Here is a 115343-nt window from a genome sequence, read left to right on the forward strand (position 1 = left end):
CAGTGGTGTTTGCCGAAACTGCAGTATTCAAAGTCGCAATATCTCCTGCATTTGCAGAAATCGCTGTTTTGTTTTGCCCAACTTCCGTATTCAAATCACTGATGTCTTCGCTATTTGCTGTGATCTTATCTATGTTGGTTTGAATATCAGTGGTGTTTGCCGAAACTGCAGTATTCAAAGTCGCAATATCTCCTGCATTTGCAGAAATCGCTGTTTTGTTTTGCCCAACTTCCGTATTCAAATCACTGATGTCTTCGCTATTTGCTGTGATCTTATTTGCGTTTGTGGTTATTGCCTGATTCGATTTTTCTATTTCTTTTTCAAATGTTAAAAAGTCTATTTTGGAATCAAGAAATGGTTGAACCCTAGACAAAGTCAAATAAGGCATCAACATTTTTGCGGTATCTGATGCGAATACTATCTCAGGAATATTCTCCAAATCACTGAATTCGCCTGAAAGTCCAACTTTGGCAATTTTTGGTTTATTCAAAATCTCTGACTCCCCATCAGTCGCACTCCAGTCAGCGTTTTTTTGCATCAAATTTTTCAACAATTCCCAAGAGTTTCCATCCCAATAATAAAATCCTTTAGTTTCATCTACTTGAAAAACAAGCAAAGCAATTGCTGGATTTTGGATCGATTCCTTTTGAATGGAAGTCATTCGTGGAATCAGTATGCCCTTATTGGTTGATTCTATTTCTAAAGCTGCCGATACATGTGGATCTTCAGTTCCTATCCCAACTTGTGCATAAGTCAAGTAATGAGCGAAAAAAAAGAAGATAAGCAAGAGTAGATTTTTATTCATATAAATTTGAGAAATTTGATGGTGAGTTGGCAAGGGTTGAATCTTTTTAAACGTAACTATCCTTCCATTCCCAATGAGAAATCAGATTACATTTAAACGTAAAAGACACCAATTCCTATCTTTTATTCAACTTTTCCATGTTTCAAATACCGATATTGAAACATACTGTCAGAGAAGTTCATTTCTCCTAAAGTGAAATGCATAAATTATTAGTCGAAAATTCAACCATCGAAAAATAAAAGTTTTGAGAAAAAATTCAACCAATGCTATTTTGAGAAAAAATAGAAAAACAGCCTTATTTACTTCATGCTATTTGGCATTTGAACCTGTATTTTCAACCTACAAATTGACTTTTTTCCATCTCCCTTTTCTAAAAATCATAACAGATATCACGGCATGCAAAGAGTGGCAGACTGCGATAGCGATAAACAATCCTGTCAATTTCATATCCAAATAGAATGCAAGAAAATATGCTAAAGGAATCTCCAAAACAAAAAGTACTACAATATTAATAAGGGCGGGAGTTTTGGTATCACCAGCTCCATTGAAGGCATTGACCATGACCATACCCACTCCAAAAAAAACATAGCCAAGCACAATTATTTTTAGACCTTCTGCTGCAATGGTTATAACTTCATCAGAATTCGAAAAAATCCCAGCCAGCCATTTTCCAAAAAACAAATAGCAAACTGTAACTATCGCCATAAAAATCATGTTGTACTTTGCTGTCAAAGCTACAGAAATCTCCGCACGCATAAACTTCTTGGCTCCAATATTCTGACCTACCAAAGTAGCCGCCGCTCCTGCGAGACCCCAAGCAGGCATCATCGAAAACATCAAAATCCTAAATGCTATCGTGAAACCAGCCAAAGCTGTGCTGCCAAATTCAGCTGTCATCCTTGTCAAAGCAATCCAGCCAACTGAATCTATTAAAAATTGACCCATTCCACCAACAGAAACTTTCACAATCCTTTTGATCACGTCTATGTCAATTCCCAAATTTTCCTTAGTGATCTTCAACGGATGCTTGCCATTGAACAAATGATACAATTGGTATATTACCCCTATACTTCTGCCCAATGTCGTAGCGATCGCTGCACCTGTCAATCCAAACCCTTCAAAACTTCCCAAGCCAAAAATAAAAATTGGGTCCAAAATTATATTGAGTCCATTTGAAATCCAAAGTGCTTTCATGGCAAGATGAGGCTGACCTGCTCCCCTAAATGCACCATTCAATAAAAACAGCAACATAATTGATGTATTTCCGACCAAGATGATTTTGGCATACATCAATCCTTGCTCCAAAACCTCAGCCTCTGCACCCATCAAAATCAAAAGATTTTCGGCAAAAAACCAGCCCAATACTCCAAGGACAATAGAGATGAATCCACCAAATGCCAATAGTTGAAATGCAGCACTTCCTGCTTCTTTAAGATCCTTTTCACCAACTCTTCTCGAAACCATCGCTGTGGCTGCCATCCCAATCCCCATCCCTATTGCATAAACCAATACAATTACTGCTTCAGTAAGTCCAATTGTAGCCACGGCATAATCGCCCAATTTCCCAACAAAGAAAATATCTACAACAGCAAAAAGTGATTCCATCAACATTTCCAAAATCATTGGAATTGATAGAAGTACGATACTGGATTTGATGCCTAATCTTGTAAAATCATGCTCTTTTCCCAAAAGAGCTTCCTTAATTAGTCGAAAATTCATAAAAGTTTCCTAAATAAAGGGAAAGATAAATTAAAGTTCAGAATTAATGAAACTCATAAATAAAATTCTACCGCACAATCATAAATTCCCATTCTGAAAATTCTTCCAGTATTCATTAGGACTGCTTCCTGTTTCTTTTTTGAAAGCGTTGAAAAAAGTAACACGTGAATTAAACCCAACATTCTCACTCAAACTATCAATCGTGTAATCATCCAAATATCCATCTTCAATTTTTTCTTTGGCAAATTGGACTCTGTATGAATTGATGAGTTCATTGAATCTTTTCCCAAAATATCTATTGATAACGGCGGAAATAGTCTTGGAAGGGATCCCAATTCTTTTGGAAAACTCAGGGAGGTTAATTCCTTTAATTAAAAACACTTGTTCATTGTGCAGCAAGTGTTCGATTCTGTTTTTGATAGACAAATAATCAGACTCCAATTCATCTAAAAGGTTCACGTTCTCACTTTCGTAAATTGGATTTTTCTTCTCCAATAAATGTATTTGAATCTTACTTTCATTTTTCCTTACTTCCGAAATCTGTAAATCAGTTGAGATAAAATCAGTTTTGAACATAATGTAAAAATTCAATAGTAAAATCACGAAAAGTGCCAGTCTTGAAAAAAAGAACACCCCCATAGAGGTATAATTTAGAATCTCATATCTAATCAACATTTCAATAGTGGAATAGCCAAAATGTGAAAAAACAATTATTCCCATTAAAATCAGCAAAACCATCAACCAATTCCTCGTAAGCCTTGGGTATTTCTTAGCGTTGAATATCCCATTTTTATATACAATGAAAACCGTGAAAACAAAATATCCAAGCTGCAGTATGGTTCTAAAAGGATAATGAAAACTCATGGGAATAAGCCCATTTGCCAATTGATTTATTAAATTAGGCTGTTCTACAATTTTTTCCACAAGTGCATATTTGAAAGCTGAAGACTCCAAATAAAAGGGTATCAAATCGATCAAATGGATAAATGCTGGCAAAAAATGTAGCCAATCAAATTTTCTCAAACCTTGGGTGCCATCTATAGTATTCCTGACATAGAAGAAAAAAAGCGGAGCTGATAAATACATCAATGGACTCACACTTCTGATCAAATGGGGTACTTCAAGAATGTAACCTGCTTCAAACCAAGAGAAATAAACCAAGAGAATCAAATTGTAGAAAAATAGAGAAAAGCCAAGCAGTTTGTTGTTCAATCCATATTTTCCATTTTTGAAAATTATGTACACACTATTTAAATTCGCAAGCGTAAGTAGCACTATAATCAATAGTAAACTAAATTTCATAAGGCATGATGGGTGAACTCGTAAAGATACTTTCATATCCATAAAAAAGTAACACAAATACATAATAAATAAGAAAATTTTGGGAAAAATAAGATTGGGGTTTAAATCGCTAATCACTTACTCTTTTATAAGAAATCCTTATCTTTGCACCTTCAAAAAATAGCAATCCATGATTTCAGTAGATAACTTATCCCTCAAGTTTGGTAAAAGAACTCTCTTTGAAGACGTTAACCTCAAGTTTACACCTGGCAACTGTTATGGTGTGATCGGAGCAAATGGCGCGGGAAAATCCACATTCCTAAAAATTCTTTCTGGTGAGATAGATAGTACCTCAGGTATTGTCAATGTCACTCCAGGACAAAGAATGGCTGTCTTGAAGCAAAACCACTTTGAATTTGATGAAGTAGAAGTTCTGAAAGCCGTAATCATGGGGCATAAGAAACTTTATGAAATCCTTTCCGAGAAGGACGCTATCTATTTGAAAGAAGATTTCTCCGAAGCTGATGGAATTAGAGCATCTGAACTTGAAGCTGAGTTTGCAGAAATGGACGGATGGAATGCCGAATCTGATGCAGCTTCTATGCTGTCAGGTCTTGGGATTTCTGAAGATATGCATTATATGCAGATGAAGGAATTGGCAGGTAACCAAAAAGTAAGGGTGTTACTCGCGCAAGCCCTTTTCGGTAACCCAGATATCCTGATCCTCGATGAACCTACCAATGATTTGGATGCAGATACGATCAACTGGCTTGAAGACTTCTTGGTGAATTTCAAAAACCTGGTAATTGTGGTTTCCCATGATAGACATTTTTTGGATGCAGTTTCAACTCATATTGTTGATATTGACTTCAGCAAGATCAAAATATACTCAGGTAACTATACATTCTGGTACGAATCTTCACAACTTGCTGCCAAGCAGAAGTCTGATCAGAACAAGAAAACTGAAGAGAAAAGAAAAGAATTGCAGGAATTCATCATGCGATTCTCTGCCAACGTTGCAAAATCCAAGCAAGCAACTGCAAGAAAGAAAATGTTGGAGAAACTCAATGTGGATGATATACAACCATCTACAAGAAAATACCCTGGAATCATTTTCAAACCAGAAAGAGAAGCTGGTGATCAGGTTTTCATGACTGAAAGCTTGGAATTGAAGGATGAAAATGCAGTGTATTTCACCGATGTAAACCTTATGGTTGACAAAGGGGACAAAATAGCTTTTATCTCCAAAACAAAACAAGCTGTAACTAAATTTTTCCAAACCATCATGGAAGAAATCCCAACCCAAAAAGGAACTTTCAAGTGGGGTGTTACGATCAACAAAGCCTATTTGCCAAATGACAACTCCAAATTCTTCCAATCAGAATTGAGTTTGATCGATTGGTTGAGACAATATTCAGCAAATCAAGAAGAAGCGCATGTGAGAACATTCTTAGGAAGAATGCTATTCACAGGCGAAGAGTCCTTGAAAAAATGTTCAGTACTTTCCGGAGGAGAAAAAGTGCGTTGTATGGTTTCCAAAATGATGCTCCAAAACCCAAATCTTTTGGTAATGGACGAACCTACCAATCACTTGGATTTGGAATCCATCACAGCATTCAATAATGCCATTATTGATTTCAATGGTACAGTTTTGATGACTTCTTATGATCATGCCTTTGTACAATCTTCGGCCAACAGGATTATCGAATTCACCCCAAAAGGAACAATCGACAGAAGAATGCCTTTTGACGATTACCTGGAAAGCGAAGAAATTAAGGCGTTGAGAGCGGAGATGTATTCTTGAGAATTGCAGATTGAAAATTGAAAGATTGGAAGATTGATTGGGGAGGTATTGTAAGGTTTGAAAGTTTGAAGGTTTGAAGGTTCTTGGGAATGTCATATCTACTGCGAGGAGCCTGTCCCGCAGAATTGCGGGAAGATATCTCACTTTGTCTCCCTATGGTGAGGTAAATTCGATATGACTCAGCAATATTAAATTTACTTCTAACTCGTACTAAAGATGATTACACGTTTTCGATAATACTTAACAGACCTTCGAGGTTTTTAAAACCTCAAAGGTCCATTTTCTTGTATCTTGCTTCTTGTATCTAATGTCTTACGTCTAAAAATTGCTACTCTCAGCGATCATCATATATCTAATCATCACTGTAGCGGTGGGTGCTTGGTCCTCGAAACTGGTCAAAAATTCTAATGACTTTGTTTTGGCGGGCAGGCAGCTGCCGCTTTTTTTGTCTGCCTCTGCCCTATTTGCTACATGGTTTGGTTCAGAGACGATCTTTGGAGCTTCTTCAGAGTACTTGGATTCAGGCCTTCAAGGGGTCATCGAAGATCCTTTTGGAGGAGCACTTTGTCTGGTGCTGTTCGGTGTATTTTATCTCAGGCCAATGTACAGAATGAATGTGCTCACCATCGGAGATGTTTACAAACGCATCTTCGGTAAGAAGGTAGAATTCTTCTCATCTGTATTTATGATTCCAGCCTATTTTGGCTATGTCGCCGCTCAATTGGTTGCTTTAGCATTGATTTTCAATAGCATCGCAGATATCTCCATCTCCAATGCCATCATCCTCAGTGCTGGGATTGTTGTTTTTTATACATTTTTGGGAGGAATGTGGGCCATATCAATTACAGATTTTATTCAGACGACTTTGATTGTGGTAGGTCTGGTGTGGGTGGCAGTGATGGTTTCCAAGCAAGCCGGTGGAGTAATGCCAATATTAGAGTCTGCTCCAGAAGTTAGCTTTCAGTTTTTTCCCGATGCCAACCCTATTTCTTGGATCAATTACCTTGGTGCTTGGATGATTTTGGGATTGGGAAGTATCCCTAGTCAGGATATTTACCAACGGGTGATGTCTGCCAAATCGGAAAAAGTCGCCATCCGATCTACTTACTTGGCGGGAGGATTTTATGTCACTATTGGTTTACTTCCACTATTTATCGCTTTGGGAGCAAAATTCCTCTATCCAGAGATCTATCTGGAAAACAAACAATTACTACTTCCCGAAATGGTACTTCGGCATGGAGGAATGCATGTTCAGATTCTATTTTTTGGTGCTTTGATTTCTGCAATTATGAGCACGACTAGCTCTGGATTATTGGCACCTGCAGCTATCATTTCAGAAAATCTAATCCGTCCCTACTTTGGACACAGACTTCGTGATAAAAATTTTCTATGGATTTTGAGATTCAATATCATTTTTGTAGCTGTAATAGCGACCATAATGGCACAATGGAAAACAAATATTTATGAACTTGTAGCAGAAGCTTCCATACTCATGTTGGTGAGTTTATTTGTACCTTTGACTGCCGGATTGTATTGGAAAAAAGCCTCAGAAATGGGTGCTTTGATGTCTATTATCTTTGGGATGATTGCTTATTTGATTTTCGTAAACATCGAAATGCCAATTTATCCTCACATTCCTGCACTATTAGTAAGTGCTTTATCAATGATACTGGGAACCTATATTTTCCCTAAAAAACAAAAAATCAATGCTTGATTATCCGAAAATCATATTAGCGAAAAATAAAGAAATCTCCATCCTCAGAAAGCATCATTGGATCTTTTCTGGAGCTATTGCCACAAGAGATACTGACTTGAAAAACGGTCAATTGGTACAAATTTTCAGTGCCAAAGAAGTCTTTTTGGGAATAGGACACTTCCAAAATGGCTCCATTATGGTGCGTACGATTTCTTTTGAAGAACAACCGATTGATGGTGTTTTTTGGAAAAAGAAAATCCAATCTGCTTTTGAAGTCAGACGTAGCATCGGGCTTACCGACAGCGAAGAAACCAATGTGTACAGATTGATCCATGGCGAAGGAGATGGATTACCGGGATTGATCATAGATTTCTACAATGGTACGGCAGTCATTCAGGCACATTCTATTGGCATGCATCAGCATGTGGAAGAGATTTCCCAAGCGCTACAGGAAGTATATGGCGAAAGCCTTAATGCAGTATATGACAAATCAGCTGAGACTTTACCAAAAAACATTTCGGATGTCGAAAATAAATTGATCTATGGAGAACCGAAGACAAATTTGGTAAAAGAATATGGCTGTGTCTATGAAATTGACTGGGAAAAAGGTCAAAAAACTGGCTTTTTCGTAGATCAAAGAGAAAATAGGCATCTTTTTGGGAAATACAGTGCAGGGAAGAAAGTCTTGAATACATTTTGCTACAGTGGTGGATTTTCGGTTTCTGCATTGAAAGCTGGTGCAAAAGAAGTGCATTCAATAGATATTTCGGCCAAAGCGATTGAGTTGACAGATAAAAATGTAGCACTCAATGCGGCTGAATTTCAGGGAAAACATCAATCTATCGTAGCTGATGTAGTGAAATACATCAAAGAGATTGAGCAAGATTATGATGTGATCGTATTGGATCCACCTGCGTTTGCCAAAAACATAAAATCGAGGCACAATGCAGTGCAAGGCTACAAGAGATTGAATGCAGAAGCATTTAAACATATCAAAAGTGGTGGAATTTTGTTTACATTTTCTTGTTCGCAGGTAGTTGATAAACAACTTTTTGCAAACACAATCACCGCTGCCGCCCTAGAAAGTGGTAGAAATATCAGAATCCTTCACTATCTTTCCCAACCATCCGACCACCCAATCAATATCTTCCATCAAGAAACGGAGTACTTGAAAGGATTGGTGGTGTACGTTGAATGAGATATGAGACATAAGACGTGAGATATGAGACAGACCTTTGGGGTTCTCAAAACCCCGAAGGTTTAAAAATCGAATTATTCCAATATCATGCATTAACCAAACTTAAAACATTCCAACTTTAAAACCTTATAATCCGCCACGGCGGACAAGCATTTCCAACAATCTTACAATCTTCAAATCTTATAATACTAAAATCTACAATCATAAATCTAAAATTATAATGTACACAGGACTACAACACGCGCATTCGGGACTTGCCTATTTGGTATTGGCAGCATTGGCTATTATCATGATCATTGCTCTTATTGGAGCATTGAGTGGAAAAGTATTCACAGAAAAACACAGAAAAATTGCTTTGATTGGTTTTATCCTTTCACACGTTCAACTTTTGGTGGGCTTGATTCTTTATTTCGTCAGCCCAATTGGTTTCTCCTTATTGACAGGTGGTGGAGCTATGGGAGATAGAGTTGCAAGGTTAACAGCATTGGAACACCCAGTGATCAACATCATCGCTATCGTGGTCATCACAATAGGTTATTCGAAAGCGAAGAAAATGACAGACAGCAAGGCTAGATTCAGGGCTATCTATATGGCTTATGGTATTGGTTTGGTATTGATCCTAAGCAGAATCCCTTGGTCAAGTTGGTTAGGTTAATTCTCTGAACAAAAATTAATTTAGAACACCCAAGCAGATCTGTTTGGGTGTTTTTTTATTTCTGTCGTTGTCAAAACATTATCCGAAAAAATCGTTAATTTGACTAGAATAAATTAAAACTATAATGAAAGCTATAGAAATAAAGTCAAAAACAAATAAGAAAGGTCACCTCAAATTAGATTTGGGTTTGAAAGAGGCTGATAAAAATGTGAAAGTTTTGATTCTAATGGAAGAAGAGTTGAATGATGAAAATGATTGGTTAAAAGTTGTCTCTAATAATCCTGCATTTGATTTTTTAAAAGAAGAAGAGGAAGATATTTATACAATAGAAGATGGAAATGAGTTATGAATTTAAGTTCAAAATAGATTATTTCATTAATAATTCTTCAATTGTTTCAAAACTTAAAATTGGGAAAAAAAATTGTCCCTTAAAAAAATCTATTTTTCTTTAAATGGTCCGAAATTCAACTTACTAATTTGAGCATTTATTGTTTGACTATTCCAATTTTCTTGAAACTCTTTGAAGTTCTCTTTATGAATTGTTTCTTCAAATATGCCATTATTCAAATAATGAATTTCCTGACAAACTTCTGATAAATAGGTCACAATATGAGAGGAAATAAAAACTGTTTTACCTAATTCATTAAGTTTTTTCAAAATTTCTTGAATTAATAATCTTCCTTCCATATCTACTCCATTGAATGGTTCATCTAAAAAATAAATTTGAAATTCATCCATTAATAAAGAAGTGAATGCTAGTTTTTTCTTCATTCCTGTTGAATAGCTATCTATGTAGATATCTAGTGGTAATTCAAAAAGGTTTACTTCATCAAAATCTTGTCTTATTGATTTTCTTGAATTCGAAATAAATTTCAAGTATTCACGACCAGTGATTCTTTTAAAAAAGAATGGCTCAGTAGGTAAATAAGCTATTCTTCTCTTATCAAAATTTTTAGGAATTGAGATTAGCCCTTCATATTTCTCTATACCAACCAAACATTTGATAAATGTTGACTTCCCAGCACCATTTCTACCAATGATTCCGTGGATCATTCTTTCTTTGAAAGACCAAGAAATATTGTTGAGAACAACTTTTCCCCCAAATTTTTTACACACATTTTTAAGAATGATCATAATGAAAAAGGTGCTTAATATTTAAAATAGCCTTATAATAAAAGATTGGAAATGTAATTAATGAAATTGGGAAGAATATAACAGAAATTGCCACTATAGTACCTTGCACGATACCAATCTCTTGAGGATAAGAAGCATATTTTGCCAAGACAACCAAACCTATAAATAACATCCCCAATATCAAAAAAACTATAAATTCAATGTTCAATCCAAGTTTCAAAGTAATAATCAAAAACATTGGAAGCACCAATGACAATGTCAAAAATAAAGATTCCAAAACTTTCTTAAATAGAAAATCCTGAACTGATCTAACTTCAATTCTCAAATAACTTGAATCCTCTATATTTGATGAATAGAATGTCGATATCAAAGCAAACATTCCCAAAAAAGAAATAATGCTAAACTCATATAGCCAAGAATAATCAATAACTAAAACAGATAGATAAAGAGAAATCAATACCAGAATATATTTTCTAAATCCTATCTGAAACTCAAAAGGATATTTAAAATAAGGTGTTGAGCTTTTTTTTATCCTAAAAAGTTCAAATCTAAAAAATGCATATATAAATGGAATAATTAAAACAAAAAATGACTCAAGATAATATCCTTGGTAAACTAACCCAATAAAAAATGGTAGACATATCAAGCCATTTTCTATCAATCTAATCTTAAAATTTTTACTTGTACCATAAATCATCTCAAGAAAAGATGATTTTTCAAAATTCACTCTTGATTGTAAAGTAAAAATCAGAGATGCTAAATAAATATATTGAGGAAAATAAAAATGCGTAAAATTAGAATATGATGCAAATATGAAAACTAAGGTTGAAAAGAGAAATCCAAAAATTGGGTTAATTCTCATTTCTCTAAATTTTCTAGAAATTGAAAATAATTCAATTTTGAAATATTCAATCATTGCAATAATTAATCTAACTTCAAAAAACAAAGAACTAATATACAAAAATATTTAACCTATAGCACTTACGACCTTTATGAATTTAGTTGGATTTATTCGTTTTGCTCAAAATAAATAAAACTGATAATAAAGACTATACAAAACTAGTTCATGCCTTAATACATACTTAAATAAAGCTCTTCGTCCAACTCTAATTCCTCGTAGCTTTCTCCCGCAATTCTGCGGGACAGGTTCTGCACCTCAGCAAACCTTTGCGAGCCTACATTTTATTTCCCCCAATTCCTCTCCCCTGCCTCTATCGCAAGCTCCAAAATATTCTGACGCGGTGGCAATGGACAGGTAGCAAAAGGAGTGAAAACACAAGGTGGGTTATAAGCTTTATTGAAGTCCAAAATCACAATGCCATTTTCATCGGCCTTCTGGGTATAGAGATAGCGTCCACCCCCGTATGTCTCAGCACCACTTGTGCCGTCAGCAAAGATCAAAAACAATTGATCTCCTTCTTCCAAAGCATCAATATTATATACCCTACCTTCAAACCCAAAGCTTAAATACCCTACTGATTTGGCAGCATAAGTTTGTCCCAACACATTGGAAATTGGAATCTCTTTGGCAGGTTCATAAGGGATGAATTTTGCCTCAAATCTCCATTCTTTATCAACTGGAAATCTATCAATTCCATGAAAATCACGAATCGTTTCTGACTCAAGGTCTCTCAACCTCAACCCGATCAAGTCCGATCTTTGCAATACATTTACTCGAAATTGATTGTATGAAATAGTAGGTGAGAAATTCATCTCAGGATCAAAAACCAAGGATTTTTCTGAAATTGATTCATCTCCAATCTGAATTCCTTCTATCTCAGGATCAAAATACACTTGCTCAGCTACTCTCTCAAATGTCCCAAAAAACAAAGGAAAACCCTCTCCATCTACCAATAATTCAAAGCCTTCTTCAGTTCCTAGCCTGTTGGTATCTTGCTCAAACCAATACAAGCCAATCAAGTTCAACCAACCATTTTCTGATTTCAGAGATTCTATCCGATTATTATACCAGTTTTCTATTTCCTCCAAATGCGCTTCTTCAGAAATTGGATAGTGCAATTCCTTTTCTTTTTGACAAGAAGAAATAATGAAAGTCAATATAAATAAACCTGATAAGTACTGCTTCATAGATGAATTGAATTGCTAAAATTGATGATAAATTTATTGATGACTTCCCCCCTCTTGAAATTCCCGACCAGAAATTTCATTCTTTATAAAATCCTCAAACTTCCGAACTTCCAATGTATCTAACATTGTCCTTCTGATTTTCAACTTTGAGTCTGATGATTTTAAATACAGTATGTTATCAATTTTCTCCATGGAAATAATTTCATTCAGCTTCAACTTCTTTTTTATTAGTCCATACATAATAACTTCTCCATTTTCAATTTCTACATACGGGAATTTTTTCTTGTAGAGTGTAAATCCAATTCCCAATAAACTAAGTAAAATAAGAAAATAAGAAAAAAAATCAGGGTGATTTTTAATCAAACCAGAAACTCCCAAAAATATTTGAGATCCAAAAACGATCATCATTAGCTTGTGAGAATGCTTGTCATAAATTTTCATAGGCTTTACATTGATCAAAGGAAGGTGTTTTTCTGAACTATCTATGCAATATAAGAAAATACTTATCCAAAATCTTAAGAAAATATAGAACAGAGATTGAACGGATTTGCTAGAGAATCACAGGTTACAAAAAAAGAACATGGATATACGGAAATTTGCCACTTACTAAATAAATGCCTGATTTAGTTTAGATCCGAAAATAATTGATAAAAGATACTTTTTAAATCAATTAATGCACTGATAACTAATCAACAAATAACTCATGTGCGCTACACCAAGGCTCTCAAAAGTGAGGTAAATAACGATTATCCATTGTAAACTGAAAAAAAGGCTGACCACCGGCCAGCCTCTTATTTCATTTATTAACCATTAATTCAACAATTACAATCTTATAATCCAAATAACCTTGGAAGCCATAAAGTCAAACCAGGCCATAAAGTAATCACGATCAATCCCAATATCATCGCTATAAAGAAAGGAATCAAAGGTTTGACGACTTTCTCGATACTGGTCTGGGCGACACCCACTCCTATAAAGAGCACCGAGCCTACAGGTGGGGTACACAAACCAATACAAAGATTCAAAATCATGATGATTCCAAAATGCACTGGATCTATTCCCAAAGCTGTAACTATTGGCAAGAATATCGGTGTAAAAATCAATACCGCCGGAGTCATGTCCATGAATATCCCAACAAATAAAAGTAAGATGTTGATCAGTAGAAGAATCACGAAGATATTATCACTGATAGACAACAAGGATTCTGAAATCGACTGGGGAATGTCTTCACTTGACATTACCCAAGACATACTCATCGATGTAGCTATCAAAAGCATCACAACTGCTGTAGTCTCAGAAGATTTAAGCAAGATTGAAGGAAGTTCTTTCCATTTCAATTCTCTATAGAAAAATGAAAGCGCCAAAGTGTAAATCACTGCAATAGCAGAGGCTTCAGTGGCAGTAAAAATACCGCCTACAATTCCTCCCATCACTACGACCAATAGCATCAAGCTAGGAAGCGCTCTAAGAAACTTGCTCGTCAATTCTTTTAATGTAGTCGCTTGACCTCCTGGAAGATTTTTTCTTTTTACAAAGATTGCAGCTGTCAACATCAACAATAAACCAATGAAAATGCCTGGGACATATCCCGCCACAAAAAGTGCAGCAATCGAAACACCACCGGATGCCAAAGAGTAAACTATCAAAATGTTGGAAGGAGGAATGATCAATCCTGTCGTCGAAGCTGTAATATTTACAGCTGCACCCAATTCTTTTGGATAACCTTCATTCTCCATTCTTTTTCCCAAAATCCCACCAATGGCAGAAGCTGCTGCCGCTGCAGAACCAGCTATTGCACCAAATAACATGGCCGCAATTACGTTTACATAAAGCAAGCCTCCTGGAAGCCTTCCTGTAATGGCTTTGGCCAACTCAATCAATCGGTTGGCAATTCCTCCCCGATTCATGATTTCACCTGCCAAGACAAAAAATGGGATAGCCAATAAGGAGAAACTATCCAACCCTGTGCCCATTCTCTGGGCTATGGTAGTAGCTGATGGACCAGCAGCCACCGAAACCATCAATGTCACAAGACTTGACAAACCCAAACTCCATGCGACAGGCATTCCGATGGCCATCAATGTGACAAATGTCAATACAAGAATTATTATACTTATATACTCCATCTTAAACGTCGTTTTGGGTTTTGATCAAATGAAAAATTGCAGCTATTTGATAGTAAACCACCAAAATACCGCTTGCCGGAATGACCCCGTAGATGTAAGCCAAAGGAATCTGTAAAGTTGCAGACTTTTGACCCAACATATAGGTGATATAAACCAAGTTGCTACCTCCTAGGATCATCGCTGCTATCGCAAAAACCATGATGAGCACATTGATTAGGATCTGAAGTTTCATCTTCGCTTTTCCTTCCAATTTTCTCAAAACAATGTCTATTGCCAAATGTTGATTTTGGCCAGCTACGTACGCTGCACCCAACATACCGAGCCAGATCAGCATGTAGCGTGAAAGCTCATCTGTGAAAGAGGAAGGGTTTTGAAAAATATACCTTGATAAAACCTGCCAAGTAACATTCAAAACCATCGACCCCATCAAAACGATCAGGAGCCAAGAGATGATTTTATCTAAATTCTGTTTGTATTCTATGCTAAACATTTTTCTAATAGGTCTTGGGTTTTGAGGTTTGATTTAAGGTTGTTTCCTGATTTGATCTACAACTGAGTACAACTCCGGTTGAGACACTTTCAAATCATCATACATACTTTCTACAGATGCCCTGAATTCATCCTGCTCTGGATAGACTATCGTAACACCAGCTTTTTCCATTTCTGCCAAAGACTCCTCTACAGCTTCTGCCCAAATCTTGTATTGGAATTCAGCTGATTCATCTGATGCTTCTTGAAGCCATTGCTTTTCTTGGTCAGAAAGTAAATTCCAAACTTTGGTACTGATAATCATGATATCCGGTACGGCAGTATGTTCATTGATAGAATAGAACTTACAAACTTCATAATGTCTGGAAGTGTACAAACTTGGGGGATTGTTCTCAGCTCCATCCACGATTCCTTGCTGAAGTGCTGTGTATAACTCTCCATAAGAAACTGGCGTAGGAGAACCTCCAAAATTCTTGACCATATTGATAGCCGTATTACTTTCCATCACCCGGATTTTCAAGCTTTTCAAATCATCTGGCGATTCCACAGGTTTGGATTTGGTGTAAAAACTCCTTTTTCCTGCATCATAATAACACAAACCTCTCAACCAAAAATCTTCTCCATCAAGCAAAAGCTGTTTTCCTATTGGACCTTTCAAGACATGATCCCTATGTTCATCATCTTTGAAGAGATAGGGCATGCTAAATACCTGAAGTTTTGGTGCAAAACTTTCCATTACAGCTGAGGAGACTTTTGTCATTCCCAAGCTTCCAATTTGTAACAGTTCCACCAATTCCCTTTCAGATCCAAGTTGTTGGTTGGGGTAGATTTTGATGATCATTTCGCCATTGGACTTTTCTTTGACCCTGTCGGCCAAAAACACCATTGCTTCATGGACAGGATGGGTGACTCCCAACCCATGTCCAAGTTTGATCACCCTCACTCCTCCCGGACCCTTACAGGCAGAGAGAAAAAAGAATGAAATAGCGATTATATAAAATATTCTAAATTTCATTTGAAAGCAATTTTGGGTTGTATCAGTTATGATCTAATGGTTTTTATCAATGCAATTGTAGCATTTATTTTTTCCTGAAGTATCTCGTACTGTCCCGATTCTATTATTTTTTTATCAAAAAGTTGGGATCCCATTCCTACGCAATGAACTCCAGAAGCAAACCATTCTGATAAATTCTCTTCTGTTGGTTCCACACCACCCGTAGGCATCATTTTCACATCTGGCATGATTGATTTTATAGCTTTTATAAATCCCGCTCCTAGAAGGTTCCCCGGAAAAGCTTTGACTAGTTTGGCACCATAACTTTTAGCCTGAAACACTTCTGATACCGTTGCACATCCAGGTACCCAAAGCATTCCTTTCATATTACAGAAATGCGCCACCTCTGGGATCAATGCTGGAGAAACAATAAAATCTGCTCCTGCAAAATTGAATCTTTGCGCATCGGATACTGTAAATATCGTCCCAATACCTAAGTACAAACCTTCAAATTGCTCACTGTATATTTTTAAGGCTTTGAATACTTCAAAAGCATTTTCTTCTCTATTGGTAAACTCAAAAACTCTTACTCCTGCCTCATAGGCAGATTTCAAAACTGATTTGGAAACTTCAATATCCTTATGATTGAATACAGGGATCATTCCTGTGTCTGTCATGGCTTGAAGGATGGTGTTGTGTTGGTTCATTTGTATTGTAGATTTATGATTGTAGATTTTAGTCCAGATAGCTATCGGGAAGATTTTGGTATTGTAAGATTTGAAGATTGAAAGATTGAAAATTACAAGATTGGTAAATTGTTGTAAATGCTTGTCTGCCGTGGAGGATTGTAATGTTAGAAGGTTGTAAGGTTATTGGATAGAGAAATTGAAAGATTTGAAAATTACAAGATTGTTGTGAAGTTATAAGGTTTGAAAGTTGGAATGTTTTAAGGTTGGCACTGCTCTTTCATCCTTCCTAATTCCTCCTTCTTAATTCATCCTTCCTAACTCCTCCTTCATCCTTCCTTCCTAACTCCTCCTTCATCCTTCCTCCTTCCTAATTCCTCCTTCCTAATTCCTCCTTCCCCTTACCTCAGCAGTTTCCCAACATTTTCTCCTTTCACAAGAGAATTGACTTCGGCTAGGCTTACAAGATTGGCATCTCCAGGGATGCTGTGTTTCAATACGGATGCTGCTACTCCAAACTCCAAGGCTTCTTGATCAGAAAGATGGAGCAATCCATAGATCAACCCTGCCATATACGCATCACCGCCACCTACTCTATCTACAATGTGGGACATTTCGTAAGTTTGTGACGTCAACAAATTCTCCCCATCCCAAAGCACTGCATACAATTCATTCACTGATGCTGAAATCGAATTTCTCTCTGTTGTAGTTATATATTTGATTTGAGGAAAATCAGCCTTTGCTTTTTCACAAGCTGCCAAATAATCCTCTGCTTTGATTCCCATGCAATTTTCAAAATCAGCCAATCCAGCAACGATGACTTGTGTATGTTTGATCAACTCAGGCATGACATCAAGAGGACCTTTGCCATACTGCCAAAGGTTTCTTCTATAATTGATATCTCCGCTTACCATCATCCCCCTTTTGCTGGCAGCTTCCAAAGCCTTCAAGGTAAGATCTGCAGCTTTCTGAGAAAGTGCGGGTGTGATTCCTGTCCAATGAAACCAATCAGCTCCATCAAATACCTGATCCCAATCAATCTCTGCCCCATCAAAATTCGCAAAAGCAGAATCAAAACGGTCATAAATTATTTTAGAAGCTCTTTGCATGGCGCCATTTTCTAGAAAATAAAGCCCCATCCTTCCTTCGGCTGTATAAATGTAATCAATTCTTACCCCTACCTGTCTCAGATAGTTGGTTGCAGCTTTTCCCAAATCATGGTCTGGAAAAGCAGTCACATGATAAGCATCTACACCCCACTGGGCTAGGGATACAGATACATTGGCTTCTGCTCCTCCGTAGACGATTTGAAATTGGTCAGTTTGCAAAAAACGCTCATTTCCCGGCGTGCTGAGGCGCATCATCACTTCCCCCAGTGTAATTACCTTTTTAGTCATTTTGTAAATTTATTTCCAATGGTAAATTAATGGCTTATATTTTCTTTTTTGAAATTCTTTTGCCTAAATTGTGCAATCGATTGCGCAATATAAACAAAATAATCAATGAACCATAAGTTTTTACAAATTCATCCACAAGACAATGTACTTGTCGCACTTACCGACTTGACACTTGGTGATATAATAGAATTTGAAGCTAAATCTATCACTTTAAAAGACAGTATCCCAGCCAAACATAAGTTTGCTTTGAGCAAATTAGAGGAAGGGGATTATGTCTATATGTATGGATCCGTAGTAGGCAAAGCTGTATCAAGTATTCCTGAAGGTGGAGTCCTTACGACTGCCAATGTGAAGCATGAAGCCAATTCCTTCAGCGAAAAGACTGAAACGACAGGATGGACCAAACCAGACTTTAGCAGGTTTGAAGGACGTACTTTCAAAGGCTTCCATCGCAAAGATGGTCAAGTAGGGACTGCCAATTATTGGATAGTGGTTCCACTTGTATTTTGTGAAAACAGAAATGTGGAAGTCATCAAGCAAGCATTTATAGATGAGCTTGGTTTTGGCAAACCTAATCCATTCAAAAGCCTTGTGCAACAAATGGCGGAATTGTACAAATCAGGGAAAAAAGAACAAATTGAAGCTTTGGTGGTGGATGAAATCATCGAAGAGAGAGAACCGAAATTGTTCAAAAACATCGATGGTATAAAATTCTTGACACATCAAGGTGGGTGTGGTGGAATCAGGCAGGATTCTGATATGCTCTGTGCGCTTTTGGCAGGATATATCAATAATCCAAATGTTGCAGGAGCAACTATCTTGAGCCTAGGATGCCAAAATGCACAGCCAGCAATACTCCAAGAAAGGCTTGCTAGAATAAACCCAAATTTGGATAAGCCAGTGATCCTTCTGGAACAACAGAGAGAAGGCACTGAAAACAACTTACTTTCTCAAGCAATCAAGCAAACATTCATCGCAATGGCAGAGGCAGATCAGCAAGAGAGACAGGAAGCTCCATTAAGCAAACTGACAATTGGTTTGGAATGTGGTGGTTCTGATGGTTTTTCGGGTATTTCGGCAAACCCAGCAGTTGGCCATGTCTCTGATTTGATAGTAGCTTTGGGAGGGAAATCAATCCTTTCAGAATTCCCTGAACTCTGTGGTGTCGAGCAAGAATTGATCAACAGATGTGTAAACAATGAAATTGCATCAAAATTCAGCAAACTGATGGTAGATTATGCCGCTTCTGCTGAGGCAGTAGGTTCAGGATTTGATATGAACCCTTCCCCTGGAAATATCAAAGATGGTCTGATCACAGATGCCATGAAATCTTCGGGAGCAGCCAAAAAAGGCGGGACTTCTCCGGTTGTAGATGTACTTGATTATGCAGAATATGTTACCAAACCAGGTCTAAATCTTTTGTGTACTCCAGGAAATGACGTAGAAAGCACAACAGCAATGGCTGGTTCGGGTGCCAATATCATCCTATTCACAACAGGGCTAGGCACTCCTACAGGAAATCCTGTCACTCCAGTGATCAAAGTTTCCTCCAACACAAAATTGGCCAATAGAATGCCAGACATTATAGATGTAGATACTGGTGGAATTATCTCTGGAGATAAAACTATCCCTGAAATGGGAGAAGAAATGCTCGAGCACATCATCAAAGTAGCCAGTGGAGAGATCAAATCCAAAGCCCAACTCCTAGATCAGGATGATTTTATTCCTTGGAAAAGAGGGGTTTCATTGTAGATTGTAGATTTGAGATTGTAGATTGTAGATTGTAGATTGGCTTTGGAATAGCAATGGGCTGAGGCTTTAAGGAGTCTCAGCTTTTGTATTTTGAAGTTGGAGGGATGAAAGCTTGCCAAATAGATTTCTTAGGGATGAACCATGTTACCTTTGAGTGCGCCATGGCTTAGTTGCTGGTCTTCATGTTTAGTTTGGAGTAATTTTCCTATCTAGGTGTTTCATCTATTTAAATCTAGAGGTACCACAGAAAAGTGTCAAGTGAAAGTGGGTTGATACTGGATGGATGTTATTTGGAATCTTAGCTTTTTTTTTAGAATTTTCTTGAAGAATCTAAAATACGCCCTTATCAAAATGATCGATAAACTGAAAGCATATTGTAGCCGATTTGTGCCTTTGAATGATAAAGAGCTTGATCTAATTGATGAATATTTTGAAATCAGGGTAATCAAGAAAAAAGACTTTTTGCTTCAAGATGGAAAGGTTTGTGATTTCATTGGTTTTTTGGCAGAAGGTACTATCAGGCATTTTCATGTTAAAGATGGCAATGAAAAAACCTGTGATATATCCTTTGAAAATTCTTGGATAACAGATTTTCAAAGTTTTACAAACAATACTCCTTGTATTATGAATTTTCAGGCAATGGAGGAAGCAACTGTTTTCGTTATCCAAAAAGATAAACTTCATAACATCTATCGCGAATGCAGTAAATATGAAACCTTTGGCAGGCTGATGGCTGAACAAGTTGCACAAAGAGCAACAGAAATTGCCATGTCCCTTTCTTCAGAAAAACCGGAAGAAAGATTTCAAAAGCTTTTGAAAAATCAACCTGATTTATTCCAAAAAGTACCTCAAAAATATATAGCCAATTTTCTAGGAATAAGTCCAGAAAGTTTGAGCAGAATCCAAAGGAGAATTCACAATAAACAAAAATCTTAACTTAAGTCATCGTCTTTACAAGTTTTGTAATTGCAAATTTGTATTTCTAAAAAGTTCCTAGAAAATGAAATACAGATTATTCACCTTTATGATTTTAGCAATGACAACAATAAGCAGTTTGACAGCCCAAGAACTAGATATTAAAAAAGTTAAATTTTATGAACATCAATTAGACGATGTAATGGAGTTGATTGATGTTGAGGAATTGAAATCAAAACTCAAAGAAGTTGAGCTGCAATTTGAAAAAGATCCTTCAGAGATAAACAAAGCAAGGCTAGGTATCATATACCATGAAACTGCACTAAATCTTGGATTTCTCTCAAAAACGAGCTTCAAAGGTTATTCAAAAAAAAGTTATGATGTATTGAGCGAAATTTACCTTGACCCCAAAACCACCAAAGAACTATTGCCCTTTATCACATCTTATCGTGCTTCTGCACTTTCATTGCTCGGAGGAGAAACAATGAAACTAGGTTTGGTGGGTGATTCTTTCAAGTTATTTGAAGAGAGTATAGCCATGTATGGTGAAGTCAGCTATTCACCCGAATTCTTAAGGGGAAGTGTTGCTGAAAACTTGCCTTGGTTTTTCTTTTCGAAAAGAAAATTTGCGAAAGTAGATATGCAATCCATTATTGATAAGCAAAATAAAAACAGTGATTATGCCAATTGGAAAATCATGAGTTTTGTCTATTGGGCTTGGGCGAATCAAAGACAGGAAAATAGATACAGATCCCAAGTGCTGAATTATTTAGAAAAAGCCATTGAATTGGATCCAAATTATAAGGCTGGAAGGCAAAGAGCCGAAGAGTTAAAAGACAAGTTAAATAAATGAAAAATTCAATTTGCGAAAATGTGAGAATTACTGATATTTTCTGAATGCTTGCAAGGCGCACATTGTTCCTTGATCCCAAAGCAACTCTTGCTTATCAAGCATTTCTTGAAATCCCGCCAAGTTGACCCATTTGACTGCTGTGATAAAATCTGTATCTGGATTCTCTGGTGGATTATCCATAATCATAGGATTCTCAGCAATAAAATAATGCATTGGTCTATTGCCAAAAACCCGCTCTGACGAGTAAAGATGATAAAATACTGATGATTCCATTGATACTTCTTCTGCTAATTCCTCAATAGCATGGGTAATGATGTCTTTGTCAACTTTATCAACGCCTCCACTTACAAACTTCCAGAATTTCCTATCGTAGGTGTGGATATATTCTTGAATCAAAAAAATCTCCTTGGTTTCGGTGTTAAAAGGAAAAACAATTACAACCTCACGATCTTTTTTATTTGGCTTTTCAACCAACTTTTTCTCAATAGACTTTAGCATTTTCTAAAAGTGGTATTCAATTGACTATCAACTATTTTTTTCAGCATGCAAAAGTAGGCAAATTAAATGGTAATTATAAAAACAAACTCAAAGTAAATAGACTAAAAAAGGCATCATTCCGGATAAACATAAAGTCTAAATAGTCACGTTGAATTAAAATTACTATTTTGATCTTATTGTCGAAAAAAAAAAAAAAAAATGCAACCAATGCCTCGTGACTCCCCTTTCCTTATTAAATACTTTCCACCACCAACATTTTTCCTTTGGAAGCTTGGAAACGGATTTTTTTGGCAGTATTATATTGTTCGGAGTTGTACCATTCTTTTGCTCTTTCCACAGACGGAAACTCTAATATTACTAACCTTTGTGGATTCCATTCCCCTTCGAGGGATTCAGTTTGGGCTCCTCTGACGATGAATTTCCCATCGAATGCCTCCACAGCTGGCAAACTCAACTTCTTATATTCTTCATACATTTCAGGGTTATGGATTGTTACTTCTACAAGGACAAGTGCTGGCATGATTGAGATTTTAGTATGTTTAAATTTGTGAATTAAGTAATCGCTCTATCCAAGTGTACATATCCACCATCAGCAAACAAGAATTGTCCTGTTGTATGGGCAGATTTATCTGATAAGACAAAAACGGCTAGGGCAGCTATCTCATCAATTTTCGTCATTCGGCTGCCTAAAGGAACTTTGGCAGATATTTCTCTTTCTTTTGCCTCGGGATCTTCAAATGTTGCTTTTAGCCATTTCTTATAATACGGTGTCATTACTTCAGAAGGAAGGATTGCATTTACACGGATACCAAACGGCAGCAACTCCAAAGCCCACTCCCTTGTCAAGCCAAGATGTGCACCTTTTGAAGCAGCATAGCCTGAAGTTCCTCCTTGACCGGTGAGGGCAACTTTTGAGCTGATGTTGAGGATAGAACCTTTGCTTTTCTTTAGATATGGCAGGGCAAAATGAACCAAATCAAAATAATGATACAAATTCAACATCATTGATTTCCGAAATGCTTCAGGTCCTTTTTCCAGTCCAGCGCCATCATTACTCCCTGCATTGTTTACGATTCCATCTATTCTGCCAAATTTTTCAATGGCATAAGTTATCACAGATTTGCAATAATCTGTGGACTGTAAATCGCCAATAAGATAATCAGCTCTAAAACCGTTTTCACGCAGGTCTTCAATAAATTTTACTGTAGTCTCTTCAGACCAAGAAGCGACTACTGGAATCCCTCCTTCTTGGGCAATTGTGGCACTTATCCCACCGCCGATTCCTTCCGAACCTCCTGTAACTATAAAGACCTTATCTTTTAAATTTAAATCCATCTCAATGTTTATAATTTGTAAAAATCTACGGCATTTTCTCCAAGAATCCCAGCTTGCTCTGAATTTGTGAGATTTTTGATGTATTGATCGACTATTTGGAGCACTTGCTCATAATCTCCAGATAGCGTACAAACAGGCCAATCCGAACCAAAAAGCAATCGTTTTGACCCAAAAGATTCCAAAATAAAATCCATATAAGGTACAAAATCATCGTACTTCCAGTTATTCCACTTGGCTTCTGTGACCATTCCTGAAAGTTTACAATAGACATTTTCACTTTTTGAAAGTTCTGAAACTCCTCTTTTCCATTCTTCTAACTCACCATTGACTATGGATGGTTTTGCTATGTGATCCAACACAAATTTTTGATTGGGAAGAAGTCTTACTGCTTTCGTAGCAGATGCCAATTGCTTTGGGAAAATCAAAATATCATAGGTAAAATCAAACTTGGCTAGCTTGCTCAACCCATTTATAAATTCCGGTTTGAGAATAAATTCATCGTTAATCTCGTCCTGAAGCACATGCCTAAAACCCTTTATTTTTCGATTTTCAAAATAAGAACTCAATTGCTCTTCCAAGTCTTTTGCTTGCAAATCAACCCAACCTACGATTCCTTTGATAAAAACATGTTTTCCAGCTAGTTCAAGCAAAAAATCGGTTTCTTCTTTACTTTGGTCAGCTTGCACAGCCACACAGCCATCTATTTGATGCTTTTCCAAAATCGGTTCTAAATCTTGTGGTAAGAAATCTCTTTTCAAAACAGCCATTGAATCGTCAATCCAAGCATGTATGAGTGAATCATATTTCCAAAAATGCTGGTGAGAATCTATTTTTAGTGAATTATTCAATCTATGTAAATTTTTAGAAGTTATCAGAATATGGGTTAATGTTCTTTTATAGATTGATTACCGCCTTGATTACCTGAGATTCTGGCTTCACCCAATTATCAAAAACATCAATCATCTTGTCAAAAGCTGATTCATGGGTGATAAAAGAATCAGTCGGGAATTTTTTAGCGGCAAGCATGGAAATGACAAATTCAAAATCCTCCATAGTTGCGTTTCTACTGCACATGATAGTGGTTTCTTTTGAGTGAATTGCAGGATGATTGAATACCAAGTCCCCCTTTGACAAACCTACCAATACATATCTACCTCCATGACTCATATAAGCTGGACCTGATTCCAAAGCTCTTTTATTTCCAGTTGCATCAAATACAGCTTGGCAGTTATCTCCATTCGTCAGCAAGGTGATTTGTTCTAAAGAAGACTCTCCTGCCAAAACACCATGGGAAACACCAATTTCATCAATTGCATACTGAATTCTTTGTTCATTGATATCCAGTGCGATGACAGAAGCCCCTTTGCTTTTGGCAATTGCCATTATAGCCAATCCAATAGGGCCGCAACCCATTACCAAGACATTTTCACCTGCAACCACATCCGCTCTCCTTATGGCATGTGCCGCAATAGCTAATGGCTCTACCAATGCCATTTCATTGAAATTGAGTTGGTGAGTTTTGAGCAATGCCCATTCTGGAACACAAAGAAATTCCTGCATCCCTCCATCTACATGTACACCCATCACACGCATATTTACACAGCAATTCGTCTTTCCGGTTCGGCAAGAAATACACTTTCCACAGTGCAGGTAAGGTATCAAAATTACTTTGTCACCATTTGAGAATTTGTCAGAACCATTGGAATTTGCAACTTCTGCTGCCAATTCATGTCCCAAAATCCTGGGATATGAAAAGTAGGCCTGATTGCCAGAGAATGCATGGATATCTGTGCCACATACTCCAATTTTCTTGATTGCTATCAAAACCTCTCCTGACTTTGGTTCAGGTTTTTCCTTTTCCTTCAGTGAAAAATGTCCAGGATTCTCACAAACTATATACTTCATAAGTTAAGATTTATAAAATTTCAAAATGAACCAATACATTTTAATAAATGAATTATCTGTATCCGCAGTGTTGCACGTAGGGAAAGATGAAATTTTGTAAGTTGTGGATACTCGTAATCAATCAACAGTTCACAGTCAACAAAATCGCAAATCGTTCACAAACTATCTATTGTTTGGCTATGTACAAGAAAGCGGACAATCATAAAATGAAATTATGATTATACACTTCTTTGCCAGTAGCTTTAATTCCAAGGTTGATTGCTTGCTTATGTTCAATATCTATGAGTATCTAATATCAATTAATATCGGATCTATGCTAAATCAGGCTTTTTTTTAGTTAGTGGCTAAGTTCCGTATATCCGTAAATGAAACACTCTCTTATTCAAAGTCAATTGCCTGGTAGTATTTTTTCATTTTGGTTTGAAATTTTATTGTCAAAGGTAATGTTAGGATAAATTTATTTTTTATTCCAGTCAAACGTTTGCATAATTAAAAAAACAGCCAAAATTGTCAGGCCAAAAACTGAAAACCTACTAAAAAAAATAATAAACCATTGAATCCGTACCTGACGCATTCAATGGCCTAGATAATTATTTGTATGCAACTACAGCTTGCTTGGCAACTCCAAGACCATCAATCCCAAGCTCTACAACATCACCTTCTTTGAGATATTGTGGTGGGTTTAAGCCTAGGCCAACACCCGACGGTGTACCTGTAGAAATCACATCACCTGGCAGCAATGTCATATACTGACTGATGTAACTGATCAAATGTGGGATTTTGAATACCAAATCTGAAGTATTGCTATCCTGCATCATTTTATCATTTACTTTTAACCAAAGCCTAAGATTATCTGGATTTGGTAACTCTTCAGGCGTAACCAAATATGGTCCTATCGGTGCAAAAGTATCCGAACTCTTACCCTTCACCCACTGTCCGCCATGATTCAGTTGAAAATCCCTCTCACTCACATCGTTGTGCAAAGTATATCCAGCAATATGATCAGCAGCATTTGACTCATCTACATAGCTAGCCTTTTTGCCAATTACTACTGCCAATTCAACTTCCCAATCGGTCTTAACAGAGTTTCTTGGAATTATTATCTCATCAAAAGGACCACATAGTGAAGAGGAAGCTTTCATAAACAAAACCGGAGACTCAGGCAAATCCATTCCACTTTCTTTCGCATGCAAGGAATAATTCAATCCTACACAGATAATTTTCGATGGGCGGGCGATAGGGCTTCCCAACCTAATGTTTTCATCAACTTTTGGCAAGCCAGCTTCATTACTTTCTAGCCAGGTTTTTAGACGATTGACTCCGTCTTTCCCAAAAAATGCTTCATTCCAATCTTCTCCAAAAGCCGAACAATCCAGCCTTTCGCCATTTTTATTTTCTATTCCTGGACGCTCCTGTCCTTCTTTTCCAAATCTTATTAATTTCATATTTCAAATTGATGGTGTTTATCCGCTTTCGCAGTAATGATAACATTTAATAATGTATTTGCATTAAATTATTCAGCAACTGGCAATAAGTGACGCTTGGCAGTCGAAGCTTTTCTGCAAGATAAAATTCTTCAAAAGGATTATCCACTTTCGGGCACAAAATCAATCAAAAGATTGTAAGATGACCTATTTCAAGTGTTCTTGAATATGGGTTGTTGTCTGATGAAGTTCCACCACAAACAATGCCTTTTTTTACCTAAAGTGCAACATCGTGGAGAACTAAACCCTTCAATTTCCATCAAATATCATTGCAGATAATTATTTTAATTTTTTATACTTACGAAACCTCCATCTACAGGAAAGTTTGTACCGGTAATAAATGCGGCTTGATCCGAACAGATAAAGTATGCGGCTTCAGCAACTTCATCTGGTGTCCCCATCCGGCCAATCGGTTGGGTTTTGGCCAATTTGTCATAAACTTCTTTTTCTTTACCAGGGTAATTTTTTGCCAAAAAATCATCTACAAAAGGAGTATGGATACGGGCAGGAGATAAACAATTGCACCGAATGCCTTCATTCACATAATCACAAGCAATCGAATAGGTCATAGAAAGAACAGCCCCTTTGGTCATCGAATACGCAAACCTGTCAGGAATTCCCACCGAAGACACAATGGAGGCCATGTTCAAAACAACTCCACCACGCCCCTTCATCCCAGGAATTACAGTTTTGGTACAATTGAATATACCTTTAACATTGATATTGAACAGTCTATCAAAATCTGCAGTAGATGTCTTCTCTATATTTCCGACATGGGAGACCCCCGCATTATTGATCAAAACATCAATTGGCTCTATTATTTTTGCAAAAACTTCATTTACCTTATCTTGATCACTTACATCGCAGGTCAAAAAATCAACATGCCCATATGTCTTTTTTAAGTCTTCCAATACACTTTGACCCAAATCTATGTTTACATCTATCATATAAACATTTGCTCCCTTAGACAAGAATTTTTTTGTAATAGCAAGACCAATCCCGCTTGCTCCACCAGTCACAACTACTGTTTTACCTTTCATAGTTTATTGTTTAGATTTTGAATTCCAACAGGAACTTTTATTACAGCCATTATTTTCTATAAATGAAATATTTTGTTTTACAATGAACCAATCATGGCATAAAGAACAATTACTTCGTGATTCGAATCTTCTTGCAAGCATGCCAAGTTAATCCAATGATCCTCATCTTGCTTTTCTATAGTGCTTTAGGATACAAATGATTCACTAGCTTGTTTAAGTACATTTCTAAATTTGTGTAATGTGAATGAAGATCATTTTCATTGGCGTCAGAAGGATCCCTTGGGTCAAGACCATTTTCCACTTCCCAAAGGTCTGGCATACCGTCTTGATCTGTGTCTATCATTACTTCTCCTTTTTTTAAGATTGGCCATGAACCAACATCATTTTGCGAATCTATGATTCCATCAGAATTTTTTCCTATACCTTCCTTCAACCAAATACGAACGATACAATCAAAAGAGGTAAGTAGGGTCTATTATTCATGATTTGTCAATTTATTTTTTTTGGGACAAAGGATTTGACCAAATTTGTTGCACAATAGTTGCACATATGCAATGCAACATTCTAGTATTTGAGCAATCGATTGCATATTTATAAAGGTTTCTTCAAAATAAAAAAAATAATACAAGTTATTTTTTCAAATACATCATTAACGATGTTTTTTAGAGTATTGGTAAAATATTATTTGGAAATAGCAGAAACTTAGGTCACTTAAACTTTTATGCAAAAAATTTGATTTTTTGAAATATTATGTGGTAGTTTGCGCAAACGATTACACTAACCATACTATGCACACTTTTATAGAAACAAGATACTCAAATCACCCTGGAGATGTCAAGCAATATGACACTTCAAGACTAAGAGAACATTTCCTAATGGAAAATCTTTTCGTCAAAGATCAAATCAATGGGGTTTACACCTTGAATGATAGACTGATTGTAGGTGGTATTCATCCTTCATCAAAATCCATTAATTTGGAGACGGTTGATCAGTTGAAAGCACAATTTTTCTTGGAAAGAAGAGAAATAGGAATCATCAACGTAGGCCCTACTACTTCTATAGATGTGGACGGAACTACCTATGAACTCGCAAACAAAGAAGCATTATACATAGGTCAAGGAGCTAAAGACGTTGTCTTTCATCCTTTAAATTCTGGAGACACATTCCTTTATTTCAATTCTGCACCTGCACATCATGCTTACCCAACCAAAAAAGTTGGCAAGGACGATGCTGAAGTTGTCACACTTGGATCTTTAGAAAACTCAAATCACAGAACGATCTACAAATTATTGGTAAACTCTGTAGTCCCTACTTGTCAGCTACAAATGGGAATGACAGAATTGAAACCAGGATCTGTATGGAATACCATGCCAGCACATACACATGACAGGAGAATGGAAGCCTATTTCTATTTTGACTTAGAAGCTGACCAAGCTGTATGTCACTACATGGGACAGCCTGAAGAGACGAGACATATCTGGATGAAAAACCATCAGGCGATCATCTCTCCACCATGGTCTATTCACAGTGGAGCAGGAACCTCAAATTACACATTTATTTGGGGTATGGCCGGTGAGAACTTGGATTATGGTGATATGGATATTGTAGCACCAACGAACTTAAAATGAAAAACCTATTCAACCTAGAGGGAAAAGTTGCTTTAATCACCGGAGCAACCCATGGACTGGGAATGGCTATGGCCAAGGCTTTGGCACAACACGGTGCCACCTTGGTCATAAATGGCCATACGCCATCAAAAATGGAACTGGCAATCGAAGAGTATAAAAAAGAGGGAATTACTGCCCATGGATATCTTTTTGATGTCACTGATGCTGCAAAAGTTGCGGAGAACATTGAAAAAATCGAAGCTGAAGTTGGTCCAATAGATATATTGATCAATAATGCCGGAATGATCATGCGTGTACCTGCCTTAGACATGGATCCTTCTGATTTCAGAAAAGTCATTGATGTGGATTTGGTATCACCATTTATCCTTTCCCAAGCGGTAGGAAGATCCATGGTCAAAAGAGGTGGTGGAAAAATCATCAACATCTGCTCCATGATGAGTGAATTGGGAAGAGATACGGTAAGTGCTTATGCTGCCGCAAAAGGTGGACTGAAAATGCTAACCAAGAATCTCGCAACAGAATGGGCAAAATACAATATCCAAGTGAATGGTATAGGGCCAGGTTACTTTGCTACAGAACAAACAGCACCTATTCGTGTAGATGGTCACCCATTCAACGACTGGATAGTAAGTAGGACACCTGCCGGAAAATGGGGTGATCCTGATGATTTGGCTGGAGCAGTAGTTTTCCTATCAAGCAAAGCAAGTGACTTTGTAAATGGCCAAATCCTCTATGTAGATGGAGGAATTCTTGCGACTATAGGCAAGCCAAGAGAGTAATATATGAAAAAAGGCAAGGCAACAATTCATGATATCGCTGAAAAGCTGAATATCACAGCTTCCACGGTATCTAGAGCGCTAAATGACAATCCCAGAATTTCTGAAAACACGAAAAAGCTGGTTTTGAAGATGGCAAAACAGCTGAATTATCAGCCAAATCACATCGCTTCTGCCTTGAGGAGTGGAAAAAGTAAGTTGATAGGCGTATTGGTGCCTACTGCAAACAGAAACTTTTTCTCCTCTGTAGTAAGGGGAATAGAGGATATAGCGAATGAGCTTGATTACAAGGTGATCATCTCGCAATCTTATGAAGACTCTGAAAAAGAAATCCAAAACATCGAAGCGCTCCTGAATGCACGAGTAGATGGAATTATCGCCTCCATTGGAAAAAACACCGAGAATTTTGATCATTTCCAAAAAGTATTGGACAAAGGAATACCACTGGTACTTTTCGATAGGATCACCAATCAACTTGACGTAAGCCAAGTAGTAATCGATGATTACCAAGGCGCCTATGACACTACCAAACATTTGATTGAAGTGGGCTGTAAAAGAATTGCACATTTTACTTCACCGAAGAAAATAAATATTTACAAAGAACGACTTCGTGGTTATGAGGACGCTTTGAAGGATTTTGGCATTCCATTCGATCCCGAGCTGATCGAAGAAAGCAACATGCAGCTAGAAGATGGCAGAACCTCTATGGAAAACCTCATCAACAAAGGGATTGTATTCGATGCTGTTTTTTCTTCCTCAGATTACGCTGTTATGGGTGCAATGCAGGTACTTAGGGAACATAAAATCACCGTACCTGATCAAGTAAAGCTTGCAGGCTTTGGGAATGAACCATTTACGTCATTTACTGCCCCTCCTATCACAACTGTTGACCAAAAAAGTATTCCGATGGGAAGAGTGACAGCCGAGACTTTCTTTGAGTTGCTGAAGTTGGATGGCAAGAAAGGAAACAATCAAAAAACAGTGCTCAAACCTGAATTGATCATTAGAGAATCTACCCAAAAAAGTAATTAAAACCTATACATAACCATCAATCAAAATGATTTCAGCAACTGCAAACCAAAGCAAGTTTCTTTCAGAAGACTTTCTTCTAAAAAGTGATTTTGCCAAAATGCTTTACCATGATTTTGCTGCTAAGCTTCCTATAATCGATTACCATTGTCACTTGTCCCCACAGGATATTGCGACTAATCGAAAATTCAATACCATCTCAGAAGTTTGGCTCGCAGGGGATCATTATAAATGGAGAGCAATGAGAACCCTTGGAATTAATGAAAAATTCATAACAGGGAAAGCTTCTGATGAAGAAAAATTCCAAAAATGGGCAGAAACTGTTCCATACACTCTGAGAAACCCGCTTTATCATTGGACTCATTTGGAACTTCAGCGATACTTTGGAATCAATGACTTGCTATCAGCAGATTCTGGAAAAGTTATCTATCAGGAAACCTCCTCTCTCCTTCAAAGTCCAGACTTTCACACCCAAGGTTTGCTCAAAAAGATGAATGTAGAATTGGTATGCTCTACAGACGATCCGATTGATTCTTTGGAGTTTCACAAGATCGCAGCAACTAGCAGTCCTGATACAAAACTTTTGCCTACATTCAGACCTGACAAAGTCTATGCAGTAGAAAGTAGCACACAATACAAAGCTTACATCGAAAAGCTTGCTACGGCATCAAGTATAGAAATCAAAAACTATGACGACTTGGTTTCTGCTCTCAAAAACAGAATCAATTACTTTGCAGAAAACGGCGGAAGTCTTTCAGATCATGGTCTTGAGCAATTGTATTTCTTTGAGCTTGGAGCTTTGGATATTCATGCCATCTATTTGAAAGTGAATGATGGAAATGAGCTTTCTCAAGAAGAAATCCAGTATTTCAAATTCCATACTTTATATGAACTGTGCAAAATGTACCATGCCAAAGGCTGGACACAGCAGTTCCATTTGGGAGCATTGAGAAATACAAATAAAAGAATGCTTGCGACGCTTGGTCCAGACACGGGATTTGACTCGATTGGGGATTTTTCTCAAGCAAGGGCTATGGCGAGCTTCCTTAACCTACTCGACAGTACAGACCAATTGTCCAAAACCATTCTTTATAACCTGAACCCATCTGACAACGAAGTATTGGCGACAATGGTCGGTAACTTCAATGATGGATCTGTAAAAGGAAAAGTACAATTTGGATCAGCTTGGTGGTTTTTGGATCAAAAAGATGGAATGGAAAAACAAATCAATGCATTGTCCAATATGGGATTGTTGAGCTGTTTTGTGGGAATGCTGACAGATTCGAGAAGTTTCCTTTCGTTTCCTAGACATGAATATTTCAGAAGGATTCTTTGTAACCTGATCGGTCAAGATGTCGAGAATGGCGAGCTACCTGCAGATGAGGCTTGGTTAGGGAAAATAGTGTCTGACATATCTTACCACAATGCAAAGGAATATTTCAAATTTTAATCATACACATCCAAATGAAATCACTGAATAGGACTAATGTAAGTGTAGAAAAAAAGCCAATCAAAGTTCTTCAATTTGGCGAAGGCAATTTCCTGAGGGGATTTGTGGATTGGATGATTGAAGAAATGAATGAAAAAGCAGGTTTCAATGGAGATGTGCAAATCATTCAGCCTCTTGCACAAGGTTTGGGCCAAATGCTTAATGATCAGGATGGCCTTTTTCATGTAAAACTGCAGGGGTTACAAAATGGAGCCACAGTAGATCAAACAAAATTGATCACATGTGTTCAAGGTGTCACAAACCCTTTTGAGGATTATCCTGCTTACTTGGAATTGGGCAAAAATCCTGATTTGAAATTTGTGATTTCAAATACCACTGAGGCGGGTATTGCATTTGACGAAAATGACAATGAAATAGACCAATTATCCAACACTTTTCCCGGTAAATTGGCAGCACTTCTATACACGAGATTCAAGCATTTCGAAGGCAACGCTGACAAAGGGCTCGTTGTGATCCCTTGTGAACTGATAGATAAAAACGGCGAGCAACTGAAAGCTGCATTGTTGAAATATGCAAAGCTTTGGAAATTGTCATCTGAGTTTGTGGGTTGGATGGAGAAAAACTGCACATTTTGCAACACATTGGTCGATAGGATTGTACCAGGATTCCCGAAAGACACCATCAAAGAAATTCAACAAGAATTGGATTTTGAGGACAATTTGGTCGTAATGGCAGAGCCATTTCACCTTTGGGTAATCGAAGGCTCTGAAGATTTGGAAGAGATTTTTCCTGGACCAAAAGCAGGACTTCAAGTGAAATTCGTCAAAGATCAGTCACCATACAGAACCAGAAAAGTCAGAATCCTCAACGGTGCACATACTGCTTTGGTACCTGTTGCATATTTGGCTGGCTTGAGAACTGTCAGAGAGTCTGTTGAAGACGAAGTAATCGGAGAATACATCCGAGAGACCATATACAATGAAATCATGCCAACTTTGGACCTTTCTGAAGATGAATTGAGCCAATTTGCTGCTGATGTTTTAGATAGATTTAGAAATCCATTTATCAAACATGAATTAAGCTCTATTGCTTTGAATTCAATTTCCAAGTTCAAAGTAAGGGTTTTGCCAAGTCTTCTAGAATACAAATCGAGGAAAGGCACTTGGCCCAAAAACCTTATCAGATCCTTTGGAGCATTGATTCAATTCTACAAAGGAGAGTCCAGTGGAGAGAAAATCCCAGTTCAGGATGATCCTGCCATCATGGCTTTCTTTACAGATCAGTGGAGCAATTCAGACCTTGATATGATTGTCACAAACACGCTTGCCAAAGTGGAATTCTGGGGAGAAAATTTGAACAATCATGAAGGATTAGCGGAGGCCATAGTAGCTTCAATAGAGACCATGGCAAGCAATAACTAACATATTTGTAATTTATTTGGGTTATTTACAGAAAACAGAAGGTTCTATGAATCTTCTGTTTTTTTTTTGTCAAAACCCCTTCTTTTTGATCTTTAATTTTTGGTATCGACTCATTTGATTTCAATAACAAAAGGATCAATTTACAATCCAAAAACAGGGTTAAAGAGTATTTTCTAAACATTGGTAAAGGAACAAGAAATTTAATTACTTTTGCGGCATGATAAATTCAACTGATCAAATAAAACCAGCTCTTCTGGCACGCTCTCAAGAAATCTTGAGGGATCAGATTAAAGATATTCAAGAGCAATTAAAGAATTTGCAGCAGTCATCTGAGATAGAAGAAAAAAGCTCAGCTGGAGACAAATATGAAACCCATCAAGAAGTACTAAACCAAAACAGAGACTTACTCCAAAAAAGACTTTCTTCGACAAAAATGATGTTGAATCAAATCAATGCTGTACCTGTGAAGCCAATAGCTACAGTAGAAGAAGGTTCACTTCTTGAAGTACCGATGGGAAAAGTTTGGGTATCAGTACCAATGGGGAAAGTTAACCTAGACGGAGTTGATTATCTTTTAGTTTCAAAAGAATCTCCCTTGATATCAGCACTTTGGGGCTTGAAAGAAGGTGAAGAAGGAGAATTTAGAGGAAGTAAAGTGAAGATTGAAAAAATATCATGATCTGTTATTAGAGACCAAACATAAACATTCGAAAACAAGCGTTTTAAGTACGTAAAATTGATAAAAATACCCAAACCCAGTCGGTTTGGGTATTTTTATTTTAAAAAAGGAAGGATTACAAAATGAGATTTTATCTAATTGAAATACATTAATTTAGATATGATATTTTTTCTCTAAAAACCACCAAATTGATTTTGTTGAATATTTTTTGATTCTGAGTAATAAATACATTTATTAATAGAATAAGTCTATAAATAGCAAAGAGACTTACTTGTTTACAAAATACATTAAACAAAACATAAAATTATGAAATGCTTTTTTCTATGGTTTTCCAGCGAAAAAAGCATCAAATAAACATGCGATTTGGTCTAGGCTAAATCATTGGAAAAAGACGTACATGCATCAAAATTTCGTCTATGGAAAAAATCTACCGAATCATTATATTCATCTTATTTCTTTATCCTACTATCTTACAGGCGCAAGATGATAATGTACCGACTCAATTATCACCTAATATTAATAGTACCAACGATTGTCGAAGGGTAGCAGAATATGCTGTTCGGGGTGGTACACCTCCATATACTTATATTTGGACTTTAGAAGGCAACGTTGTCCAAATAGATGAAAATCTTAGCGCACTTGATGTCAGTATTTTATCTCAAGCACAAAGTGGAACCTATACAGTAAATGTATTCGATTCACAGGGTTTAACAAGACCACCAGCATTTTTCACATTTAGTGAGTCTTCTAATTTTATATTAAATATTGAAATAAATGAAGACCAAGAATGTAATGGTTTAACCTCTGGATCTATAACTGGTGAAATTAGAAATGGAATTGCTCCATTTAATATCACGATTTTTAATGATTTAAATCAAATTATTACTCAACAACAATTAATTGGACGAAATATAAATCTAAATGGTTACGCTTCTGGAACTTACATAATTGAAGTTGAAGATGCTTTAGGTTGCGTAGAAGTAACCGAAATAGAAATTGAAGAATTGGACCAACTCGAATTCGAAGAAGGTCCTGGACTTGGTGCTTTCCCCGTGACTTGTGATGACAATGGTAGCATTGCATTTAATGTTCGAAACAATGAAGGGCAAATCAGTTTTAGAATCAGAAGGACTTCAGGTCAATTGATAAACAACTGGACTGTAGCTCCAAATGGTGAAATCAGATATGATGGTCTTCCTGTGGGTGATTACATATTGGAAATCATCGATGATTTTCGTCTGGAAAATTGTCCAGAAACATTACCTTTTTCAATTGTAGATGAATCTTTGTTAACTTATAGCTTTGATCCAACAAGGATTACTTGTTTTGGAGAAAGCGATGGAAGCCTGAGGTTAGATATTGAAAGGCAATTCTTGGGTTTCAGCTTCCCTCCTAATGAAGTAATTGTGTCAATCACAAACAGTTCAGGAATCACTGTAATTTCCAATCAACCCGTTCCAGTTGGAGCTGATTCTGGAGTAGGGATTTTCGATAATCTTCCGGCAGGCAATTATACAATATCCATTACCCATGGAGGTGCTAATTACCCAGAGTGTATCCAAGAATTTCCATTTGAAATTGAAGGACCTGAGGAAGCTCTTACAGCGAGCATTACCCCAGGTAAAGTGACATGTTTTGGTGAAAACAATGGAACTGCAACAATGGAAATCACAGGAGGTTATGGTTTCTATACTTACTTATGGAACGATGGAGCCACTTCCAGAAATAGAACAAACCTTAGCCCTGGAAATTATCAGGTTACTGTCACAGATGCTGGTGGCTGCGAAGTCAACTTGAATGTAGAGATTGAAGGTCCTCCTGCACCTATCACAGCTGATATAGTCGAACTCAATGGCTTGACTTGTGTAGGATCAAATGATGGCAGGGCACAAATTTCAAATATAGCTGGCGGATATGGTGACTACACCATCACTTGGAACATCAACAATCAAAACACCGAAATAGCAACCGACCTACCTGCCGGCATGGTCAGTGTCACAGTAACCGATTCCGGTGGTTGTTCAGAGACATTCTATGTCAATATATCTGTTCCACCTGCTCCAGTGGTAACTGTAAGTGAAGAAATGGTTTCCTGTTTTGGAGGTGATGATGGAAATGCAAGAATCCAAATTTCGGGAACGGACACTTATACAGTCACATTAGCAGGACAAACACTTATAGGGGATGAAGTTTATTTTACAAATTTAGAAGCAGGATCATATACAGCTACCATTCAATATGGAACCAATTGCAATATTACGGTTCCTGTAGTAATTGAAACTCCTCCAAGAATAATAATCAATACTTCCAACAGTGTTATTAATAACATCTCTTGCTTTGGAGAAAATGATGGGAGTATCTCAGGAATCACAGCCTCTGGAGGTACTGGAATATTAGAAGTCCAATGGCAAAAATTCGATTCTAATGATTTTGTAGATATCTCAGGAGAAACTTCTTTTGACATCTCTGATTTAGAGCCTGGAGCCTACAAAATTATTGTTACAGATGAAAATGGTTGTTTTGAAGAATCAACTTTTAATATTATTGAGCCTGCAGTTTTAGAAGTCACCTCTCCGATAGTTACTGATGTTACCTGTTTTGGAATCTCAAATGGCTCGGTATCATTTGTGATTTCCGGAGGTAGTGCCCCCTATTCCTACTCGTTGAATGGCGGTGCATTTACTACAACTTCCAACGGAAATATTATCATCAACAATCTACCAGCAAATACTGGTAATGAGATTGAAATTAGGGATGCAAGTGGATGCGAAGTTCAGTCTTTAACTTTTGATATCAATTCCCTACCGCCTATTCTTATTGAAGAAATTGCCATAAATCAAGAAACTTGCTTCAACATATCCGACGGATCTATTGAAATTTCAGTTAGTGGTGGTTCAGAAAACTTAAGAGTAGAATGGTATCGAGCTGGTGATTTCTCTACAATCCTATCTACAAATGAAACACTCCCCGGAGTTGGATCAGGACAATATACTGTCAGGGTACTTGATAATCTTCACAACTTTTGTTTTGCTCAACAAACTTTTACGGTAAATCCTGTTCAAGAAATAAATCTTGCATTGAGTGGCTCTCCCGTGAATATTCTTTGCTTTGGTGAGGAAACAGGAGCGATCAATATCACTGCATCAGGAGGAACTGGTTCATTGACTTATCTATGGCAAGGACCAAATGGGTTCACTTCAGACCAACAAAATATCAGTGGCATACCTGCAGGAAGCTATAGAGTAAGGGTAACAGATGAAAATGGTTGTTCCAAAGAAATTGTAGATGTTTTGATTTCGCAACCGCTCTCAGGAATAGAAGTAAATGTAATCTCCAAAACTTCACCTACCTGTTTTGATGCAGAAAATGGTGAAATCCAAGTGCAGGTATTTGGTGGAAATCCCGCATACAACATTTCATGGGAGAAGGAGAATCTATCTGGAGTATTTGAGAATTTCCCTGGAACAGGACTTTCATTGACAGGTATTTCTGCTGGAAGGTATAGAATTTCAGTTCAAGACAACAATGGTTGTAATGTTCAGGAAATTATTGAATTGACAGCTCCAGATGAAATTTCGATTTCACTTCTGGCATTATCCAATGTGACATGTTTTGGCAGAAATGATGGTTTTATAAATATTGAAGTAACTGGAGGTACTGCTCCATATTTTTATCAATGGGATCATGGTTTCATCAATAAAAACCCAACAAATCTAAGTGCTGGTACATATGGAGTAACTGTGACAGATGCTAGAGGTTGTGTGGCTAGATTGGATGATTTAATCATCAGTCAGCCTGATCCGATTGCAATCAACTTGATTGAAAATCTAGCTCCAACCTGTGATTTTGAAGATGGAAGAATAGAAGTCGAATTTGAAGGTGGTGATGCTTCATTTGGCAATCAATGGTACAGACTACCTGAGAATACGCTAATTGCGGAAAATACAGAAGTGGTAGACAATCTAAGGCCTGGAGCTTACAGAATTGACTATGGAAATAGTGCTACCTGTCAGATTTCCAGGATAATTGTTGTGGCTGGTCCATTGGCAAAACTTGACCTAATCGTAAGTGCCCAAAACCCAACATGTGACAATAGCAATGGAATAATTGCCATTTCTGCTATCGGAGGAACACCTGGGTATTCATATTTTGTAGAACTAAATGGACAATTTGAAGAATTGACCACTAACATCATTTCGAATCTAGATCAAGGGGAATATCAGATAAAAGTAATAGACAGCAGCGGATGTGAGGTTACAAAAACTGTCACAATCAGCAATCCAAATCCACCAATTTTCGATGTCGGCAAAATTCAAGATGTTTCTTGTTTTGAAGGAAATGATGGTGCCATTGATTTTGATTTTGCGGGAAACATTTCTGAAATCAATTATCAGTGGTATAAGAGAGAGTTGTCTGGTACTAATTCCCCGATAGATGTTTCAGATCTCGACAACCTCTTTGCAGGGACTTATTTTGTGAGGTTTATTTATGACAATGGATGTACGCTGGATTCTGATGACATTGTCATCGAAGAACCTGAAGAGATTATTATCACATCTTCTGTTGTTCAACTGATTTGTCCTGATGATTTGGGTTCATTTGCGTTGACTATTTCGGGTGGTTCAGCTGGAAAAACCATCAGCATAACTTCGTCAAATGGTTATTCAAATAGCTTGACGGACTACATCACTGGTACTTTAAATTTCGACAATCTTGCTCCGGGAATATATAATTGGAAAGTGGAAGATGTAGGTTGCGGAGAGTCAGATGGTTCTTTTGAAATTCGCGAAATCACAAGACCTGACTTTGAATTTACCAAAACTGATGTTACATGTTTCGGTGAAAACAATGGTAGTTTTTCGATTATCAATCAAACAGTTGAATCAGGAAGAACTTATTCAGTATTTGTAAATGGAGCCAATAGAGGTATCCAAACAAATTTCAACAATCTTCCAAATGGTATTTATGCTGTACAACTAGTGGACAATTTTGGGTGCGAATCTATTCCACAAATTATCGAAATCAATCAGCCTGCTAGGCCTCTTGAGATAGTCAATCTAATGATGGCAGATGCAAGTTGCTTCGAAGGTGAAGATGGAAGTGTTTCTTTTGAAATAACTGGTGGAACCGCTCCATATTCATATACTTTGACAAGTCCAAACGGATTCAATGTCAACGCTTCAAACATCTCAGCAAATGAAATTAATACTTATAACAATTTACCAGCTGGAAATTTTGTCTTGGAAGTTCTTGATGCAAATGGAAATTGTCAAACTATCTCCAATTTTAACATTCAAGAACCGGCTGAACTAATTTTAAATGTTCAAACAGGAACTATAGCTTGTCCTGATGAGACGACATTTATAGCACTTTCATTGACAGGTGGAACTAACCCCTATACTTATACCTGGGAATATTTGGATGCAGGTTCGAATAATTGGATACTCCTTCCTGAAACCTCAAATAGAATTGAAGATATACCAGCCGGAACGTACAGATATACAGCTACCGATGCGAACCAATGTGAAGTATATTCAGAGGAAATTGAGATTGAAAATGCTGCACCTATTATTCTTGACTTTGATGTTGACGATATACTTTGTTTTGGTGGAAGCACGACTGTTTCATTAAGTGCAGCAAGACCAAACAGCACAAACTTCACCTTCTTTGTCAATGGAAATCAAATATTCGGAAATAGCTTCGTTGCGATTGCAGGGGATTATCAAGTTTATGCCATTGACAATGTATTCGGATGTATTTCAGATGAAATCGTGATTTCGGTAAATCAACCCGCCTCTCCTCTTGAGATTGACATTTATGAAAGTAAAAACTTAAGCTGTTTCGAATCAAGTGATGGGGCTATTTCTTTGGCAATTAAAGGAGGAACAGCGCCATACACTATCAGCTTTGAAGGAGCTACTTTTACAGCCAACGAGGGTGAAGTTGTATCATTCAATAATCTTCTCGCTAACATCAATTACTCCTTCCTTGTGGAAGATGATAATGGTTGTATTCTTAATATACCTCCTACTATCTTATCCCAACCATTCCCACTTGTTGTAAATTCAACATTCACTCCTATCCAATGTTTTGATGGAGAAGGTGCTATTTCTGTTCAGGCTACAGGCGGTCGAGCTCCTTATACAATCACTTGGACTTATTCTGAAGATGGAATCAACGAAGTTGAATTGACGCAATTCAATGATCAATTCAATGTTTCAGGGTTAAAAGCAGGATCCTACACTTACAATGTCACTGATGCCGGTGGGTGTCCAGCTATTTCTGAAACAATCGTTTTGGATCAGCCTTCAATGGTAATGTTGGAAGCCGAAGCTCTTCCAGTTAGCTGTTACCAAGGAAATGACGGAAGTGTCACATTTACACCATCAGGTGGACCAAACAGCAATTATCAAATCTATTTCAATGGCTTATTGGTCAACGGAAATACAGTTTCGGGATTGTCAGCAGGCACATATACTGCTTTTGCAATGAATGGATCTTGTATTTCTGAAACCATCACCGTGGTAGTCGATCAGCCTACTGAAGCTTTGCAAGTTTCATTAACCTATCCAAATCAAGTCCTTTGTTTTGATGATGTTTCAGACCTTGTGCTCAATGTGCGTGGAGGAAATGGAGATTATCAACTCAACATCAATGGTGAAACAATCGCAATTGATACAAATGGAAATTTGACTGTTGAAAATCTTGCTCCTGGGATTTATGAATTGGAAGTAACTGATGCAAAAGGCTGTATTTGGAATGAGGTAATCACAATCCAGAATGTTGCCGAACTTGAAATAGTTGAAAACTCTTTGGAAAATGTAAGCTGTCACGACGGATCTGATGGATCGATCTCAGTGAATGCGCTCGGAGGAACTCCTGATTATACTTTTACATGGCTCAATGCCAACAATCAAATTATCGGAAATAGCAATTCTATCAATGGCCTTTCTCCAGGGTTCTATACCATGATTGTAAGAGACGAAAATAACTGTGAGGTTTCTCGGGAATTCGAAATATTGAATACAACACCAGTTGATATCAATCTGGAAAATGTAGTACATGTAAGTTGCAATGGTTCTCAAAATGGAAGTTTCACAGTATCTGCCCAAGGTGGGTCAGCTGATTATACTCTTTTTGTAAACAATGTCAGCTACCCTTCCCTTACTGCTACCGGATTGGCTGCTGGGAATTACACTGCCTTCGTGGAAGATTCCAATGGCTGTAGATCTCCAGAAATAGAAGTCGAAATCACACAGCCTGACTTGTTGGTTTTGGATTTGACAACTACCGATATCTCTTGTTTTGGGATAAATGACGGAACAGCTTCCTTGAATATCACAGGTGGCACAGCTCCTTATACCGTGAGATGGTCTGATGGAAATACCACCCTTGATCGCACAAACTTGATAGCTGGAAATTACGAAGTGGTAGTAATCGATGCCAATGGATGTCTGCAAAGGGAAAACATCATCATCAACCAAGCCACTCCTATCAATGCTACTGGAAGTATTCTGCCTGTCAGCTGTTTTGGTGGAAATGATGGAGAGATCACTTTAAACATCAGCGGCGGCAGTGGCAACTATGATATTGTATGGAAAAATGTCCAAAGCAATCAGATTATTGGAAATGGCATTTCAATCTCGGGACTTTCAGCTGGAGAATATATAGCTGAAATCACCGATGACAAGGGATGTGAAATCTCAAGACAATTTATCATCAACCAACCATTTGAAGGATTGTCTTCCACTTCATTTATATCCAATATAAGATGTGCTGGCGAGACAAATGGTAGAATAGACCTTATAGTATCAGGAGGTACTGCACCCTATTCATACCAATGGTCATCAGGGGAAAACACTAGATCAATATCCAATAAAACAGGTGGTACCTATGAAGTCGAAATCACAGATGCAAAAGGCTGTGTTCTCATTGAATCATTTGAAATCGAAGAACCCTTGCCAATTACTATCACCCTAGAAGATCTAGGCAATGTGACTTGTAAGTTTGGAAGTGATGGTTTTATTCAACTTAACATTTCTGGAGGTACCGGAAACTATAGAGTACAGTGGAGTAATGGACAGGTTGGCGAAAGGATTGAGAACCTTACAGCTGGAATTTACAGTGTATTTGTATTTGATGACAATACATGTTTTGCAAGCGAAACATTCTTCGTCTCAGAACCGACCGATGAATTGAGTGCAGTAGCTGAAAGCAGCACAGAATTATGTAGCCCTGATGATGTCATAGAAGTATTCTTAAATGTAAATGGAGGTACTGCACCATATACCTACTTGTGGTCCAATGGGGCAACTACCCAGAACTTGAGTGATATTCAATCTGGTTTTTATTCTGTATTGGTAACAGATGTCAATGGATGTACAGTGGAGACAGACATTCAAGTAGATGATGCAGCGCCATCACTACAACTTTCTCTCGAAGGTACAACTGCAATTTGCGCTTCTGGTGGCTTGGCAGAAGTCACAGCCAACGTGACTGGTGGCACAGCCCCATATACTTACAGCTGGTCAACAGGCTCCACTAACCCTACATTGTCAAGTGTAGTAGAAGGAATCTATACGCTGACTGTGACTGATGCTGCAGGATGCTCTATTGTTGAAGAAATAGAAATTTTCCCTCCTCTGAACTTAGCCGTGAACTTAGAAAATATTCAAGGTGTGAGCTGTTTTGGAAATAATGATGGGATGATAGAAATAGCTGTTTCAGGTGGTCTTGCACCTTTTGAGATCACTTGGAGCAATGGATTGAGAAATCAACTGAGAGCCACAAATTTGGCTGCAGGAAATTACACTGTCACAATCAGCGATGCCTCAGGATGTAATACAACCGCTACTTACAACATTCGGGAGCCTGAAATTTTGACCTTCCAAGAGAATGTAGAAAATGTAAGTTGTGCAGGTGCTGAAGATGGATCAATAACGCTGAATGTACAAGGTGGTACAGCTCCATACAATTATACCTGGTCAAATGGATTCAATGGCAGAAGCCCTAGAAATCTATCCCCAGGAATGTATTCAGTAATAATAACGGATAGAAATGGATGTACAACAAGAGGAAGCTTTGGAATATCCGAGCCATTGCCACTAGCTATTCAAAGTGATCACTCTGAGGAGTTGTTGTGCCATGGAGATGCTACTGGATTCATCAACCTTAATATTTCTGGTGGAATTCAACCTTATAGAATTGTTTGGAATGATGCACCAGAAATAGAAAGTCTAAACAGATCTAACCTTCCAGCAGGCAGCTATAAAGTAATGGTAATCGATGACAATGGATGTACGATTGAAAGAGATTTTGAAATTAATGAACCTGATCAACTTGTAGTCAGACTTCTTACAGGATTTGATGTCAATTGCGAAGATAAAATCCTAACCGGTAAAGCTTGGCTGGAAATCGAGGGTGGAAGCGGCCAATATGAAATCACATGGAACAATGGATCCAGGAACACTATGGAAACGGATTTCTTTGATGATGGAGAGATTTCGGTAATTGTTTCAGATATCAATTCATGTGCAGTAGAAGTTGCTGAATTGGTAGAAATGCCATTGGTATTCAGCGAATCTGATTTTAACTATACGATTATTTCTGTTGGAGTGGAAGGGGAAATTTTGGTCAATGATCCTGTACGATTCAATGACAGAACACTGGGGAATGTAATTGCTTGGGAATGGAATTTTGGAGATGGCAATTCAAGCACAGAACAAAACCCAATCCATACATACACGTCCACTGGAAATTACAAAGTGACCTTGAGAACCTTTGATATCTACGGTTGTATTTCAGAAAAGTCCATTGACATTACAGTGGCTGCTTCCTATAAAATAATGATCCCAAATGCATTTTCTCCAAATGGTGATGGCATCAATGACACTTTCTTCCCAAAGATGAGAGGAATAGAAGAGTTTGAATTCTATGTTTTCAACAAATGGGGAGAATTGATTTACTCTAATGAAGAGAACCAAAACGAAGGTTGGGACGGAACATTAAGAGGAAGAAAAAGTCCAAATGGAAACTATGTGTACAAGATTGTCTTTGTGGCAGAAGACGGTGAAAAGGGTTCGCAAACCGGAGTATTTACATTAATAAATTAACTTGAGTCTAACCATAGAAATAGATATGAAAAAATATGTACTTCTGATATTTGCATTTGCTTTCTGTCAATTGCTTGAAGGCCAAGATATGCAATATACCCAATTTTATTCTGCCCCAGTATATTTGAATCCAGCATTTACTGGAGCATCTGAACTGACAAGAGTTGGGGTGAACTATAGAAATCAATGGCCTGGTTTGGATCATTCCTTCAATTCATATTCCGCTTATATTGACCATTATATGTTTGATATCAATTCTGGTGTAGGATTAATCGTCAATTCCACCAGAGAAAGTAAATCCAATCTCAGCACCAATGAACTCGGAGTGACTTATTCTTATCGATTAAAACTTGGGTTCAATTCATTTCTTCGAGTTGGTGGACAAGTGAGTTATGTTTTGAGAGATGCATTTTTTGGAAATCTAGTCTTCGGAAATCAGCTAGACATCAATACAGGAATCATTGGAAATGACAGCGGAGAAATGCTCTCCAATGACTACAAACATTCTTTTTTGGATTATAATTTTGGGCTTCTTTTCAATTCTGAAAATATCTGGTTTGGGGTTTCTGGACATCATTTATCACAACCAAACACTTCATTTATAGACGGAAATATCAGCAAACTTCCTTTGCGGCTGTCTTCTCACGGTGGTATAAAATTTGACCTTGGAGAAGGATTTATCAATAACTATTTCAACAATTCCCGTCAGGAAAGAGCTGCAATGTTTGCCTTTAATTACAAACACCAAGATCCTTTCAATCAACTGGATATAGGAACCCAGGTATTTATTCAGCCCTTGGTTTTGGGAGTTTGGTATAGAGGATTTCCTGTAAAATATTCCTTACCAAACAATGAATCTATCGCTGGATTGATTGGTATCACTTTGGAAAGTGGACTTGATATAGGTTATAGTTATGATTTTACTTTGTCAAAAATGGCAAACATGCAATCTGGTGGAGCTCATGAGATTTCTATTCGCTATTCATTTCTCTATGGGGATCCAAACCAAAGGAACAGACGAAGCACAATCATGCCGTGTTTTAGGTTCTAATCACAGATTAAAATATGTACTTATGGTCAATCCACTATTATGTTGGTAATGGTCTAGTCCATTAATCTTTCTTCCAAATTTTGCCATTTGGTAAAAATATCCTCCTTCACAACGGAAAAACTCGTTTACTTTGTACCCAACGAGGAGTCCAAACCTATTTTGGTCAAACAAATCGTTCTCAACATTTTTCCCAAATCCCAGAAGAATTTCATTGTAGGTAGCCAAATATATAGACTTGTTTTCATGATAGGTCTTTATCGGGTGCTGAATACGAATCATATACCTTATTCGGTTAGTAAATTCAAATCCGTCGATTTTTTTAGATGTAACATGGTCGTATTGTCCAATCCACCTTTGATCCAACATCAGTCTATGTGTAAGTTCCAGTTCAGAAAAAGAATGCTCCAGTTCTAGCATTTGATAAACCCTATACTCTGGGAATTCTTTACCAAATTCTTGCACTGGAATCTGACCATAATCATACGTGTCCGAATAAACGAAACCTAATCTAAAAGTAAGGTTTTCTAGAAATTTATAATTCACACCAATGTTTCCAACTTGCTGTTTTGAATCCGTGATTATATGATCTCTTCTCCATTGATATTCGCCATAAAGACTCCACTCATTAGAAAGTTTTACTTCTAGGTATGTAGCATACCACCCAACATGGTTGTGTTCATGGCTATTCCTCTCTTGTGCTTTTGAAATTTTGGTATCAAAAAACACTATCAACAATGTCATTAAGCATAATCTCCTCAAACCATTAATTCCTTCATTTCTAAATCTTTATTGTCATTCAATATTAGTAGAATGTACAATATTCGCTCCAGCGTTCTTCATTTCGATCATTGCTTTAGCAAAATCATTCTCATATATATTCACAGCTCTTGTAGCATCCAATATCAAATGTGTCTTGAAACCTTCAGACAACCCATCCAATACGGTAAATTTCACACAATAATCTTCTGCTAATCCACATACAAACACCTCCTCTATGCCATTGTTTTTCAGAAACTTACTCAAACCTGTATCTCCCTTATTGTTGTTGTCAAAAAATCCGGAGTACGAATCAACCAATGGGTTCGTTCCTTTTTGAAAAACAGCTTTCCATTTTTCTGTCATTAAATCTTTATGAAACTCGGCTCCTAATGATCCTTGTACACAATGTGTTGGCCAGAGAATTTGGTTCACCCCATTTAGTATAATAAATTCCCCGACTTCTTTTCCTGAATGGTTTGCAGCAAAGCTTCCATGATCCTCAGGATGCCAATCTTGGGTAGCAACGACAAAGTCAAACTTCTCTTGTATTTGATTGATAATAGGAATGATTTGGTCCCCTTCCTTTACTGCCAAAGCTCCACCTGGCAAAAAATCATTCTGAACGTCTACAATAATTAATGCTTTCATATTTTTAGATTTATTTTCCTATTGTCGTTATTTGAGTGTCTCCTGAAATTAATTGTAGTGGCATTTCCTGAATTTGGGGTTTTATTTCCCTGCTTTGTTCTTTCGAAGCCAATTATAATCTAGGTATGTTGATCATTGGGATGAAGTAATATACTTTTCGAAAGTGTTAAATTAAATCATTATTCCATAAAAAGAGACTTTAACATATCAATATGAGCTTTTTTTTATAAGCAACTTAAAAAAAATTGAAATACTCCATCTTTTTTTCTTTAACAAATTTCAAATAAGGGTACTCGGAATGAAAATTGAACTGTTTGAATAAAAAATAATACAAACCAAATATAATCACCATGCTATACATCAATAACAAACCCACTGGAATTTTACCACTTTTGGATTTCGCAAAAAAGAATGATGGCGACGTAGATAAAAGATCAAATAGGGACACACCTGGAGAATCCGAAGGTGCAAGACCGCCAAAAAAAGACGAGTACAAAAATAGTGAAGGCAAGAAAAAAAAGAATTCTCCAGAAGGTAGAGATCAAGAGGTAGATAATGAGGAGAAGGATAAAAACAAAAAGAAGTAAAACTATAAATGATAGAAATTAGAATCATATTTTTTATTTTAGGGACATTTTTTGGGATAGATAATAGTAATATACTCTCAGAGTCTGTTCAAGTAGAGATCGATCCCGAAAGTAAAACCGTAATTGTCTATCATAAAGGTTTATACACATTCATCAAGGACGAGGAGGAAATAATAATCGTATTGCAGGAATTGGAAATATTGAGGAATCTAAATCAAGTAATTCATACAGAAGAAATCCAAAGTAATGGTCAGGATACATATGATTGGATTGAGTTGGAGTTGATGTCAAACAAAGACGATGAAAAGCTAGATGCAAAACTTCAACTCAAATATAAAGATGATGAATTTTTAGAAAGTATGGGAATAAGCTATTCTGTGAAAGATAAAGCATATACAATGATAAACTTCGAATCAGACAACATTCAGTCAAGTGTAGGTGAATTGAATGGAAATCGGTGGTATTTTAAGGAAAAACTAATATTTACAATCGAGCCTTTTGAAATAGAACCAAACATTGAAGTAGTCAAAAAAGAGAATCTATTTCAATATTGGGAAAAAGTAAAACCTTGATTAAGAAAGGCGAGATGCGAGACATGAGATGTGAGATATGAGACGTGAGACACAAGATTTGAGACTTTAGATTTGAGACTTGAGATTTGAGATTTGACACAAAGAGTCATGCCCAGAAAGGGCACTTGATTTAAGCATCGGGTCTATGACCCGATGTTAAAAAGGGAGGCAGGTGATTGTTTGCCCTGACAGGGCAATTGAATAGCTATAGAGAATAAAGAGAAATCAATAAAAAAAGTTCTAAGTAAAATCAGGTCGCGACATAAACTAGTGACCTTTGAATCAAAAGAAACTTCCTAGGCCTTAAAACTTACCAAAAGATTTATTTTCAAACAAACAACCATTTGGTAGGTATTGAATATTTTTATATTGTACAAAATTTAATTTTAAACAATATTAAAATGAACACTTCACCTTTTCAAAAATTCATGAGAATATTGCTTGGCTTGTTGATGGTACTGGCTGGAATTGGTCATTTGACATTCCAAAGAGAGGAGTTCCATGAAAAAAATCTAACCAGTCTGCTGAAAAATGATGAGTATCCGCAAATTAGAATGCCTCAAGTAAACTAAAGTGCAGCATTGCGGATACTCTTTTTATTAAAATTCAACTTTCACATCATATAACTTTTTGTGCAAACTTTTTAGCGCAGCTATATCGAATTTGATTACTTTTCGGTCGTAAGTCATCAAGCCATTTACTTCTATTTCCACATCGGTAGTTTGTGTATAAACAGCTGCAGACAAGCCTCTTTGAATCAAAGGAATCATTGATTCCATCAATTCTTTGTATTTTTCTTGAAGTTCTGCCTTGGTTTTAAAACTTTGGTAACCCCAATTATCCTTTTCCTGCCAAGTGTATCCTTCTACCGGTAACCCCAAGCCCCCAAATTCACCGAGAACAATTACTTGCTCTTTTCCATAAATCTCAGGTTCTGGCATTACTGCATTTGGATAATTGTGCAGGTCAATTATATCTCCCGTGATTTTTGTACCTTCCATTTCGAAGTTTCCTCCACTTGCACTGTTTACCAATCTGGATGGATCGTATTCCATTGTCCATTCTGTAATTTCTTTGGTTTTGAACTGACCCCAAGCTTCGTTGAAAGGAACCCAAACTACGATAGATTGAAAATGACTCAATCCATCAATAATTGCTTTCCATTCTTTTTTGAAAATATCCTCAGATTCTTTTGTCCTGACTTTGTCTGTACCGTGCCCAAAAATCCCAGGTCTTGATTCCCAATTATTACCATGGTCACCATTGGGCATATCTTGCCATACAAGCAAACCTAGCCGATCTGTGTGATAGTACCACCTTGCAGGTTCTACTTTCACGTGCTTTCTGATCATATTGAATCCCATTTCCTTAGTCTTCTCTATATCAAAAAGCATAGCAGCTTCTGATGGTGCAGTGTAAAGTCCATCTGGCCACCAGCCTTGGTCTAGGGGTCCATATTGAAACAAAAACTCATTGTTGAGCATCATTCTTTCTATTCCATTCTGGTCTTTTTGGACACTTATTTTTCTAAGTGCTGAATAACTTTTTACTTGATCCAACACTTTTTTTCCTGATCTGAGGCTGATAGTAACATCATACAAGAAAGGATCGCTGGGAGACCATACTTTTGGATTATCAATGGTGATTAAGCCATTTTCATTTGCCTTGAACGCTGACTTAGCCACTTCTTTCCCATTTGATGAGAAAATCACCTCTAGGGTATGATCCTTATCTGATTTATTGACTTTGGCAGATACTCTGAATGCTCCTTGGTCAAAATCAGGCTGTAATTGCACTTCAGTTAGGTAGCTTGTTGGTACTGATTCGAGCCAGACACTTTGCCAAATTCCAGTGACAGGGGTGTACCAAATACTGTGAGGCTTCTTCACTTGCTTTCCTCTTGGCTGAGGACCATCATCTGATGGATCCCAAACCCGAACTGTAAGTTCCTGACTGCTTCCGGATTTCAGAAAATCAGTAATATCATAGGAAAATGAATCGAAACCTCCCTGGTGGATGCCGACTTTTTGACCATTGACAAAAACTTCTGATTCCCAATCTACGGCTCCAAAATGAAGCAAAACCCTTCCTTTTCTCATATTTTTATCCAAATCAATCGTTTTCCTGTACCACAGCTCCTGATCTTTCCCTACATTTTTCCCAACACCTGACAAGCTTGATTCTACAGCAAATGGCACTTTGATCTTACCTTGATACTGACTAGGCACAGTCGTTCCTTTTGCCAAAATTGCATAATCCCATTCTCCGTTGAGATTGACCCAGTCTGGCCTTTCCATCTGTGGACGGGGATAATAATCATGGTTCAAACCATCTGATTCTTCAGCCCATGCGCTTTGAATAACTGGCTTTGGCAGTTCTTGCGCATTGATTTGCATGCTAAAGCCAAGTCCTAAAACCAAAGCAAAAGTCTTTGTTAGAATTGTTCTCTTTTTCCTTTTAAACATAATTATCTGGGTTTATTTTTTGAAAAATCCTGAAGTCCTCCCAATGATCAACAATTCCCAAATGGAAGCAACTGTCCATCCTGGTGCAAAAATGTCATTGTAGAAACCCTTTCCATTTTTTCCGTAATCCCAAGCAGTATGTTGGACTACTTCAGGATAGTAACCTACTTTACCTATCCCCATCATATTCCCTGGATGTGGAAGAATCTGCTCACGCATGGAAGATCTGATCACCTTGGCAAATGCACTAAACTCTTGCTGATTTGTTTCTTCAGCCAACCAATCCAATACTTCATCAAATTCAAAAATGAATACATCAATATGGTTGTTTTCAACAGATACATTCCCCCATCCCCTACTTTTCAGACCAATATCTCCCAACATTTGTCCTTGGGCAAAAGGAACATCCCAAGTGTAGTACCAAGAAAGGGTAAAATATGCTGCCTTCTTTGCTAGATTTATGTAGTGTAGTTTTTCTTTTCCCTTGGTAACTTGAGCCAAATAATACATCGCCGTGGCTGCATAAAGTGAGGCTTCTTTATCCTCACAATCGGCATCAAGGGTGGATGAAAAGTAATCAGATGGATTGATAATCGCCTCTTCCTGATAGATAGCCACTTTTCTAGCTGTTTCCAAATATTGTTTATCATTGAAATAATGATAAGCCATGGTCAATGGCAAAACAATAGATGGTGAACTTCCTCCAGTTTCATCTATCACTTTCAAATCTTTGTCAAACTTTCTTGGAAAACTTCCATCAGCAAACTGTAAAGTCATAAGTCTTGCAAATAAATTTTTGACTTTGCCTTCTAGCTCTTTATGTTGTCTTCCCTGCTTTTTTTCGTATTTCAAATAAAGCAAAAAAGCATAAATCCCTTCTGACTGCCTTCTGATCGAGAATACATCTGTTTCTGTTTTTTTATCAAAATCAATCACTTCTCGGATCAAGCCACTCGCATTGAATCCATTTGAATTGTAACTATCGAAAACTGCATTAGCCATTTCCACCAATTCTGCGTCCTGATTTGCTTCGCCAAACTCAAGGGCATTGAAAGCATTCAGCAAAACTCTACCTATAAAACCAACTTCCAAAATCCCCGTTGAGGTGCATGTCGCTGTTTCTAAATGCACTCCAGAGAACCCTTTCAATTCTTCAAAATCAACATAGGATGATTTGAAAAAGGATGTCAATGTGCTTTTTATTTCATGATCAGAAAATTTCTGATCCTCCAAAACTGAAGGCTTCATTTCTTTATAAGAATGCTCCCACACATCAGCTACAAAATCCGAAAAATCATTTTTATGATGCTTCTGAACCCTGTACTTCAATTGTCTGATTTCTCCTGCCTCAAGTTTGGCGAAAGTGGTGATAGCATCTGCAAGTGTCAGTTTTCTGATATAAGTGTATGGACGCTCAGCATAAGGAAATGCAAATTCCAAATAGGTTTCATTTCCAGATTTTCCAAAACCCAAAGCTCCCAGGTCATTTTCCCCTGACAGTACAACTTCCCCGGCATCATGGGTGGTCAATGAAAGCGTTTCGATCCCATCCAATCTCAACAAGCTATATCCCTTTTTACTTTTAGGATCAAAAACACTTGTCAATGGCGTGCTCAATCTATCTTCTCTTACCAACCAGTCTGTAGATTCTCTGATAGAAGGTGCATTGTCAGGTGATCGCAGATTTTTCCTATACCAATACCCTGGCATCAAGACTTGCGAAGGTTCGAATTCAATATCAGAAAAGTGGATTTTAGATGAAAAATTAAAATAAACCTGTTCTTGGGCTTTAATGTTCACCAAAATATCAGTGTATTCATCACTTTCTTCAAACTGAACTTCTATCTGAACTGGAATTTCTTTGGTAGCCAAAAACTTCCCCGATTCATTTATAGCAATTGGGAATTCCTTCGATTGATTTCCAGGTTTTTTCAAGATAAGTGAAAACGTACTACTCTCCTTGACACCTTCAATTTTACGGTCATTTGCCTTGATACTGAAAGTCAATAAAAATAGACTGCAAATAAGTATTAAATTTCTCATCTCTTTTTTAATTAAATTCTGGAGCAGCCTTACTACTGATACTAGGAACTCCTGCTTCGATTCTTGGCCATCCATTTTCCCAAATAATTTTATCAAGCATCAATGGTCTTCTGCTAGCGCCATTTTGAAGTAGTGGATTGTTTTTGGGAATGGCATGATAAAGAATCCAGTCTGTTCCTGCTTCATCTGTCATGATGTGTCCATTGTGTCCAGGGCCTGCAAAACCATAAGACTCTGAATTGGCACTAAGAATTACTTCTCCAAAATTTCCATCTTTGATATCATTTCCGGATTTGTCTAAATATGGTCCTAAAAGATTATCTGAAACGGCTACACGAACGCGATAGGTACTGTTCGCACCAGCACAACATGAGCCTTCAGATCCGAAATAAATGTATTTGTTATCCTTTTTGATGATATAGGACGCTTCCAAATGATTGTACCCAATATGGATTTTTTCACCCTGTACAGATTTGCCATCATCGGATAATTGCACTGCATAGATTCCATGAAAACTTCCCCAAAAAAGATATTTCTTACCATCTTCCTCAATATAAAATGCATCTATAGAATTTGTAACGCCGATTTCTTGGGAAAGAAACAGTTTTCCTTGATCGATAAAAGGTCCCTCGGGTCTATTCGCAATGGCTAAACCGATTCCGGGATTGGGGTCACCCCATGTAGAATAAGAGTAATACATAAAAAATTCATCTCCAACCTTCGCCACATCAGGTGCCCAGATTCCTCCATCGTTCTTCCAGCTTGGTTTTGAAGGAAATGCAGTTCCCACCAATTGCCAATTGATCAAATCAGAAGAACGTACTATAGGGACAAGCTTGTGTCCACCTTCACTTCCCCAATTGTCCTCTGTACCGTATGCATAGAAATAATCTCCTTCTTTCAAAACTGCCGGATCTGCCAATACTGGTGAAAAAACCGGATTGACATAGGTTTTTTGGACGGGATTTGGATTTTCATCAATCGGTGTGGTAGGCTCAGAGCCATTGTCTCCACAGCCTTGAGAAAGCACCAATATAATCGCCCAAAACCCTATTTTATTTAAGAAATATTGCATCTGATAAATTTTTATGATTTATAAAACAGTAACGTGGAGATAATTCCACGTTACTGCACAATTTAATAGGTTATCTTTTTACCAACCTGGATTCTGATCAAGATTTTTGTTGATATCCAAATCCCTCTGTGGAATTGGCAAAAACTCATGTCTACCGATAACAAAATTATTGAAACCTGGATCTCTGTTTGCGATTTGGGAACCTAGATCACCCCATCTTGCCAAGTCTGCCCAACGATGACCTTCTCCTGATAGCTCTAGAAGTCTTTCATGTTTGAGTTGCTCTAAGAATGCTGTCTGACCTAAGCCTGGCTGTGTTTGCGATAATGGAGCCAATCCTACCCTAGCCCTCACCCTATCTACATGTGCATAAGCCTGAGCAGTTCTACCTGTTGCATTCATCACTTCGGCATACATCAACAAAACATCGGCATACCTTATTGCTCTGTAATTATTAGGAGACCTATATCCTTCTTCATTTCTCCAATGGTCATTGAGAAACTTCCTGAAATAGGCTCTGTTATTTTCCATACCATATCTTTGGGCATAAGTCTGTCCATAAACCATCGTAAACTCAGGCCCTCTTTCGTCTGTATTGGCGAAAAGATAGGATGCAGATAGTCTTGGATCTCTTTCTCCTTGGGTGGTTTGTTCTTTGAGGAACTCTTGAATCGCCCAAGTTCTTGCTTCAGCATCAGCCCATCCAATACCTGGAGGTGCCAAAAACTGAGAAATTGAAGTTCCATAATTATGGTTTGGCGTATCTACATCATTATCGGTTACTTCTGTTGGGTTGATGGTGAATTGCCATTCGAAAACTGACTCTTGGTTGTTTTCGGAAGTGATCAAGAAATTGTCTCTATAATTTGGCATTAGATTATAGATCGAAGCTCCTTCTCCAGTCACAAGCCAATTCAAAGGCGCTTCAGCTTCCGTGTATTTTCCTTGCTGCATGAAAGTCTTTGCCAACAATGCTTGTGCAGCGCCTTTGGTTACCCTACCCAAATCCCTGCTATTGGCATATACGGCAGGAAGTCCATCTACTGCTCTACCAAGATCCAATTCGACCTGAGCCCACACATCCGCTTGAAGGGTTGTTGGAGGCAAGTCAGTTGGCTTGGAGGACTCTAGCATCATTGGAACATTTCCCCAAAGCAAAGCCAAGTTATAATAGAAATATGCACGGAGAAAATATGCTTCACCAAGTAATCTATTCTTTAGATCATTGTTCATTTCGATACCCGGAACATTGTCAATCACTTGATTTGCTCTAAATATCCCCACATAACAATCCACCCAAACATCGATCACAGGGCCAAAGTTATAATCAGGTTGTATAAATCCTCCCATGGCGTTAGCCAAATCAGACCATGGACTTCCTGAATATCCCTCGTCAGATCTGGTGACATAGATTATCGGCATCCACCTAGACATTCCCGGTCTAGCGAAGGTTGAGTAAATTGAATTGACACCTTGTTCGGCATCAGTGGCATTTTGCCAAAACACTTCGATCGTAGGCTGATTTGGATTAATGATGTCCAAATCAGGATCACAGCTCATCACCCCAAAGGAAGCTGCCATCAATATATATTTAAGTAATTTTTTCATGTGTTTGTATATTTTTCTATGGTCATCCCGATTGGTCGGGACAGGCTATGGAGTCTTGCATGATTGAGAATCATCCCATTGTTTGACTTTTTTGTCATGCCTGTCTGCCCCAGGCAGGCTCGATTTCATAAATTAAATGTGTTAGGAATATTAAAATTCAAACTGTAAACCAACGGAGTAGATTCTGCTGGCAGGCCAATTTCCATTGTCGAAACCTCTTTGAAGGATTCCGTTACCTGTGACATCAGGATCTAAACCTGAGTATTTGGTAAAAGTCAGTAGATTCTGTCCACTCACAAATACTCTTGAATTGCTTACATTCCATCTTTGTAGAATTGCCGAATTGAAATTGTAGGCTACTTCCAAATTTCTCAATCTGATGTAAGAACCATCTTCCAACCACCTGTCACTTTCCAATCTTGCATTGTCTATCAAACCAGGATCTCCAACTGACACTCCAATTCTAGGATCTGTTGTATTAGTATTGTTTGGCGACCAAGGACTGATATCTGCCCTGAAGTTTGTATTTTGATAGCTGTCAATTTCCCTTCTGACACCATTCATAAGAGTGTGACCAAATACACCGATCCACTGCATGTTGAAGGAAAAATTCTTGTAAGAAGCATTGAATTGCGCTCCTGTTTGGAGTGTAGGCCAAGGCGAACCAACAAAAGTCCTATCTTCTTGGTTGATTTCTCCATCACCATTTATATCCAAGAACTTCACATCTCCAGGCCTTGCAAAAGGTTGGATGATCTGTCCATCAGCATTCGTATAGTTATTGATTTCTTCCTGACTTTGGAATAAGCCGTCAGTTTTCAACACATACCATTCACCCAAAGGTCTTCCGATCTGTGATCTTGTGATTCCAGTTTGTATGTAGTCAATACCCTCACCAAGATTCCCTACATCCATCACCCTGTTGCGGATGGTGGTCATGTTTGCTGATACATCCCATTTGAAAGCATTTTTGATACTTCTGTAAGTTGCTGCCAATTCGATTCCTCTATTTCTGATGGATGCTGCATTGACTGCTGGTTCACCACCCAGATTTCCCAAGTACCAAGCGATTGGTAAGTTTACTAATACATCTTCAGAAAGGGAATTGTAATACTCAGCAGAAATGGTCAGTTTATCGTCAAAAAATCCTGCATCAAAACCTATGTTATGACTACTCCTTCTTTCCCATCCCAAATTTGGATTGGCCAGTCTAGCTTGGGTAGCTCCCACATAAGCTTGCTCATCAGGACCAAAAATCGCCCTTGGGTTTGAGTTCAAGAATCCTATGTAATCCCAAGAGCCCACAGTTACGATTCCCAACTCTCCATAAGATGCTCTGAATTTCAAATCAGATACCAGAGAAGAATTGAAAAATGCTTCTTCGGAGATTCTCCATCCACCTGCTACCGAAGGAAAAAATCTCGAACGATTGTCGGCTCCGAATCTTGAATCAGAATCGTATCTTCCTGTTACAGTTAGTAGATACCTTTCATCGTAGGTATAATTTGCCCTTCCCAAAAATCCTGAAATAGTGTAATTGACAGGGATAAATCCATCTGCGATCGGATCACCTGTGGCAGAACTTACAGTATTCAAGTATCTTCCATCAAACGACTGCAAATCTGTCCTTCCTGCTGAAAGCACATCTCTTTTGGTATGTTGCTGAGAATGACCTACCACAGCTGACAAATTGTGCTTGCCGAAAGTCTTTGTGTAGTTCAATGTATGCTCCAACAAGAAGCTGGAAAACAAAGATCTATCTTCTATAATGTTGGTCGGAGCAGCTGGTTGGTTAAAATGCCACTCTCCTGCCCTCCTCATTCTTTTGTTGTGATCGAAGCTCAATTCAGCACCTGCATTGAACCTGTAAACCAATCCATCCAAAATATCAACATCCAAAAATGCATTTCCGACAACCTTCGCAAAATTGCTACGGTAGCTATTGATAGCATTCACAGCCACGGGATTCCAAGCGTAGGTAACAGCGTCAGTTGTTCCTTTTCCCCAACCGTCTGGATTTGCACCAGTGATAAATCGTGAATCTTGAACAGGAATGACTGGAAGGTGTTGTGGCATGTCATAAAAAGGATTTCCAGTGCCAGGTGAGTTGGTGATGGAGTTAGTGAAAACCAAATTTTCTCCAAAAGTTACTCTTCCCTTTGTATTTTTTGTATTGATTCTCAATGCCGCCCTTTTGAAATCATTTCCGATCAAAACGCCCTTGTTCTCAAAATAGGAACCTGAAATCAAATAACTACTGTTTTTAGATCCTCCTGACAAAGTGACATTGTAATCTTGGGCATTTCCAAGTCTTGTACCCTCATCATACCAATTGGTATTTATAGCTGGGTCAAAATTCACACCCACACTTGCGGGAGGTGTTAGGCCTGAGTTGTTGAATTGGGTGCGTTGCATTTCGGCAAACTGCACATTGTTCATCATATTATACCCAGGAGGCAATTGCTGAATACCGAATTTTGCAGAAACACTTACTTTTGGAGTACCCTCAGCACCTTGCTTTGTGGTGATGATAATAACACCATTTGCTGCTCTTGAACCATAGATCGCTGCAGCTGATGCATCTTTCAAAATCTGAATTGATTCAATGTCATTCGTATTCATGGTAGGATTGGCATCAGCAATCATCCCATCGATTACGTATAGAGGATTTGAATTGATAAAACTAGCAACTCCCCTGATTTCAACCTGAGCTCCTTGACCTGGAGCACCTCCATTTCTGATAGAAACACCCGGAGCTAAGCCTTGCAGGGATTCGCCAAGAGACGCAGCGGTTACTCTATTGGTTTTGTCTGTACCAACTACGGCAGTTGCACCAGTGAGATCTTTCTTCTTTACAGTTTGATATCCAATGACTACTACCTCATTGAGGTCACTGATATCTTCATCCAGTTCCACTTCAATAGTAGATCTTCCAACCAAAGGAATCTCTTGTTGTAAAAATCCAATGAAGGAAATTACAAGCGTACTTTGGTTACTGCTGACATCTAGCTGGAATTTACCATCCATATCTGTCACAGTACCTTTGGAAGTGCCTTTCTCTATAATGGTAACACCAGGGAAAGGCTCTCCCGTTGTCTTGTCTATTATCGTCCCTTGCACAAGGTGACTACTTTGCGCAATAACAGGCAGATAGTTACAGCTTAGCAATAATAGTAGCCATAAAGCTGATTTCTGTAGCTTTTTTTTCATCGATCATTTTGGGGTTAATGTATTTTATTGATTTTTTCTTTTCAGGAATCCTGAATAATCTTGCAGCATATTTCGCCGCTAAGAATGGTTGAAGCTAGTTCCATTCGTGATCAATGAATAGCACAAATCCGCCAACATTTGATAAAAATCCTCCTTTCAATGGATTTTGACGGCTTAGTTTCAAAACTTGATTGATTAATTACTTTATTTAAAGTAAGCTTGTTCTAAGATTCAACTTTCAGCCCAAAATCGTGAACCTAGAAAAATCTTTTCCTCTTATTCTTAAAAGAAAAAATAGCTTTGTCAATTGCCTGATTATTCTTTTTATATACCTTTTGCCAAACTTTTCTTTTGCTCAAAAAACTTATTTTAAGCATATCAATGTAGAGGATGGCCTAAGCCATAATACTGTATTTACAATTTTTCAAGACTCAAAAGGCTTTATGTGGTTTGGCACAAAGGATGGTCTCAACCGATATGATGGACACCAATTTAAGATATTTAAAAACGAACCTGACAAACCACAAAGTCTGAGAAACAACAATGTCCTTTTCATCTATGAATCCTTCGAGAAGAAACTTTGGCTGGGGACAAATGATGGGATTTCAATCTATGATCCCAGCACAGAAACTTTCACGGATTTTTTGGTTACTGACCAAAATGGAGAACCTATTTGGGGTCAAATTCTAAAAATCAAAGAGGATAAATCAGGAAATATCTGGGTAGCATCAAGTTCAGCGGGACTGTATCGCTTTGACCCGAAAACAGAGAAGTTAACCCACTACTATCATATTGCAGATAAATCCGGCTCATTGGGTTCAGGATCAGTTTCTTCTTTGAGCATTGATGAAAAAGGTGTTGTTTGGGTTGGGATTTTGGGAGGAAGTGTACAGAGATTTGTGCCAGTCAACGAATCATTTACACAATTTGACAGTCCTGACCAGACATTGAAGAAAGACTTGATTTTGGACATATTTGATCATGGGAATGAATTGTTGATAGGAACAAAAAATGGAGGGTTGAAATCATTGGACAAAGAGACTGGCAAACTCAAAGATGTACTGGCCGAAGATCAGGAAAACAACTCCCTCTTTGTAAGAAACATCGCCAAATATGATGGACAAGAGGTATGGGTCTGTACAGAGTTGGGAATATATGTATATAATGCAACGGAAAAAAAATACAAACACTTGGTGCAAAACCCAAATGATCCCTATTCACTTTCAGACAACGCTGTTTACTCCATTTATAAAGACAGTGAAGGTGGTATTTGGCTGGGAACATATTTTGGAGGAATCAATTATCTTCCAAATTCCCCAACGACTTTTGAAAAGTACTACCCGATTATCAACCAAAACTCTATTGAAGGAAAAAGGGTCAGGGAATTTGTCGAAGATGGCAAAGGCAACATTTGGATAGGAACAGAAGATGCCGGATTGACAAAGTTCAGGCCTGAGGAAAATACTTTTACAAACTACCTACCCAAAAAAGACAAAAATTCCATTAGCTATCACAACATACATGGCTTAATGCTTGACAAGGAAGAACTTTGGATTTCCAGCCATAGCCAAGGTCTGAAGCTAGATATTCTCAACCTCCAAGACGAGGAGTTTAAAAGATTGGATCAATCAAATCTTCAAAATCCATTATTTGATTCTGATATATTTTCGATTCTAAAAGATTCTCAAGGCAACAAGTGGTTTGGAACAATTTCGGGTGTTTATATCATCCGTGCAGGTCAAAGCACCATGGAATTTTTTGAGCCCCTCAGTATTAGTTTTTACTATGACATACTGGAAGACAGCAAGAAGAACATTTGGTTTGCAACAGTGAATAATGGTCTCTTCCAATACAATTCAAAAACCGGTGAAACCAAGCATTATATGCCTGATAATAAAATCAAAGGCTCTTTGCCTGGAATATCTGTCATTAGCTTATTTGAGGACAGCAAAAAGAGGTTGTGGCTCGGTACAGAAGGATATGGGCTAAGCCTCTACAATGAAAAAGACGACAACTTTGAAACATTCAACACTTCAGATGGACTACCAAGCAATACTGTTTACAAAATCCTTGAGGATGATTTGGGTTATCTTTGGACGAGTACTGGAATGGGGCTTGCCAGATTTTCTCCAGAAAACAAAAAAATAGAATCCTACACCAAATCTGATGGTTTACTTTCTGAACAATTCAATTATAAATCAGGCTTAAAATCCAAAAATGGAACTCTTTACTTTGGTTCTTTGAATGGCTTTATAGCCTTTGACCCAAAGACATTCACCAAAACAAATAAAGAATCAAAGATTGTTTTGACAGGTTTGAAGCTGTTCAACGAAGAGGTGCAAGTAAATTCTCCAGACAAAATATTGCAAACCAGTATTTCTGAGACCACATCCATAAATCTAAAGCATTTCCAATCTTCTATCACCATATCCTTTGCAGCACTAGGATATACGTTTACAGATTCATGGAAGTATGTGTACAAGCTAGACGGGTTGGAAAAAGACTGGAATTATCTTAGAAAAAACAACGAAGTGTCTTACTTGAATATCCCTCCTGGATCTTATACTTTCAGGGTAAAAACGGTCAACGATCAGGGTGTTTTCAGCACTGAAGAGACTACCTTGATGATCCATGTCTCTCCCCCCTTTTACTTCTCCAATGTAGCGCTAATTGTATATTTCCTGCTATTCTTAGCCTTAGCATATATCCTCATTTCTTCATATAGAAATAAAATCTCCAAAAGGCATCGGGACAATATCCGAAAATTGGAGTCTGAAAAAGAGAAGGAAATTTTTCATGCAAAAATTGAGTTTTTTACAAACATCACACACGAAATCAGAACTCCATTGACCTTGATCAAAGGGCCTTTGGAAATTCTTGTGAACTCAAATGAAGGTTTTTCAGATAATACAAAGGAAAACTTAAGAATCATGGAGAAAAATGCCAATAGACTGATTCTTTTGAGCAATCAGCTTTTGGATTTTCGCAAAGCCGAAAAGCAAAGTTTCCAACTGAATTTTGTACGGACTGATATCTCGGGGATTATAGAAGATCTTCACTACAGATTCAAACCGATGGCTGAAAAAAACCAGCTCAATTTCACCCTTACAGGCGTGGAGAAAAATTTCTTTGCCGATGTGGATCAAGAAGAAACCACAAAAATCTTGAGCAATCTGATTTCCAATGCACTCAAGTATGGAGATTTACAAGTGAGTATTCATTTGGACACCAATGCTTCTGATTACTTTCAAGTACATGTTTGCAATGATGGAAAATTGATAGATGAAGCTTATCAAGGGAAAATCTTTGAACCATTCTATCAGATAGATCCTGACGAAACCCAAAAACCCAGACAAGGAACTGGACTTGGTCTTCCACTTGCCAAATCACTATCCGAAATGCATGGTGGCGAGCTATTTTTCAATCCCACTTTCAAAATCGGAGTCAATTGCTTCACTTTAAAACTTCCGGTAAAGCAAGCATACAGCTATCAATTGGAAGAATCTGAAGATGCGAAGATATATGAGGAAGTGAATTTGGAAGATGATTCTACAGCTGATACTATAAATGACACAGCCAAACCAAGTATTCTTTTGGTAGAGGACAATAAGGAACTGCAGTCATTTATAGATACCAACCTTAGGAATGAATATCAGATCTACAAAGCTTCAAATGGTATAGAAGCCTTGCAAGTTTTGGATTCTTTGATGGTGGACCTGATCATTTCTGATATCATGATGCCACTGATGGATGGAATAGAACTCTGTAAGCAACTGAAGTCCAATTTGGCATATTCACACCTACCGATAATCCTACTCACTGCGAAAAGCAATATGAATTCAAAAATCGAAGGATTGGAAGTTGGCGCTGATGTGTATTTAGAAAAACCATTTTCTCTGGAATATTTAATCCTTCAAATCAAAAACCTCCTGAAGTATCGAGACCAAGTCAGAAAAAGCTTTGCAAACTCTCCTGGGGTTTTGGCCATCAGTATTGCACATACCAAAGCAGACGAGGAGTTTCTTGACTCAGTGAACTTCTTTATCAATGAAAACATCTCCAACGAACAATTTGGAGTCAATGAATTGGCAGAAAAGGTAAATATGAGTCAATCAAGCCTATTGAGAAAAATCAAAGGAATCTCAAAATTAACCCCAAATGAATATATCCGACTTGTAAGGCTTAAACATGCCGCAGAATTATTGGGAACAGGAAAGTACAGTATATCGGAAGTTTGCTCCATGATCGGATTCAACTCACCCAGCTACTTTTCCAAATGCTTCCAAAAGCAGTTTGGAGAACTTCCAAAGGATTATCAGAAAAATTAAAACAGCAAACTGATAAACTATCCATAGAATGAATTGGATACTTAGGAAAAAGAAAATGCTGAGTTACTAAACCACTCAGCATTTTCTTTTTCAATATAAGACTATCCGCATTCTTTCACGTAACCAAACAATAGATTGTCGAATGAACGATTCTTGGTTCTGTTGACTGTGAACAGTTGTCTGCTGACGAGTATCCGCCACTTACAAAGCTTCTTATTACATAACGTGCTATATTGCGGATACTCATATTTCAATAAATCTCAACACTAATATTTGGCAGGAGAATCTTTTGCCGGTAAGCTATTTTTGATAAACTCCCTAATATCATCATTGGATGTTTTGAGGTCTTCCGCTCTCAGATACATCATGTGTCCGCTTCTGTATCCTTTGAAAGACAAACGATCTTTTAATTTACCATTTTGATCCATTTGCCACATATTGAACTTGGCATTGAAATAATCCGTACCACCATCGAAATATCCAGATTGAGTCATTACATGCAAATAAGGGTTCTGACGCATGGCATTTGCCAATTGCTCACCTGTATTTTCATTGCTTCTATCCCATGGATGAACTGGACCAAATAGATTATAAGTCAGGTCAGTTTTATAGTTCAAAACATTTCTTGCATACAAATTGAAAGCCGGAGCAAAAGCATGGTTCCAAGCAGTGAGTGCAGGATCAAAATCTGGTCTTTCGCCATTGCCTGTCCTATCGATACCCTTGTACCTACTATCCAACCTTCCGATAGTCAATCCTTGATCTCTCAATAATTCTTTCCAGAAGAAGTTTGTCGGTACAGCAAGGTTGTGTTCCAAAATCACTTTCTCACTCAAACCTGAGTAATATGACATTTTTTTGGCTATTTCATTTCTTTTTGATGGATCGATGGATCCACCTTTTGCCATAGCAGGCAATACAACATCGATAGTATATGCTTCCACTTCCTCCAGAATTTCATCCAAATCCCTGGCTTGAAGTTCAGTAGCAAGTACCTTATGGTACCAAGCAGTGGCTGCATAGTATGGGAGGTAATTTGCCGAAGCTACTGGACCTTCCCTATCAAGTCCCATTGGAGTTGGTGACACTAAGACCACTCCATTGAAGTACATCCAATGGGAATTCTGCAATTGGGAAACCAAACCTGCAACACGAGTAGTACCATAACTTTCACCAATCAAATACTTTGGTGAAGCCCATCTATTTTGTCTTGTTACGAATGTATTGACCCAGTCGGCTAAATATTTGATATCAGAGTTGATTCCGAAAAACGTAGACCTGGGAGTCTCTTTGTTGACGATTCTTGAATATCCAGTATTGACAGGATCTACGAATACGATATCTGCCACATCTAGAATAGAATGTGGATTCTCACTATATCCATAGGGTTGTAAAGGATATCCTTCATCATCGATATTCAATTTGTATGGACCTGTATATGCTAAGTGCATCCAAAGTGAAGCAGAACCTGGCCCGCCATTGAAAGAAACGACCAATGGTCTTTTTGCTTTATCAGAAACATCTGTTCTTTCATAATAGGTATAAAAAAGAGATGCCATAGGTTTGCCATCCTCATCCCATACTGGCATAGTGCCGGCTGTAGCTTTGTAAGGAACTCTCTTGCCGTTTATTGAGATTTCGTGGGAAGTAACTACTGCAGATTCTATTTCAATTTGTCTAGTTTCCTGTGCTTTTACATTCCCCAAACAGAAAACTATCAAAAATGTACCCAGTAAATATTTTTTTATCATCATAATTGGATTTGTTTTCCACTAAATTAAGTGATAATTCCAAACTGATTCTTGATTTTACACAAACCTTTGGAGATTTAGGTTGAACGGAGATATTTTCAACTGCTACATTTAGGCAATTTGAATTGATATTGATTGATATTGATTGATATTGGATCCGCCAAGGCGGACAAGTTATTGTTAGATACTAGATATTAGTAGATATTGATGGATATTAGATCCGGCAAGGTGGACAAGTTATTGAGTTGATATTGGATGAACGAAGTATGTGTGGCTTTCAGGTGGTGGTTTTGGTGGTTGTAGCTTTTTTATCAAGATCAATAATCCGAGATTTGAGGCTAATGAAAAAAGGAAAAAGCAATCCTCTATTTTTCTTTAGAAGCATATGAAACTAATTTGGCTATCACTACAGCAGGATATAGAATTCCTGAAGCAGATAGGAAGACCGAAAGCATTTTTGTAGGAAGATTGGCGGGAAATACATCACCAAAACCCAAGGTGCTGATACATGACAAACTGTAATAAATATATTCTCCATAATCGGCGTCAAGCCCACCCAAAGACTTATTACCTTCAAGGGATTCTCCAGTGATCAAATGAATCACTTCAAAACCAAAAGCTCCGATCATCGCCAATAAGAGGTAAACATTTACAGAACCGATTATCCGATGGATATTTACTTCATCATTTCTAAAAAGCAAACTGAAGTTGATAATAACCAAAGCCAACAAATTCAATATAGCAACAATCCTTTCAAACAAATAAAACTCGTAAGGATTGTCTCCAAATCTTATCAATCTCAAAGAAATATGCAGCAAAAAAAGGACTGAAGATAATATCAAATAAGGTCTTTGATGGGAAGAAAAAATCCCAACAAAAAACAAGAGAATCAACATGATATTTAGGAAAAGTGTGGCATCTTTTTGATACTCAATAAAAACTGGGAGTACAAAAACCGTAAAAAACAACATGATCAAAAGCGCTGGGAAACTTACATCTGAAACCCAAAAACTATTTATTCTTTTGATAAAATTGTCCATTTTTTGCTTTATTTATTCAACTGTTAAAGATGCCCATTTTTTTTGATGTAGTTAATAAAAAATAAAAAATGTACATCCCCTTTCTTACTAATAGCCGACCAAATTGATATATTTCATGTCAATTGATGTACTAGATACTAATCCACTAATAATCGATAACGATTATCCTCATAATTTTATTGGAAAATTCAAACTCTGGTGTCATTGCGGATAATCATAAAATGCAATTTTAAAATCACTTCCCTACATTATTGACAAAACACAAAACTGATTTTTTGCAAGATGATTTGATTTCCCACACAGGTACACTTGCAAATTTTGCCTATTTTTGGATTAGTTCGAATCAATCTATAATCATTCATGTTCCTAACTATCGAAAATATCCTGTTCATAGGATCTATTTTGCTATTTTTAAGCATTTTAGCTGGAAAGACCTCATACAAATTCGGTGTCCCTACCTTAGTATTGTTTCTTTTGATCGGAATGATTGCAGGTTCTGATGGAATGGGGATTCAGTTTAATAATCCCGAAATTGCACAGTTTATTGGTATCGTATCTCTGAATTTCATTCTTTTTTCTGGTGGCTTGGACACCAACTGGAAGTCAATCAAACCAGTTTTGGGACAAGGCATTGCACTATCTACTATTGGTGTTTTGCTGACAGCTACTTCTCTTGGTGTTTTTGTGTGGGCTATTTCAGACTTTACAATTTATGAAGGGCTATTATTGGGAGCGATTGTATCATCTACTGATGCGGCAGCGGTATTTTCGATCTTACGATCAAAAAGCCTTGCCTTGAAATACAGGTTAAGGTCAACACTAGAGTTGGAGAGTGGAAGTAATGATCCGATGGCTTATGTCATGACCATTGCATTTTTAGGTTTGGTCCTCAACCCAAATATGGGATTTGGATCTCTTGTCATTCTATTTTTCCAACAAATGCTGCTTGGTGCAGCTCTAGGCTTAGGATTTGGCTGGCTGAGCAAACAAGCAGTCAATAGAATCAATCTCGGATTTGAAGGACTTTACCCGGTACTTGTAATTTCACTGATGTTTATTACATTTTCCTTCACCGATTTGGTTGGAGGAAATGGCTTCTTGGCAGTATATCTCTGTGCTGTGTATTTGGGAAATCAGGAATTGATCCATAAGAATACCATTTTAAAAATGTTTGATGGATTCGCGTGGCTGATGCAAATAGTACTCTTTTTGACTTTGGGACTTCTCGTGAATCCTACCGATATAGTACCGTTGCTTGGGTTAGGCTTGGCAGCATCTGGATTTTTGATATTCGTATCTAGGCCTTTTGGAGTATTTCTGACATTGCTTCCTTTCAAGATGAAAAACAGAAGACGTTGGTATGTCTCATGGGTTGGCTTGAGAGGTGCTGTACCTATAGTATTTGCTACCTATCCACTGATCGCGGGAATAGACAAGGCATCTACTATCTTCAATATTGTATTTTTTATATCACTGACATCTGTCTTGGTACAGGGGACGACATTATCTTTGGTTGCAAATTGGCTGAAAGTAGCTTTGCCTGAAAAATTAAAACCAAAATCACCTGTCGATTACATCACAAATGAAGCTCCCAAAACTGCAATGGCAGAAATTGATATTCCTTTGGGACACCAAATCGTCGGAAAAAAAATACTGGACTTAGGTTTTCCTAAAAATGCAATCATCGCAATGCTGCGAAGAGAAGGTGAATTCATAACTCCAAAAGGAACAACAGAAATCCTTGCTGATGATCAGCTTTTGGTACTTGCAGAAAATGAACTGAGCCTAAGCGACGTTTATAATACTTTGCAAATCCCCAAACCTGAAATTGAGGAAGAATAAAAATAAAAAAATCCCAGCTTTTCGGCTGGGATTTTTTTAATTAAGCTGCATTTCTAGCTGCGTTGATGATTCCAAACATTGTCCGCAAAATCAATTTTTGAAGTACCGGATCGTCTTCTCCAGTTTTTAGCATCGTCTGGATTGCATATTGCTGAATCGTAATCAGCGGCAATACAATCTTTTCTCTGATAGCGATAGATTCTTTCGATGTAGGGTTGTCTTGAAGCAAATGTTCCATTCCAGAGACTTCCAAAATATATTGAAGTGTACGCTGATATTCCGTAAACATCAAATTCCATAGATCTGCATATTTTGGATCATCCTTCAGGTAAGCCGTAGATTTGTAGAAAGACTTCGCCAAAGACTGCATTGAGTTGCCCAAAAGAGATCTAAAGAAAAGTGAGTCATTATACAAAGCTTTTGCTTGCTCAAATTTCCCTTCATTTTTCAAGGCTTCCAAAGCTGCTCCTACCCCGAAAAACCCTGGGATATTTTGCTTCATTTGTGCCCAAGAGCCAACAAAAGGAATTGCTCTCAAATCATCAAATTTCAATCCCGAATCTTTTCCTCTTTTCAAAGGTCTAGAACCAATATTGACTTGACCGAAATACTTCAATGGAGTCACATGTTCCAAATAAGGTAAGAATTGAGGATGGTTTTTGAAATCTTTGTAAAATTGGTAAGATACATCAGCCATTTTGTTGATCAGAACCCTTTGATCATTGGAGAGGGATTTTTCTGAAGATGGATAAAGCTCATTTTCTACACCCGCACAGAGGAGTTGCTCTAGATTGTAGCTACAAGACACAGGCTTTCCGTAGTTTGAGGAAATGGTCTGACCCTGAATTGTGATCTGAATCTCTTCATTCTCAACTTGTGGCCCAAGTGAAGCATAGAAGTTATGCATGTTTCCACCACCTCTAGCAGGAGGCCCACCTCTCCCGTCGAAAAAGACGACACTGACATCATAAAGTCTTGATATTTTAGTCAGTTCCTCCTTTGCTTGAAGAATAGACCAGTTGGCTCTTATATAGCCACCATCTTTGGTTCCATCAGAGAAGCCAAGCATGATGGTTTGCTTTTGCTTTCTAAATTTCATGTGCGCTGCATAGTCTTTGTTCTTGTACAGCTGCTCCATAATTTTAGGAGCTTGTGCAAGATCATCGATCGTTTCAAAAAGCGGCACAATATCAAGAGGTAATTCACCTTCTTTATGATCTATACTCAGTTTTGCCAATTTGAATACTTCCAAAACATGTAATGCTGATTGGCAATTGGAGATGATGTAGCGGTGCAATCCATCTTCACCATTTTCCTTCTGTACAGTTTGGATTGCATCAAAACTCTTAAGCATTTCCTTATGGAAATCATCTTTAAGTTTTGATTCATTAGGAAGTTCTTTGATATCAAACAAAAACTTGATTTTATCATCATCATTTAGCTTATGATAAGCTTCAAGCTCTTTTTCACCGAACTCCATTTCGATGACTTCATCCCAAAGACCATCATGTTTTCTACTATCCTGACGAACGTCCATATTGGCAAAATGGAAACCGAAGATTTTCACCTTGAGGATAAATTCATCCAACTGCTCCAAGAAAAGTCCTTCATGATATTCCACAAGGCATCTTCTTGCTTCCATCAGATCATTCAACAAATCGTCCTTGGCATTGTAGTAGCTTTTTTCTTCAAAAAGTGAATTGAACAGACCATTTTCTACTTTCAACATTATTGGCTCGACATGCTTGAAAGTCAACCTTCTTCTTATAATTCTAATATCCCTATAGTAGCATCTTAGGATCCATTTCTGAAGCCTTTCTGCAACTTTCACCGTAATATCATGCGTCACAAAGGGATTCCCATCTCTGTCTCCTCCAGGCCAAAAACCTACTTTGAGCAATCCAGGATTGTCCCATTCATGAAGCGGGATTTCGAGGCTATTGAGCAACCTCGTAAGGATATCGGGAATGCTTTTGTAAAATACATTTGTCAAAAACCAGATCAAACTTACTGCTTCATCTAATGGAGAAGGTTTTTCTTTATTGATAAATCCAGTTTTCCCAAGCTGTTGCAATAGAAGGTTGATATTGCCTAAATCGTTGTTTTTGATGGCAGTCTCCAAATCTGTAATAATCCCTAGTACATTTCCAGGATAAAATTGCGTCGGATGCGCTGTCAAAGTAAGTCTTACAGAAAAGTTTTTGAGTTTTTCTATTAGAGCTTCTCTTTTTCTATCATTATCTACTCGGGTAATAAGGGCATTTACTGTTCCCTTACCTTTGGCATCGTGGATTTTGTCAAATGCTGCATCTTCAATAGAGTCGAAAAGCACAACTTGGCGCTCAACATACTGCACCATTTTAAACAATAAATTATGGCGTTCTTCTTCAGAGTTTTTGGCCATTAATTCTTCAAAAAAGCCATTGATGATCTCTTTTGGTGTTTTGTCTTTTTTGTAGCCATCTTCACATTTAGTTGCCAAAATAGGCAACAAAGTTCCAGTTCTATTGATATCACTGAATGGTAAGTCTAGAAAGAGACTATTATAAATGGTGAATCTTTTGGCTACTTCGGTTTGATAATTATTCTTTGACATTTTTAGGTTTAATGGTTTGAGAATTGTGAAATTACATAAAATTTATATTTTTTTCAAAAATCGAAACTGATTTATAAATTATCATCATGAAAAGGAATATTTTCTTACTGATTCAATCATAAAAACTCAATATCTTTAATGATCATTGAAAAAGAAATAACTCCATATTATCATAGATGTTGAAAATACCTTCGTCTTTTTTTCGTAATTTAGGATTTTTAACCCTAAAAAGAAATTTCCAAGATACATGATTATAGCTATACTATCAGGTTTCATAGTCGCATCTATGGTTCCTATTTTGAGTAAATTAATCAAAGGCAAAGGGTCGATACTTTTACCGTTTCTGCCGTTAGGATTGTTTGCGTATTTCATAAGTTTTATACCAAAAGTAAGCAATGGTATAGCTGTTGACAGATTCTATTCTTGGGTTCCAAGTTTTGGAATAGATTTATCCTTTCGATTGGATGGGCTGTCTATGCTATTTGCATTATTGATAACTGGCATAGGAACGCTAGTCTTCTTCTATACTTTCAGTTATCTGAAAGGCCACCCTTACCTCGATAGGTTTTATGGCTATCTCAGTATGTTTATGGCTTCGATGTTGGGCTTAGTTCTATCTGACAATATCATCACGCTATTTATATTTTGGGAATTGACCAGTATCAGTTCCTTTTTCCTAATCGGGTTCAATAATGATGATCCAAATTCCAGAAAATCAGCTTTGCTTGCACTAAGCATTACTGGTTTGGGCGGATTGTTTTTGTTGGCAGGTGTCTTGCTTTTGGGAACTTCAGGAGGTACTTATTCCATCCAAGATCTTTTGTCACAGTCAGAAGCTTTGAAAAGCTCCGCCAACTATAATTGGATCATATTCCTGCTCTTTATTGCTGCATTTACAAAGTCTGCACAATTTCCATTTCACTTCTGGCTACCTGGAGCGATGAAAGCCCCAACTCCAGTTAGTACTTATTTGCATTCAGCAACAATGGTAAAAGCAGGGATCTATTTATTGGCAAGGTTCACGCCAGTTTTGGGAGGGACTCCGGAATGGAACAACACTTTGATAATCGTGGGAGCTGTGACGATGACTTATGCTGCCATTCATGCATTGTTCAGGTTGGATATGAAAGGCATTCTGGCATATTCAACCATATCGGCTTTGGGGATTTTGGTTTTTCTCATTGGTTTGGGAACAGAGCAAGCATTGTTGGCGGCTGGAGTTTTTATTTTGGTACATGCACTCTACAAAGCGACGCTCTTCTTGGTAACAGGAATCGTTGACCACGAGACAGGTACTCGAGATGTGAGCGTGTTGTCAGGTTTGAGAAAAGTGATGATGCCTGTGGCCATTGCGGCTTTTTTGGCAGCGCTTTCCAATGCTGGGGCGCCACCATTTTTCGGATTTATTGGAAAAGATCTGATATATGAAGCTACGCTTTATTTGGGAGATTGGGCTTATGTATTGACAGGAGCGGCTATTGTTACCAATGTATGTTTGTTATTTGCGGGACTTCTAGCTGGCTACAAGCCATTTGTAGGGGCATTGCCTACCCAATTTGAGAAAGTGCACCTTCCCCACCCTACCATGTGGGCACCTCCATTGATTTTGGCTGGTTTGGGTTTGCTTTTTGGACTAATCCCTTCACTGATAGAAAAAAGCATCATTCAGCCGGTATTTACAAGTTTGGTAAACAATGAAACTGTGATTCATATCAAGCTTTGGCATGGATTCAATATTGTATTGGGATTGAGTCTATTGACTCTGACGCTTGGTGCAATGTTGTATTGGAAACTCAAACCATCAGAGAATCTAATGAGCAAGACATTAAGATTTGAAGTCATTTCTCCAAAGTCTTTGGTGGAGAAGTTCAGGTCGTTATTTATTGGATTAGCCCAATTTTGGACAGGGTTTTTCCAAAATGGTTATTTGAGAAATTATGTCATTACCATATTAGGGTTTCTTACATTGCTTTTAGGATATAGACTGTATCAAGGAGTAAATCTATACATAGATTTCGCTTCATTGACTGATTTGACGATCTATGAAGTTATTGTGGTCATCATCATGGCTGTATCTATCATATTTACAGTATTCTCAAAATCCAGATTGGTCGCAGTCGCTTCTTTGGGGGTAATTGGGTATGCTATCTGTTTGATCTTCTTGTTTTATTCCGCCCCGGATTTGGCAATGACCCAGTTCTCAATAGACACCTTGACAGTTATCCTATTTGTATTGGTCATTTACAACCTACCAAAATACAAAACATTTTCGTCGATTGGAGTAAGGATAAGAGATGGTGTATTGTCCATTTTCTTTGGAACATTGATAGCCATCTTGACTTTGGAAGTGCTTTCAGAGCCATTGAATAGAGAGACGTCTATTTTCTATGCAGAAAGTGCCTATTTATTGGCAAAAGGAAAAAATGTGGTAAACGTCATCCTCGTAGATTTTAGAGGTTTTGATACAATGGTTGAGATTACCGTTTTGGTAATTGCTGCGATTGGGGTATTTAGTTTATTGAAATTGAGATTGAAAAGTATAGAAAAAGAATAGTATGAAATCAAGCCTGCCTGGGGCAGACAGGCATGACGAAGAACGTCACACGCTGGGATGATTATCAACCATGCGAGATTCCATAACCTGTCCCGACCAATCGGGATGACCTCTGAAAAACAAATTATAAACACATGAAAACAATTATTTTTAAAACAGCATCAACATACCTACTTCCTTTGTTGGTTTTGTTTTCAATATTTATCTTGCTAAGAGGGCATTATTTGCCTGGAGGAGGATTCGTAGGTGGTCTGATAGCATCCATAGCTTTTGTAATCCATTCCTTTGCGAATGGTATTGATCAAACAAAATCAATCATCAAATTCCATCCTGGTTTTTTGATGCCAATAGGTTTGGCTATAGCACTGGTTAGTGGGGCTGCCCCTTTATTGATTGGAGAAAGCTTCATGACAGGGCTTTGGTTTGAAGAACCACTATCAGTGATAGGTATGGTGGGTTCAGCTTTGTTTTTTGATACAGGAGTATATCTTGTGGTCATTGGAGTCACGCTAACAATCATTTTCACAATCTCAGAAACTATTTAAAAATGGAACTTTTATTAGTAATGCTAATAGGTCTTCTCTATGCTTCGGGCATCTACATGATGCTCAGAAGAAGCATGGTAAAATTGATTATAGGCCTAATTCTACTTGGAAATGGCGCCAATATGCTGATCTTCCTACTCGGAAGAATCGTGAAAGGCAAGCCCCCAATCATAGACTCAGCATCTAAAATGCTGACCGAAATATATGCCGATCCTGTTCCCCAAGCATTGATATTGACAGCCATCGTGATCAGCTTTGGGTTGCAGTCTTTTGCTATCATTCTGGTCAAAAGAGCCTACAAAATCACTGCAACAGACGATTTGGATGAACTGAATACTACAGACGAAATTTATGAATAATCCATATATAGTTTTACCCGTTATTTTCCAACTTTTCACAGCAGTTTTGCTGATGTTTTTCTGGTTTCGGGTCAATGCACAACGCCTGATTACCATTATTTGTAGCCTTATCTCCGTTGGTATTGCCATTTGGCTTTTCAATGAAGTCTATAATAGGGGCATCCTCACCATGCAGGCTGGAGAATGGCAAGCACCTTTTGGGATCACCTTCGTGGCAGATATTTTCAGTGCTACAATGGTGCTTTTGACAGCAATTTCAGGAATGGCCGTTGCTGTTTTCTCTACTGGAAGTATTAGAAATGCAAGATTGAAATTTGGGTATTTCCCAATCCTCAATTTCCTATTGATGGGACTGCAAGGAGCCTTCTTGACTGGCGATATTTTCAACCTTTATGTTTGGTTTGAAATCATCATCATCGCTTCATTTGTCTTGATTACGATCGGTGGAGAAAAAGCACAGATAGAAGGTGCAATGAAGTATGTCACCATGAACTTACTAGCATCGGCGATTTTCCTCACAGCCATTGCGATACTTTATGGTATGGCAGGAAGTCTCAATATGGCCGATCTGTCTGGTCAAGTAGCGCAAATAGAAAATAGAGGTTTAGTAAATGTTGTGGCGATTTTGTTCTTAGTTGGGTTTGGAATCAAGTCAGCAATTTTTCCTTTATACTTCTGGCTTCCAGCCTCATACCACACTCCACCGCCGGCGATTTCAGCCATTTTTGGAGGATTGTTGACAAAAGTTGGTGTGTATGCATTGATTAGGATATTTACATTGATATTTATACCAGATGAATTTCTTAGCAATCTATTGATCATTATGGCTGCATTAACCATTCTTTCAGGAGGTTTAGGTGCGATTTTACAGGTGAATATGAGAAAGATTTTCTCTTACCTAATCGTCTGCCATATAGGCTTTATGATCGCTGGTTTGGGAATATATACTGAATTGGCAATTCTTGGAGCCATATTTTACCTGATTCATGATATCATTGTCAAAACAAACTTGTTCCTAATATCAGGTTTGATTTTCAAATTGAAAGGAACGCTAAACATAGAGAAGCTTGGAGGTCTTTATAAAAAATACCCCAAATACTCCCTATTGATCGCCATACCATTATTTTCCTTGGTTGGAATTCCGCCCCTTTCTGGATTTTGGGCTAAGTTGTTTTTGATAGAGGGGGGATATTTGGAAGGTCAATATACTTTGGTTGGGTTTATCCTGTTGGGAAGTTTCCTCACACTTTGGGTTATTGCAAAATTATGGTCGGAAGTATTCTGGAAAGAATCAGTTGATTTGCCAAAAAAAATCAACGTGAAATATTTCTATGAATTAAAACCCTTCAAACAATGGGCGATGATCATTCCAATTGTGATTTTGACAGTAATTTCTTTGTACATAGGGCTTGCAGCAGAACATATTGTCGTGCTTAGCAAACAGATTTCAAGCGAATTGATGAATCCTTCGGCCTACATCGAAGCAGTTTTAGGAACGAAAACAGATATGCCATGATAAAGACGAGATTTTTGAGTAACTTATTGCTTTCCTTGATTTGGGTAGCGATTACTGGCAACTTTACGGCTGAGAATTTCTTCTTTGGATTTATTCTTAGTTTTTTTCTCCTATGGATTATTTCTACAGATAGAAGAGAAAACAAATATTTCAATCGAGGGCCAAAATTGATCGGGTTTATATTTTTCTTCCTATATGAACTCGTAAAAGCCAATATAGAAGTAGCTTATGATGTAATTACACCTAGACATTATATGGAACCTGGAATAGTAAAGATTCCACTTGATGCAAAATCTGATATGGAAATCACTTTATTGGCAAACTTGATTTCCCTTACTCCTGGTACATTGAGTCTTGATGTCTCTGATGACAGGAAAGTTCTCTACGTACATGCGATGTATGTAAAGGACAAAAAAGAGTTTATTGCCAGTATTAAAAATGGATTTGAAAAAAGATTACTAGACATATTGAGATGAGTGTTTACGACTATTTATATTATATCATTTTACCGGTTCTGAGCATCTCGATCCTGATCATATTTATACGATTCCTGATGGGGCCAAGGCTCTCAGACCGCGTGGTGTCATTGGATCTCCTGCTGACTACTGGTATAGGAATCATAGCAGTTTACAGTATTCATACCAATCAACCTGCATTTTTGGATATTGCTATGATATTGGCGTTGATAGCCTTTTTGGGAACAGTTGCATTTGCTTATTATTTAGAAAAAAGAGAAAAAAATGACTGATATCATAATCATAACATTAAGTACTTTAGGTACACTGTTTATACTTTTGGCTGCCATAGGGGTAGTAAAAATGCCTGACTTATACTTAAGAATTTCTGTTACCACCAAAGCAGCAACACTTGGTATTGGATTGATTTTGTTGGCTTCAGCGTTTTATTTCAATGATTCTGCAATAACAGCAAGGGTATTGGCAATTATCGTTTTTATGCTCCTCACAGCTCCTGTCGGTGCACACATGATTGGAAGGGCTTCCTATTTCACAGGGGTGAAAATGTGGAACAAATCCAAGATCGATGAATTGGAAGGCCAGTATGATTACAAAACCCACAAACTCCACAGTGAAGATCAGAAACCTCAAAAAAATGAGAAAAGTGAAGGCAAAACTCAACGAGAATCCTAATGGATAATCATATTAAAAAACTATTTCTAGCAACTGCAATTATCACATTGATCGTTGCTTGTAAAGAAGAGAAATCTGAGATTATTGTGGAAGAAAATAGCAGCTTTAAATTTTTAATTGGATCCTATACGGATAAAGAAACTGAAGGCATTGGTTTGATGCAGTTTGACTCCATAAATAAGGAGATATTTATTGAAGTAATCGAAAAAGGTGTCAAAAACCCTTCTTTCTTGATTACGAATAAAGATCAAGACATCCTTTTTGCAGTAGAAGAAACTGCTGGAGATGAAGGAGGAAAAGTGAAATCCTTTGCTTTTGATCTAGAAGAAAAAACTTTGAGTTTGTTGAGCACTTTGGATACCTATGGTGACCATCCATGTCATCTGACATTGGATCCAAGTGAGAAATTTCTTGTTGTAAGCAATTATTCAGGAGGAAATTTTTCGATTTTCAAAAATGATTCCGGTGTACTGACCCATTTGCAAACCCTACAACACCAAGGGAATAGTATCTCAAAATCCCGTCAGGAAAAGCCACATGTTCACAGTGCACTTTTTCATCCAAATGGAAAACATTTACTAGTAGCAGATTTGGGGACAGACAAAATTTATCTTTATGATTTTGATAAGGAAAAACCCGAACCTCTTCAAAAATCAGATCCATCATCCTTCGAAATCAAAGCCGGATCCGGTCCTAGACACTTTATCTTCAATGAAGAGGGAAACATGCTTTATCTAGTGCATGAATTGACCGCTGAATTAGGTGTTTATTCATTTGAAAATGGGAAAATTCACAACCTTGAAACAATTCCACTTAACCACCCTCATTTTGATGGTAAAGTTGGAGGAGCGGAAGTAAAACTTTCTGATAATGGAAAATATATTTATGTTTCCAATCGAGGTGATGCAAATGAAATTTCAGTCTATGAAAAAGATCTCAACGACAAGCTTATTCTTATTCAACGTACATCGACAAAAGGAATCGCACCGAGAAATTTCGATTTTAGTATAGATGGCAAATACTTGCTGGTTGCAAATCAAGACTCAAATGAAATCATTGTTTTTGAAATGGATCCAAAATCAGGCTTGATCAAAGAAGAGGTAAACAAAATAGCATTCCAAAAACCTTCATATGTGCTTCAATTGAGATAGAGTTTCCATAAATATCCTTGAAAAAACTTCACTTTTTTTCAAAAATAATTCCATATCATTATCATTTTTATAGTTTTGTGATCTATTCATTTGAAATCACACAAACACTATGACAACAATTACCAAAACAACCTATCAATCCATTTTATCTAGAAGGGAAACAGAATTCGCAATTGACTTTATCAAAACCGAGTTTCCAAAAGTACTATCCCAAAAAATAAACCTTTTCAAAATAAGCTGTCCATTAGCCATCATGGATGGAACTGGCATCAATGATGACCTCAATGGAATAGAAAGACCCGTAAGCTTTCCTATAAAGAACCAAAACGATGACTCAGCTGTAGTAGTCCATTCGTTGGCGAAGTGGAAGAGATGGACATTAAGTGAATTAAATTTTCCTATTGGGGAAGGAATCATCACGGATATGCGTGCGCTTAGACCTGACGAAGATTATTCCCCAATACATTCTTTATATGTCGATCAGTGGGATTGGGAAAAATCAATCGCTGCAAAAGATCGAAATTTAAATTTTTTGAAGAACACAGTCCGCGAAATCTACTCCGCAATCAAAACCATAGAGCTAGCCCTATTCGAAATTTTCCCTAGTATAACTCCTACCCTTCCAGCATCTATTCATTTTATGCATGCGGAAGAATTGTTGCAATTATATCCAGGTATGACTCCAAAGGAGAGAGAGTTTCAAGCAGCCAAAACTTATGGGGCTGTGTTTTTGATGGGGATCGGTGGCCAACTTTCCAATGGAGAGCCACATGACGGAAGAGCTCCAGACTATGACGATTGGAGCAGTGGCAATGAAGATGGACACTTTGGTCTCAATGGAGACATATTGGTATGGAATCCTGAACTGGAAAACTCCTTCGAAATTAGCTCAATGGGAGTAAGAGTAAACACCCAAAGTCTTGAAAATCAATTAAAAATTGCTCAAGCTGAGAATAGGAAAAAATTACTATTCCATAAATCTTTGCTAGAAGGAAAACTAACAGAAAGTATCGGTGGAGGTATTGGACAATCAAGATTATGTATGTTTCTGCTCAAGAAAGTGCACATTGGGGAAGTACAGTCGGGTATTTGGCCAAAAGAAGTGATAAGTGAATGCAAGAAAAATGGGATTGATTTAATATAAATTAATGCGTATCATGAAAATAACCGAAAAATATTTCCTCATTTAGTTTTAATTGTGAAAACTATGCGTACCTTTGGATCATTATAAAAAATACAATTACAATATCATGAACACAGGAAAAGTAAAATTTTTTAATGAGTCCAAAGGATTCGGTTTTATCGTAGACGATGAATCTTCTAAAGAATATTTTGTACATATCTCAGGATTAGTTGACGAAATTAGAGAAGACGACGAAGTAACTTTCGACCTTAAAGAAGGAAGAAAAGGTCTTAATGCTGTGAATGTAAAGTTAGCTTAACATATAACATTGACAACCTCAAAAGCGGTTCAAACGAAAGTTTGAACCGCTTTTTTTTGTGCCCTACGAAAACCTGATGTAATGTGCTTAATCAGCGTAATCTACATGATTTTGATCTTTTGAGATATTGATACATCTCAAAAGATCCTTCAGTCTTTGGTTAGGTTCACATCCATGATATGGTTAGGCATTTCTATATTATTTTCTTTAAGTTGTTCTATAACTTTTAGCATCACATCATTTTTAAGCTTTGCATTTCTAGCCTGGGAACCCAAGAGTGAATACCAATAAGTGATGACAAGCTGAACATGTCCATTGTCGAAGTTCTTGATGGACACAAAAGGTCTTTTATGCGGCAAGAGATTTGGTACTGTATTCAAGTTTGCTGTTAGCATATTCATTACCTCCTTGATGTCATTATTATTGTTGATTGTTATTTCAAAACTTTCTCTCAACTGATCATCAATGGTATAATTGATAAAATGCTTCTTAATAATATCCGAATTTGGAATATAGACATCTTTTCCATCAACCGTCTTTAGGGTGGTTTCCCTTATGGAAATTCTGATCACCCTCCCCACTTGTCCATCTATTTCGACCAAATCACCCATTTCAAAAGGCCTGTCAAAAATCATTACTATTCCAGCAAGGAAATTTTCCCCAATATCCTTTAGTGCAAAACCAATGATAAAAGTTGTCAATCCAGCAGCTCCAATGATAGTTTGTGTCAATGCACTCAACCCAAGAGTTCTAAACACTATAAATACCAAAATAATGTAAAACATAAAAACTACTATATCAGCCACAAACCTAGCCCCTACCGGATCTTTTGCTTTTGATAGTATCCTTCTAATCACGATTCTTTTTACACTTTTGATAAATACTAAGCCCATCACAAAAACCAACATGGACATTAGTATAAATGGAGTAACTTCTACCAAGTCTGTATACAGCTCTCGAAAGCTATTCATAAAAGATTCTTGCATTTTATTGAGTGTTTAAAATATAAAGGTGAAATTAAATCAAATTTCCCATTTTGAGGTTTGATCGTAAACCAAAGTTCCTGTCTCAATCAACAAAGGTGATTCAAAATTATTAAAATAGAGTTGTCCTGTGCCAAGACCTTGGGGCATATCAGAATCAAAAGTAGCAGTATACTGCGCTATGGCATTTAGTCCAATATTGCTTTCCAAAGCTGAGGTAATCCACCAGCCAATGTCCAAACCTTCTGCCAAATTTATCCATTCGTCACAAGATTTAAACCCTCCTACTAAGGTTGGCTTTAATATGATGTATTGAGGTTTAATTGACTTCAACAAACTTTCTTTGGATGCCAAAGAGTGGATTCCAATCAACTCTTCATCCAAGGCAATTGGTATTGGGGTTTCGGCACACAATGTCGCCATCTCTTCAAACTGCCCTTGCCTAATAGGTTGCTCAATACTATGTAAATCATACTGAGACAGTCGCTGTAACTTCCCCAAAGCTTCACTAGCAGCAAATGCTCCATTGGCATCCACTCTCAGTGTGATTGTGTTTTGATCATACTTACTTCTAATATACTCCAACAACTCACATTCTTGATCAAAATCGATTGCCCCGATTTTCATTTTGAGACAATCGTAACCTTCTTCCAGCTTCTTGTCAATCTGCTCCAACATAAACCCTCTATCACCCATCCAAATCAAACCATTGATCGGAATTGGTCTTCTCTCTCTGACAAACTCAGTATCGAAAACCATTCTTTCTCCACCATGCAACAAATCGAGTAATGCAGTCTCAAATGCAAATCTTAGACTTGGAAAATTTTCGGGAATATGACTTTGGACAAATTCAAAAATCTTGTCTTTAGAAAGCAAAACTTTCCTTTGAGTCAGTTCTTGGCAGGCAATTTTGATTTTCTCTTCAAAATCAGAAACATCATCCAAACTGAGTTTTGGCAAAGGTCCTGCTTCCCCATATCCTACAATTTGGGGGAAAAGTTTTGAATAGGCTTTTACCAAATAGGTTTCTTTTTTCTTCAAAACACCTCGCGAAGTACCTGCGTCGAATTTAAAATCCAACACATATTTTTTAAATTCAAAAACGATATTTTCTATTTGTTTCATGGGCTTCATAGAGTCTAAAAGGCCAACAAGATTAATATTCAAGAGTTCAAATTTCCTTTGAAATAATAAGCTTTATATTTGCATTCTGAATAAAACAAAAGCCAATAGGATTTTATGAATCATTCGACACCAACAGCTGAACTCAAGTTATCAGATTACGAATATACCTTACCTGAGGAGAAAATAGCAAAATTCCCACTTCAAAATAGAGAAGACTCAAAACTTTTGCATTTTAAAAACGGGACGATCGAGCATTTGAATTTCAAAGAAATTACTGAGCTGATACCTTCTGGTAGTTTGATGATTTTCAACAACACCAAGGTTATTCCAGCTAGATTGCTTTTTCAGCGAAGCAGTGGTGCCAAAATTGAGATTTTTCTGTTGAAGCCTATTGAGCCTACTTCCGTGATCAACGAAGTCATGATCAATACTGAGTCAGTGGCTTGGGAATGTATGATCGGAAATCTGAAGAAATGGAAAGCTGATGAAATTCTGAGTGGAGAAGTAATCTATCAAGGTCAAAGCATCGAATTAAAGGCAGCTTTGATAGATAAAGAGAGAAGGATGGTAAGGTTTACTTGGGCAGAAAACATTCCATTTGTATCTATTGTAGAAGCATCAGGAGAAGTTCCTCTCCCTCCTTACCTCAACAGAAAACCTACAGCAGAAGATAAACCAAGGTATCAAACTGTCTATTCCGAAAAAGAAGGTGCAGTAGCTGCCCCTACAGCTGGACTCCATTTTACTGACAAAATATTAGAAGAATTAAAGCAAAATGGTGTCGAAGAAGATTTTTTGACTCTTCATGTTAGTGCAGGAACATTTCAACCTATCAAATCAGAAAATGTCACTGAACACAACATGCACAGTGAACAGGTAGTCGTAAATAAATCTGTTGTCAGAAGAATAACTTCACAAACTGACAAAATCATTGCAGTCGGAACTACTTCCATGAGGTCATTAGAAAGTTTGTATTGGTTTGGAGTTCAACTGATCACTGAAGATGTAATGCAATTTCTCATTCCAAAGTTATATCCATATCAAGAATTTGATTCATTACCTACCAGACAAGAGAGCTTTTTAAAGATTCTGGAATTTATGGATCAAAACAAACTGGAAGAAATAACTGGTAGCACGGAGATTTTTATAATGCCTGGATATAGCTTTAAGGTGTGTGATGGACTTGTTACAAATTTTCATCAACCTGGCTCGACGCTGATCCTACTTGTCGCTGCATTTACCAAAGAAAGATGGAAAGAAATCTATCAAGATGCTTTGGAAAAGAATTACCGTTTTTTGAGTTATGGGGATAGTAATTTGCTTTGGAGAGAATGAATCAAATTTGATCAATCAGCATTTCCTGAACCCAATCTAATGATGCCTTTTGTAAGGTTTTGATAGTATGTTCTTCCTACTGGTACAAGGTCTTTTCCCACCATCAATTCCCTTGGATTGATAGAGACAATTTCCTCCAACCTGACAATATAGCTTTTATGAATTCTCATAAAATCAGCTTCTGGAAGTACCCCTTCGAAGTCTTTTAAAATATTCCGAAGTGAGTAAACACTCGTACGGGTAACAAGGGTTGTATAGTTCCCATCTCCTTTCATCCAAAGGATATCCTCAAACTTTACTTTCACAAGATTTCCTTTGCTTCTTACAAAAATGGCATCTTTGATCAGTAACTCAGACTCCAATCCATTGAAATTTTCTAGAGAAGATCCATTGTTTTCGTTGCTATAATTTTTTATTAATTCTTTCATTTGACCAAATTAAACTATTGTTAACTGTAGAGCCACCATGTGGGTTATGCATGTTATTAGCTTACCTTTCTTTAACAAGAAGTTTGGTTATTAGTTTTGAAAAGTCTAAAGAAAACTTAAACTAAGTAACGTTTTTGATCAAAAAAGAGAGTTGGAAATTACCGAAAGCAATAAAAAACTTATGCTTTCTTAACAAACTCTGATTTTAGCGCCATTGAACCAAAACCATCGATTTTACAATCTATATTGTGGTCACCTTCTACCAATCTGATACTTTTTACCTTAGTGCCAGCTTTGATGGGCTTTGGGGCACCCTTTACAGGCAAGTCTTTTATAACAACAACAGCATCACCATCTGCCAAAATAGCACCATTGGAATCCTTGACCACCAAACCATCTTCTAATTCCAATTCTTCAATATTCCACTCGAAACCGCACTCTGGACAAGTAAGTCCATTTTCTGTTTCATATCCATAAGGTGAACTGCAAGCAGGGCAAGCGGGTATATTTTCCATGCCACAAAGTTAAAAATTCTTGTGGTAAAATTGGGTTTTTATGGGATTTAGAAGTGTGTTTTAAATGAGTATCCGCAACTTTGACCTTTGTGATAGAAAAGGCTTTGTCTGTTGCGGATACACATATATTCTTATTTTGCTTAGCTTATGTCAGCAAAGCTATTTTTCTAAACAAGCATTCTGGGATGAAATCAAACTTTTGGTAATTTCCAGCCATTATGGTATTCTGCTTTTATTAATTTATTTGCTTCTTTACTCGTAAATAAACCCTTATCTGCGTCCCAAAAGATCTTTTCTCCTGTTTTGTATGCAATGTTCCCCATATGTGCATTGATCGCCGCAACGCTTCCTGTCTCCACACCACAGTTTAATTTTGAAGAATCATTATTGGTAATGGCATCAACGAAATTAACCATATGTAAGTCAAGAGCATTTCCTTGTGGCTTCACCCTTGCTACTGCTTCTAATTTTGGCTTGTCGCCTTCTTTCTCTGAAATCACTTCCCAACCACCTCTGTTCACGACCAAAGTAGCATTGTTTCCTATGAAGGCTATTCCTTCGGTATAGCCATAGTTGCCTCCATCGATTCCTGTAGCATGTTCCCAGAGCATATTGAAACCTTCATATTCATAAATGGTCTGCAAAGTATCTGGTGTTTCTGAAGCATCATCAGGATATGCCAATTTCCCACCTGATGCCATTACTGATTTAGGTGCTGATACCCCCATGGCAAAAAGTGCTATATCAATCTCATGCACCCCCCAATCTGTCATCAAACCTCCAGCATAGTCCCAAAACCAACGAAAATTAAAATGAAATCTATTTTCATTGAAAGGCTTTTTCGGTGCTGGGCCCAACCACATATCATAATCCACTCCTGAAGGGACAGCACTATCGGCTTTGACAGGTACGGGATTCATCCATCCTTGATATGCCCAGCATTTGACCAATCTGATATTCCCCAATTGTCCTGATTTGACAAAATCTATTGCTTCGCTATATTGAGAACCACTTCTCTGCCATTGGCCTACTTGAACCAGCTTACCATATTTCTTTGTAGCCTCCACCATCAAGTTGCACTCTTCTATTGAATTGGCAAGTGGTTTTTCTACGTATACATGCTTGCCTGCCGAAAGACTATCTATCAAATTCAAACAATGCCAATGATCTGGGGTACCTATGACCACTACATCAATATCTTTGTTTTCAAGCATTTTTCTATAATCCTTATATAGCGTTGGCTTTTTACCACGGACTTTGACTACATCTTCAGATCGTTGATTCAACACATTCTCATCAATATCTGCCAACGCTATACAGTTTACCTGTGGTATTTTTAGCATCGCATTGACATTGGACCAACCCATTCCTTTACATCCGATCAACCCTACATTGATCTGGTCATTGGGTCCGATTTTTTTCAAATTACCAAAAAACTGATCCGCTGTCACTACATTTGCCATTGTAATACCGGCTGTAGCTAAGAGACTTTTCTGCAAAAATTTTCTTCTTGAATTCATAGGTTAATTAGGTTAAGGGTTAATGATTTTAAATCGATGAGAATTAGATGTTTGAATTTTCATTTTTCAAAACACCTTCAAAACATCAAGTGTTAAATATACACTTTATCAATTTTTAAAAAAACAAATGCCTGAAATTTACACTATTATTAATATCACTTCCTCCTAATTGATTATGAATAGCAAATCATGTTTTTTGAAATAGCCTTCTTCTTCTTTCAATTTGTATCGAATCAACAATGAATAACTCCCTGTTATGGCAGGTTTCCCTTTAACAAAACCATCCCAAAAGCATGAAGATTTTTCACCATACCGCAGGTGTTTATCTTCACAGAAAAATATCAGCTCGCCCCATCTGTTAAAAACCTGAATCTCTATTGCATCTATCAGATTGTCAGGAAAAATCACAAGTCCATGTCCATCATGTCCAGGTCTGATCGCATTAGAATATTTCAATGTAGGCTCGCAATTGATTTCTACTTCAAAATCCATCATAAACTCACATCCGGATTGGTCTATCGTGACCAGTCTGTATAAACCTTCTTCTTTGGGTGAAAAGACTAGCTCTTGGCTAACTTCCTCACCATCAAAAAACCAATGGTTTTCCACAAATTGACTTTCCAATGAAATTGTTTGGCTGCCTTCTTTGGTAGGGCAAATTGAATACAGTCCATTCATTTTAGGAGGATCAGAAAAAGTCTTTTTCACTTCAAAATCTCTTTTACCAATGACACAACCCTGGGAATTTGTCAATATCACTTGATAAAAACCTGGGGTTTCTACCATAAGCTTTGGATTGTCATCAAATTCAAACAACTGAAGGTTGCCCATTGAGGCTATCGTGAACCACTTTATCGTCGCTCCAATCTCTGGGTTCAAAAGCTCAATATCAGTAAATAAATCATTTTGACAAAAAGAAGAAAATTGTAATTCCAATGGGAATAGTTCTTGGATTTCTACAATCATGTTTTTTTCAACAGGACATTTAATCCCTTTAGGATCTTTTCCTATTATTTTGTAAGAATCAGACCTTGTAAAGACAAAAAGCTTATCTGAGTTCAATGGTATTCTTGTACCATTTGATCCAATAATTTCGTAAACTAAATCCTCACTTGAAGTAGGATAATACGAATAAGTGTCACAGGAAAAGACTGATTCGACAATATCAAATTTGACAGATTCCTTTTCACTTACATTATATACTTGAGAATCTTCTACTGTATAACCAAGAGCCGTCGTCAAAACCAATTTATACTGACCTGAGGGTACCTCCACTTTTATGAGATTGGTATCATTAAAAAGCACTTGTGTCAATTGGATATCTGACAAATCTCTTATTTCTAAAAATCCAGTTTGAGGACCTTGAAGAAACTCAACGATAATAGCTCCAATATCGTCAATTCCAACTATACAAGTAGCAGGCTCAGAAGTAACTTTATAGTCCATGAAATCCAAAGGCAATTTAAAAATTGTGGCATCATCTGAATCATCTATAAAGCCATTGTCCAAGCTACTGGCAGATGTATAAGCTTGAACCGCAACAGCTCCAATAAGCATGTTCTCTTCTGAAATGAAATATTGAAATGAAAATTCCATCTTTTCACCTGGAGACAGATTCGGAATCGTCCAATTATTTCCCATTAAATTTTCCATCAAAAAAACATTACTCAATTCCAAATCACCTACATTTTCTACTGTTATAAGAAAATTGACAACCTGGCCTTCATTTTCATAAATTTGGTTATCTGGAACAATAGTGACTTTTATATCAGAAATCAAACTACAATCATAAACTCGAATCCTCACTTCTTTTCTGTTACTTTCGCATTCATCATCTTTTGACTGGCTTACCCAAATAGAATATTGACCATCTACCTTGGAGCTTATTACGGGCACAGAATCCAAAGCCGTGGAACTAGGATTGTTGTCAGTATAATAATTCAGTGTATAACCTTCATCTGGATTGACATTAAAAAAAAGAGGTTCTTCTCCAATACATACCAAAATATTGGAAGAAGTAGGTACTGATGATTTTGGTAAAACCACCATTTCGATAGGAATACGAATCCCTGTACAAGAACCTTCAAAACCTTCGGACACCCAAATCTGAGAGGTTCCTATTACGCTTGTATTGACAAAGTAATTCAGTATTGGTGTACCTCCTGTTTCATTTTCAAAAAAATACACTTGAAAATCTGATTGACTTGGTGAAATAAGATCTTTAAGATTAGCAGGAGTATCACCTTTACAAAAATCGGGTAAATCAACATTTAATAAGTTCCCGAATTGCTCACTTCCAGTGCAATTCGCCAATACGAACTCATTTCTTCCTACGATTGGTATTTCGATAGGATCAAAAATCTCCTCTCCTATGCATTCACCATCTCTGATATTGCTCACAAAAGGCAAGTTGGTAAAAACATTCTCTGAAACTTTCCCAACTCCTGATACACTTCCCGTCATGGAAATATTTGCTTCGCAACTTGTATTGGCCAAAATCACACAATCCTCTGTTACTTTTAGGGTATATTTCAATGTGGCGATCAACTCATCTGCATCAGCCATCAAGGGAAGATCACCAATATCCCAAATCAAAGAGCCTGATATTCCCATATCAGGATCAAAACTCACAGTCCCATAATTTTCAGGAGTGGTAAACGCTTTGACAAAAGAAGCTGAAAAAGGAATGGGAATAATGATTTTGGTTTCTGAAACTTCTTCAGATCCTTTGTTCCTAATTTCTGCAGCAAATGTGATTTCTTGACCTGGTTCTATTGTAGGATCTACACCCACCGGTGTGTCATCAATGCTTTCTACCTGATTGATCACCTGAACTTCCGGTATATAACTCAACACTGAAAATGCAAAGGCATAAATGGTGTAAAGATCCTGCTTAGTACCAAACCGGAATCTCGTAGAAGTTTGATCATTTGTAATTATTGAATTTCCAGGATTCGAAATATCCCACTGCAATATATCTACCCCGATGTTATTGGTGAAATTTGGATTTCTTGGTGTTGGTACCAATTCTCCCAATGAGTTTTGGACTGGGGTGTAGATTGTAGAATTAAAGAAGTTCTCAGGTGTATTTAAAGGATGGTTTAGCCTGACCCATTCGCCCTCACTATTGATGATTTCCAAAAAATCACCTCCGACTGACCTATCTCCTTCCCCAGCCATCAAGCCTAATTTGAGGGCTACTTGTCCTGTTTTGACGGCTCCAAAACCGTCAATTTCCACTTCCCCAACATGTTCTTGGCCATCTAAAGACTGAACAAATGAATAACCATCAAAAATCGTGACATCACGCCAATTCATTTTGGAGTTTTGGTACACAACGATCAAACCCCAATGTCCAAAAAAACCAACATTGTCACTTCGACCTTCTTCCAAAGCAATATCTGCTACAGTATATTCTCCCAATCCATTTTGCTTTACATATTGAGTCACATCAGAATACCCCACATAGATATTTGCCAATTCATCTTGTGGGTACAAAATAGCATTTCCATCGGCTGTGATTTCGGTATATTCAGCTTCATTAGGACCTTTGAGTTTTATTTTCCGCTTATCAAAATCTAAAGTGTATGGCAACATGGGTTGATAAACACCATTTTTGACAACATACATGTGCGTATTTTCCAGAAGTCCACTATTTGCCTGACCGTATTGCAGTTTACTTAGTTTTCCTATAGAAAATGTAATATTATCTTGGACGAAAACTATTGGATCGAATGTAGCCGTTAGAATAGAGTTTTCAGAAGAAAGAGTTAAATTCTGTACTGTTTGCCATTCAGCATCATTGAAGGAAAATTGGACTTCCCCACCATTCTGATTGATAAACCTTATTTGAAGATAAAATTCAGAGAAATAATTTCCAATAAAAAAATGAGGGTAAGCAGAGCCAATACCATCATAATATTCGTCGATATTCAGAGTTTGATTGAGATAGTCTATTTCTTCCAAAAAACCTACTTTCTGCTCTTGGTCATTGAGTATAACTTCCTCACCGGGAATGATGTCCTTTGTCACCTCGAAAACCAGCCCCTTATCCACCCCCACTCTTCCTGACCAATACAACCCTGCGTACAAGATTTCTGAACAATTAGGATCAGCATTATTTTCTTCCGAAAACTTCAGAGTAGCGCTGGAAGAGTTTAATGTTTGAATATCATTATCTACATCTGTGAATTTTACAAAATTTGCTGAATTGTCAGTTGAATCTGTATAGTTTTCCAATGTAAGGTTTGAATTGCCTATAATGGAAAAGTCACCTTTGATCCGATACAGATTCCCATCTGGAGCAGGGTTACCTACTTTATGACGAAAAGGAACTCGGTTGTCATTTTGGGCAATAGAATTTGGACTTAGAAGAAGGAGTAAAAATAAAGATAAAAATAAGGCGATTACATACCTATCAAGTGCAATACACAAATGAAACCTACGAACTATAATTCTCATCGAAGCTCTCTGAAATTGGTTAAGAAATACTTTTATGCATATAGGCGACCTTTCTTCGAGGAACTAGAAGTAAAAAGAGGGACTCTTACTTATTCATTGAAACCTTTATTTCAGATAGACTATTGGGTAAACGATCTAATATTGGGTGTTTTTCGCAATGAAAATAACAAATAGTTATTTACAAAAAAACATTGATCACTTAATAATTTTAAAAATGTTTAAAACTGCAAAATCAATTTACGAAACACTGATTTTCAGGGGGTAAAATAGATTTGGCAAGTTGTTTTTTTAATCGCTAAATGTTTACCTAATTATTACTTTTAACAATAAAAATCAGCCATTTTATTTAATTAAAAATTCCCCACCAGTAGATCTTTTTGATTTCAACTAATTATTTATCATATTTAAAAAAAGAATTTTAAACTATGAAAAATTATTATTGCCTGATTATAATCTTTGCATTTTTTTCTTGCAGAAAAAATGAAGAAAGTAATAAATCAACAGACGTACATGCTTATCAATTAGTCAAAGTAGATTCATTTGCTGTAGATAATTTTACGAATGTACAGATCACTGATTATTGTGATTCAGAGAATATTTTTCTTGGTTTTAGTGAAGTCCAAAATGATATTTTAGAAATATCACCTACCGGTGAAATCCAAAAAAGAATCAATTTGAGTGGAGATGGTCCGGGAAAACTTGGGAGATGGAATCCTTTAGGATTGAGTTTTGGCCCGGATGGAAAAAGGGTATTTCAACTACCCTTCCAATTGCTTACTTATGACAAGGATTATAATCAAATTGAAAATATTAGATTTTTATCACCCCTTCCCGTTAGAACTAATTTACCTTTGGGAAAAACAGCTTATACTATAAAAAATGGTGAGCCTCAGTACTTGGTAGGTCCTACCACTTTTCTCTCTGCACATTTATTGATTTATAATGAAGAAGGTAGAGACACCTTGCAGAATTTCATGTTACTTTCATCTGGGTCAGGAAGTATAAAATCGATAGTACCTTATGAACCAAATTCATATTACAAAAAGACTGAAAACATATATATGGATTTGATGGGGAAATCCTTTTTTGTAGAAGATAATGAGCTTATCGTTTTACAGAATTTAGCAGAAAATATTCAAGTATATGATATAAATGATTATACTTTGAAAAAAGAAATACCAATTGAACATAGTGAGTTTATAACATATGATCCACTACCAATTGGAACTGCAATGGATGATCCAAGAACCAAAGAACTGTCGGCCATGGCTGGTAGAAACCAGTCAATTTACAAAATGAGTGAAGACATTTGGCTGGTAAAGTACTATCAGGGAGTCACAAGAACTGAGTATGAAAGTCGAAATACTGAGGAGAAACAATTTTCAATCAACGGATCAGCAAGCGATAAAATCAAGATGCTTGTGATCAAGAATGGTGTTCTTCTCAGTGGTGAAATCAGTCCCCCTGAAGGTAAGCTATTGTTTTCCTTTGAAAAAAACAGATTATTAGTCAAAGATAATCCTAATGAAGAGGTTGAAGAAGAATTTACTTCTTATAGTATTTATGAATTAAAGGAGTCAAATAAATAAAGAGTTTTATTGATTCCTTTAATTCAAGTATTTAAATCTCCCATTTCTCCAATCTGTATGCAGAATCCCAAAACATCCATTCCAACTTGGTAGCCATCTCAAAAGCCTCCAGCATCTCCTCTTGTAGTGCTTCGCTTGAATTTTCGGCCAGTTGATTGGTTATCTCTATTGCTTGTGCTACAGATTTTGCAAAATCTTCTCCTGCATAAGTATCTATCCAGTTTTTGTATGGGTTATCTCCGATTCCATCTTGAAGGGAATAAATGTGATCTCCAACTAACTTATAAATCCAAAAACAGGGCAAAACAGCCGCCACCGCGACTTCTACATTTGAATAAGCCGATTTCGTCAGGAGAAAATTTGTATAAAGAAGGCAGGTTGGTGAAGGCTCAATTTGATCGGGAATCCCCAATACTTTGAAATACCCTTCATGCAGCGCTCGCTCAACCACTATGGCTCCAGAAGCAAATTGGGAAAAAGCCAGAACTTGATCCAAATCTTTCATCCTTCCGGAAATCGTACTCAAAGCCTTCCCAAATTCTCCCAAATAATATGCATCTTGAGCCATGTAAAACTTAAATCGCTCTTTTGACAAACTACCTTGGAGAAGCTCTTGGTTGAAAGGCAAGTTGATAATTCTATCAAAATGTGGAGCTATTCGAGTCCATGCTTTATCAGTCCATTTCATTGATTATTTGTTTTTGGGGATTGAAGAAATGATTTAGTGGCCCATTCCCATTGCCGGTTATTATATCTTTACCATAAAAGATAGCCTTGTTCACATAATCTCTACCAAAATCTACAGCATCCTCCATGTCTTTTCCCAAGGCTAACCCCACTGCAATTGCAGCAGAAAGCGAACATCCTGTGCCATGCACATTTTGGGAATTGATTTTGTCACTTTTAAAGACTTTCAACCCATTTGATTTGGAGTATAAAAGATCTCGAATTACTGATTCATCCAAATGCCCTCCTTTGATCAAAATTGCCTCGGGAAGCTCTTGCAACAAATACTCTCCTGCTTCTTTCATCGATTCCAAATTATTGACTTCCTTTCCATACAAAATCGAAGTTTCGTCCATATTTGGTGTAAGTAAGGAAACTAAAGGAAATAGTTTTTGTCGGATGGCTTTTATCGTTTCATCCTGAATCAACTTAAAGCCAGAAGTAGATACCATCACTGGATCAAAAACTATTGGGATTTGCGGATAATAGCTCAATATCTCAACCAAAACTTCTACAACCTCAGGTCTATCAAGCATCCCGATTTTGATCGCTTTGGGTTTGATGTCATCCATAATAGCTAGAAGTTGCTCTTTTATATGCATGGGTGGAATACTATGGATAGCTGTCACACCTTTGGTATTTTGGGCAGTCGTAGCGGTGATGACTGTCATCCCATAGCAGCCCAAAGCAGCAAAAGTCTTTAAATCTGCCTGAATCCCTGCACCTCCACTACTATCTGAACCAGCTATACTCAATACTGCAATATATTCTTTCATAATTACCTAAACCTTAAACCATTTTCAATTTCCAGCCTAAATTTTTCAGCTGCCTTTGCAGGATTCGGTGCACTGCAAATCCCAGAAATCACAGCAAGACAGTCCGCTCCAAACTTGATGATTTCTGTAGCATTTTGAGTCTTTACATTGCCTATTGCAACCAGTTTTTTTTCAGTAATAGATTTCAACTGAGCAAGTCCTTTCAGTCCCCATTCCGAAATCGTATCTTCTTTTGTAGGAGTGGAAAATACCGGGCTTACTCCCAAATACCAAGCTTCTGCTATATTTGGCTTTTCTAAATCCCGAAAAGTCTCCACAGACAGACCTATGGGGAAATTTTCGCCCAAGATTTCTCTAGCTTGCTCCAAAGGTGTATCTGTTTGGCCAATATGAACTCCAAAAGCCCCTACATGCTTAGCAACTTCAATATTGTCGTTGATAATCAATGGGACTTTGTATTCGTCACAAATTACCTTCAACCTCTCCGCTTTTTTGATGAATTGATCTAAAAAGAGTTTTTTTTCCCTTAACTGGACAATATCTACCCCACCTTTCATCGCCTCTTCAACCACCCAAAAAAAATCTCTCTCAAGACAGGCTTTTTCGTCTGTCACCAAATAAAGTTTGTATGGAAAATCGATAGTCATCAGATTTCAATTTTGATTCTTTCCCTCAATTCCTCGCTTACCAAGTTGTATAAAGCATCATACAGATACAATTGCAGGGTTCCTGGACCATCCGCCTTTTCAGCTGCAATTTCACCTGCTATTCCCAAAACAGCCATAGCGGATGTGGTAGCCAAAAACAAATCCTTTTCCACTCCAGCGAAAGCTCCTACTATCGCAGAAGCCGTACATCCCATTCCAGTTATTTTTGCCATCAATGCATTTCCATTTGCCAAAGAGGCTATTCTCTCACCTTCTACGATGTAATCTTTCTCTCCTGATACACAAACCACACAGCCAATTTCATTGGAAAGGCTGACTGCTGCTTGAACTGCTTCCTCGGAACCATGACTGCTATCTACTCCTCTACTTTCGATATTGACACGAGCTAGGGAAAGAATCTCTGATGCATTTCCTCTGATAATACTTGGTTTGTGTTTTAGCAATTCACTAATAGTCTCATTCCTGTAGCGAGTAGCACCAGCTCCAACTGGATCCAATACCCATGATTTTCCTAATTGGGTAGCCTTCTCAGCTGCCAATAGCATACTATCTACCCAATACTCATCCAAAGTCCCAATATTGATAACTAAAGAATTCACAATAGAAACCATATCGGCAACTTCTGACTTCGCATGTGCCATGATTGGTGATGCTCCCAATGAAAGTAATGCATTGGCAGTATTGTTCATGACTACATAGTTTGTAATACTTTGAACTAAGGGGGGATTTTTTCTTAAATTTTTAAATGCTTGAATTATTGACTCTTTCATTTCGTAGTGTTTTAGGTTCGAAAACTTCAGAGTCCAACAATCAAAGTTGGTAAAAGAAAAGCTCAATCAATGTTGGCACAAAGTTGAAATAACTTTTTCTTCCGCTGGTATCATCCAGGATCAAGTTCAAAGGGTATGATCTCAGCCCGATAAGGCACCCCCAAAGTTTCACATGCTAAATTATTGCTAATCCTTATCAAAAAAAATTAATATGGATATAAGTTTTGAGTATTAATCATTTCATAACAATAATCATTAGAACATTTTAAGTTCTATATGTTACATTTATATGCCTATTTAAATTAACACCCTAAAAAATCACCAATTATCTAATCCAATTTACATGAAACAATCTTTACAAAAGACATTATTGTTCGCTTGGCTATTTATGGGAATGGTTGCGCTAAACGCACAAACAGTTTCCTTAGCAGGCTGGACATTTGGAACGGTAGCAGGAGAAGAATCTACTCTTGCTGACCAAGGAAACTCCAACAACCTTGGAGTACAACAGATCTCACTTGTAGGTGCAAATCCTGCAGGATATATCGCAGGCTCTCCTGGCAGAGCGATCACCTCAAGTTCATGGGCAGGCACTGCCACTGAGAAATATTGGCAATTCTCTGTCAATACTCTTGGATTTGAAAACCTTGCCATATCACTGAAGCAAAGAAGTTCAAACACTGGCCCAAGAGATTTCCAACTTCAATACAGCTTGGATGCTAGTACCTGGATCAATATTGACGCTGGTACAATCACAGTTGGTAACAATTTCACTTCTGGAGTTTTAAACAACTTATCTCTACCAACAGCTTTGAATAATTCTCCATTGATTTACATCAGATCTATATTGATTTCTGATATTTCTGCAAATGGAGGCACCATCGCAAACACAGGCACCAGTGCTATTGATGAGATTTTCATCAGTGGAATCCCGTCCTCATCTGAACCCCTTCCCCAAACAGCTACACCACAATTCAACCCTGCTGGTGGATCATTTGAAGAGGCACAGTTGGTAACTCTAACTTCCACAACTGAAGATGCAATAATTTACTTCACATTGGATGGTAGTAGTCCAAATCTTGGCAGCCAGCAATACGATGCCCCACTTTTGATCCAAGAAAGCACCGTAGTTTCGGCCATCGCATTCAAAGAAGGATTCGATGTAAGTGAGGTTGCAACGGCTACATTTACCATTTCACTTCCACAGATACCTGCCGGTGGAATTCCTTACAGTCAAGATTTTGCACAATTTGTAAGTCTATCCAACCCAGTAACTAGCTTTGGAGCAGATGATGAATGGTCATTTGAAAGTGGTGTTTTGAACTATAATGGAGTTTTTGGCACTGGCACAGCCGGTGGATTTAGAGGGGTTGACGTGTTGGGGTATCAACATACTGGATCTTCTGGAACCCTTGATGCAAGCTTAACTTTAGAAAATACGACTGGTTTAACAATCACTGAATTGGAGATCTCTTACGAAGGAAAAGTAGGTAGAATAGACCAAACTAGGTTCCCTGAGTGGACCGTAACGATAAATGGTATAGAGTTCACAGAATTATCATACAGTACAGCCGATGGCATCGATAAATCTGTTTCAGCACTAATCAGTGATTTAAGCATTCTTCCTGGTGAATTGATCAACATTACTTGGTCATCAGACAGGGGGTTCAATGCTGGTGGTGGAAGTCGTCAGATTGGTTTGACTAATTTGGCAGTATCTGTACCAGTGAGTCTAGATCCAATTGAATTTGCCAATTGGGATTTTACAGGTCAACCTGGAAACCAAGCATTCACTGAAGGAAACACTTTAGCTTCTGGAGTACTTGTTGGTAGTTTTGCCAGAGGCACTGGAATCAACCCTACCTCTGCGGGAAACTCCATCAGTTCCAATGGTTGGAATGCTGGGGAAAATAGGTATTTCAGTTTTGGATTTACGGTCGCACCTGACAAATTGGTGGACCTATCTGCATTACAACTGGGTTCTACTTCTTCAAATACAGGCCCAAGGGATTTGGCTTTGGTTTACAGCGGAGACGGCTACACTTCTAGATTGGCAGAATGGACCCATACTGGTTCTTTTGTCAACCAAATCATTGATCTTTCTGGCTTGCAAAACCTTTCAGGTGAAGTCGAGTTCAGGATTATTTCCACAAGTGATATGTCAGCCAATGGCGGTTCAGTAGCGGCTGGAGGAACTTTGAGAGTTACAAACTATTTTTCATCAGAAGGATCACTCCCTGTAGCTTTCTCCGGCATTTTCAAAGATGCAGCTGGTGTAATTATTCCAACTTTGAACGTAAATCCAACTACGCTTGATTTTGGAATAGTGAGCTTAGCAGATGCTTCACCAATATCAAGCTATGAGTTATCTGCAAGTAACCTGGAAGGTGATGTTACCATCAGTAGCCCTTCACCATTCAGTGTTTCAAAAGATGGTGTGGAGTTCGCAAGTTCTATAGTTTTCACACCTGAAGATTTAGCTTCTTCACAAACTATATTCGTGACAGTTGACAATTCAGCAGAAGGTGTTTTCAACAGCTCAATTACACAACAAACCGCGGGTACTTTACCAGTGTCATTGACTGTATCTGCAAGTATTTTTGATCCATTCAATATTACTGAAGACTTCAATGCATCTTGCCCTAACCTTCCGTCAGGATGGTCAGCAATCAGTGTCTTGGGTGATCAAGTATGGGCTTGCACTACTTTTGGAAGGGCTGGAACCACACCTACAGCTTCTGCCCCGTCAGGACTTCAAATCAATGGATTCGCAGGAGGAGCAGTACTCAATGAGGATTGGATCATCACACCAAGTTATGATTTGACAGGATTCAATATCCCATTGATGTCATTCTGGAGTAGAGTTGCATTCCAAGGACCGAGATTGAAATTATTGATTTCTACAGATTACGAAAATGGAGATCCGAACGATGCTACTTGGACTGAATTGAGTGATAGATTTGCCAATGCGGATCAGTGGACTTATTCTGGTGAAATCGATCTATCAGCTTATTTGGGTCAGAATGTAAGAATTGCATTTGTTTACAATTCAGCGCCAGAGAGTGGTGCTGCGAGATGGACTTTGGATGATTTTGAACTATTCAGCTCAGACATTCCTGCTTCTCCTTTCTTCTCAAATAGCATTGGAAATGTGGATTACTATCATTTTGGAATTACAGGAATAAGTACAACTTCTGCAATTACCAGAACATTCAATTTCAGCTTGTCAAATGCTACAGACAACTTAAACATCTCTGCAAGTGAAGCATTTGAATTCTCTAAAAATGGAACTGACTTCTCGAACATTTTGACTTATACTCCAGCAGAATTGGCAAACCTGAATACTGTGACGATCAGATTCAGACCAACACAAGATGGAGCATTCGCAAGCCCTATCGATTTCCTTAGTGAAAGTGGTGACATCAATGAATCCAGAGGATATTTGACAGGTGCTACGATAGAAAAAGACAAAACTTTTGATGTAGTCAATTGGAATGTAGAGTGGTTTGGATCATCCAATTCAGGACAAGGCCCTACAAATGTGGACCTTCAGCTCCAAAATGTCAAAACAATCATTGAAGACTTAGATGCCGATGTTTATGCCTTCCAGGAAATAACTGATCTGGACAAATTCTATGAATTGGCAGATGCACTTCCTGGCTATAGAGGCTTCAATTCACCGGCTGTTTCTCAAGCTGGAGACTTCAGCCAAGCCCAAAAGCTGACATACCTATACAAAACAGCTACAGTCGATTCTGTAACTACAAGAGTTCTTCTTCAAGATGTAAATCCCGCAGATTTGGTTGGATACCCTTCAGGTGCCGACAGGTTCTGGGCTAGCGGAAGACTTCCATATCTATTTGAAGTACGTACAAACATCAATGGTGTCCAGAAAAACATCAATTTGATCAATGTTCATACTAGATCTAATGGTGGAGGAGAAAGTGCTGCCAATCCTAGATATGCCATGAGGAAGTATGATATCAATGTTTTGAAAGATTCACTTGATATGTATTACAGTGATGTTCCTCTGATAATCTTGGGAGATTTCAATGATGATTTAGATGAAACTGTAGCTGATCAGACTGCACCAACGGTAAATACCGCTGAAACTTCATTTATCAATTACATCAACGATCCGGAGAATTACATCCCAATCACTATCAGTTTGAGCAATGCAGGGCTTCGTACATTCCCTTCATTTGAAAATGTAATTGACCATCAGATCATATCAAATGAGTTGCTTGATAATTGGATTGTAAATTCAGAAAGAATTGTAGCCCCATATGATTTGATTCCGAATTTTGACAACACTACTTCAGATCACCTACCTATCAAAACAAGGTTTACATTCAAATGTAATTTGGAGGCAGCTACAGTAGTTGCTTCTGATACTGAGATTTGTGGCGGAGGTAATCCAATCGAATTTATGCTTGTTGGAGGGCTATTTGATAGCGTTGTTGGCTGGGAGATTTCCTATGATTCAGGTCAGACTTGGAATATCTTAGAAGGTTCTGCTGATGCTACAAGCATTCAAGTTGAGGACTTGGAGTCTGATGCATTGGTAAGGGCTATTTTAGGATCCCAATCTTGCGAACCTACCGCGACTGAATCAGTTCTAATCACAGTGTCGGCATTACCTAAGCCATTTATAACTTTCGACACTGGAAGGCTTCATACATTGGAAGGTCCATATACTTACAAGTGGTACAAGAACAACTTCTTGATTGCGACGACATCAATCAATAATATTGTGATTCAAGGAAAAGGGAGTTATAAAGTTGAAATTTTCACTCAAGATGGTTGCAAAGCGCAGTCGGACATATTCGAATTTCCGGTAAAAGTGGCTTTCAATAAAATATTTGTATTCCCTAACCCCGCAAAAAGAACAGTCAACGTTTTGATCGAGGGAAGTGATAGAGCAAATATAATTGAATTGCGTACAGCCACTGGTTCTTTGATAGAATCAAGAATGTCCAGTGCAGTTATCGAACAGTTCGATTTGTCTAGTCTTTCGAAGGGTGTGTACTTTTTCTATATCATCGATCAATCTGGAAATAGAAATGTCCAAAGATTGTTGGTAAATTAGAAAAACACGCGTTAATCAATTTAAAAAGGTCATGTTGAAAAACATGGCCTTTTTAAATTTTTGTATCTGAATGCTCCCTTGTAACCAATCATTACATTGTTTGACTATTGATTTGATTGCTTTGGAGTGTTGACTGTTTTCCATGGGAAAGTCCCTCACCGTTTAAAATCTTTTCTAAGACATCGCGTGACATTTCGGATACTCTTATTTTATAATAAAACTACGACATTAAGCTTTCATCATTTTTTTGTTTATTTGCAATGCACAAAAAAGAAAAGCATGTCACCTTTTGAAGAAATTAGACCTTTTTACGATACGGAAGTAAATGATGCAATCAAGGAAATCATCCAGCACCCTATGTTGAAGGCCATGATGAATTTTACTTTTCCTGACGCTCCTGATGATTACTGGAGAGATTTAATGCTTCATTGTCATTCTATTAGAGATTTTCAGATAAATTTCATCTATCCAGCAGTCCAAAAAGTCTTAGAAAAAAGCTCTGACGGATTGACTACTTCAGGGTTTGAAAAACTGGAAAAAAATCAAGCATATTTATTTATTTCTAACCATAGAGATATCATATTGGATACTTCTCTTTTTAATGCTTGTTTATATGAAAATGGACTTTCAATGACTACAACCGCCATTGGAGACAATTTAGTCAAAAAACCTTTTCTTAATTCCTTGTCGAGAATGACAAGGAATTTCACCATCAAGAGAGGACTTCCTGCAAGGGAATTGTTAGAAAGTTCAAAAGTGACTTCTGCTTATATCAAAAATTCTCTACTTAGGGAAAATAGATCCGTATGGATAGCACAAAGGGAAGGAAGAACCAAAGATGGTAATGACGAAACGCACAAAGGCGTCTTAAAAATGGTCTCTATGGCATCTGATGAAGAAAATATTATAAATTATTTCAGAAAAATAAACATTGTCCCTATTTCAATATCATACGAGTATGACCCTACAGATGTATTGAAAATGCCTGAGCTTTTGGCAAAAGCCAAATCAGAAACCTATATCAAAGGAGAAAATGAGGATTTTCTAACACTTCTTAATGGTATCATGGGCCAGAAAAAAAGGATTCATATCCATGTGGGAAATATTCTTAATGATGAAATTGAAAAGATTGGAGTCCAAGAAACAAACTCCAATAAACAATTTCAAGCTATTGCTGATTTGATCGATAAGAATATTCTGTCAGGATACAAGCTTTGGCCTACCAATTATATAGCACACGACCTTTTGTATGGTGATAATGAATATAGAGGGAAATACTCAGAGGATGAAAAGGAGGTTTTTGAAAAACGTTTTAGAAAAGGTGTAGATATAAATGATCCCGTCGCCGTAAAAAGTTACCTATCGATGTATGCCAATCCGGTCAACAATCAAATTAATGTAATAAAGGAGATCAAAGATTGATCTCCTTTATTGATAAAAAACATGACGATTGCCCACTACTTTGGCAGTAATGAAGTAAGCAAACCAATATATTTTTTTTCAACCATCCTCTCGCTCCTTGATCTACAAGATTACAAGCAGCCTTGTGAAATAACCCACATTGGAGTTTCTAATCGTGTTCATTAGTATAATAGCTTTTATATAAAGCAAATAAGATCACACTGGAAGGATGATGATAAACTTTGTACCTTTTTCATTATTTGATTCAATAGTCAATTTTCCTTTTATTTTGTCTATCAAATGCTTCACAAGAGTCAACCCAAAACCAAACCCTTTTTCTCCATCAGTGCCTAGAGTCGAATTTGCCGTTCCTTGCAAAATCTCGTTAATCTTTTGGGTAGATATTCCGACTCCGGAGTCTTCGACAGTGATAAAGAGATCCTTGTTTTGATCAGTTTCTTTCAAATCAAGTTTGACATCTACAAAACCATTTTCAGGCGTGAATTTGATCGCATTTGAAACAAGATTCCCTACTATCTGTAGTAATTTGTTTTTTGGGAAAGGTACATGGTCTTTTCCATCCTTGTTGGACACTGTAAACTTTACATTTTTTTGGACAGCTTGGACACTATACATATCAAGAAGTTTTTCTTTCAAAGTCTCTAAACTAAACTCCACAGCATGGTTAATGGCTATTATTTCTTTGTCGGCCTTGCCATAGTCCTGAGAAAGAATCTCATCCGCCAACTCCAAAACGGAGGATCCGCTTTTTTGAATTAAATTGATAAACTCAAGTACTTCATCTAATTGATTTTGGTTTCCTTGATCTTGGATTACTTTAGCCAAACCGATAATACCACCAATAGGCCCCCTGATATCATGTGCAACTTTCTTTTGATTTTCCTTGATCTCAAGCATTCTACCTTTTAGATCATGAACAGCCTTGAGAATTTTCAATCTATTCACGATCTCATCAGCTATGATTTTTAACAACTCGATCTTTTCTTGGGACAAACTTTTGATCTCTGTATCCACCACACAGAGCGCTCCCAAATTGTTGCCTTCAGTAGTAGTAAGAGGTACCCCAAAATAATACTTCAACCCAGCATCACCATTTACAAAAAATTTATCCAAAAACCGATCATCTTTGGATAGATCTGTGATTTCCAAATGATCTGTTTTCATGATTGTATATTGACATATACTTTCTTCCCTTGGTGTTTGACCAACTGGCACTCCATAAGCAGATACAGACCATTGAGTGAAGGAGTCAATCAAGTTTACAAGAGAAATATCAGTGCCTGCAACTCTTGCTGCAAGCTTAGTCAAATCCTTAAATTGCTGATCTAAGTCCATATAATCCAAATCATAATCACTCAGCTGCAAAACTCTTTCAAACTCATTTTCAGGTATTGGCGGGAAATTTTCTTTCATTTTATAATTGGGTTATTTCACAAATAGAACATAAAAATTAATATTATAACCCAAAAAAATAAGATTTTTTTCAAAAATAAATCACAAAACAAATTTCTACATTCAAAAAACAATACCTTTCCTATTTATTGAACATGAGGATCTTTTAAGAGTAAATAGCCAATGAATGTATTGTTGGTCAAACGGTTTGTGATTCTATTGATTTTGAACTAAGGAGAGGTGTTCCTTACACACAAAGCCTATTACTGTCCAATTTACTGAAATGCTGATCTTCATATTTTCAGAAAAATGCTATTACAAATTCCAATCGCAAGACAATCGTGATGCAGCGCTTTATTTGACCAAAAAACTCAAACCTAAGTTTTTGATTATTCGATCTTTTATATTTTTATTCAGTTCAAGGTGACCAGTGTAAATGTCAGTGATTTTTTCACAATATCTTTGACCATTAGATTTCATCAAATAGTTTCTGATTGTTTTTTGATTGTAAAACAAATGTGCTAGGTACCCTGCAAATTTCAATTCTGGTAAAAGCCTTTCATTCAAGCTTTCCATGTATATACTTGCAGCTTTTCCTTCGTTGGTAAAATTATTTGCAATGGCTTTGCCAGCGAGCGCTCCCGAATAAAGTGAATTGGTAATACCCTCAGCTGTCAAAGGATCTGCAAATCCTGCAGAGTCCCCAGTGAGAAAAACATTGTTTTTCACAAACCCATCTGTCCTTGGGGAAATAGGCACTTGAAAACCATGGGCTTCTTCTGATATAATGTTATCGATCCCCAAGACTTTTAGGTAATTATGGTAATATTCCCTCAGATTAATCTTGCGCTTTTTGAAAGTCCCCACTCCTATGGATAGATGGTTTTTCTTTGGAAAACACCAACCATATCCTTTGGGGATAACGTCAATGTCAAATCTTGCCTCCTTAGACAGCCTTATATAAGTCTCATCATCTACCTCCACCTCATATTCCAATGCAGGGATCAACTGCCTAGTTTCAGCCCAACCAGCCAATTTGGCTGTAGGTCCCAATACACCATCTGCGGCTATTACATATTTTGCTGAAATTTCTCCTTGTGAAGTCTCCAGTAATATATTCTCTAAAAATGCTATTTTTTTGAGTTGATGATTTTCAAGCAATACAGCACCTTCTTTCTTTGCTTCTTCTACGATCAATTTATCAAATTTATCACGCATCACCATGGTGACTATCGGATAATCCCTTTTGGCAAAAAGAGGGTCATTCAGATGATCGAAGTAAATGAACAAATCATCATATTCTTTTTCGACAACATCCGAAAGATCAAAAGGAAGCATTTCCCTTCCTCTAAACACCAAGCCACCTCCACAGGTTTTATACCTTGGTAAGGTTTCTTTTTCCAGAATTGCGACTTTCAGTCCTGCCTTTGAAGCCTCATAGGCTGCCATACCACCAGCGGGGCCAGATCCTACCACTACCACGTCGAAATGTTTCATGCCGAAAGATATGAAAGTATTGGATTGGGAAAAAGATGAATTTTAGGAAAATTAGAATCATCAAGGTGCCATGGGTACACAGAATCCAATGGATAAATTTTTACAACTATGTAAGTGCCTAATGATAAGGAAACTTATTGATTAAGGTTAAAAAATTAAAGGACTACCAAATTGATAGTCCTTTAATTATTAAATAAATGTAAAAATCATCTTTTTTAACTCTGAACATTAATCACAATATTCCTCGTAACAGAAAAACCACTTTCAGTTATCAGTTCGAATTGAATCGTAATCGCAGTACCTGCAGTAGCCGTTGGCACCTCATACTGGAATGTTTCTACATATGAATCTTGTTTGTTCCAAGTGGCGAAACTTTTAGTGTTAATATTTGTAGAATTTCCACTTGCAATTCTATTCATGCGAAGTTCTGTTGCATTTTCATGTTCAGAATATATGGTTACGGAGAAAGTTACATTCTGACCTTCCTGAGGATTAGTACTTGATGCTGTCAATGCAGAAATAGTTCCTACAGCACCCACTACTTCATATTCTGGTTCTACATCTTCCAAGATGCATGAACTTGCGAAGCCCATCAAGAGAAATATAGCGATTGTATTTAATATCTTTTTCATTTTAAATCATTTAGATGTTTGCAATTACCTATCCCAGAATATTCTGTCTTGATTTGTTACACTTGGTACATTCGAGGAGTTGTTTACCACTTCTCTATTCGGGTAAATAAACCTACGAGGGAAGGCTCCCTGAGTAGAGTTGGAAGGTGAAGGAATGAGAACTGGAAATCCTGAAACCATATTATTAGCACCCTCAGGTGTAGATCTTCTCCAGTCCGTCCAAGCCTCGGCTTGAAGAAATAAATCAATATGCTTTTCCATCAATATTTTTTCTAAAGTCAAAGAAGCGGCTGTTTCATTTCCATAAAGTGCCGAGTAAGCAGGGTTGACTGCACCAGTAATTCGCTGTAAAGAAGCTGCCACTGCGTCATTGTGTGCGGTAGCTGCTCTTCCTGACTGTCCAAGCCTCAGCGCGGCCTCAGCTTCTATGAATTTAAGCTCTGAATAATTCAATATTGGGGTTGGTGATTCTCTCCTGTTAAGATAAGGGCCCGGCAATACAGAACCTTGAGGTTTGGATGCTGAACCATTTGGCGTACCTATATAAAGACCGCCTGTAGTAGCAGAAACAAAGAAAGGTAAACGTGGGTCATCTACACCAGTAGAGATTCTATCTTTGAGCAAATCAATCACTCTTTGGCTTATAGCCACATTGTTTTCTCCAAAAGTAGTTTGGAAAAATGGAAACCAAGGACCTGCAAAATCAGACCCAAACAAGACATTTGGCTGGTCTGAATTGGAATTGAATGACCCAGCGTCGATCGCTGCAAGAGATGCTGTAGCAGATCCTTGAGGGTCAATTTTACTCAAATGGTTGTGATATCTAGCCTTCATTGCACGTGCTAGCATTATCCACTTTGGTTTTGAATTAGACCTCCATTGATTTTCGTTGGATGCCCTGTATATCAAATCGTTTGTACTGGGACTAGTAGTACTCGTTGCATTAAGATCAGCAATTCCTTCATCAAGGAGTTGTTGGACTCTTTGATAAAGTGCTGCTGCATCATCAAAACTTGGCTGGCGAATTTCATCCAATTGCAACGCCTCTGAATATGGAATATCATTCCATAGGTCAATAGAGTAACCAATTACTATAGCTTCCATGATTTTAGCAGCACCCAAGTAGTCAGTAGCACCAATTTCTGTAGATTTTTCTTTTACAATATTGATGTTCAAAAGGCAATTGGTATAAAACCTATTCCAAGTGGCATCACTCATATCTGCTATAAAAGCATAATTGTTCACTTGCTGTTGATCTCCTAATACACCAGTAAGATATTGCATCAATATGCTCGTAAATTGGGCTGATTCTCCATTTAGCCCATAGGCAAAAGATGCAGTCACTGCAGGAAAAATCACCTGAATTGAGGCATCCGTCGCTTGATTTGGATTTGTATTTATTTCGTCAAAACTTTCGCAGGAGAACAATACAAAGAGCAAAAGTATAAATGATAATATTTTATTTTTCATCGCTTTCATATTAAATGTTAGAAGGACATGTTCAAAGTAACACCATAACTCCTCATGTTTGGAGTAGTGAAGGCATCTAAACCAACCACACTGTTTGGACCGGCGAGGTTAGTTTCTGGATCAATACCACCATAATTCGAGAATAAGAGTAGATTCCTACCATACACTCCAAGTGAAGCTCTACTCATGCCCAATCTACTTGCCAAATTTGATGGCAAGCGGTAAGACAAAGTAATGTCACGCAACCTAATCCAAGACCCATCTTGAACCCATCTCTCCGCTAATTCTCTACCGAAAGCTGTTGCTGCTCCTGTCCCTTGGAAAGCAGCTTGGTTTAAAGTTACCGGAATATTGTTAGGTTGTCCATCATTATCACCGCCTGGATTTTGGATCACACCATCGAAAACCACTACTTTATTTCTATCCAATGTATGCTCTGCTACCCCAGATCCATTACCCATCCAATAAGCAGTTACGTTCACTACGTCTCCGCCTTTTCGAACATCCCACAACATGGATAGACTTAAATTCTTGTAGTTGAAATTATTCCTCCAACCAATTAAATAATCAGGGTTAGGATTTCCCAACATTTTTTGTTGTGGATCCATCATCGGAAAGCCTTGAGGATTGATGAGTTTTTCACCATCTTCGTTTCTCAAAAATCCATTCCCATAAAACAAACCAAATTGCTCTCCTGGAACCAACCTTCTTTGAATCCTAGCACCAAACAAATTATCTACAATTGGTTCATCATTTGGCAAGGCGTTTACGAAGTTTCTATTTCTAGTAAAATTCACAATCATATCCCATGAAAAGTCACCCCTATCCAGTACAGTACTCGTCAAAACTGCCTCGATTCCTCTATTTTGGATTTCTCCAGCATTAATCAGCTGCGTGGTAAATCCTGTCGAAGCTGGTATAGGAACAGATACTATTTGATCTCGGCTAATTGCATTATAATAAGTAACATCTAACGCTAGTTTGTTTTCGAACAATCTGATATCAGTACCTATTTCAAATGTATTTGTGAATTCTGCCCTTAAACCAGAATTGCCTGCAGCAGGACTCAAAAGAACGCCTCCTACACCATCTATCGGAAACCTTACTCCTCCAGCATATCGGGTTCCTGTCGTACCAATGTTAAAAAATGTATCCGTGGTATAAGCAGGAGGTATATTCCCTGCACCTGCATATGAACCTCTTAATTTGGCATAACTAAAGGTATTGCTTTCTATCTTGAGCAAATCAGTCAATACAACACTCAATCCAACACTTCCATAAGTAAAAGATCTGTTGTTTGCAGGTAAAGTTGAAGCCCATTCGTTTCGTACTGACAACTCTAAGAAAATAGAGTTAATATATCCAAAACTCGCCCGTCCAAACACCGCTTGTGTCATTCTCCTAGTATCATTTTTGGTGAAAATAGGATCTTCTTGCGTATTGGCAATGTTATACAATCCAGGTATGGCGAAATTTGTCCCATTCATAAACAAGCTTGCAGTATTGGAAGAAAACATGTTATGACCTACCAAAAATGTTGAAGTAAAATTTTCACTGAAATCTTTGGTAGCCGAAATAATCAAATCCGAGTTTAGGATTCTGTCTGTGTAGGTATCTTCATACATTCTACCTCCCAAAGCCCCACTCGAAGAAATTGCCGAACCTCCTGCTGAGGATGGTGCCCAAATCTGTGTTCTTTCATCATGAGCAAAATCAAATCCTAATCTATGGGTTATGGTAAGCCATGAAGCAGGCGTAATGTCAGTTTGCAAGTATGAAATAAATCTATTGACATTATCATTGTATGGATTGTTATTGACTGTCCAAAAAGGATTGTCGGGACTTAATGGTGCCGAACCATCCAATGCTCCTCTAAAGTTTCTTTGGATACCACTTGGATAGACAAAACCGGCTGAATTATCAAATGACGGAGGAGTTCTGTACAAACCCTGGATCGCATCAGAGAAGTTATCACCTCTACCAAATTTTGTGCTTGTACTGTTGACGTAGGTTACAGAACCTCCGATTTTTACTATTTCACTCAATTTTGAGTCAGCAGAAAGTTTGAAGGATGTCCTGTTGAATGTGTTGTTAGGAATGATACCTTCCTGATACATATTTCCAGCAGAAAGGTAAAAGTTGGATTTATCATTGGAAGATGATACAGAAACATGGGTATCATTGGTAAACCCATTTTGGAAAAACAGTTTTTGATTATCATAAACAGGAACTCTCGCACCTGCATTTGGGTGATTCATGTCAACAATCGTTCCTCTCGGATCTTTAGCGAAAGGTGTACCTTCATCATACCTTAATGTTGAAATTGGAGCACCATAATGGTTGAAAGTGGTACCTCCATTATACACCCCATTATCCCCTTGACTATACATTAACTGCCCAGGGAAATAGTTCATAATCCTGTCTGTGGAAGTGTTGGATGTTATGTCAACTGAAAAACCTTTTTTCCTTGAACCCTTTTTAGTAGTGATAAGAACTACACCAGTCGCACCTTGAATACCATAAAGTGATGTTGCGGCTGGCCCCTTCAATACTGAAATACTTTCTATATCATTTGGATTGATGTCTATTGCTCTGTTAGCATAATCTACGCCTCCTGAAGTACCTATCGAAGCCCTAAATGAGTTATTTACTGGAACACCATCTACTACAAAAAGCGGTTGGTTTTGGCCAGATATAGACTGTATCCCCCTGATCACAATGCTCGAACCTGCCCCTGCAGATCCACCTTGGCGAGTGACTTGGACACCTGCAACTTTGGCATTTAACGCATCGACAACATTTTGTTCCCTAGAAGCAACAATTTCCGAAGAGCCTACCTCTTGTTGGGAAAAAGCCAACTTCTTCTTTTCTTGAGTCAAACCAAAGGCAGTAACTACCACTTCTGAAAGCTGTGAAACATCTGGAGCCATTTCTAAATCTATAGTGCTCCTGTTTTGGATAGGAATGTTTCTTCTCACAAATCCTATATATGAAAATTCCAAAACTCCACTACCTGTAGGTACTTGGATCGTATAAGTTCCATCCAAATCAGAAACAGCTCCAATAGTGGTTCCCTGAACTAAAATACTGACGCCTGGAAGAGGTTCCCCATCTTCCTGAGAAGTCACTTTCCCTTTTACTGTAAATTGCTGTGCATCGAGTGAAGCAGCACTGAAAAACAGTAAAATGAAGAATAAATTAATTGTACAGTTTTTTATCATATTGCATTATTTAATTGGTTGAAAATCAAATCCTTTTAAAACCAGCGAAACACTAGACCGAATACAAGTGCCAAATAGAAAGAATTTCCTTTTGGCTGATATTTAAATATTTCAATTTCTAAACTTTACAGGTAAATTTCTACTGATGATTTTAACCCTAAAAATTCTACCGCTTTCCAATTAATCCTTAGGTCTGACAATAATCTAGTCATGGTATCTATCCTAAAAACAAAAGAAATATACCTATTTTTCTACCTAAAGTATAATAATTGAAAATGAATACAAAAAAAAATTGCTTAAAAGTCCAAATAATCAAAAAATAAACAAAAAGTGGCCTGATAAATACCCTATCAGCCCACTTTTTTTTATTTGCTGCCCACTGCACAAACCCTCTGATACTCATCTTTTTTTCAGATATAAAAGATGGTAAAACTTAATCAATTCTCTTCTATGTGTTGAATTTCATTCACAATTGATTTTTCATTCAAAGTGATTTCTTTTTTGATTTCTTCCTTTTCCAATCCTACCACACTACCATGTGGCACTTCAGAAATATGAGGAGCAATCACCAATGCAACTATGGAGGTCAATTTGATCAAGATATTCATAGAAGGACCAGATGTATCTTTGAATGGATCACCAACAGTATCGCCCGTTACGGAAGCTTTGTGTGCATCAGAACCTTTGTACTGCATCACCCCATCGATCATCACTCCTTTTTCAAATGACTTTTTAGCATTGTCCCATGCACCTCCTGCATTGTTTTGGAAAATACCCATCAATACACCAGACACTGTGATTCCGGCAAGCAATCCACCCAAAACTTCGGGTCCAAAAAGAAAACCTACAATGATAGGTGACAAAATTGCAATAGCACCTGGCGCTACCATCTCTCTAATAGATGCTTTGGTCGAAATCTCTACACACTTTTCATACTCTGGCTTGGCTTTGTATTCCATGATTCCAGGGATTTCCCTGAATTGCCTTCTTACTTCATTTACCATATCCATAGCAGCTCTACCAACAGCCGCTATAGCCAAAGAGGAGAAAATAAATGGTATCATAGCCCCGACAAACAATCCGGAAAGCACATCTGCTTTATAGATATCGATGGAACTAATCCCTGCCAATCCTACATAGGCAGCAAATAAAGCCAAGGCTGTCAAAGCTGCTGAAGCAATCGCAAAACCTTTCCCTGCTGCAGCGGTCGTATTCCCAACTGCATCCAAAATATCCGTACGCTCTCGAACTTCCTTAGGCAAGCCAGACATTTCAGCAATACCACCCGCATTATCTGCAATCGGGCCAAAAGCGTCAATTGCCAGCTGCATCGCTGTAGTTGCCATCATCCCTGCTGCAGCTATTGCCACACCATAAAGTCCAGCAGCCATAAAAGAACCGTAGATACCCCCTGCCAAAACCAATATTGGTAAAACGGTAGATTCCATCCCGACAGAAAGTCCACCAATGATATTGGTAGCATGGCCTGTTGATGATTGTTTGATAATGGAATTTACTGGACGCTTTCCCATCGATGTATAATATTCGGTGATGATACTCATCAAGGCGCCGACAATCAAACCTATCACTACGGCTCCGAAAACACCCATTTTGGTAAAGGAAATTGATCCTCCTCTTGAAAGTACCAACTCTCCTTCAGGTAACATATAATCTATCAAGAAAAATGATGCTCCTACAGTCAACAAAATCGAAATCCAGTTCCCCTTATTCAAAGCTGCCTGAACACTATCTGTATCTTTTGAAATATTCACAAAGAATGTCCCTACAATGGAAAACATCAATCCCATTCCTGCTATGGCCAGTGGCAAAAGAATTGGTGATATACCACCAAAATTATCATTGGAAACAATCTCTCTACCCAAAACCATAGATGCTAAGATCGTAGCTACATAAGAGCCAAATAAATCTGCTCCCATACCTGCTACATCTCCTACATTGTCACCTACATTATCAGCAATCGTTGCTGGATTTCTCACATCATCTTCAGGAATACCCGCCTCTACTTTTCCAACCAAATCAGCCCCTACATCCGCTGCTTTTGTATAAATCCCTCCACCTACTCTTGCAAACAGCGCAATTGATTCAGCTCCAAGTGAAAACCCTGCCAAAACCTCCAATGCAGTCGCCATGGCATCTCCATTCACATCTCCTCCAGTGGAAACTACAAACATATTATAAAAAACTATAAACAAAGAACCCATACCGAGGACTGCCAAACCAGCAACTCCAATTCCCATGACCGATCCACCTGTAAATGAAACACTCAGGGCTTTCTTTAAACTAGTCTTGGCTGCTTGGGTGGTTCTTACATTTGCTTTTGTGGCGATATTCATCCCCAAATACCCTGCAAATGCAGACAAAAATGCTCCAATCACAAATGAGATCGCTATGATCCAACTTGAATTGGCAACCAGGGTTCCTGACCATCCTAGGATAATTCCAGCAATAACTACAAAATAGAAAAGCACTTTCCATTCTGCTTTCAGAAATGCCATGGCACCTTTGGCTATATGACCCGCCAGCTCTACCATTGTTGCATCTCCTGTTTCCTGCTTGGTTACCCATGCAGATTTGATAGCCATCACAATCAGGCCAATGATCCCCAAGACGGGGACTAAGTAAATTAATACTTGTTCCATATGCTTTTTTTGGTTTATTGTTTGTAAATCTATCTAACAAATATATTATTATTCACTTAGCAAGCAATAAACAGCAAATATTCTTTGGATTTAAGCGATCTAAAATAGAAGAGGATAAATTTGATATAACTCGTCCTTCCTGCGGAGTATTTGAAATTTAAAGACTGTAAGAAAATACAGATGGTTAACTTATATTTGAAGTAAGGGTATTATAAGTTATAAATTTTTGATTTTTACACCTTACCTAGCTCCGATAAAAAACATTACAACCTTTAGAAAGATAAAATATTATATTATTAAACTTTACAACTCAAATGAAAGATTTGGCGAATTTGATACAGGAACATTTTGGTGGTTTCACCCCGCAAGAGTTGAAGATAATCCAAACTTATTTTGAGGAAGTAAAGCTCCAAAAAAATGATTTTTTTACGAAAACCGGAAAAACTTGTGACAAACTGGGTTTTGTTAAATCTGGAATACTGAGAGTTTATACACTCTCCGAAGGTAAAGAAATAACACAATGGATCTCAACTGAAAACTACCTGATCACTGAAGTCATGGGCTTTTTTTTCAACCAACCAAACCGTTGGACAATTCAAGCGCTTACTGAAACTGATTTGCTGCTTATCTCAAAGGAAAATTATTCAAAACTTTGCGCAGAATTACCGAAGTGGGTTGATGTCGAGAAAGCATTCATCATGAAATGCTTTGCGATGCTGGAAGATAGAGTATTTTCACATTTGTCAATGACAGCAGATGAAAGGTTTGAGCAGTATTTTTCACAAAATCCAAAGCTGTTCAATCAAGTCCCTTTACACTACATCGCTTCTTTACTTGGCATGAGTGCCGAAACATTTAGCAGAGTAAGGAAAAGGCTAACAGAAAAATCTTGATTTATATCAAGAGTATTGGAATCAAAATCCCCAATCTTTGTGTGCTAAAAAAATCAAACACATGAAGAATCTTATCAAACTAGAAGAATTGGGGCAATTTATATTATCAATATTACTTTTTTCACAACTTGATTACGCATGGTGGCTCTTTCCAGCATGTCTCCTAATACCAGATCTTTCAATGATTGGATATTTACTCAATCCAAAAATCGGAGCTAGACTTTATAATTTCTTTCATCATAAATTGGTTGCAATAATTATTTTTGTCATAGGATTTTTTCTTGAAAATCAACTTATAGAATTGTCTGGAATCATATTATTTGGACATGCGGCCATGGATAGAATATTTGGATATGGACTCAAGCTTGACGATAGTTTCAAAAACACTCATCTAGGATGGATTCAAAACAAACTTTAATTCATTTCCATTATACTTACATCAATTGAGATGTATAAATACCTGCCCTTTCAAAGTTCTTTTATACTTTTGCTTTGTTATGAAAATGAATCAAAAGGAAAGTTTTTTCAAATGACAAATTACAAAGCAGTAATATTTGATATGGATGGAGTCTTAATCGACACCGAGAAATTATGGAAGCAGGCGGAGTATGAAGTATTTACATCATTAGGAGTAAACGTATCTGAAGAAGGTACAATCAAAACAAAAACAATGACAACTTCAGAAGTAACAAAATTCTGGTATGACATCTCCCCTTGGAAAGACAAAGAGCATATAGTTGTTGAGCAAATGGTAATTTCAAGAGTAATTGAGTTAATAGAATCAGAAAATTGCCTTATAGATGGTGTGAAGTCTTTTATCAAAAATTTAAAGCTGAAAAATCACAAATTAGGATTGGCAACAAACTCTCCCTATAAGATTATTCCTTACGTGCTGAAAAAGTTGAGTATTGAAGATCTATTTGATGTTGTAGTTTCTGCGGAGTTTGAAATAAATGGAAAACCTGACCCTGCCATATATTTTAAAGCAGCTAAAAAGCTCCATACAAGACCACAGGATTGCCTTGTAATTGAAGATTCCTATTCAGGCATGTTGGCTGCCAAAAATGCGGGGATGACTGTGGTTGCTTTTACCAATGGAAACTCAAAAAAAGAATTCGAAATAGCTGATTTTCATATTGATAGTTTTCGCGAAAACCTATACAACATTTCGAAATAATCGGGTATTTAAAAATCAAAATCAACACACTAGATAGGTCGAATGTCAAAACCCGCCCCGAATCAAATCTCCAATCTCTTTCAACTCTTCAGAAGTCAATTTAAGTTTAGGTCTGGTAAAATTAATATCATCCATCGTTCTCAATGGAACCAAATGCACATGAACATGGGGAACTTCCAAACCAATCACTGCTACGCCTACCCTGGTGCATTTGATGGTTTTATCAATTGCCTTTGCTACTTTTTTTGCAAAAACATGTAATCCAGCCAATAGATCATCCTCTAGATTAAAAATGTAATCTACTTCCTTTTTAGGAACGACAAGTACATGCCCTTTTACCAAGGGCATAATGTCCAGAAATGCAATATAATTTTCATCCTCAGCAATTATTTCTGCTGGGATTTCTCTGTTGATGATTTTTGAAAAGATTGTTGCCATAGTCCAATAATAAAAAAATCCCGAGGCAAAACCATCGGGAAATCTATATAATTAATAAGAAATATCTAAAACTTCGAATTCCAATACACCTGCTGGAGCATTGATCTGAGCAATATCGCCTATTGCTTTTCCATTCAATCCTTTTCCAAAAGGTGAAGCCAACGAAATTTTTCCAGCTTTCAAATCAGCTTCTTCTTCGGACACAAGTGTGTAAGTCACTGTCATGCCATTTTTGACATTCTTGATTTTGACAGTGCTAAGAATACCTACTTTGGACGCATCCATTTTAGAACTATCCATTACACGCGCATTTCCTACAACACCCTCTAGTTTGGCGATTTTAAGCTCTAGCAAACCTTGGGCATCTTTGGCTGCATCATACTCTGCATTTTCACTCAAATCACCTTTATCTCTCGCTTCAGCAATCTGCTTTGCGATATCTTGTCTTCCTTTTGTTTTTAGTTCTTGAAGTTCATCCTTCAATTTCTTCAAACCTTCTTCTGTGTAATATTGTATAGTTCCCATTTCATTAAATTTTACTATGGCTATGAAAAATAAAAGAACGGTCTCATTTCTGAAACCGTTTCTTCTATGCTGTTTTCGCTATGTATGATGCAAAGATATAAAGTTTGAGTAGAGAAAACAATTTTAAAATAAAAAGAAAATATTAGTACCCACTATGCTCCAATTTCAGGTTTAGGAGATATTCATTCAAAGAGAACTTATAATGGTTTACAAGCTACAGTACCTAAAACCTTGCAGCTTTATGAAATATTGAAATGTCTATTTCCCAAACTTATGGATTTACGTATTACAATTTAACAAAATGAATTACTTCTTTTGCCTTATCTTTTCCAACAAGACCTGATTGATTTTTTCATACGATTGAAAAGTCCAGCCAGCTACATGGGGACTGAAAAGGACATTATTCCTACCTGTAAGTTTTTCGAATTCTTCTTTTTGTTGTGTTGTAAATGTTTTGAATTTTTCATTTTCTAAAACATCCAAAATTGCTCCTTTCAGAACACCACTTTCCAAAGCTTTATTTAATGTCTCAAAAGAAATCACTTCTCCCCTAGCTGTATTGATCAAATAGATGGGTTTAGAAAATTTTCGAAGCAAGTCAAGCGTGAAATAATTTCTAGTCTCAGCTGTCAAGGGAACATGAATACTCAAAACATCTGCTTCATCCACTATTTGTTCAAAAGTAACTTCCTCTACAAAATCAAATTCAAATCCTTTTTTGTATTTGTCATAAGCCAAAATTTTGACATCAAAACCCCTTAGTTTCTTTGCAAAAGCCTGTCCCATGTTCCC

At 37.4% G+C, this 115343-nt stretch carries 87 protein-coding genes and 1 riboswitch (1 of these 88 running past the window's edge); of the genes, 38 read left to right on the forward strand and 49 right to left on the reverse strand.

Features of this window, described 5'->3' with window-relative positions:
* The 3 genes from MM236_RS03195 to MM236_RS03205 all read right to left on the reverse strand — a co-directional run.
* On the reverse strand, positions 1-805 hold an 805-nt coding region (locus tag MM236_RS03195; protein ID WP_500793349.1), incomplete at its 3' end, for a phage tail-like protein.
* A 339-nt stretch (positions 806-1144) separates the two neighbouring features.
* The gene (locus MM236_RS03200; RefSeq protein WP_241273486.1) at positions 1145-2524 is read right to left on the reverse strand and encodes an MATE family efflux transporter; all 1380 of its coding nucleotides are present in this window, start codon (positions 2522-2524) and stop codon (positions 1145-1147) included.
* A 78-nt stretch (positions 2525-2602) separates the two neighbouring features.
* A complete protein-coding gene (locus MM236_RS03205; RefSeq protein WP_241273487.1) occupies positions 2603-3826 on the reverse strand; it encodes a helix-turn-helix domain-containing protein in 1224 nt (407 codons plus the stop codon).
* A gap of 169 nt (positions 3827-3995) precedes the next feature.
* On the opposite strand from MM236_RS03205, the gene MM236_RS03210 reads away from it, so the two are divergent.
* The 5 genes from MM236_RS03210 to MM236_RS03230 all read left to right on the forward strand — a co-directional run bounded on the left by MM236_RS03210 (position 3996) and on the right by MM236_RS03230 (position 9507).
* Positions 3996-5609 carry an ABC-F family ATP-binding cassette domain-containing protein gene (locus MM236_RS03210; RefSeq protein WP_241273488.1) on the forward strand — a complete coding sequence of 538 codons (1614 nt, stop codon included), beginning with the start codon at positions 3996-3998 and terminating at the stop codon, positions 5607-5609.
* A 325-nt stretch (positions 5610-5934) separates the two neighbouring features.
* On the forward strand, positions 5935-7323 hold the full coding sequence (locus tag MM236_RS03215; protein WP_241273489.1) for a high affinity choline transporter 1: 1389 nt from the start codon (positions 5935-5937) through the stop codon (positions 7321-7323).
* The gene (locus MM236_RS03220) at positions 7316-8503 is read left to right on the forward strand and encodes a class I SAM-dependent rRNA methyltransferase (protein ID WP_241273490.1); all 1188 of its coding nucleotides are present in this window, start codon (positions 7316-7318) and stop codon (positions 8501-8503) included. Before MM236_RS03215 ends, MM236_RS03220 begins: the two co-directional genes overlap by 8 nt.
* Positions 8504-8723: 220 nt before the next feature.
* Positions 8724-9158 (forward strand): hypothetical protein, encoded by a 435-nt coding sequence (locus tag MM236_RS03225; protein ID WP_014773536.1) that lies wholly within the window; start codon positions 8724-8726, stop codon positions 9156-9158.
* A gap of 124 nt (positions 9159-9282) precedes the next feature.
* The gene (locus MM236_RS03230) at positions 9283-9507 is read left to right on the forward strand and encodes a hypothetical protein (RefSeq protein ID WP_241273491.1); all 225 of its coding nucleotides are present in this window, start codon (positions 9283-9285) and stop codon (positions 9505-9507) included.
* 89 nt (positions 9508-9596) lie between these two features.
* On the opposite strand, the gene MM236_RS03235 is transcribed toward MM236_RS03230, so the two are convergent.
* The 9 genes from MM236_RS03235 to MM236_RS03275 form a co-directional block, all read right to left on the reverse strand.
* Entirely contained in the window at positions 9597-10292 is a 696-nt protein-coding gene (locus MM236_RS03235) for an ABC transporter ATP-binding protein (protein ID WP_241273492.1), read from the reverse strand.
* Positions 10279-11238 carry a hypothetical protein gene (locus MM236_RS03240; RefSeq protein WP_241273493.1) on the reverse strand — a complete coding sequence of 320 codons (960 nt, stop codon included), beginning with the start codon at positions 11236-11238 and terminating at the stop codon, positions 10279-10281. Before MM236_RS03240 ends, MM236_RS03235 begins: the two co-directional genes overlap by 14 nt.
* Positions 11239-11474: 236 nt before the next feature.
* Positions 11475-12380: a DUF1684 domain-containing protein gene (locus MM236_RS03245; protein ID WP_241273494.1), complete on the reverse strand. Its 906-nt coding sequence runs from the start codon at positions 12378-12380 to the stop codon at positions 11475-11477.
* Between the two features lie 33 nt (positions 12381-12413).
* Positions 12414-12821 carry a hypothetical protein gene (locus MM236_RS03250; protein ID WP_241273495.1) on the reverse strand — a complete coding sequence of 136 codons (408 nt, stop codon included), beginning with the start codon at positions 12819-12821 and terminating at the stop codon, positions 12414-12416.
* Positions 12822-13210: 389 nt separating this feature from the next.
* The gene (locus MM236_RS03255; RefSeq protein WP_241273496.1) at positions 13211-14506 is read right to left on the reverse strand and encodes a TRAP transporter large permease; all 1296 of its coding nucleotides are present in this window, start codon (positions 14504-14506) and stop codon (positions 13211-13213) included.
* Position 14507: 1 nt separating this feature from the next.
* Entirely contained in the window at positions 14508-14996 is a 489-nt protein-coding gene (locus MM236_RS03260; RefSeq protein ID WP_241273497.1) for a TRAP transporter small permease, read from the reverse strand.
* 33 nt (positions 14997-15029) lie between these two features.
* Positions 15030-16010, reverse strand: a complete 981-nt coding sequence (locus MM236_RS03265) for a TRAP transporter substrate-binding protein (protein WP_241273498.1) — start codon at positions 16008-16010, stop codon at positions 15030-15032.
* Positions 16011-16036: 26 nt separating this feature from the next.
* Positions 16037-16696, reverse strand: coding sequence for a beta/alpha barrel domain-containing protein (locus MM236_RS03270; RefSeq protein WP_241273499.1), 660 nt, complete (start codon positions 16694-16696; stop codon positions 16037-16039).
* A gap of 380 nt (positions 16697-17076) precedes the next feature.
* Positions 17077-18072: a sugar kinase gene (locus tag MM236_RS03275; protein ID WP_241273500.1), complete on the reverse strand. Its 996-nt coding sequence runs from the start codon at positions 18070-18072 to the stop codon at positions 17077-17079.
* A gap of 105 nt (positions 18073-18177) precedes the next feature.
* Here MM236_RS03275 and MM236_RS03280 point away from each other — a divergent pair, with 105 nt between their 5' ends.
* The 3 genes from MM236_RS03280 (at position 18178) to MM236_RS03290 (ending at position 21592) form a co-directional block, all read left to right on the forward strand.
* On the forward strand, positions 18178-19824 hold the full coding sequence (locus MM236_RS03280; protein ID WP_241273501.1) for a UxaA family hydrolase: 1647 nt from the start codon (positions 18178-18180) through the stop codon (positions 19822-19824).
* Positions 19825-20175: 351 nt separating this feature from the next.
* Entirely contained in the window at positions 20176-20760 is a 585-nt protein-coding gene (locus MM236_RS03285) for a Crp/Fnr family transcriptional regulator (RefSeq protein WP_241273502.1), read from the forward strand.
* 64 nt (positions 20761-20824) lie between these two features.
* On the forward strand, positions 20825-21592 hold the full coding sequence (locus MM236_RS03290) for a hypothetical protein (RefSeq protein WP_241273503.1): 768 nt from the start codon (positions 20825-20827) through the stop codon (positions 21590-21592).
* 27 nt (positions 21593-21619) lie between these two features.
* On the opposite strand, the gene MM236_RS03295 is transcribed toward MM236_RS03290, so the two are convergent.
* The 8 genes from MM236_RS03295 to MM236_RS03330 form a co-directional block, all read right to left on the reverse strand.
* Complete coding sequence (locus MM236_RS03295) at positions 21620-22090, reverse strand: NUDIX hydrolase (protein ID WP_241273504.1); 471 nt, start codon at positions 22088-22090, stop codon at positions 21620-21622.
* Positions 22091-22322: 232 nt separating this feature from the next.
* Entirely contained in the window at positions 22323-22610 is a 288-nt protein-coding gene (locus MM236_RS03300) for a DUF1330 domain-containing protein (protein WP_241273505.1), read from the reverse strand.
* A 32-nt stretch (positions 22611-22642) separates the two neighbouring features.
* Entirely contained in the window at positions 22643-23425 is a 783-nt protein-coding gene (locus MM236_RS03305) for an L-fucose dehydrogenase (protein WP_241273506.1), read from the reverse strand.
* Positions 23426-23433: 8 nt separating this feature from the next.
* The gene (locus MM236_RS03310) at positions 23434-24273 is read right to left on the reverse strand and encodes an amidohydrolase family protein (RefSeq protein WP_241273507.1); all 840 of its coding nucleotides are present in this window, start codon (positions 24271-24273) and stop codon (positions 23434-23436) included.
* A gap of 46 nt (positions 24274-24319) precedes the next feature.
* The gene (locus MM236_RS03315; protein ID WP_241273508.1) at positions 24320-25330 is read right to left on the reverse strand and encodes a zinc-binding alcohol dehydrogenase family protein; all 1011 of its coding nucleotides are present in this window, start codon (positions 25328-25330) and stop codon (positions 24320-24322) included.
* Positions 25331-25920: 590 nt separating this feature from the next.
* Positions 25921-26775 carry a fumarylacetoacetate hydrolase family protein gene (locus MM236_RS03320; RefSeq protein WP_241273509.1) on the reverse strand — a complete coding sequence of 285 codons (855 nt, stop codon included), beginning with the start codon at positions 26773-26775 and terminating at the stop codon, positions 25921-25923.
* Positions 26776-27098: 323 nt separating this feature from the next.
* Positions 27099-27854 carry an SDR family NAD(P)-dependent oxidoreductase gene (locus tag MM236_RS03325; protein WP_241273510.1) on the reverse strand — a complete coding sequence of 252 codons (756 nt, stop codon included), beginning with the start codon at positions 27852-27854 and terminating at the stop codon, positions 27099-27101.
* A 175-nt stretch (positions 27855-28029) separates the two neighbouring features.
* On the reverse strand, positions 28030-28287 hold the full coding sequence (locus tag MM236_RS03330; protein WP_241273511.1) for a hypothetical protein: 258 nt from the start codon (positions 28285-28287) through the stop codon (positions 28030-28032).
* A gap of 355 nt (positions 28288-28642) precedes the next feature.
* Between MM236_RS03330 and kduI the strand changes: the two genes are divergently transcribed.
* From kduI to MM236_RS03370, 8 genes are all read left to right on the forward strand, one after another.
* Entirely contained in the window at positions 28643-29482 is an 840-nt protein-coding gene (gene kduI, locus MM236_RS03335; RefSeq protein ID WP_241273512.1) for a 5-dehydro-4-deoxy-D-glucuronate isomerase, read from the forward strand.
* Positions 29479-30261, forward strand: coding sequence for a gluconate 5-dehydrogenase (locus MM236_RS03340; protein WP_241273513.1), 783 nt, complete (start codon positions 29479-29481; stop codon positions 30259-30261). Before kduI ends, MM236_RS03340 begins: the two co-directional genes overlap by 4 nt.
* A gap of 3 nt (positions 30262-30264) precedes the next feature.
* A complete protein-coding gene (locus MM236_RS03345) occupies positions 30265-31290 on the forward strand; it encodes a LacI family DNA-binding transcriptional regulator (RefSeq protein WP_241273514.1) in 1026 nt (341 codons plus the stop codon).
* Between the two features lie 25 nt (positions 31291-31315).
* Positions 31316-32737: a glucuronate isomerase gene (gene uxaC / locus MM236_RS03350; protein WP_241273515.1), complete on the forward strand. Its 1422-nt coding sequence runs from the start codon at positions 31316-31318 to the stop codon at positions 32735-32737.
* Between the two features lie 14 nt (positions 32738-32751).
* On the forward strand, positions 32752-34158 hold the full coding sequence (locus MM236_RS03355; protein ID WP_241273516.1) for a tagaturonate reductase: 1407 nt from the start codon (positions 32752-32754) through the stop codon (positions 34156-34158).
* Between the two features lie 217 nt (positions 34159-34375).
* Positions 34376-34837, forward strand: a complete 462-nt coding sequence (locus tag MM236_RS03360) for a hypothetical protein (protein ID WP_241273517.1) — start codon at positions 34376-34378, stop codon at positions 34835-34837.
* Between the two features lie 416 nt (positions 34838-35253).
* The gene (locus MM236_RS03365) at positions 35254-44949 is read left to right on the forward strand and encodes a T9SS type B sorting domain-containing protein (RefSeq protein ID WP_241273518.1); all 9696 of its coding nucleotides are present in this window, start codon (positions 35254-35256) and stop codon (positions 44947-44949) included.
* A gap of 25 nt (positions 44950-44974) precedes the next feature.
* Complete coding sequence (locus MM236_RS03370; RefSeq protein ID WP_241273519.1) at positions 44975-46000, forward strand: PorP/SprF family type IX secretion system membrane protein; 1026 nt, start codon at positions 44975-44977, stop codon at positions 45998-46000.
* Here the strand turns inward: MM236_RS03370 and MM236_RS03375 are convergent, their stop codons facing one another.
* Together MM236_RS03375 and pncA are read right to left on the reverse strand one after the other, a co-directional pair.
* Complete coding sequence (locus MM236_RS03375; RefSeq protein WP_241273520.1) at positions 46001-46741, reverse strand: DUF2490 domain-containing protein; 741 nt, start codon at positions 46739-46741, stop codon at positions 46001-46003.
* A 51-nt stretch (positions 46742-46792) separates the two neighbouring features.
* Positions 46793-47407 (reverse strand): bifunctional nicotinamidase/pyrazinamidase, encoded by a 615-nt coding sequence (gene pncA, locus MM236_RS03380; RefSeq protein ID WP_241273521.1) that lies wholly within the window; start codon positions 47405-47407, stop codon positions 46793-46795.
* 350 nt (positions 47408-47757) lie between these two features.
* On the opposite strand from pncA, the gene MM236_RS03385 reads away from it, so the two are divergent.
* From MM236_RS03385 to MM236_RS03395, 3 genes are all read left to right on the forward strand, one after another.
* On the forward strand, positions 47758-47994 hold the full coding sequence (locus tag MM236_RS03385; RefSeq protein WP_241273522.1) for a hypothetical protein: 237 nt from the start codon (positions 47758-47760) through the stop codon (positions 47992-47994).
* Positions 47995-48002: 8 nt separating this feature from the next.
* The gene (locus MM236_RS03390) at positions 48003-48566 is read left to right on the forward strand and encodes a hypothetical protein (protein WP_241273523.1); all 564 of its coding nucleotides are present in this window, start codon (positions 48003-48005) and stop codon (positions 48564-48566) included.
* A gap of 401 nt (positions 48567-48967) precedes the next feature.
* Positions 48968-49138, forward strand: coding sequence for a hypothetical protein (locus MM236_RS03395; protein WP_241273524.1), 171 nt, complete (start codon positions 48968-48970; stop codon positions 49136-49138).
* A 27-nt stretch (positions 49139-49165) separates the two neighbouring features.
* On the opposite strand, the gene MM236_RS03400 is transcribed toward MM236_RS03395, so the two are convergent.
* The 5 genes from MM236_RS03400 to MM236_RS03420 all read right to left on the reverse strand — a co-directional run bounded on the left by MM236_RS03400 (position 49166) and on the right by MM236_RS03420 (position 58967).
* Complete coding sequence (locus MM236_RS03400; protein ID WP_439648006.1) at positions 49166-51031, reverse strand: glycoside hydrolase family 2 protein; 1866 nt, start codon at positions 51029-51031, stop codon at positions 49166-49168.
* Between the two features lie 12 nt (positions 51032-51043).
* A complete protein-coding gene (locus MM236_RS03405; RefSeq protein ID WP_241273525.1) occupies positions 51044-53074 on the reverse strand; it encodes a glycoside hydrolase family protein in 2031 nt (676 codons plus the stop codon).
* A gap of 7 nt (positions 53075-53081) precedes the next feature.
* Positions 53082-54149, reverse strand: coding sequence for a family 43 glycosylhydrolase (locus MM236_RS03410; RefSeq protein ID WP_241273526.1), 1068 nt, complete (start codon positions 54147-54149; stop codon positions 53082-53084).
* A 78-nt stretch (positions 54150-54227) separates the two neighbouring features.
* The gene (locus tag MM236_RS03415) at positions 54228-55757 is read right to left on the reverse strand and encodes a RagB/SusD family nutrient uptake outer membrane protein (protein ID WP_241273527.1); all 1530 of its coding nucleotides are present in this window, start codon (positions 55755-55757) and stop codon (positions 54228-54230) included.
* 150 nt (positions 55758-55907) lie between these two features.
* Entirely contained in the window at positions 55908-58967 is a 3060-nt protein-coding gene (locus MM236_RS03420) for a SusC/RagA family TonB-linked outer membrane protein (RefSeq protein ID WP_241273528.1), read from the reverse strand.
* 251 nt (positions 58968-59218) lie between these two features.
* On the opposite strand from MM236_RS03420, the gene MM236_RS03425 reads away from it, so the two are divergent.
* Positions 59219-63295, forward strand: coding sequence for a hybrid sensor histidine kinase/response regulator transcription factor (locus tag MM236_RS03425; protein ID WP_241273529.1), 4077 nt, complete (start codon positions 59219-59221; stop codon positions 63293-63295).
* A 266-nt stretch (positions 63296-63561) separates the two neighbouring features.
* Here the strand turns inward: MM236_RS03425 and MM236_RS03430 are convergent, their stop codons facing one another.
* Both MM236_RS03430 and MM236_RS03435 read right to left on the reverse strand, forming a co-directional pair.
* Complete coding sequence (locus MM236_RS03430; protein ID WP_241273777.1) at positions 63562-65046, reverse strand: S10 family peptidase; 1485 nt, start codon at positions 65044-65046, stop codon at positions 63562-63564.
* 365 nt (positions 65047-65411) lie between these two features.
* Positions 65412-66086: a potassium channel family protein gene (locus MM236_RS03435; RefSeq protein WP_241273530.1), complete on the reverse strand. Its 675-nt coding sequence runs from the start codon at positions 66084-66086 to the stop codon at positions 65412-65414.
* A 360-nt stretch (positions 66087-66446) separates the two neighbouring features.
* On the opposite strand from MM236_RS03435, the gene MM236_RS03440 reads away from it, so the two are divergent.
* Positions 66447-67928 (forward strand): potassium/proton antiporter, encoded by a 1482-nt coding sequence (locus MM236_RS03440; RefSeq protein WP_241273531.1) that lies wholly within the window; start codon positions 66447-66449, stop codon positions 67926-67928.
* Positions 67929-67968: 40 nt separating this feature from the next.
* Here MM236_RS03440 and MM236_RS03445 read toward each other — a convergent pair whose 3' ends face one another.
* Positions 67969-70524 (reverse strand): phosphoenolpyruvate carboxylase, encoded by a 2556-nt coding sequence (locus tag MM236_RS03445; RefSeq protein WP_241273532.1) that lies wholly within the window; start codon positions 70522-70524, stop codon positions 67969-67971.
* 247 nt (positions 70525-70771) lie between these two features.
* Between MM236_RS03445 and MM236_RS03450 the strand changes: the two genes are divergently transcribed.
* The 10 genes from MM236_RS03450 (at position 70772) to MM236_RS03495 (ending at position 79239) form a co-directional block, all read left to right on the forward strand.
* Positions 70772-73078, forward strand: a complete 2307-nt coding sequence (locus MM236_RS03450; protein WP_241273533.1) for a putative monovalent cation/H+ antiporter subunit A — start codon at positions 70772-70774, stop codon at positions 73076-73078.
* Positions 73079-73212: 134 nt separating this feature from the next.
* Complete coding sequence (locus tag MM236_RS03455; RefSeq protein ID WP_241273534.1) at positions 73213-73623, forward strand: Na+/H+ antiporter subunit B; 411 nt, start codon at positions 73213-73215, stop codon at positions 73621-73623.
* 2 nt (positions 73624-73625) lie between these two features.
* Entirely contained in the window at positions 73626-73982 is a 357-nt protein-coding gene (locus tag MM236_RS03460; protein ID WP_241273535.1) for a Na+/H+ antiporter subunit C, read from the forward strand.
* Complete coding sequence (locus MM236_RS03465; RefSeq protein WP_241273536.1) at positions 73975-75498, forward strand: proton-conducting transporter transmembrane domain-containing protein; 1524 nt, start codon at positions 73975-73977, stop codon at positions 75496-75498. The genes MM236_RS03460 and MM236_RS03465 overlap by 8 nt, the downstream gene beginning before the upstream one ends.
* Positions 75495-75974: a Na+/H+ antiporter subunit E gene (locus tag MM236_RS03470; protein WP_241273537.1), complete on the forward strand. Its 480-nt coding sequence runs from the start codon at positions 75495-75497 to the stop codon at positions 75972-75974. Before MM236_RS03465 ends, MM236_RS03470 begins: the two co-directional genes overlap by 4 nt.
* Positions 75971-76246 carry a cation:proton antiporter gene (locus tag MM236_RS03475; protein ID WP_241273538.1) on the forward strand — a complete coding sequence of 92 codons (276 nt, stop codon included), beginning with the start codon at positions 75971-75973 and terminating at the stop codon, positions 76244-76246. The genes MM236_RS03470 and MM236_RS03475 overlap by 4 nt, the downstream gene beginning before the upstream one ends.
* A complete protein-coding gene (gene mnhG / locus MM236_RS03480) occupies positions 76239-76646 on the forward strand; it encodes a monovalent cation/H(+) antiporter subunit G (RefSeq protein WP_241273539.1) in 408 nt (135 codons plus the stop codon). The genes MM236_RS03475 and mnhG overlap by 8 nt, the downstream gene beginning before the upstream one ends.
* The gene (locus MM236_RS03485) at positions 76646-77797 is read left to right on the forward strand and encodes a lactonase family protein (protein ID WP_241273540.1); all 1152 of its coding nucleotides are present in this window, start codon (positions 76646-76648) and stop codon (positions 77795-77797) included. The genes mnhG and MM236_RS03485 overlap by 1 nt, the downstream gene beginning before the upstream one ends.
* A 109-nt stretch (positions 77798-77906) precedes the next feature.
* Positions 77907-78941: an aspartate--ammonia ligase gene (gene asnA / locus MM236_RS03490; RefSeq protein ID WP_241273541.1), complete on the forward strand. Its 1035-nt coding sequence runs from the start codon at positions 77907-77909 to the stop codon at positions 78939-78941.
* A 106-nt stretch (positions 78942-79047) separates the two neighbouring features.
* The gene (locus MM236_RS03495; protein WP_014773567.1) at positions 79048-79239 is read left to right on the forward strand and encodes a cold-shock protein; all 192 of its coding nucleotides are present in this window, start codon (positions 79048-79050) and stop codon (positions 79237-79239) included.
* Positions 79240-79388: 149 nt separating this feature from the next.
* Here the strand turns inward: MM236_RS03495 and MM236_RS03500 are convergent, their stop codons facing one another.
* Positions 79389-80225 carry a mechanosensitive ion channel family protein gene (locus MM236_RS03500; RefSeq protein ID WP_241273542.1) on the reverse strand — a complete coding sequence of 279 codons (837 nt, stop codon included), beginning with the start codon at positions 80223-80225 and terminating at the stop codon, positions 79389-79391.
* 36 nt (positions 80226-80261) lie between these two features.
* Positions 80262-81347, reverse strand: a complete 1086-nt coding sequence (locus MM236_RS03505) for an o-succinylbenzoate synthase (RefSeq protein WP_241273543.1) — start codon at positions 81345-81347, stop codon at positions 80262-80264.
* A gap of 114 nt (positions 81348-81461) precedes the next feature.
* Between MM236_RS03505 and MM236_RS03510 the strand changes: the two genes are divergently transcribed.
* Positions 81462-82682, forward strand: coding sequence for an S-adenosylmethionine:tRNA ribosyltransferase-isomerase (locus tag MM236_RS03510; protein ID WP_241273544.1), 1221 nt, complete (start codon positions 81462-81464; stop codon positions 82680-82682).
* A gap of 11 nt (positions 82683-82693) precedes the next feature.
* On the opposite strand, the gene MM236_RS03515 is transcribed toward MM236_RS03510, so the two are convergent.
* From MM236_RS03515 to MM236_RS03530, 4 genes are all read right to left on the reverse strand, one after another.
* Positions 82694-83110, reverse strand: a complete 417-nt coding sequence (locus tag MM236_RS03515) for a LytR/AlgR family response regulator transcription factor (RefSeq protein WP_241273545.1) — start codon at positions 83108-83110, stop codon at positions 82694-82696.
* Positions 83111-83289: 179 nt separating this feature from the next.
* Positions 83290-83625 carry a zinc ribbon domain-containing protein YjdM gene (locus MM236_RS03520; RefSeq protein WP_241273546.1) on the reverse strand — a complete coding sequence of 112 codons (336 nt, stop codon included), beginning with the start codon at positions 83623-83625 and terminating at the stop codon, positions 83290-83292.
* Between the two features lie 191 nt (positions 83626-83816).
* Entirely contained in the window at positions 83817-85145 is a 1329-nt protein-coding gene (locus MM236_RS03525; protein ID WP_241273547.1) for a Gfo/Idh/MocA family protein, read from the reverse strand.
* A 165-nt stretch (positions 85146-85310) separates the two neighbouring features.
* Positions 85311-89606 carry a T9SS type B sorting domain-containing protein gene (locus MM236_RS03530; protein WP_241273548.1) on the reverse strand — a complete coding sequence of 1432 codons (4296 nt, stop codon included), beginning with the start codon at positions 89604-89606 and terminating at the stop codon, positions 85311-85313.
* A gap of 425 nt (positions 89607-90031) precedes the next feature.
* Here MM236_RS03530 and MM236_RS03535 point away from each other — a divergent pair, with 425 nt between their 5' ends.
* Positions 90032-91195 carry a hypothetical protein gene (locus tag MM236_RS03535; RefSeq protein ID WP_241273549.1) on the forward strand — a complete coding sequence of 388 codons (1164 nt, stop codon included), beginning with the start codon at positions 90032-90034 and terminating at the stop codon, positions 91193-91195.
* Positions 91196-91226: 31 nt separating this feature from the next.
* Here the strand turns inward: MM236_RS03535 and tenA are convergent, their stop codons facing one another.
* The 4 genes from tenA to thiM are packed head-to-tail and all read right to left on the reverse strand — an operon-like array spanning position 91227 to position 94135.
* Complete coding sequence (gene tenA, locus MM236_RS03540; RefSeq protein ID WP_241273550.1) at positions 91227-91883, reverse strand: thiaminase II; 657 nt, start codon at positions 91881-91883, stop codon at positions 91227-91229.
* On the reverse strand, positions 91870-92697 hold the full coding sequence (gene thiD, locus MM236_RS03545) for a bifunctional hydroxymethylpyrimidine kinase/phosphomethylpyrimidine kinase (RefSeq protein ID WP_241273551.1): 828 nt from the start codon (positions 92695-92697) through the stop codon (positions 91870-91872). Before thiD ends, tenA begins: the two co-directional genes overlap by 14 nt.
* 2 nt (positions 92698-92699) lie before the next feature.
* Entirely contained in the window at positions 92700-93344 is a 645-nt protein-coding gene (gene thiE, locus MM236_RS03550; protein WP_241273552.1) for a thiamine phosphate synthase, read from the reverse strand.
* Complete coding sequence (thiM, locus tag MM236_RS03555) at positions 93344-94135, reverse strand: hydroxyethylthiazole kinase (protein WP_241273553.1); 792 nt, start codon at positions 94133-94135, stop codon at positions 93344-93346. Before thiM ends, thiE begins: the two co-directional genes overlap by 1 nt.
* 79 nt (positions 94136-94214) lie before the next feature.
* A riboswitch (TPP riboswitch) is annotated at positions 94215-94307 on the reverse strand.
* A gap of 171 nt (positions 94308-94478) precedes the next feature.
* On the opposite strand from thiM, the gene MM236_RS03560 reads away from it, so the two are divergent.
* Together MM236_RS03560 and MM236_RS03565 are read left to right on the forward strand one after the other, a co-directional pair.
* Positions 94479-99224, forward strand: a complete 4746-nt coding sequence (locus MM236_RS03560; protein ID WP_241273554.1) for a chitobiase/beta-hexosaminidase C-terminal domain-containing protein — start codon at positions 94479-94481, stop codon at positions 99222-99224.
* Positions 99225-99503: 279 nt separating this feature from the next.
* Positions 99504-100646: a 1-acyl-sn-glycerol-3-phosphate acyltransferase gene (locus MM236_RS03565; RefSeq protein ID WP_241273555.1), complete on the forward strand. Its 1143-nt coding sequence runs from the start codon at positions 99504-99506 to the stop codon at positions 100644-100646.
* Between the two features lie 195 nt (positions 100647-100841).
* Here MM236_RS03565 and MM236_RS03570 read toward each other — a convergent pair whose 3' ends face one another.
* The 6 genes from MM236_RS03570 to MM236_RS03595 all read right to left on the reverse strand — a co-directional run bounded on the left by MM236_RS03570 (position 100842) and on the right by MM236_RS03595 (position 111518).
* On the reverse strand, positions 100842-102059 hold the full coding sequence (locus MM236_RS03570; protein WP_241273556.1) for a GAF domain-containing sensor histidine kinase: 1218 nt from the start codon (positions 102057-102059) through the stop codon (positions 100842-100844).
* A 333-nt stretch (positions 102060-102392) separates the two neighbouring features.
* Complete coding sequence (locus MM236_RS03575) at positions 102393-103535, reverse strand: geranylgeranyl reductase family protein (RefSeq protein ID WP_241273557.1); 1143 nt, start codon at positions 103533-103535, stop codon at positions 102393-102395.
* Between the two features lie 215 nt (positions 103536-103750).
* Complete coding sequence (locus MM236_RS03580; protein ID WP_241273558.1) at positions 103751-104167, reverse strand: hypothetical protein; 417 nt, start codon at positions 104165-104167, stop codon at positions 103751-103753.
* A 24-nt stretch (positions 104168-104191) separates the two neighbouring features.
* Entirely contained in the window at positions 104192-105637 is a 1446-nt protein-coding gene (locus tag MM236_RS03585; protein WP_241273559.1) for a SusD/RagB family nutrient-binding outer membrane lipoprotein, read from the reverse strand.
* Between the two features lie 17 nt (positions 105638-105654).
* Positions 105655-108858: a SusC/RagA family TonB-linked outer membrane protein gene (locus MM236_RS03590; protein ID WP_241273560.1), complete on the reverse strand. Its 3204-nt coding sequence runs from the start codon at positions 108856-108858 to the stop codon at positions 105655-105657.
* A gap of 437 nt (positions 108859-109295) precedes the next feature.
* Complete coding sequence (locus MM236_RS03595) at positions 109296-111518, reverse strand: sodium-translocating pyrophosphatase (protein ID WP_241273561.1); 2223 nt, start codon at positions 111516-111518, stop codon at positions 109296-109298.
* A gap of 314 nt (positions 111519-111832) precedes the next feature.
* Here MM236_RS03595 and MM236_RS03600 point away from each other — a divergent pair, with 314 nt between their 5' ends.
* The 3 genes from MM236_RS03600 (at position 111833) to hxpB (ending at position 113588) form a co-directional block, all read left to right on the forward strand.
* On the forward strand, positions 111833-112411 hold the full coding sequence (locus tag MM236_RS03600) for a Crp/Fnr family transcriptional regulator (RefSeq protein WP_241273562.1): 579 nt from the start codon (positions 111833-111835) through the stop codon (positions 112409-112411).
* Between the two features lie 61 nt (positions 112412-112472).
* Positions 112473-112829 carry a DUF4260 domain-containing protein gene (locus MM236_RS03605; RefSeq protein ID WP_241273563.1) on the forward strand — a complete coding sequence of 119 codons (357 nt, stop codon included), beginning with the start codon at positions 112473-112475 and terminating at the stop codon, positions 112827-112829.
* 111 nt (positions 112830-112940) lie between these two features.
* The gene (gene hxpB, locus MM236_RS03610; RefSeq protein ID WP_241273564.1) at positions 112941-113588 is read left to right on the forward strand and encodes a hexitol phosphatase HxpB; all 648 of its coding nucleotides are present in this window, start codon (positions 112941-112943) and stop codon (positions 113586-113588) included.
* 45 nt (positions 113589-113633) lie between these two features.
* Here the strand turns inward: hxpB and MM236_RS03615 are convergent, their stop codons facing one another.
* From MM236_RS03615 to MM236_RS03625, 3 genes are all read right to left on the reverse strand, one after another.
* Positions 113634-114026 (reverse strand): HIT family protein, encoded by a 393-nt coding sequence (locus tag MM236_RS03615; RefSeq protein ID WP_241273565.1) that lies wholly within the window; start codon positions 114024-114026, stop codon positions 113634-113636.
* Between the two features lie 51 nt (positions 114027-114077).
* Entirely contained in the window at positions 114078-114551 is a 474-nt protein-coding gene (greA, locus tag MM236_RS03620; RefSeq protein ID WP_241273566.1) for a transcription elongation factor GreA, read from the reverse strand.
* 306 nt (positions 114552-114857) lie between these two features.
* Positions 114858-115343, reverse strand: partial view of a 2-hydroxyacid dehydrogenase gene (locus MM236_RS03625; RefSeq protein ID WP_241273567.1) — the 3' portion only. 453 nt of this gene lie beyond the right edge of the window; 486 of the gene's 939 nt are visible here — the last part of the coding sequence; its start codon lies beyond the right edge, outside the window; its stop codon occupies positions 114858-114860.

The sequence above is a fragment of the Belliella calami genome (genome assembly GCF_022549695.1).
Lineage (GTDB): Bacteria > Bacteroidota > Bacteroidia > Cytophagales > Cyclobacteriaceae > Belliella > Belliella calami.

Bases quoted from the DNA above. Each gene is read 5' to 3' on its own strand.
- MM236_RS03200 (WP_241273486.1), bottom strand. From the start codon at position 2,524: ATGAATTTTCGACTAATTAAGGAAGCTCTTTTGGGAAAAGAGCATGAT.
- MM236_RS03205 (WP_241273487.1), bottom strand. From the start codon at position 3,826: ATGAAATTTAGTTTACTATTGATTATAGTGCTACTTACGCTTGCGAAT.
- MM236_RS03210 (WP_241273488.1), top strand. From the start codon at position 3,996: ATGATTTCAGTAGATAACTTATCCCTCAAGTTTGGTAAAAGAACTCTC.
- MM236_RS03220 (WP_241273490.1), top strand. From the start codon at position 7,316: ATGCTTGATTATCCGAAAATCATATTAGCGAAAAATAAAGAAATCTCC.
- MM236_RS03225 (WP_014773536.1), top strand. From the start codon at position 8,724: ATGTACACAGGACTACAACACGCGCATTCGGGACTTGCCTATTTGGTA.
- MM236_RS03230 (WP_241273491.1), top strand. From the start codon at position 9,283: ATGAAAGCTATAGAAATAAAGTCAAAAACAAATAAGAAAGGTCACCTC.
- MM236_RS03235 (WP_241273492.1), bottom strand. From the start codon at position 10,292: ATGATCATTCTTAAAAATGTGTGTAAAAAATTTGGGGGAAAAGTTGTT.
- MM236_RS03245 (WP_241273494.1), bottom strand. From the start codon at position 12,380: ATGAAGCAGTACTTATCAGGTTTATTTATATTGACTTTCATTATTTCT.
- MM236_RS03250 (WP_241273495.1), bottom strand. From the start codon at position 12,821: ATGAAAATTTATGACAAGCATTCTCACAAGCTAATGATGATCGTTTTT.
- MM236_RS03255 (WP_241273496.1), bottom strand. From the start codon at position 14,506: ATGGAGTATATAAGTATAATAATTCTTGTATTGACATTTGTCACATTG.
- MM236_RS03260 (WP_241273497.1), bottom strand. From the start codon at position 14,996: ATGTTTAGCATAGAATACAAACAGAATTTAGATAAAATCATCTCTTGG.
- MM236_RS03265 (WP_241273498.1), bottom strand. From the start codon at position 16,010: ATGAAATTTAGAATATTTTATATAATCGCTATTTCATTCTTTTTTCTC.
- MM236_RS03270 (WP_241273499.1), bottom strand. From the start codon at position 16,696: ATGAACCAACACAACACCATCCTTCAAGCCATGACAGACACAGGAATG.
- MM236_RS03275 (WP_241273500.1), bottom strand. From the start codon at position 18,072: ATGACTAAAAAGGTAATTACACTGGGGGAAGTGATGATGCGCCTCAGC.
- MM236_RS03280 (WP_241273501.1), top strand. From the start codon at position 18,178: ATGAACCATAAGTTTTTACAAATTCATCCACAAGACAATGTACTTGTC.
- MM236_RS03285 (WP_241273502.1), top strand. From the start codon at position 20,176: ATGATCGATAAACTGAAAGCATATTGTAGCCGATTTGTGCCTTTGAAT.
- MM236_RS03290 (WP_241273503.1), top strand. From the start codon at position 20,825: ATGAAATACAGATTATTCACCTTTATGATTTTAGCAATGACAACAATA.
- MM236_RS03295 (WP_241273504.1), bottom strand. From the start codon at position 22,090: ATGCTAAAGTCTATTGAGAAAAAGTTGGTTGAAAAGCCAAATAAAAAA.
- MM236_RS03300 (WP_241273505.1), bottom strand. From the start codon at position 22,610: ATGCCAGCACTTGTCCTTGTAGAAGTAACAATCCATAACCCTGAAATG.
- MM236_RS03305 (WP_241273506.1), bottom strand. From the start codon at position 23,425: ATGGATTTAAATTTAAAAGATAAGGTCTTTATAGTTACAGGAGGTTCG.
- MM236_RS03315 (WP_241273508.1), bottom strand. From the start codon at position 25,330: ATGAAGTATATAGTTTGTGAGAATCCTGGACATTTTTCACTGAAGGAA.
- MM236_RS03320 (WP_241273509.1), bottom strand. From the start codon at position 26,775: ATGAAATTAATAAGATTTGGAAAAGAAGGACAGGAGCGTCCAGGAATA.
- MM236_RS03325 (WP_241273510.1), bottom strand. From the start codon at position 27,854: ATGAAAGGTAAAACAGTAGTTGTGACTGGTGGAGCAAGCGGGATTGGT.
- kduI (WP_241273512.1), top strand. From the start codon at position 28,643: ATGCACACTTTTATAGAAACAAGATACTCAAATCACCCTGGAGATGTC.
- MM236_RS03340 (WP_241273513.1), top strand. From the start codon at position 29,479: ATGAAAAACCTATTCAACCTAGAGGGAAAAGTTGCTTTAATCACCGGA.
- MM236_RS03345 (WP_241273514.1), top strand. From the start codon at position 30,265: ATGAAAAAAGGCAAGGCAACAATTCATGATATCGCTGAAAAGCTGAAT.
- uxaC (WP_241273515.1), top strand. From the start codon at position 31,316: ATGATTTCAGCAACTGCAAACCAAAGCAAGTTTCTTTCAGAAGACTTT.
- MM236_RS03355 (WP_241273516.1), top strand. From the start codon at position 32,752: ATGAAATCACTGAATAGGACTAATGTAAGTGTAGAAAAAAAGCCAATC.
- MM236_RS03360 (WP_241273517.1), top strand. From the start codon at position 34,376: ATGATAAATTCAACTGATCAAATAAAACCAGCTCTTCTGGCACGCTCT.
- MM236_RS03365 (WP_241273518.1), top strand. From the start codon at position 35,254: ATGGAAAAAATCTACCGAATCATTATATTCATCTTATTTCTTTATCCT.
- MM236_RS03370 (WP_241273519.1), top strand. From the start codon at position 44,975: ATGAAAAAATATGTACTTCTGATATTTGCATTTGCTTTCTGTCAATTG.
- MM236_RS03375 (WP_241273520.1), bottom strand. From the start codon at position 46,741: ATGACATTGTTGATAGTGTTTTTTGATACCAAAATTTCAAAAGCACAA.
- pncA (WP_241273521.1), bottom strand. From the start codon at position 47,407: ATGAAAGCATTAATTATTGTAGACGTTCAGAATGATTTTTTGCCAGGT.
- MM236_RS03385 (WP_241273522.1), top strand. From the start codon at position 47,758: ATGCTATACATCAATAACAAACCCACTGGAATTTTACCACTTTTGGAT.
- MM236_RS03390 (WP_241273523.1), top strand. From the start codon at position 48,003: ATGATAGAAATTAGAATCATATTTTTTATTTTAGGGACATTTTTTGGG.
- MM236_RS03395 (WP_241273524.1), top strand. From the start codon at position 48,968: ATGAACACTTCACCTTTTCAAAAATTCATGAGAATATTGCTTGGCTTG.
- MM236_RS03400 (WP_439648006.1), bottom strand. From the start codon at position 51,031: ATGTTTAAAAGGAAAAAGAGAACAATTCTAACAAAGACTTTTGCTTTG.
- MM236_RS03405 (WP_241273525.1), bottom strand. From the start codon at position 53,074: ATGAGAAATTTAATACTTATTTGCAGTCTATTTTTATTGACTTTCAGT.
- MM236_RS03410 (WP_241273526.1), bottom strand. From the start codon at position 54,149: ATGCAATATTTCTTAAATAAAATAGGGTTTTGGGCGATTATATTGGTG.
- MM236_RS03415 (WP_241273527.1), bottom strand. From the start codon at position 55,757: ATGAAAAAATTACTTAAATATATATTGATGGCAGCTTCCTTTGGGGTG.
- MM236_RS03420 (WP_241273528.1), bottom strand. From the start codon at position 58,967: ATGAAAAAAAAGCTACAGAAATCAGCTTTATGGCTACTATTATTGCTA.
- MM236_RS03430 (WP_241273777.1), bottom strand. From the start codon at position 65,046: ATGATAAAAAAATATTTACTGGGTACATTTTTGATAGTTTTCTGTTTG.
- MM236_RS03435 (WP_241273530.1), bottom strand. From the start codon at position 66,086: ATGGACAATTTTATCAAAAGAATAAATAGTTTTTGGGTTTCAGATGTA.
- MM236_RS03440 (WP_241273531.1), top strand. From the start codon at position 66,447: ATGTTCCTAACTATCGAAAATATCCTGTTCATAGGATCTATTTTGCTA.
- MM236_RS03445 (WP_241273532.1), bottom strand. From the start codon at position 70,524: ATGTCAAAGAATAATTATCAAACCGAAGTAGCCAAAAGATTCACCATT.
- MM236_RS03450 (WP_241273533.1), top strand. From the start codon at position 70,772: ATGATTATAGCTATACTATCAGGTTTCATAGTCGCATCTATGGTTCCT.
- MM236_RS03455 (WP_241273534.1), top strand. From the start codon at position 73,213: ATGAAAACAATTATTTTTAAAACAGCATCAACATACCTACTTCCTTTG.
- MM236_RS03460 (WP_241273535.1), top strand. From the start codon at position 73,626: ATGGAACTTTTATTAGTAATGCTAATAGGTCTTCTCTATGCTTCGGGC.
- MM236_RS03465 (WP_241273536.1), top strand. From the start codon at position 73,975: ATGAATAATCCATATATAGTTTTACCCGTTATTTTCCAACTTTTCACA.
- MM236_RS03470 (WP_241273537.1), top strand. From the start codon at position 75,495: ATGATAAAGACGAGATTTTTGAGTAACTTATTGCTTTCCTTGATTTGG.
- MM236_RS03475 (WP_241273538.1), top strand. From the start codon at position 75,971: ATGAGTGTTTACGACTATTTATATTATATCATTTTACCGGTTCTGAGC.
- mnhG (WP_241273539.1), top strand. From the start codon at position 76,239: ATGACTGATATCATAATCATAACATTAAGTACTTTAGGTACACTGTTT.
- MM236_RS03485 (WP_241273540.1), top strand. From the start codon at position 76,646: ATGGATAATCATATTAAAAAACTATTTCTAGCAACTGCAATTATCACA.
- asnA (WP_241273541.1), top strand. From the start codon at position 77,907: ATGACAACAATTACCAAAACAACCTATCAATCCATTTTATCTAGAAGG.
- MM236_RS03495 (WP_014773567.1), top strand. From the start codon at position 79,048: ATGAACACAGGAAAAGTAAAATTTTTTAATGAGTCCAAAGGATTCGGT.
- MM236_RS03500 (WP_241273542.1), bottom strand. From the start codon at position 80,225: ATGCAAGAATCTTTTATGAATAGCTTTCGAGAGCTGTATACAGACTTG.
- MM236_RS03505 (WP_241273543.1), bottom strand. From the start codon at position 81,347: ATGAAACAAATAGAAAATATCGTTTTTGAATTTAAAAAATATGTGTTG.
- MM236_RS03510 (WP_241273544.1), top strand. From the start codon at position 81,462: ATGAATCATTCGACACCAACAGCTGAACTCAAGTTATCAGATTACGAA.
- MM236_RS03515 (WP_241273545.1), bottom strand. From the start codon at position 83,110: ATGAAAGAATTAATAAAAAATTATAGCAACGAAAACAATGGATCTTCT.
- MM236_RS03520 (WP_241273546.1), bottom strand. From the start codon at position 83,625: ATGGAAAATATACCCGCTTGCCCTGCTTGCAGTTCACCTTATGGATAT.
- MM236_RS03525 (WP_241273547.1), bottom strand. From the start codon at position 85,145: ATGAATTCAAGAAGAAAATTTTTGCAGAAAAGTCTCTTAGCTACAGCC.
- MM236_RS03530 (WP_241273548.1), bottom strand. From the start codon at position 89,606: ATGAGAATTATAGTTCGTAGGTTTCATTTGTGTATTGCACTTGATAGG.
- MM236_RS03535 (WP_241273549.1), top strand. From the start codon at position 90,032: ATGAAAAATTATTATTGCCTGATTATAATCTTTGCATTTTTTTCTTGC.
- tenA (WP_241273550.1), bottom strand. From the start codon at position 91,883: ATGAAATGGACTGATAAAGCATGGACTCGAATAGCTCCACATTTTGAT.
- thiD (WP_241273551.1), bottom strand. From the start codon at position 92,697: ATGAAAGAATATATTGCAGTATTGAGTATAGCTGGTTCAGATAGTAGT.
- thiE (WP_241273552.1), bottom strand. From the start codon at position 93,344: ATGACTATCGATTTTCCATACAAACTTTATTTGGTGACAGACGAAAAA.
- thiM (WP_241273553.1), bottom strand. From the start codon at position 94,135: ATGAAAGAGTCAATAATTCAAGCATTTAAAAATTTAAGAAAAAATCCC.
- MM236_RS03560 (WP_241273554.1), top strand. From the start codon at position 94,479: ATGAAACAATCTTTACAAAAGACATTATTGTTCGCTTGGCTATTTATG.
- MM236_RS03565 (WP_241273555.1), top strand. From the start codon at position 99,504: ATGTCACCTTTTGAAGAAATTAGACCTTTTTACGATACGGAAGTAAAT.
- MM236_RS03570 (WP_241273556.1), bottom strand. From the start codon at position 102,059: ATGAAAGAAAATTTCCCGCCAATACCTGAAAATGAGTTTGAAAGAGTT.
- MM236_RS03575 (WP_241273557.1), bottom strand. From the start codon at position 103,535: ATGAAACATTTCGACGTGGTAGTGGTAGGATCTGGCCCCGCTGGTGGT.
- MM236_RS03580 (WP_241273558.1), bottom strand. From the start codon at position 104,167: ATGAAAAAGATATTAAATACAATCGCTATATTTCTCTTGATGGGCTTC.
- MM236_RS03585 (WP_241273559.1), bottom strand. From the start codon at position 105,637: ATGAAAAATAAAATATTATCATTTATACTTTTGCTCTTTGTATTGTTC.
- MM236_RS03590 (WP_241273560.1), bottom strand. From the start codon at position 108,858: ATGATAAAAAACTGTACAATTAATTTATTCTTCATTTTACTGTTTTTC.
- MM236_RS03595 (WP_241273561.1), bottom strand. From the start codon at position 111,518: ATGGAACAAGTATTAATTTACTTAGTCCCCGTCTTGGGGATCATTGGC.
- MM236_RS03600 (WP_241273562.1), top strand. From the start codon at position 111,833: ATGAAAGATTTGGCGAATTTGATACAGGAACATTTTGGTGGTTTCACC.
- MM236_RS03605 (WP_241273563.1), top strand. From the start codon at position 112,473: ATGAAGAATCTTATCAAACTAGAAGAATTGGGGCAATTTATATTATCA.
- hxpB (WP_241273564.1), top strand. From the start codon at position 112,941: ATGACAAATTACAAAGCAGTAATATTTGATATGGATGGAGTCTTAATC.
- MM236_RS03615 (WP_241273565.1), bottom strand. From the start codon at position 114,026: ATGGCAACAATCTTTTCAAAAATCATCAACAGAGAAATCCCAGCAGAA.
- greA (WP_241273566.1), bottom strand. From the start codon at position 114,551: ATGGGAACTATACAATATTACACAGAAGAAGGTTTGAAGAAATTGAAG.